The sequence below is a fragment of the Nocardiopsis rhodophaea genome (assembly GCF_039530945.1).
GTDB lineage: Bacteria > Actinomycetota > Actinomycetes > Streptosporangiales > Streptosporangiaceae > Nocardiopsis_C > Nocardiopsis_C rhodophaea.
The window spans coordinates 1-115,343 of the sequence record NZ_BAAAPC010000003.1; the positions used below are offsets into that span (position 1 = coordinate 1).

The 115,343-nt window shown below is 71.1% G+C and carries 102 protein-coding genes (1 of these 102 running past the window's edge); 28 read left to right on the top strand and 74 right to left on the bottom strand.

The window, feature by feature from the left end; all coding sequences use genetic code 11:
* Positions 1-173 precede the first annotated feature (173 nt).
* From ABD259_RS03675 to hisI, 14 genes are all read right to left on the bottom strand, one after another.
* Positions 174-1,103 (bottom strand): hypothetical protein, encoded by a 930-nt coding sequence (locus ABD259_RS03675; protein WP_344160195.1) that lies wholly within the window; start codon positions 1,101-1,103, stop codon positions 174-176.
* 151 nt (positions 1,104-1,254) lie between these two features.
* The gene (locus ABD259_RS03680; protein ID WP_344106227.1) at positions 1,255-2,394 is read right to left on the bottom strand and encodes a hypothetical protein; all 1,140 of its coding nucleotides are present in this window, start codon (positions 2,392-2,394) and stop codon (positions 1,255-1,257) included.
* Between the two features lie 76 nt (positions 2,395-2,470).
* Positions 2,471-3,481 carry a prolipoprotein diacylglyceryl transferase gene (lgt, locus tag ABD259_RS03685; RefSeq protein ID WP_344106225.1) on the bottom strand — a complete coding sequence of 337 codons (1,011 nt, stop codon included), beginning with the start codon at positions 3,479-3,481 and terminating at the stop codon, positions 2,471-2,473.
* A gap of 9 nt (positions 3,482-3,490) precedes the next feature.
* The gene (locus ABD259_RS03690; protein WP_344106223.1) at positions 3,491-4,540 is read right to left on the bottom strand and encodes a DsbA family protein; all 1,050 of its coding nucleotides are present in this window, start codon (positions 4,538-4,540) and stop codon (positions 3,491-3,493) included.
* 175 nt (positions 4,541-4,715) lie between these two features.
* The gene (locus ABD259_RS03695) at positions 4,716-5,276 is read right to left on the bottom strand and encodes a MauE/DoxX family redox-associated membrane protein (protein WP_344106221.1); all 561 of its coding nucleotides are present in this window, start codon (positions 5,274-5,276) and stop codon (positions 4,716-4,718) included.
* Positions 5,277-5,535: 259 nt separating this feature from the next.
* Positions 5,536-6,354: a tryptophan synthase subunit alpha gene (gene trpA / locus ABD259_RS03700; protein ID WP_344106219.1), complete on the bottom strand. Its 819-nt coding sequence runs from the start codon at positions 6,352-6,354 to the stop codon at positions 5,536-5,538.
* Entirely contained in the window at positions 6,351-7,580 is a 1,230-nt protein-coding gene (trpB, locus tag ABD259_RS03705; protein WP_344106217.1) for a tryptophan synthase subunit beta, read from the bottom strand. Before trpB ends, trpA begins: the two co-directional genes overlap by 4 nt.
* Before the next feature lie 230 nt (positions 7,581-7,810).
* Entirely contained in the window at positions 7,811-8,617 is an 807-nt protein-coding gene (gene trpC, locus ABD259_RS03710) for an indole-3-glycerol phosphate synthase TrpC (RefSeq protein ID WP_344106214.1), read from the bottom strand.
* Between the two features lie 209 nt (positions 8,618-8,826).
* Positions 8,827-9,261 carry a DUF2752 domain-containing protein gene (locus tag ABD259_RS03715; protein ID WP_344106211.1) on the bottom strand — a complete coding sequence of 145 codons (435 nt, stop codon included), beginning with the start codon at positions 9,259-9,261 and terminating at the stop codon, positions 8,827-8,829.
* Between the two features lie 35 nt (positions 9,262-9,296).
* Positions 9,297-9,653 carry a CD225/dispanin family protein gene (locus ABD259_RS03720; RefSeq protein WP_344106209.1) on the bottom strand — a complete coding sequence of 119 codons (357 nt, stop codon included), beginning with the start codon at positions 9,651-9,653 and terminating at the stop codon, positions 9,297-9,299.
* 127 nt (positions 9,654-9,780) lie between these two features.
* Positions 9,781-10,185, bottom strand: coding sequence for a CD225/dispanin family protein (locus ABD259_RS03725; RefSeq protein ID WP_344106207.1), 405 nt, complete (start codon positions 10,183-10,185; stop codon positions 9,781-9,783).
* A gap of 231 nt (positions 10,186-10,416) precedes the next feature.
* Entirely contained in the window at positions 10,417-10,755 is a 339-nt protein-coding gene (locus ABD259_RS03730; RefSeq protein WP_344106205.1) for an HGxxPAAW family protein, read from the bottom strand.
* The gene (locus ABD259_RS03735) at positions 10,756-11,511 is read right to left on the bottom strand and encodes a Trp biosynthesis-associated membrane protein (protein ID WP_344106203.1); all 756 of its coding nucleotides are present in this window, start codon (positions 11,509-11,511) and stop codon (positions 10,756-10,758) included.
* A complete protein-coding gene (hisI, locus tag ABD259_RS03740) occupies positions 11,508-11,906 on the bottom strand; it encodes a phosphoribosyl-AMP cyclohydrolase (RefSeq protein WP_344106201.1) in 399 nt (132 codons plus the stop codon). Before hisI ends, ABD259_RS03735 begins: the two co-directional genes overlap by 4 nt.
* 218 nt (positions 11,907-12,124) lie before the next feature.
* On the opposite strand from hisI, the gene ABD259_RS03745 reads away from it, so the two are divergent.
* On the top strand, positions 12,125-13,111 hold the full coding sequence (locus ABD259_RS03745; RefSeq protein WP_344160198.1) for a sugar isomerase: 987 nt from the start codon (positions 12,125-12,127) through the stop codon (positions 13,109-13,111).
* Positions 13,112-13,166: 55 nt separating this feature from the next.
* On the opposite strand, the gene ABD259_RS03750 is transcribed toward ABD259_RS03745, so the two are convergent.
* From ABD259_RS03750 to hisD, 10 genes are all read right to left on the bottom strand, one after another.
* Complete coding sequence (locus ABD259_RS03750; RefSeq protein ID WP_344106196.1) at positions 13,167-15,011, bottom strand: ABC transporter ATP-binding protein; 1,845 nt, start codon at positions 15,009-15,011, stop codon at positions 13,167-13,169.
* On the bottom strand, positions 15,008-16,924 hold the full coding sequence (locus tag ABD259_RS03755; protein WP_344106194.1) for an ABC transporter ATP-binding protein: 1,917 nt from the start codon (positions 16,922-16,924) through the stop codon (positions 15,008-15,010). Before ABD259_RS03755 ends, ABD259_RS03750 begins: the two co-directional genes overlap by 4 nt.
* A 258-nt stretch (positions 16,925-17,182) precedes the next feature.
* Positions 17,183-17,641, bottom strand: a complete 459-nt coding sequence (locus ABD259_RS03760; protein WP_344106192.1) for a peptidoglycan-binding domain-containing protein — start codon at positions 17,639-17,641, stop codon at positions 17,183-17,185.
* Between the two features lie 915 nt (positions 17,642-18,556).
* Positions 18,557-19,327, bottom strand: coding sequence for an imidazole glycerol phosphate synthase subunit HisF (gene hisF / locus ABD259_RS03765; RefSeq protein WP_344160201.1), 771 nt, complete (start codon positions 19,325-19,327; stop codon positions 18,557-18,559).
* Positions 19,324-20,055: a bifunctional 1-(5-phosphoribosyl)-5-((5-phosphoribosylamino)methylideneamino)imidazole-4-carboxamide isomerase/phosphoribosylanthranilate isomerase PriA gene (gene priA, locus ABD259_RS03770; RefSeq protein WP_344160204.1), complete on the bottom strand. Its 732-nt coding sequence runs from the start codon at positions 20,053-20,055 to the stop codon at positions 19,324-19,326. Before priA ends, hisF begins: the two co-directional genes overlap by 4 nt.
* A gap of 106 nt (positions 20,056-20,161) precedes the next feature.
* A complete protein-coding gene (gene hisH, locus ABD259_RS03775; RefSeq protein WP_344106185.1) occupies positions 20,162-20,797 on the bottom strand; it encodes an imidazole glycerol phosphate synthase subunit HisH in 636 nt (211 codons plus the stop codon).
* 42 nt (positions 20,798-20,839) lie between these two features.
* On the bottom strand, positions 20,840-21,001 hold the full coding sequence (locus ABD259_RS03780; RefSeq protein ID WP_344106182.1) for a hypothetical protein: 162 nt from the start codon (positions 20,999-21,001) through the stop codon (positions 20,840-20,842).
* Entirely contained in the window at positions 21,001-21,594 is a 594-nt protein-coding gene (gene hisB, locus ABD259_RS03785; protein ID WP_344106180.1) for an imidazoleglycerol-phosphate dehydratase HisB, read from the bottom strand. Before hisB ends, ABD259_RS03780 begins: the two co-directional genes overlap by 1 nt.
* A gap of 61 nt (positions 21,595-21,655) precedes the next feature.
* Entirely contained in the window at positions 21,656-22,831 is a 1,176-nt protein-coding gene (locus ABD259_RS03790; protein ID WP_344106178.1) for a histidinol-phosphate transaminase, read from the bottom strand.
* Complete coding sequence (gene hisD, locus ABD259_RS03795) at positions 22,828-24,138, bottom strand: histidinol dehydrogenase (RefSeq protein ID WP_344106176.1); 1,311 nt, start codon at positions 24,136-24,138, stop codon at positions 22,828-22,830. The genes ABD259_RS03790 and hisD overlap by 4 nt, the downstream gene beginning before the upstream one ends.
* 292 nt (positions 24,139-24,430) lie before the next feature.
* Here hisD and ABD259_RS03800 point away from each other — a divergent pair, with 292 nt between their 5' ends.
* The 4 genes from ABD259_RS03800 (at position 24,431) to ABD259_RS03815 (ending at position 27,702) form a co-directional block, all read left to right on the top strand.
* Positions 24,431-24,994 (top strand): ferritin, encoded by a 564-nt coding sequence (locus ABD259_RS03800; RefSeq protein WP_344106174.1) that lies wholly within the window; start codon positions 24,431-24,433, stop codon positions 24,992-24,994.
* A gap of 50 nt (positions 24,995-25,044) precedes the next feature.
* Positions 25,045-25,728, top strand: a complete 684-nt coding sequence (locus ABD259_RS03805; RefSeq protein ID WP_344106172.1) for an LON peptidase substrate-binding domain-containing protein — start codon at positions 25,045-25,047, stop codon at positions 25,726-25,728.
* Between the two features lie 123 nt (positions 25,729-25,851).
* The gene (gene ybaK / locus ABD259_RS03810) at positions 25,852-26,331 is read left to right on the top strand and encodes a Cys-tRNA(Pro) deacylase (RefSeq protein WP_344106170.1); all 480 of its coding nucleotides are present in this window, start codon (positions 25,852-25,854) and stop codon (positions 26,329-26,331) included.
* Between the two features lie 156 nt (positions 26,332-26,487).
* A complete protein-coding gene (locus ABD259_RS03815) occupies positions 26,488-27,702 on the top strand; it encodes a TIGR04222 domain-containing membrane protein (protein ID WP_344106168.1) in 1,215 nt (404 codons plus the stop codon).
* Positions 27,703-27,719: 17 nt separating this feature from the next.
* Here ABD259_RS03815 and ABD259_RS03820 read toward each other — a convergent pair whose 3' ends face one another.
* Positions 27,720-28,331, bottom strand: coding sequence for a hypothetical protein (locus ABD259_RS03820; RefSeq protein ID WP_344106166.1), 612 nt, complete (start codon positions 28,329-28,331; stop codon positions 27,720-27,722).
* Positions 28,332-28,404: 73 nt separating this feature from the next.
* Between ABD259_RS03820 and ABD259_RS03825 the strand changes: the two genes are divergently transcribed.
* Positions 28,405-28,920: a DinB family protein gene (locus tag ABD259_RS03825; RefSeq protein ID WP_344106164.1), complete on the top strand. Its 516-nt coding sequence runs from the start codon at positions 28,405-28,407 to the stop codon at positions 28,918-28,920.
* A gap of 93 nt (positions 28,921-29,013) precedes the next feature.
* Here ABD259_RS03825 and ABD259_RS03830 read toward each other — a convergent pair whose 3' ends face one another.
* The gene (locus ABD259_RS03830) at positions 29,014-29,874 is read right to left on the bottom strand and encodes a PadR family transcriptional regulator (protein WP_344106162.1); all 861 of its coding nucleotides are present in this window, start codon (positions 29,872-29,874) and stop codon (positions 29,014-29,016) included.
* Positions 29,875-30,139: 265 nt separating this feature from the next.
* Positions 30,140-33,706 carry a DNA polymerase III subunit alpha gene (dnaE, locus tag ABD259_RS03835; RefSeq protein ID WP_344106160.1) on the bottom strand — a complete coding sequence of 1,189 codons (3,567 nt, stop codon included), beginning with the start codon at positions 33,704-33,706 and terminating at the stop codon, positions 30,140-30,142.
* Between the two features lie 326 nt (positions 33,707-34,032).
* Here dnaE and ABD259_RS03840 point away from each other — a divergent pair, with 326 nt between their 5' ends.
* The gene (locus ABD259_RS03840) at positions 34,033-35,016 is read left to right on the top strand and encodes an ArsR/SmtB family transcription factor (protein ID WP_344106157.1); all 984 of its coding nucleotides are present in this window, start codon (positions 34,033-34,035) and stop codon (positions 35,014-35,016) included.
* A gap of 405 nt (positions 35,017-35,421) precedes the next feature.
* Positions 35,422-36,627 carry an endonuclease/exonuclease/phosphatase family protein gene (locus ABD259_RS03845; protein WP_412759432.1) on the top strand — a complete coding sequence of 402 codons (1,206 nt, stop codon included), beginning with the start codon at positions 35,422-35,424 and terminating at the stop codon, positions 36,625-36,627.
* Positions 36,628-36,683: 56 nt separating this feature from the next.
* On the opposite strand, the gene ABD259_RS03850 is transcribed toward ABD259_RS03845, so the two are convergent.
* Positions 36,684-36,989: a chorismate mutase gene (locus ABD259_RS03850; protein WP_344106152.1), complete on the bottom strand. Its 306-nt coding sequence runs from the start codon at positions 36,987-36,989 to the stop codon at positions 36,684-36,686.
* Positions 36,990-37,379: 390 nt separating this feature from the next.
* On the opposite strand from ABD259_RS03850, the gene ABD259_RS03855 reads away from it, so the two are divergent.
* The 4 genes from ABD259_RS03855 (at position 37,380) to fxsT (ending at position 46,704) form a co-directional block, all read left to right on the top strand.
* Positions 37,380-38,816 (top strand): aldehyde dehydrogenase, encoded by a 1,437-nt coding sequence (locus ABD259_RS03855; RefSeq protein WP_344160206.1) that lies wholly within the window; start codon positions 37,380-37,382, stop codon positions 38,814-38,816.
* A gap of 374 nt (positions 38,817-39,190) precedes the next feature.
* Positions 39,191-40,957, top strand: coding sequence for a VMAP-C domain-containing protein (locus ABD259_RS03860; protein ID WP_344160520.1), 1,767 nt, complete (start codon positions 39,191-39,193; stop codon positions 40,955-40,957).
* Positions 40,958-40,987: 30 nt separating this feature from the next.
* Positions 40,988-42,124 carry an AAA family ATPase gene (locus ABD259_RS03865; RefSeq protein ID WP_425573478.1) on the top strand — a complete coding sequence of 379 codons (1,137 nt, stop codon included), beginning with the start codon at positions 40,988-40,990 and terminating at the stop codon, positions 42,122-42,124.
* On the top strand, positions 42,121-46,704 hold the full coding sequence (fxsT, locus tag ABD259_RS03870; protein ID WP_344160212.1) for an FxSxx-COOH system tetratricopeptide repeat protein: 4,584 nt from the start codon (positions 42,121-42,123) through the stop codon (positions 46,702-46,704). The genes ABD259_RS03865 and fxsT overlap by 4 nt, the downstream gene beginning before the upstream one ends.
* A gap of 38 nt (positions 46,705-46,742) precedes the next feature.
* Here fxsT and ABD259_RS25795 read toward each other — a convergent pair whose 3' ends face one another.
* Positions 46,743-47,231 (bottom strand): DUF397 domain-containing protein, encoded by a 489-nt coding sequence (locus tag ABD259_RS25795; RefSeq protein WP_412759407.1) that lies wholly within the window; start codon positions 47,229-47,231, stop codon positions 46,743-46,745.
* A gap of 68 nt (positions 47,232-47,299) precedes the next feature.
* Here ABD259_RS25795 and ABD259_RS03875 point away from each other — a divergent pair, with 68 nt between their 5' ends.
* Positions 47,300-47,665, top strand: coding sequence for a CU044_2847 family protein (locus ABD259_RS03875; protein ID WP_344104266.1), 366 nt, complete (start codon positions 47,300-47,302; stop codon positions 47,663-47,665).
* 51 nt (positions 47,666-47,716) lie between these two features.
* Here ABD259_RS03875 and ABD259_RS03880 read toward each other — a convergent pair whose 3' ends face one another.
* The 3 genes from ABD259_RS03880 to ABD259_RS03890 form a co-directional block, all read right to left on the bottom strand.
* Positions 47,717-49,522, bottom strand: coding sequence for an AMP-dependent synthetase/ligase (locus tag ABD259_RS03880; RefSeq protein WP_344104268.1), 1,806 nt, complete (start codon positions 49,520-49,522; stop codon positions 47,717-47,719).
* Positions 49,523-49,638: 116 nt separating this feature from the next.
* Positions 49,639-51,444 (bottom strand): AMP-dependent synthetase/ligase, encoded by a 1,806-nt coding sequence (locus ABD259_RS03885; protein WP_344104270.1) that lies wholly within the window; start codon positions 51,442-51,444, stop codon positions 49,639-49,641.
* 217 nt (positions 51,445-51,661) lie between these two features.
* Positions 51,662-52,885 carry a peptidoglycan DD-metalloendopeptidase family protein gene (locus tag ABD259_RS03890; protein ID WP_344104272.1) on the bottom strand — a complete coding sequence of 408 codons (1,224 nt, stop codon included), beginning with the start codon at positions 52,883-52,885 and terminating at the stop codon, positions 51,662-51,664.
* A 448-nt stretch (positions 52,886-53,333) separates the two neighbouring features.
* On the opposite strand from ABD259_RS03890, the gene ABD259_RS03895 reads away from it, so the two are divergent.
* On the top strand, positions 53,334-54,293 hold the full coding sequence (locus tag ABD259_RS03895; protein WP_344104275.1) for a hypothetical protein: 960 nt from the start codon (positions 53,334-53,336) through the stop codon (positions 54,291-54,293).
* 227 nt (positions 54,294-54,520) lie between these two features.
* Here ABD259_RS03895 and ABD259_RS03900 read toward each other — a convergent pair whose 3' ends face one another.
* Positions 54,521-55,180 carry a PaaI family thioesterase gene (locus ABD259_RS03900; protein WP_344160214.1) on the bottom strand — a complete coding sequence of 220 codons (660 nt, stop codon included), beginning with the start codon at positions 55,178-55,180 and terminating at the stop codon, positions 54,521-54,523.
* Here ABD259_RS03900 and ABD259_RS03905 point away from each other — a divergent pair.
* Complete coding sequence (locus ABD259_RS03905) at positions 55,163-55,522, top strand: hypothetical protein (protein WP_344104279.1); 360 nt, start codon at positions 55,163-55,165, stop codon at positions 55,520-55,522. The genes ABD259_RS03900 and ABD259_RS03905 overlap by 18 nt on opposite strands.
* A 237-nt stretch (positions 55,523-55,759) precedes the next feature.
* On the opposite strand, the gene ABD259_RS03910 is transcribed toward ABD259_RS03905, so the two are convergent.
* Positions 55,760-56,203, bottom strand: coding sequence for a GNAT family N-acetyltransferase (locus tag ABD259_RS03910; protein ID WP_344104281.1), 444 nt, complete (start codon positions 56,201-56,203; stop codon positions 55,760-55,762).
* Between the two features lie 61 nt (positions 56,204-56,264).
* Here ABD259_RS03910 and ABD259_RS03915 point away from each other — a divergent pair, with 61 nt between their 5' ends.
* The 4 genes from ABD259_RS03915 (at position 56,265) to ABD259_RS03930 (ending at position 60,146) form a co-directional block, all read left to right on the top strand.
* The gene (locus ABD259_RS03915; RefSeq protein WP_344104283.1) at positions 56,265-57,122 is read left to right on the top strand and encodes an AraC family transcriptional regulator; all 858 of its coding nucleotides are present in this window, start codon (positions 56,265-56,267) and stop codon (positions 57,120-57,122) included.
* 130 nt (positions 57,123-57,252) lie between these two features.
* A complete protein-coding gene (locus ABD259_RS03920) occupies positions 57,253-57,990 on the top strand; it encodes an AzlC family ABC transporter permease (RefSeq protein ID WP_344104548.1) in 738 nt (245 codons plus the stop codon).
* Positions 57,987-58,307 carry an AzlD domain-containing protein gene (locus tag ABD259_RS03925; RefSeq protein ID WP_344104285.1) on the top strand — a complete coding sequence of 107 codons (321 nt, stop codon included), beginning with the start codon at positions 57,987-57,989 and terminating at the stop codon, positions 58,305-58,307. The genes ABD259_RS03920 and ABD259_RS03925 overlap by 4 nt, the downstream gene beginning before the upstream one ends.
* A 162-nt stretch (positions 58,308-58,469) precedes the next feature.
* Positions 58,470-60,146 carry a thiamine pyrophosphate-dependent enzyme gene (locus ABD259_RS03930; protein WP_344104550.1) on the top strand — a complete coding sequence of 559 codons (1,677 nt, stop codon included), beginning with the start codon at positions 58,470-58,472 and terminating at the stop codon, positions 60,144-60,146.
* Between the two features lie 47 nt (positions 60,147-60,193).
* On the opposite strand, the gene ABD259_RS03935 is transcribed toward ABD259_RS03930, so the two are convergent.
* Entirely contained in the window at positions 60,194-61,099 is a 906-nt protein-coding gene (locus tag ABD259_RS03935) for a LysR family transcriptional regulator (protein WP_344104287.1), read from the bottom strand.
* 73 nt (positions 61,100-61,172) lie between these two features.
* Between ABD259_RS03935 and ABD259_RS03940 the strand changes: the two genes are divergently transcribed.
* On the top strand, positions 61,173-62,162 hold the full coding sequence (locus ABD259_RS03940) for a DMT family transporter (RefSeq protein WP_344104289.1): 990 nt from the start codon (positions 61,173-61,175) through the stop codon (positions 62,160-62,162).
* A gap of 16 nt (positions 62,163-62,178) precedes the next feature.
* Here ABD259_RS03940 and ABD259_RS03945 read toward each other — a convergent pair whose 3' ends face one another.
* From ABD259_RS03945 to ABD259_RS03960, 4 genes are all read right to left on the bottom strand, one after another.
* Positions 62,179-63,105: an RluA family pseudouridine synthase gene (locus tag ABD259_RS03945; protein ID WP_344104291.1), complete on the bottom strand. Its 927-nt coding sequence runs from the start codon at positions 63,103-63,105 to the stop codon at positions 62,179-62,181.
* Positions 63,102-63,782 carry a signal peptidase II gene (gene lspA / locus ABD259_RS03950; protein WP_344104293.1) on the bottom strand — a complete coding sequence of 227 codons (681 nt, stop codon included), beginning with the start codon at positions 63,780-63,782 and terminating at the stop codon, positions 63,102-63,104. The genes ABD259_RS03945 and lspA overlap by 4 nt, the downstream gene beginning before the upstream one ends.
* A gap of 35 nt (positions 63,783-63,817) precedes the next feature.
* Positions 63,818-64,228, bottom strand: a complete 411-nt coding sequence (locus ABD259_RS03955; protein WP_344104552.1) for a TraR/DksA family transcriptional regulator — start codon at positions 64,226-64,228, stop codon at positions 63,818-63,820.
* Between the two features lie 337 nt (positions 64,229-64,565).
* A complete protein-coding gene (locus tag ABD259_RS03960) occupies positions 64,566-64,829 on the bottom strand; it encodes a hypothetical protein (protein WP_344104295.1) in 264 nt (87 codons plus the stop codon).
* 479 nt (positions 64,830-65,308) lie between these two features.
* Between ABD259_RS03960 and ileS the strand changes: the two genes are divergently transcribed.
* The gene (gene ileS, locus ABD259_RS03965) at positions 65,309-68,491 is read left to right on the top strand and encodes an isoleucine--tRNA ligase (protein WP_344160217.1); all 3,183 of its coding nucleotides are present in this window, start codon (positions 65,309-65,311) and stop codon (positions 68,489-68,491) included.
* Positions 68,492-68,864: 373 nt separating this feature from the next.
* Here ileS and ABD259_RS03970 read toward each other — a convergent pair whose 3' ends face one another.
* The 19 genes from ABD259_RS03970 to mraZ all read right to left on the bottom strand — a co-directional run bounded on the left by ABD259_RS03970 (position 68,865) and on the right by mraZ (position 91,573).
* A complete protein-coding gene (locus ABD259_RS03970) occupies positions 68,865-70,283 on the bottom strand; it encodes a hypothetical protein (protein WP_344104299.1) in 1,419 nt (472 codons plus the stop codon).
* A gap of 65 nt (positions 70,284-70,348) precedes the next feature.
* Positions 70,349-71,224, bottom strand: coding sequence for a DivIVA domain-containing protein (locus tag ABD259_RS03975; protein ID WP_344104302.1), 876 nt, complete (start codon positions 71,222-71,224; stop codon positions 70,349-70,351).
* A 130-nt stretch (positions 71,225-71,354) separates the two neighbouring features.
* On the bottom strand, positions 71,355-71,648 hold the full coding sequence (locus ABD259_RS03980) for a YggT family protein (RefSeq protein ID WP_344104304.1): 294 nt from the start codon (positions 71,646-71,648) through the stop codon (positions 71,355-71,357).
* Positions 71,649-71,687: 39 nt separating this feature from the next.
* A complete protein-coding gene (locus ABD259_RS03985; RefSeq protein WP_344160220.1) occupies positions 71,688-72,215 on the bottom strand; it encodes a cell division protein SepF in 528 nt (175 codons plus the stop codon).
* 115 nt (positions 72,216-72,330) lie between these two features.
* Positions 72,331-73,071, bottom strand: a complete 741-nt coding sequence (locus ABD259_RS03990) for a YggS family pyridoxal phosphate-dependent enzyme (RefSeq protein WP_344104308.1) — start codon at positions 73,069-73,071, stop codon at positions 72,331-72,333.
* Positions 73,068-73,796: a peptidoglycan editing factor PgeF gene (gene pgeF, locus ABD259_RS03995; RefSeq protein ID WP_344104310.1), complete on the bottom strand. Its 729-nt coding sequence runs from the start codon at positions 73,794-73,796 to the stop codon at positions 73,068-73,070. The genes ABD259_RS03990 and pgeF overlap by 4 nt, the downstream gene beginning before the upstream one ends.
* 136 nt (positions 73,797-73,932) lie before the next feature.
* The gene (gene ftsZ / locus ABD259_RS04000; protein WP_344104312.1) at positions 73,933-75,363 is read right to left on the bottom strand and encodes a cell division protein FtsZ; all 1,431 of its coding nucleotides are present in this window, start codon (positions 75,361-75,363) and stop codon (positions 73,933-73,935) included.
* A 416-nt stretch (positions 75,364-75,779) separates the two neighbouring features.
* Positions 75,780-76,487 carry a cell division protein FtsQ/DivIB gene (locus tag ABD259_RS04005; RefSeq protein ID WP_344160222.1) on the bottom strand — a complete coding sequence of 236 codons (708 nt, stop codon included), beginning with the start codon at positions 76,485-76,487 and terminating at the stop codon, positions 75,780-75,782.
* 138 nt (positions 76,488-76,625) lie between these two features.
* Positions 76,626-78,086 (bottom strand): UDP-N-acetylmuramate--L-alanine ligase, encoded by a 1,461-nt coding sequence (gene murC, locus ABD259_RS04010; protein ID WP_344160225.1) that lies wholly within the window; start codon positions 78,084-78,086, stop codon positions 76,626-76,628.
* Complete coding sequence (murG, locus tag ABD259_RS04015; protein WP_344104319.1) at positions 78,083-79,243, bottom strand: undecaprenyldiphospho-muramoylpentapeptide beta-N-acetylglucosaminyltransferase; 1,161 nt, start codon at positions 79,241-79,243, stop codon at positions 78,083-78,085. Before murG ends, murC begins: the two co-directional genes overlap by 4 nt.
* On the bottom strand, positions 79,240-80,604 hold the full coding sequence (ftsW, locus tag ABD259_RS04020; RefSeq protein WP_344104321.1) for a putative lipid II flippase FtsW: 1,365 nt from the start codon (positions 80,602-80,604) through the stop codon (positions 79,240-79,242). The genes murG and ftsW overlap by 4 nt, the downstream gene beginning before the upstream one ends.
* An 812-nt stretch (positions 80,605-81,416) precedes the next feature.
* Positions 81,417-82,859: a UDP-N-acetylmuramoyl-L-alanine--D-glutamate ligase gene (gene murD, locus ABD259_RS04025; protein WP_344160227.1), complete on the bottom strand. Its 1,443-nt coding sequence runs from the start codon at positions 82,857-82,859 to the stop codon at positions 81,417-81,419.
* Between the two features lie 2 nt (positions 82,860-82,861).
* The gene (mraY, locus tag ABD259_RS04030) at positions 82,862-83,872 is read right to left on the bottom strand and encodes a phospho-N-acetylmuramoyl-pentapeptide-transferase (protein ID WP_394296708.1); all 1,011 of its coding nucleotides are present in this window, start codon (positions 83,870-83,872) and stop codon (positions 82,862-82,864) included.
* 41 nt (positions 83,873-83,913) lie between these two features.
* Positions 83,914-85,329: a UDP-N-acetylmuramoyl-tripeptide--D-alanyl-D-alanine ligase gene (locus tag ABD259_RS04035; RefSeq protein WP_344160230.1), complete on the bottom strand. Its 1,416-nt coding sequence runs from the start codon at positions 85,327-85,329 to the stop codon at positions 83,914-83,916.
* 364 nt (positions 85,330-85,693) lie between these two features.
* Positions 85,694-87,244: a UDP-N-acetylmuramoyl-L-alanyl-D-glutamate--2,6-diaminopimelate ligase gene (locus tag ABD259_RS04040; protein ID WP_344104330.1), complete on the bottom strand. Its 1,551-nt coding sequence runs from the start codon at positions 87,242-87,244 to the stop codon at positions 85,694-85,696.
* 142 nt (positions 87,245-87,386) lie between these two features.
* Positions 87,387-89,363, bottom strand: coding sequence for a penicillin-binding transpeptidase domain-containing protein (locus ABD259_RS04045; protein WP_344104332.1), 1,977 nt, complete (start codon positions 89,361-89,363; stop codon positions 87,387-87,389).
* Between the two features lie 52 nt (positions 89,364-89,415).
* On the bottom strand, positions 89,416-89,892 hold the full coding sequence (gene ftsL, locus ABD259_RS04050) for a cell division protein FtsL (protein ID WP_344104334.1): 477 nt from the start codon (positions 89,890-89,892) through the stop codon (positions 89,416-89,418).
* A 21-nt stretch (positions 89,893-89,913) separates the two neighbouring features.
* Positions 89,914-90,900, bottom strand: a complete 987-nt coding sequence (gene rsmH / locus ABD259_RS04055; RefSeq protein WP_344160233.1) for a 16S rRNA (cytosine(1402)-N(4))-methyltransferase RsmH — start codon at positions 90,898-90,900, stop codon at positions 89,914-89,916.
* Positions 90,901-91,144: 244 nt separating this feature from the next.
* A complete protein-coding gene (gene mraZ / locus ABD259_RS04060; RefSeq protein ID WP_344104338.1) occupies positions 91,145-91,573 on the bottom strand; it encodes a division/cell wall cluster transcriptional repressor MraZ in 429 nt (142 codons plus the stop codon).
* Positions 91,574-91,865: 292 nt separating this feature from the next.
* On the opposite strand from mraZ, the gene ABD259_RS04065 reads away from it, so the two are divergent.
* From ABD259_RS04065 to ABD259_RS04075, 3 genes are all read left to right on the top strand, one after another.
* On the top strand, positions 91,866-92,861 hold the full coding sequence (locus ABD259_RS04065; protein ID WP_412759408.1) for an AAA family ATPase: 996 nt from the start codon (positions 91,866-91,868) through the stop codon (positions 92,859-92,861).
* A gap of 265 nt (positions 92,862-93,126) precedes the next feature.
* A complete protein-coding gene (locus ABD259_RS04070) occupies positions 93,127-94,359 on the top strand; it encodes a DUF58 domain-containing protein (RefSeq protein WP_344104340.1) in 1,233 nt (410 codons plus the stop codon).
* Positions 94,356-96,698 carry a transglutaminase TgpA family protein gene (locus tag ABD259_RS04075; protein WP_344160236.1) on the top strand — a complete coding sequence of 781 codons (2,343 nt, stop codon included), beginning with the start codon at positions 94,356-94,358 and terminating at the stop codon, positions 96,696-96,698. The genes ABD259_RS04070 and ABD259_RS04075 overlap by 4 nt, the downstream gene beginning before the upstream one ends.
* 153 nt (positions 96,699-96,851) lie before the next feature.
* Here ABD259_RS04075 and ABD259_RS04080 read toward each other — a convergent pair whose 3' ends face one another.
* The 11 genes from ABD259_RS04080 to ABD259_RS04130 form a co-directional block, all read right to left on the bottom strand.
* Positions 96,852-97,238, bottom strand: a complete 387-nt coding sequence (locus tag ABD259_RS04080) for a DUF3040 domain-containing protein (protein WP_344104344.1) — start codon at positions 97,236-97,238, stop codon at positions 96,852-96,854.
* Between the two features lie 258 nt (positions 97,239-97,496).
* Complete coding sequence (locus ABD259_RS04085) at positions 97,497-98,771, bottom strand: DNA polymerase IV (protein ID WP_425573479.1); 1,275 nt, start codon at positions 98,769-98,771, stop codon at positions 97,497-97,499.
* A 153-nt stretch (positions 98,772-98,924) separates the two neighbouring features.
* Positions 98,925-99,695 (bottom strand): methyltransferase, encoded by a 771-nt coding sequence (locus tag ABD259_RS04090; protein ID WP_412759410.1) that lies wholly within the window; start codon positions 99,693-99,695, stop codon positions 98,925-98,927.
* 107 nt (positions 99,696-99,802) lie between these two features.
* On the bottom strand, positions 99,803-100,216 hold the full coding sequence (nusB, locus tag ABD259_RS04095) for a transcription antitermination factor NusB (protein WP_017616999.1): 414 nt from the start codon (positions 100,214-100,216) through the stop codon (positions 99,803-99,805).
* 46 nt (positions 100,217-100,262) lie between these two features.
* Positions 100,263-100,826 (bottom strand): elongation factor P, encoded by a 564-nt coding sequence (gene efp, locus ABD259_RS04100; RefSeq protein ID WP_344104348.1) that lies wholly within the window; start codon positions 100,824-100,826, stop codon positions 100,263-100,265.
* A 123-nt stretch (positions 100,827-100,949) separates the two neighbouring features.
* Complete coding sequence (gene aroB / locus ABD259_RS04105) at positions 100,950-102,029, bottom strand: 3-dehydroquinate synthase (protein ID WP_344160239.1); 1,080 nt, start codon at positions 102,027-102,029, stop codon at positions 100,950-100,952.
* A complete protein-coding gene (locus ABD259_RS04110; RefSeq protein ID WP_344160242.1) occupies positions 102,026-102,559 on the bottom strand; it encodes a shikimate kinase in 534 nt (177 codons plus the stop codon). The genes aroB and ABD259_RS04110 overlap by 4 nt, the downstream gene beginning before the upstream one ends.
* A gap of 109 nt (positions 102,560-102,668) precedes the next feature.
* A complete protein-coding gene (aroC, locus tag ABD259_RS04115; RefSeq protein ID WP_344104350.1) occupies positions 102,669-103,859 on the bottom strand; it encodes a chorismate synthase in 1,191 nt (396 codons plus the stop codon).
* A 68-nt stretch (positions 103,860-103,927) separates the two neighbouring features.
* Entirely contained in the window at positions 103,928-104,842 is a 915-nt protein-coding gene (locus ABD259_RS04120) for a prepilin peptidase (protein ID WP_344160245.1), read from the bottom strand.
* 85 nt (positions 104,843-104,927) lie between these two features.
* Positions 104,928-105,641 (bottom strand): SseB family protein, encoded by a 714-nt coding sequence (locus tag ABD259_RS04125; RefSeq protein ID WP_344160248.1) that lies wholly within the window; start codon positions 105,639-105,641, stop codon positions 104,928-104,930.
* Between the two features lie 75 nt (positions 105,642-105,716).
* The gene (locus ABD259_RS04130) at positions 105,717-106,193 is read right to left on the bottom strand and encodes a MarR family winged helix-turn-helix transcriptional regulator (protein ID WP_344104564.1); all 477 of its coding nucleotides are present in this window, start codon (positions 106,191-106,193) and stop codon (positions 105,717-105,719) included.
* 218 nt (positions 106,194-106,411) lie between these two features.
* Here ABD259_RS04130 and ABD259_RS04135 point away from each other — a divergent pair, with 218 nt between their 5' ends.
* Positions 106,412-106,621 carry a hypothetical protein gene (locus ABD259_RS04135; RefSeq protein WP_344160526.1) on the top strand — a complete coding sequence of 70 codons (210 nt, stop codon included), beginning with the start codon at positions 106,412-106,414 and terminating at the stop codon, positions 106,619-106,621.
* A 394-nt stretch (positions 106,622-107,015) separates the two neighbouring features.
* The gene (locus tag ABD259_RS04140; RefSeq protein WP_344160251.1) at positions 107,016-107,351 is read left to right on the top strand and encodes a DUF2470 domain-containing protein; all 336 of its coding nucleotides are present in this window, start codon (positions 107,016-107,018) and stop codon (positions 107,349-107,351) included.
* Between the two features lie 34 nt (positions 107,352-107,385).
* Here the strand turns inward: ABD259_RS04140 and ABD259_RS04145 are convergent, their stop codons facing one another.
* Complete coding sequence (locus ABD259_RS04145; protein ID WP_344160253.1) at positions 107,386-107,754, bottom strand: SdpI family protein; 369 nt, start codon at positions 107,752-107,754, stop codon at positions 107,386-107,388.
* Positions 107,755-107,951: 197 nt separating this feature from the next.
* On the opposite strand from ABD259_RS04145, the gene ABD259_RS04150 reads away from it, so the two are divergent.
* Both ABD259_RS04150 and ABD259_RS04155 read left to right on the top strand, forming a co-directional pair.
* A complete protein-coding gene (locus ABD259_RS04150; protein WP_344160256.1) occupies positions 107,952-110,687 on the top strand; it encodes a protein kinase domain-containing protein in 2,736 nt (911 codons plus the stop codon).
* Positions 110,688-111,075: 388 nt separating this feature from the next.
* Entirely contained in the window at positions 111,076-112,008 is a 933-nt protein-coding gene (locus tag ABD259_RS04155) for an aldose 1-epimerase family protein (protein ID WP_344160259.1), read from the top strand.
* Positions 112,009-112,162: 154 nt separating this feature from the next.
* On the opposite strand, the gene ABD259_RS04160 is transcribed toward ABD259_RS04155, so the two are convergent.
* The 4 genes from ABD259_RS04160 to ribH all read right to left on the bottom strand — a co-directional run.
* The gene (locus ABD259_RS04160) at positions 112,163-112,807 is read right to left on the bottom strand and encodes a nucleotidyltransferase family protein (RefSeq protein ID WP_344104367.1); all 645 of its coding nucleotides are present in this window, start codon (positions 112,805-112,807) and stop codon (positions 112,163-112,165) included.
* A gap of 177 nt (positions 112,808-112,984) precedes the next feature.
* Positions 112,985-114,148 (bottom strand): XdhC family protein, encoded by a 1,164-nt coding sequence (locus tag ABD259_RS04165; protein ID WP_344160262.1) that lies wholly within the window; start codon positions 114,146-114,148, stop codon positions 112,985-112,987.
* 561 nt (positions 114,149-114,709) lie between these two features.
* A complete protein-coding gene (locus ABD259_RS04170) occupies positions 114,710-115,135 on the bottom strand; it encodes a PH domain-containing protein (RefSeq protein WP_344160265.1) in 426 nt (141 codons plus the stop codon).
* Positions 115,136-115,229: 94 nt separating this feature from the next.
* Positions 115,230-115,343, bottom strand: partial view of a 6,7-dimethyl-8-ribityllumazine synthase gene (gene ribH / locus ABD259_RS04175; RefSeq protein ID WP_344160268.1) — the 3' portion only. Its footprint extends 381 nt past the window's final position; the window shows 114 of its 495 coding nt (coding positions 382-495); its start codon lies beyond the right edge, outside the window; it ends in the stop codon at positions 115,230-115,232.

The following is a 115,343-nucleotide window of genomic DNA, read 5'->3' on the forward strand; positions in this document are numbered from 1 at the left end:
GTGCGCGCCCGCGATCACGGAATCCTGCGGTGGCCACCCCCACCAGGAGGAACACAGGGCCACCAAGATCGAACAGCTCCTCAGCGACATCGGCGCGTTATGACCCCTGAAAAACCCGAAACTCCAGGCGGCGAAATTCGGTCGATATCGCCGAGATCAACGGAGTGTTGCGGTTACCCGGCGGGCTGCCCGGCCCCAGTGCCCGCGCCGCTGGTGCCGCCCTGGTGTTCGGCGAACTCCTCCAGCTGGGTCATCCGGCGGAAGAGCAGGTCGCGGAAGGAGCTCAGGGCGATGAGCGGGGAGGAGAGGCTCTCCTTCTCCTCCGTGGACGTCGAGTCCTTGGGCTGGGCCCAGGTCACCAGCAGGTAGTGGCCGCTGACCGTGGCCTCCGCCTCGTTGTATCCGGCACCTAGAGCGGCCACGTCGCCGTCGTCGGCTCCGGTGACCAGGAAGCCGCCCGCCTCGGAGTCGGGATCGTCCGGGAGCTCCATGGCATCGGCCACGGCCTGGGAGCCGTCGGTGTCGGACAGGTTGAACAGGACGGCCAGCCCGACGTAGTCGTCGGAGACGTAGGCGCCGCGCGCGGCCTGGGTGCAGCCCGCGCCCTTCAGGGCCTTCTTCAGGTCGTCACCCCACACCATCTCCGAGCAGTCCTCGGTGAGCGCCTGGTCGGCGAGTTTGAAGGTGATGCCCTGGCTGGAGATCTCCTCGTCGCGGAAGACCTCGTGCTCGTTGAGGGGGCGGCTGTCCGTGTCCTGGGAGGCCAGCACATCGTTGAGGCTGTCGCCGGAACCGAGGACCGTGTAGGAGACCGGCCGGGCCTGCTCCGGCGCGGACGCGCCACCCGGCATGAACTGGATGACGAGGACCACGACCAGGGCGATCACGGCGATGCCCAGAGCTCCGAGGAGGAGGGGCAGGGCACGGCCGAAGGACTTCTTGGGCGCGGGCTCGGGGCGCTTGCGCCGCGAGCCCTTGGGGCGCGGGGACGGACCGGCGGTGTCTCCCCCCGCTACGCCTTCGGGGCTTCGCGGGTCGGCGACGAGGCCGGCGATGGCCTCGGCGTCGTCGTTTTTCCTCCGTCGGCCACGGCCTCCAGGCACGGACGATTCAGAAGAAGACACCAGAACCTCTCGGAAAGCTCACGGGAGAAGGGGTTCTCCCGGGTCGGTCGGGGGACGCGGGGCCGAGTCGCTGCCGGCCCCGCGACGGGTGCGCAAATCCTAGCCTGCCTGGGGGCAAGTACGAACGCGCTCACTCCTCCTGCTTCCTGGCGGCCCCGACCTCCTCGTAGACATACACGGCGGCGTCCATCGCGACCACGTTCAGTGTGGCCATGCTGTCGTCGTCCCCGGGGTCGGAGCCGTCGGCGCGGGCCACCCAGAACACCGCGAGGTAGTGGCCCATGACCTGGGCTGTCGCTTGACTGTAGCCCTCGTGCAGGCCCTTGATGTCGTCCTCAAGCGGCAGGATGAAGCCGGGCTTGGTGTTGGAGGGGTCGTTGATGTCGAGCTTCGTGGCGACCTTTCCGGCCGCTTCGGCGTCGGACAGGTCGAAGAGCGTGAACTGCGCCACGAACTTGTCGTCCTGGTCCTGGTATACGCCGCGCGCCGCCGCCCCGCAGGATCCGTCGACGAGCGCCTGCTGCAGCTCTTCGCCCCACACGACCGCCGTGCAGGTGTCGGTGACCTCGGAGTCGTCGAGGAGCAGCTCGTAGTTCTTCAGGCTGAGCTTCTCCGCTTCGGCGAAGACCTCTTTCTCCTTCAGTGGCTCGGCGTCCTTGGGGCGCTCGCTGATCGGGGCGAAGACGTCGGTGTTCTCGGTCTGGCCCTGGTAGAGGCGGGGCACGAGGGTGGAGTGGCCCTTGGGAGGCTCGACGATGGCGTTGGTGCCGTCACCGTAGCCGTCCATGGTTTCCCCCCTGACGAGCTGGACGAGGAGGACCCCCAGGAGGGAGACGAGCGCCGCACCGCACAGGGCGAGCAGGGTGCCCAGGACGATCGAGCCGCGCTTGCGCTGGCTCTGCTCGGCCAGGGTGTAGACGACCTGGTTGGGGCGGTCGCCCAGGACGCTGACCCGCCTCAGCGCGGAGGCGGAGAACTTGGAGACGGGGTCGGGCTTTCCGGCGCTGCGGCGGCCGCGTCCGGCCTTGGCGGCCTTCTTCGCGGCGGATCTGCGGCCGCGCCCCACCCCGGTGCGGCCGCGCCGGGACTGCTGGTCGTCGCCGTCGCCGGCGGTCTCGGCCGCCGGGTCGTATGCGTCATCGTCTGCGGCGGAGGCGTCGTCCACATCGATGGCACCGCCCTGGTCGCGGCCGTCCTGGACGTAGTCGTCCGGTGCGGCACGCCGCGACCGGCGGCGGCCCTTGCGGCCGGCGGAGTCGGATCTACTCACGTGTACGTACTCACCCGTTCGACGCGGCCCGCCGCCGCACGCCGCGTACGGCGTGCGGCGGCGGGCCTGGCGCGGTCTATGTGTCGCGTTGCGGCCCCGTGCCGTTGGCGGTTCCGGATGCGGCTTCGTCGTTCCCCGCGCTCGTCCCCGCGGTCTCCCCCGCGTCCGAACCGTCGCCGACCGCGGAGCTCCGCTCGCCCGAGGAGGCGGGGTCGGTGTCGAACACCTGGGTGCCGACGTCGTGCCCCACCGGGACGACGCGCGTCGAGAACCGGTCGAGCCGCCGTCCGGCCCACACGAAGTAGGCGAGGGCGCCGAGGAACACGAGGATCGAGGTCCAGTTGTTCAGACGGAGGCCCAGAATCTCGTTGGCGGGGTCGACGCGCAGGTACTCGATCCAGAACCGACCCACACAGTAGCCCATGATGTACAGCGCGAAGAGCCGCCCGCCGCCGAGCCTGCCGGCCATCCTCCGGCCGATCCAGGCGAGGAAGAGGGCCAGGGCGAGGTTCCACAGCGACTCGTAGAGGAAGGTGGGGTGGTAGGTGAACACCCCCGGCTCCATGCCCGGCCGCAGCACGCCGTTGGGGTACGGGGAGATCTCCAGCGCCCACGGCACGTTGGTGGGGGCGCCGAAGAGTTCCTGGTTGAAGTAGTTTCCCCAGCGCCCGAACGCCTGGCCCAGCGGGATGGTCGGGGCGATGGCGAAGGACAGCTTCGACATCGACAGGCCGCGGCGGCGGGCCACCCACCACACGCCCAGCGCACCCAGCGGGACGGCGCCCCAGATGCCGAGGCCGCCCTCCCAGATGTAGAGCGCCCGGACGGGTTCCCGGCCCGGGCCGAAGTACAGCTGGTAGTCGGAAATCACATGGTAGAGGCGACCGCCGACGAGCCCCAGGAGCACCGCCGGGACCGCCAGGTCCATGATGGTGCCCTTCTCGCCGCCCATGGCGGCCCACCGGCGCTCGCTCCAGAACACGGCGGCGATGACCCCGGCCAGGATGCACAAGGCGTAGAAGTGGATGGTCAGCGGCCCGATGGGAATGGAGTTCACCGTCGGGCTCGGGATGGCCGCGTAGTACATGGGGCGGTTCTATTCCTTGGCTTGCGGGGATTCGTCGGTCGTGGGGGCGTCGTCGGCCTCCGGCTCCGCGGACGCCGACGCCTCGGCCCCGGGTTCCGCACCCTCGTCGGAGGCGAGCGGCGTGGTGTCCACCTTGCCGGGGTCCGCGTTGAGGACGGCCTGCTTCAGCTGCTGCGGGTTGAACGCCTCATTGCCCATCTTGCTGCCGTTGATGTAGACCGACGGTGTGCCCTCGAACTTGTTGTCGCCGGTGAAACGAGTGTAGGCGGCGATGGTCGCGTCCAGCGTCTGCCTGACGTAGGTCCCGTCCAGGAAGGAGCTGTCCACGCCGTTGTCGTCGCCCCATTCCAGCAGGTCGCCCACGGTCATCGTGGACAGCTCGTTGGTGCCCAGCTCGTCCTGGGCCTTCTTCATCAGCTTCTTGGTGTAGTCGCCGGTGTAGGTGTCGACGACCTTGTTCTCGGCCTTGACCCGATCGCCGAAGGCGGGGTCGTCGATGCCGACCTTCTTGCCCCACGAGATCAGGTCGTCCACCGAGAAGCCGGGCTTGCCTTCGGCTGGCTGGTTCTCGAAGAGGACGTCGTTGTACTCGACGTACTTGCCGTAGTCGGCCGCCGCCCGGGCCGCCGCGGCCGCCCGCAGTGAGTTGCTGCTGACAGGGGCGGGCTGCTGGGAGAAGATGCTCACCGGACGGTAGTGCACGATCGCGTCGCCGTCGGCCGCCAGCTGCTGCAGCGTGCTGCCGACCGCGGTCTCGAACTGCTTGCAGGCCGGGCACTGGAAGTCGGCGTAGACGGAGACCACAGGTGCCTTGGCGCCGTCCTTCGCGAGCACGACGCTGCCGTCCTGCTGCAGGGTCTGCGGCGGGAGGTCGGCGGTCAGCTCGTCGCCGGTGTTGGAGGCGGTCAGGAACCAGTATCCGCCGCCCACGACCACGAGGACGACGACGAGCGCGGCGCCCACGACGCCGAGGATCCTGTTGCGTTTGGCTCGCTGCTGCGCCTTGAGGCGCTCCTGCTTGAGTCGTTCGCGGGACGCGCGTCGTTCCGCCTTGCCCATCAGCCGTTCACCGTTCTTCGCTGGGAATGTCGTTACCCGGTCCACCCGGGGGAATGTCGTTCCGGTTGTGTTCGTCCTCGGTTCCTGAGTGCGCCTCGCCGCGTTTCCGCCGGACCTTCCGGCGGGTCCGCCGCTCCGCCCCGGGCCGGGGTGTGCGGTGCGGCCCCGCTCGGGGTCAGCGGTACAGGCCGAAGAGCCGGTCGAGTGCGAGGGGGGAGCGCGGCCAGATCACGACGATACCGGCCAGCACCATGAAGCCGATATCGCGCAGGATGTCCAGGCCGTAGGCGGTCTCCCCCTCGGCGACCGGCCCCCCGCTGCCGAAGCAGCCGCAGTCGATGGCCAGCCCGCGCGCCCAGGCCGAGATGATGCCCACGATGAACACGAACATCAGAATCCCTGTCGCCGCGGCCACGTAGCGCGTGGCCAGGCCGATCAGCAGCAGCAGCGCCAGCGCGAACTCGACGAGCGGCAGCAGGTAGCCGATGAGTTCGGCAACGCCCGGAGAGAACAGCTGGTAGGCCTCGACCGCCTGGACCGACAGTGCCGGGGGCAGTTTGGTGTAGGCGGCGAAACCGAGAATGCCGGCCAGTGCGACGCGGCAGGCCAGTGTGACCCACGGTTGGGCGGTGGGCCAGTGGCGAGCGAGGCCGGAGCCGCGCGGCGCCGTGTCGAACGGCGGCTTTCCGTCCGTGCTGGTTTCCCGGTTGGAGGACTGCTGTGCTTCGGTGTCCACGAGGGCTTCCCTGGGGGGTGGATGACGGTTCATCTGCGCGTTTTCGCGGGCGACGCCCACGGCGTGCCCGAATGCCGAGACAGATCCTACTCGGCGTGACCGCGCGTGGGCAGCGGGTCGGAACCCGGTGTGTCCGGCGGCCGTGCTCCCGCACTCTAGCCACCGGGGACCGCACGCGCCCCCCGTCTTTCCGCAGGGCGTCGGCTTCACACCGGATTCTTACCCCGGTCCGCGCCCGCCCCGAGCCGGCGGCGGCGCGTCACCTGGCGGCGGACCGCACCCCCACGGCGAGGTCCTCGGCGAACGCGCGCACCGCGCTCAGCCCGGTCTCCAGGTCGGGCGCGTCGAGGACGCGCTGGCAGAACCCGGCACCGACGATCACCCCGTCGGCGAAGCTCGCCACCTCGGCCGCCTGGGCCCCGGACGAAATCCCCAGGCCGACGCAGACCGGCAGGTCTCCCCCGGCCTCGCGGGTCCGGGCCACCAGCTTCTCGGCGCCGCTGCTGAGGCGGGTGCGCGCGCCGGTGACACCCATGAGCGAGGCGGCGTAGACGAACCCGCGGCACGCGCCGGTGGTCAGCCGCAGCCGCTGCTCGCTGGAGGACTGCGCCACCAGGAAGATCCGGTCCAGCCCGGCCGCGTCGGTGGCGGCGAACCAGTCGTCGGCCTCCTCGGGCAGCAGGTCGGGCGTGATGACGCCGGAGCCGCCCGCGGCGGCCAGGTCGGCGGCGAACCGGCGCGGCCCGTAGCACTCGATGGGGTTCCAGTAGGACATCACCAGTGCGGCCGCACCCGTCTCGGCGGTGGCGGTGACCACGCGCAGCACATCGGCGGGTGTGGTCCCGGCCTCCAGCGCGCGCCCGGCGGCCTTCTGGATGGTGGGCCCGTCCATCATCGGGTCGGAGTAGGGCAGTCCGACCTCGATCACGTCGCAGCCCCCCTCGACCATGGCCTGGATGACCTCGATGGACGACTCCACGTCGGGGAACCCGGCGGGCAGGTAGCCGATGAGCGCGGCGCGCCCGGCGGCCTTGGCTTCGGCCAGTTTGGCCTGGAGGGTGGTCGGTGTCGCCGTCACGCCTGCTCCTTGTGCTCGTCGATGAGGCCGAAGTAGGCCGCGGCGGTGTCGACGTCCTTGTCACCCCGGCCGGACAGGTTGACCAGCACGATGGCGTCCGGCCCGAGCTCCGCGCCGATCTTGCGGGCACCGGCCAGCGCGTGGGCGCTCTCGATCGCCGGGATGATGCCCTCGGTCCGGCACAGCAGCCGGAAGGCCTCCATGGCCTCGGCGTCGGTGATGGGGGTGTAGGTGGCGCGACCGCTGTCGGCGAGCGCGGCGTGTTCCGGGCCGACCGCCGGGTAGTCGAGCCCTGCCGAGATGGAGTGGCTCGGGATGGTCTGGCCGTGCTCGTCCTGCATCACGTACGTGCGGGCGCCCTGGAAGACCCCCGGGGATCCGCCGGTGATGGAGGCGGCGTGCCGCCCGGTGTCCACGCCGTCGCCGCCCGCCTCGAAGCCGTAGAGGCGCACCTCGGAGTCGGGGATGAAAGCGGCGAAGATGCCGATCGCGTTGGAGCCGCCGCCGACGCACGCGGCCACGGCGTCGGGCAGGCGCCCGGCCAGCTCCAGCACCTGGGCGCGGGCCTCTTCACCGATGATGAAGTGCAGGTCGCGCACGAGCGTGGGGAAGGGGTGCGGCCCGGCGGCGGTACCGAAGAGGTAGTGGGTGCTCTCGACGTTGGCCACCCAGTCGCGGAACGCCTCGTTGACGGCGTCCTTGAGGGTGCGGCTGCCGATGGTGACGGGGATGACCTCGGCGCCGAGCAGCCGCATCCGGGCGACGTTGAGCGCCTGGCGGCGGGTGTCCTCCTCGCCCATGTAGATGACGCAGTCGAGGCCGAGCAGGGCGGAGGCTGTGGCGGTGGCGACGCCGTGCTGGCCCGCGCCGGTCTCGGCGATGATCCGCGTCTTTCCCATGCGCTTGGCGAGCAGGGCCTGGCCGAGCACGTTGTTGATCTTGTGCGACCCGGTGTGGTTGAGGTCCTCGCGCTTGAGGAGGACGCGGGCGCCCCCGCAGTGTTCGGCGAAGTTCACGGCGTCGGTGATCGGGCTGGGCCGCCCGGTGTAGCTGCTCAGCAGCTCGCGGAGGGTGGACTGGTACTCGGGGTCGACCTTGGCCTTGGCCCAGGCCGCCGCGACCTCGTCCAGAGCGGCGACGATCGCCTCAGGGCTGAACCGGCCTCCGAAGCGGCCGTAGTGCCCGCGTTCGTCGGGCGTCGCGGACGGTGCTGGCGGTGATGACATGGTGGCTCTCACGGGATCAGGGCGGTCGGCACGCCGACGTTCCGGCGCGTGCGTGCCGACCGATGGACGGATGTCGGTCCATGGACGACGGGAACCCGAGGTGAGGAGGGTGGCGGGCGCCGCCCTTCCGCTACGTCGGGCTCCCTAGCGCCATCGCCCGCGCGCGGCGGGCCACCGACCGGCGCGGAGCCGCTGTCGCTGGTGCACCGTCACCGCGGTCAACGTGATCATCAGTGCCGGTCCCGCAGTGCCGGGTGAGCGCCCGCGGTGACCAGGTCGGCGACGGCCTCGCGCGGGTTGCGGCCGCGCACCAGGCTCTCCCCCACGAGCACGGCGTCGGCCCCGGCGCCGGCGTAGGCCAGCAGGTCGTGCGGGCCGCGGACACCGGACTCGGCGATCCTGATGCGGTCGTCGGGGATGAGCGGCGCGAGGCGGGTGAAGGTGCCGCGGTCGACATCGAGCGTCGTGAGGTCGCGCGCGTTGACGCCGATGACGGTGGCTCCGGCGTCCAGGGCGCGCTGGACCTCGTCTTCGGTGTGCACCTCGACGAGCGGCGTCAGGCCGAGCGACTCGGCGCGCTCCACCAGGGAGACCAGGGCGTCCTGCTCCAGGGCGGCGACGATCAGCAGCACCGCGTCGGCCCCGTGGACCCGCGCCTCCCACAGCTGGTAGGAGCTGACGACGAAGTCCTTGCGCAGGAGGGGGGTCTCGACAGCGGAGCGCACCGCCGCGAGGTCGGCCAGGCTGCCGCCGAAGCGGCGCTGCTCGGTCAGCACGCTGATCAGGCACGCGCCCCCGGCGGCGTAGTCGCGGGCGAGCGAGGCGGGGTCGGCGATGGGAGCAAGCGGTCCCTTGGACGGGCTGGAGCGCTTGACCTCGGCGATGACCTGGACACCCGGGCTGCGGAGGGCCGCAACGACGTCCTTCGGCCAGGGCACGGCCCCCGCCATCTCCTTGAGACGCTCCAGGGGCGTGGCCGCCTGCCGTTCCGCGAGATCGGCGCGTACCCCGTCCAGGATCTCGTCGAGCACGCTCACGTGGGACTGCCCCCTCCAAATAGCCGGACGTCTTTCGGCCGGGCACGGCCGAATGTATCGAACACGCGAGGCCGGGCCGGTGTCCCGTTGCCCGCGCTGATACGCGAAAGGCACAGGATCTCATTTTCGGTCCGAGGCGGACCGGGGATCCTGTGCCTTCGATCGTAGCCGTGTTCCGGGTGAGGGCCGTCACCGCCCTCCCCTGTGTGTCACCCCGGCGCGAGGACCGCGGCGAACGGCAGGTTGCGCACCACCCAGAAGGCCAGGATGGCCCCGAGGAGCAGCCAGAGCCAGACGGGGTGAGCGGCCTTGACGGGGCCGGTCGGCGGGCGGAAGGAGTAGTAGACCCACTTGGCGTAGGAGTACGCCATGAACGGGAGCAGCGCGATGGTGAGGATGTTCATCCGCAGCGCGCCGAACAGGTCGAGGTTGGTGAGCGCGTTGACGGCGCGCATGGTGCCGCAACCGGGGCAGAACGTCCCGGTGAGCATCAGCCACGGGCAGGTCGGGTAGTGGCCGGGCTCGTGCGGGTCGATGAAGTGGACCATGATCGCCCCGGCGATGCCGACCGCGCCCAGGAGGAGGGGCGCGGTGGCGGGGTGCAGGCGGCGCTGGACCCGGGTGAGGAGCGGTGCCTCGCTCACGTCAACTCCTCGCGGTTCTTCGGGTGTCGGGGTCATCAGAGCTCTCCGGAGGCGGCCACCAACAAGAACGGGACCCCGAACAGCAGGACCACCAGAACCACGATCGCGATGATGGAGGCCAGTGTCCACTTCCTCGCCTGGTCCGCGGCCTCGTGGGCACCCGCGTAGTCGCCCCTGTTCCACCTGTCGTTGACCTGAGCAGCGAACACGATACCCACCACGCCGAACGGCAGGCAGCAGAAGGCCGTCGCCAGAATCGCCGGGACCAGCCAGTTGTCCGGGGGCGGGCCGCCCATCGGCATACCCGGGTCGTCGCCGGTCCCGCCGGGCGGGGGACCGTAACCACCACCGGGTGGAGGAGGATCGTCACCTGGTGGGGGACCGTAGCTCATGCTCGTCGCGCCTCTCGTAGAGATGGGGTGGTCAGCACTGGGCTCACCAGTAGAACGGCCCCGGTACGTCCTCGGCGGACGGACAGTACCGGCACCGGATCAGGGCCGGGGGCGCGGCCAGGGGTCTCTAGAACCCGCCCGTGTCGTACGTCCCGGGCGTGCTCGACGTCGCCTCAAGGGAGCCCAAGAAGGCGAAGGCGGAGAAGACGATGATGCTCCAGGCGATCCCCGCCCCCAGGGCGATCAGCGTCCACATCTTGGCCTTGCCGGCGGACTCCTGGGCGCCCGCGTAGTCGCCCACGTTCCACTTGCTGTTGACCTGCGAGGCGAACACGATGGCCGGGATGGCGGCCGGCCAGCAGCAGAAGAGGGTCAGGATGGCCGGAACCAGCCAGTTGGACGGCGGCAGGCCGCCGCCCATCGGCTGCTGCATCCCGGGGTAGCCGCCGGTGCCACCGGGCGGCGGGGGCGGCCCGTACCCGCCACCGGGCGGGGGCGGCGGAGGGGAACCAGGGGGAGGACCGTAACTCATACTTGGTGTGTCTTCCTGACGACGGAATAGAAAACCGCGTACTCCGCGGGCCGATGAAGAAGCGCACCAACAGGGGTCACGGCTGGGGACGGCGCCTCACGCACATCGCGGAAAAGGGGATCATGCCAGATCCTGCCGCTCGTAGCCGACACACATCGGCCGCGAAGCGGCACTAGCGTGGCCCATTTACCCACATGCGCGGGGAATCGTCCACTTCCCGATATGCCACCGTTACTTCGCGGCGGCGGCCGCGGGCTCCTTGTCGCCCTTAGTGCTGGTGGTCGTGGCCTTTGTGGCGGCAGCGCGTGCGGCCTCCCACTCCTCGCGGGTCTGCGGCACCGGGCGGGGCGCCCTGCGGCCCATACCCGCCTTCTTCATGATGCCGGCGATCACCGCGCAGACGACGCTGGCGACCAAACCGATGGTCGACCACAGGATGACCTTGCCGTCGGCGACGATGATGGCCACGCCGGAGATCGTCCAGACCACGATCCAGGAGAGGGTCAGGAACCAGGCGGCGAGGGTGTTGCCGTGGTCTTCGTGGGCTTCGTCGTGGTGTGCGTCGGCCATTCAGGTCTCCTTCGAATCTGCCGAGTCCGCATCGCGGTCGTGCCATGGCGCACCGGATGGCGCCGTGGCGCCCCTCCCGGGCGCGGCGCTGTCCGATGCGGGGTCCAATGTGGGGTCGGTGCCGCTGTCGAGCGACTTCCACAGCTCGGCGGGGTCACCGGCGCGGGCCGTGCTCGGGGCACTGTGGCGATCGTACCTGCTGCCCATGCCAGGCCAGGCAGCACCCCGGATCGCCGCTACCGCCCCGGCGGCCAGGAGCACCGCCGCCCCCGCCGCGGCCAGAACCGGCCACTGACCGGCCACGTCAAGGGTGCTGAGGTGGCCGTCGGCGGTGGTCTGCTCTCCGGCCGCACGGGCGAGCGCGCCAGGGCGTGTGCCGCGCCACAGGTCGTAGCCCGCGGCGGCGCCGAAGATCACGATGAGTACGCCGACAGCGCGGCGCGTCCACCCGCGCGTGGCCAGCAACGCCCCGAGCGCGGCGAGCGAGGCCCACCCCAGGGCGGAGGCCGCGGGCGCGATGTCGGTACCGGCGAGCTCAATGGGCACAGGGGCCGAGGGCCCGGGGATCGCCATGGCACCGGTGGCCCAGGTCTGCCCGGCGGACGCCAGCAGCGCGACCGCTCCGGCGACCGTGGCGGCCAGGCCGATGGCGAACTCCCGGCGCGCGGAACCCCTGGCGGGCGTGGTCGCCCCGGCCGCCGCGGGCCCCTCCGGCGCGCCGGTACTCGCCGGCCCGCTCTCCTGCGGCTCGCTCACGCACCCTCCTCCGCGACGGGAAGCGGGTCGGCGTCGAAGCAGGTGCGGTCACCCGTGTGGCAGGCGGCACCGGTCTGGTCGACCCTGACCAGCAGGGTGTCGCCGTCGCAGTCCAGGGAGACCGACACGACCCGCTGCACGCTCCCGGAGGTGCTTCCCTTCACCCAGTACTCCTGGCGGCTACGCGACCAGTAGGTGGCGGCGCGCGTGGTGAGGGTGCGGCGCAGGGCCTCGTCGTCCATCCAGGCGAGCATGAGCACCTCGCCGGTGTCGTACTGCTGGACGACGGCGGGCACCAGGCCGTCGGCGTTGCGCTTCAGCCGTGCGGCGATGGCGGGGTCCAGTTCCTGGCCCGGCGGGGGTGCGCTGCCGCTTTCCGGGGGACGCGTGCTCATGGGTCCCAGCCTATGGCCGTGTCGGGAGGGGTCGCCGCAGCCCCCCGCACAGCGGGGGTGTGTGCCGGGTGACAATGGCCATAGGGGCGCTCGCGCCAGGTCGGAGCCGGGCGCGGGGCGCACTAGGGTGCGATTGCTCGGCTACCGTGCGCCGAGTGCGGGACACACCCCCACGATGGACGGGCCGTGTCGTCGATGTTCGATGAGTCAGGAGTCATGTGACCGCCGAGTTGCTCTCCGCCGACCTGGCGGGCAAGCCAGCAGCGCTGACCGCGCTGGCCGACCGCCTGGCGCGCCGTGACCCCTATGCGGCGCTGCCCTCACTGCTGGACGACGAGCCGGCCGGCGTGCTCCTGCTGGGCACGGGCGGGGCCCGCTACGCGTGTGAGGCGGCGGCGGAGCGGATGCGTCGGGCCGGGATCGGGGCTGTGGCGGAGTACGCCTCCACGACGGCGTCGCTGCCGCCGGGACCGGACACGCTGGTGGTGGCGGTGTCGCTGGGCAGCGGACTGCGGGAGATGTGCACGGCGCTCGACCGCTATGTGGAGCGGTCGGCCATCATCGTGCTGTGCGACGACCCGGACTCCCCCGTGGCGCGCTACGCCGATGTCCTGGTCCCGCTGCTGTCCGGGCGGGATCGCAGTGGCCTGGCCTGCGGCGGGTACATGAACGCACTGGCGCTGCTGCTGCTCCTGGGGCACCAGCTGGGGGCGCCCGTGGTGGGGGCGACGGCGGATCTGGGCCAGACGCTGCGCCGCAGCGCCAACGCCATCTCCGACCTCGTGGAGCGGGCGCCGGGGTGGGTGCCCGAGGCGGCCAAGGCACTGGACTCCCCCGACAGCGTGCACTTCATCGCTCCCGCGGAGCGGCTGTGCTCAGCGCGGCAGGCGGCGCTGGCGGTACGGCAGGGCCCGGTGCTGGCCGCGCACGCCGCGGAGTCGGCCGAGTGGTCGCACACCGGCCGCCACCTCGCCGCGATCTCCGACTACCGGGCGGTGCTGTTCACCGGATCGCACTATGACGACCGCGTCGCCGAACACCTGCTCCAGCTGCGCGGCGCGTTCGTGGCCGTGGGCGGGGAGGTCGCGGGCGCGGAGGTGAACCTGCGCTACCTCGGCGACACCGACCCCGACGTGCGGCTGCTCACCGAGCCGGTGACCGGCGAGCTCCTCGCCGCCCACTGGTGGGCCGAGCGCGGCGTCTGACAGCGGGGTCCGGCGGCGCGCCGCCCGGCGCCGGGCCCGCCCGCTCTGGCTTTTCTCAGGCCGAACTGTGCACCCAGGAGGCGTGCAGGTCGGCGTAGATGCCGGGGGCGGCGACCAGGTCGGAGTGCGTCCCGCGCTGGACGAGGCGCCCGGCGTCGAAGACGAAGACCTCGTCGGCGGCCTCGGCGGTGGACAGGCGGTGGGCGATGGTGACCGATGTCCGGCCGTGGGTGAGGCGGTCCAGGGCGCGCTGGATGCGGACCTCGGTGTGCGGGTCGACCGCTGAGGTGGCCTCGTCCAGTACCAGCAGGTCGGGGTCGGCGATGTAGGCCCGGACCAGCGCCACGAGCTGGCGCTCCCCCGCCGACAGGGATTCGCCGCGCTGGCCGACGGGGGTGTCCAGGCCGTGCGCGAGCCCCGCGAGCCAGTCGGCGAGGCCGAGTTCGGCGATGGCGGCCTCCAGCTCGGCGTCGGTGGCTTCAGGGCGGGCGAAGCGGATGTTGTCGCCCAGCGAGCTGTCGAACAGGAAGCCCTCCTGGGGGACCATCACGACGCGGCTGCGCAGCGAGGAGAAGGCGACCTCGCGCAGGTCCACCCCGTCGAGCAGGACGCGCCCGCGCAGCGGGTCCATCAGCCGGGTGAGGAGCTTGACGAACGTGGTCTTGCCCGAGCCGGTCTCCCCCACCACGGCGACCCGGGTCCCCGGGCGGATCTCCACGTCGACGTCGTCGAGAACGGTCGGGCCGTCGGGGTAGGCGTAGCTCACGCGGTCGAAGCCGACGGACACCGGGCCGCGCGGCAGCTCCTTTCCGGCCTCGCCGGGGTCGGCGATGTCGGGGACGGTGTCGAGCACGCCGAGGACGCGGCGCCATCCGGCGATGGCGTTCTGCGCCTCGTTGAAGATCTCGGTGGCCATCATCATCGGCATGACGAACAGCGTCACCAGGAACAGGAACGCCACGAGCTCGCCCGGGGTGATGTCGCCGCCGATGCCGATGAGGACGCCGACCACGACCACGGCGGCGTTGCCGACGGCGGCGACGATCTCGGCGAACGGTGAGACGGCCATGGACAGCCGCTGCGCCTTGACCTGGGCGGTGCGGGTCGCCAGGACGGTCTCGTCGATGCGCCGCGCTGTGCGCTCCTCGGTGCCGTGCGCCCGGATGACCGCGGCGCCCATCACGGTCTCGCCGACGGCGCCGAGCATGTCTCCTGTGCGCTCGCGCACTTTCAGGTAGGCCTGGGACAGCAGCTTCTGCAGCCACCGGACGCCGAACAGCAGCGGCAGGAAGCAGACCCAGACCAGGAGGGTGAGTTTCCAGGAGTAGACCGCCATGAGTGTGGTGGCGATGAACAGCTGCCCGGTGCTGATGACCAGCAGGAGGCCGCCCCACTGCATGAAGGTGGAGATCTGGTCGACGTCGGCGGTGACCCGCGATACCAGCGCGCCCTTGCGCTCGCTGTTCTGGGTGAGCACGGACAGGTCGTGGACGTGGCGGAACGCCTTGCGGCGCAGCGTGGCCAGCCCGGACTCGGTGGCCCGGTACAGCCGCAGGTTCATCAGGTAGGAGCAGACCATGGTGGCCAGCAGCAGCACGGCGCACAGGCCGACCGTGGCGGCCACGAACGAAAGGTCGGGTTCTCCTCCGCCGGCACCGAGGCCGTTGTCGATGACCTGCTGGATCGCCATGGGGACGATGACCTTGCCCAGCGTGGCGACCACCGCGAACACCAGGGTCAGTCCGAGGCCGCGGGTGAACTCCGGGGACAGCTCCAGTCCGCGGCGTATGGTGCCCACGGCGGAGTCGGTCGAGCGGTGCAGGGCGGTGGCGTCCGCCCCGCCGTCAAGTGGCTGCGGGCCGGTGTCGCGCCGGGTGGGGGATTCGGCTGGGGCGCTCAACGCACGATCTCCTCGGACGTGTCGATGTTCTCGGCGCGGCCGGTGGCCCGCGCCTCTCGTTCCTCCGCGGCCCGCTCGTAGGCGGTCACCAGGCGCTGGTAGCCGGGTGAGCGCCGCAGCAGCTCGCTGTGCGTGCCGCGGTCGCGCACGGTGCCCTGTTCCAGGTAGATGACGTCGTCGGCAAGCTCGATGGTGGCCCGGCGGTAGGCGACCACGACGACGGTGGCGGCGAGGTCGGTGTCGCGCAGCCCGGCCAGGATCTGGGCCTCGACCTGCGGGTCGACGGCCGAGGTGGCGTCGTCGAGGATGAGCAGCCGGGGCCGGCGCACCACGGCGCGGGCCAGGGCCAGGCGCTGGCGCTGACCGCCCGACAGGCTTGTGCCGCGTTCGCCGAGGCGGGTGTCGAGCGCGTCGGGCAGCGCCGCGACGAAGGAGTCGGCGCGCGCCAGCCGCAGCGCGGCCCACACGTCCTCGTCGGGCACGCCGGCGCCGAGGGTGACGTTGTCGCGGACGGTGTCCTCGAAGACGAAGGTCGACTGCGGCACCAGCGCGGCGACGCGGGACAGCTCCCCCTTCTCCAGGTCGCGCACGTCGGTGCCGTCGTAGCGGACGGTGCCGGTGTCGGGATCGACGAGGCGCATGAGGAGGGTGGTCAGGGTGGACTTTCCGGAGCCGGTGGGGCCGACGAGCGCGACGGTGCGGCCGGGGGCGATGTCGAGCGCGACATCGTGCAGGACGGTGGAGCGCGGGGCCTCGGCCGTGTCCGGGATGTCGACGAGGTCGCGGCGGTCGCTCGTGCCGGGCGCGGTGTAGCTGTCCTCGTAGGAGAAGGAGAGGTCGGTGACGCTGACCCCGATGCCGCCGGTCCCGGCGAGCCGTGTGTCGCCGTGCTCCATGGTCCCCTCAGACGACAGCACGTGCTGGACGCGGTCCCAGCCGACGACGCTGCGCGGCAGGTCGCCCAGCAGCCAGCCGAAGGAGCGGATGGGCAGGGCGAGCAGGGTGAACAGGAAGGCGATCTGGACGAGGTCGCCGGGGGCGATCGCGCCGGTGGACAGCCGCCACATGCCCACCATCAGTACGGCGAGCACGCCGAGGTTGGGAAGGGTCTCCATGACCGGGTCAAACATCGAGCGCATGCGCCCGACCTGGATCTGGGCGTCGCGCAGGCGGTGGGCGGCGGCGGTGAACCGGTCGGTCTCGGTGTCTTCGCGGCCCAGGGTCTTGACGACCAGCGCGCCGTCGAAGGACTCGTGGGCGACCTCGCTGACCTGGGCGCGCAGCGCCTGGGCGCGCGTGGCCATGGGGGCGACGCGGCGCTGGAAGGCGACGTTGGCGGCGAAGAGGAGGGGGAAGACGACGAAGCCGACGAGGGCGAGGATGGGGTCGGTGACGAGCATGGCGACGGCCGCGATGAGCAGCAGGAAGAGGCTGCCGATCACCATGGGGAGCGGGGCCAGGGGCTGCCAGGCGGCCTCGACGTCGGCGTTGGCGTTGGACAGCAGCTGGCCGGTGGGGTGTCGGTGGTGCCAGGCCAGCGGGAGGCGCAGGTAGGTGCGGGCGACCTCGCGGCGGTAGCGGGCCTGCATGCGGAACTGCATGAGCCCGGCGAACAGCCGCCGCGCTGCCAGCCCGGTGGCCTTGAGCACGCCGACGCCGATGAGCAGGGCGGCCGCGGCGGCCAGTGCGGCGAAGGTGGTGCTGCCCTCGGCGAAGGCGGGGAGGATCGTGGCGTCGGTGATGTGGCCGAGGACGGACGCCGATCCGACCGTCACGGCCGCGTGCAGGGACGCTCCGGCGACGGCGATGGCGCAGACCCAGGGTTCGGTGCGCATGGCGACCCACAGCACGCGCATGCCGCGCCGGAACACCCCGGAGTCGGGCCTCGGCCCCGTCGTGTTTCCGTCGGACATGCGTAACCCCCGCTCGCTCGGCGACCCCGGAAAACAGCACATGCCATCCGGTGACAGGACGGCATGGGCGATGTCAACCTACTCCGCGTGGCGGCGCAGGGGACACCGATTTCTTCAGCATCGGCCGGGCCCGGGCTATTCCACCGTGAAATGTGGCAGGTCGCGGTGGGTTATACCCGAATACACGGGACGGGCCGGTCCGCCCGTAACCGGGTGGACCGGCCCCTCGCTATGGGGTGCGGTGGATGTCGGAGCTGCCTAGCGGATGATGACGAGGTGGGTGAAGGTCTGGATGCCGACGGCGCCGTCGACACGGATGAGCTGCGACTCCTGGAAGCTCCGCACGGCCTGCTCGGTCAACGGACCGAAGTCGCCGTCGACAGCCAGGTCGAAGCCGTGGCCCCTGGTGAGCGCGTACTGCACGGCGCGGACCGCGTCCGAGGAGTCCCCCCGCCTGACGGTGCCGAACACGCCCCGCATCTGCGTCCAGGTCGCGTCGTCCACCGCGCCGGTCTGTCGGAGGTAGTTGTCCTCCTGGAACGCGCGGACCGCGTCCTCGGTCATGGGGCCGAAGGTGTCATCGATCGGGCCGACGTTGTAGGCCAAGCCCCGGAGCAGATACTGGACGAAACCGACGCGCCAGTGCACGCGCCCACTGTCCAGCACGTCCCACCAGCTCTGCGACCGCGTCACCGGGCCGCGCAACTTTCCTGACATGTGAGAACCCCTCTTTTCTCACGTGCACGCTCACTGCGTGTGTACGGGAGGATGCGCGACTCGGAGCAGGGGTTTTCGAAAAACGGAAAATGTCACCATGGCGCTATGCATCGCCCACCGAACCCCAAAGGGGGCGTTGCCCGGGCGCCATCCCACCAGCGCCTTCTCCGCAGCGGTCACGGCGGACGCACCTATCCCGTCCGGCACCTGGGCGTACTTTGCGCCACAAAGACCGTGATCAACGCCCGGAGGCTGCGCGACAGCCCGTTCCCGCCCCGGGAAGCCATCCTTCGCCGATGATCGCGGCGATTCTTCTCGACTTTGACCGGTTTGCCCTTACAACCCCCGTGATCATGGCGGGATACGGGCAGGGACCCGGGTCTGCTGGGCGGCCTTGCCGGCGATCGGCTGATCCGGCGTTCTTGGGTGAAAAGCGGCACCGAGGCCGGTGGGGGCTGGGGCGCCGGTCGTCTCCGGGGTGGGGCTGGGCGGGGCTGCTGCGATGGCCCGCCCAGCTGGTCTTCCCCTGGGTGGAGGAAGCGGGAGCGGCAGCGACGAGGGCTTGGGGTGGGGCGCCGCCTGTCGGCTTCCTGGGCGGGCCATGCGGGCGGCCCGGATGTCGGGTTGCGGGCGTCCGTGCGCCGAGTATGCCCGGTTTGCCCCACGTTCCCCGCGATGATCATGGGATTTGTCCCGGTTCTGTCCGGTTTGCCGGGACCATCCCCATGATCATCGTCAGTGGGGGTCCGCACCCGCCGGAGGACCGGGTGCCCCCAGCCCCCACCGGCCTCGGTGCCGCTTTTCACCCAAGAACGCCGGATCAGCCGATCGCCGGCAAGGCCGCCCAGCAGACCCCGGGCACTTTCCCCACAATGCCGGTTGGGGCCCACGGTGTGGGCTTCCTCCCCAAAAGGGCTAGCGCACGGCGTGGCCGTGGGCGCGCAGCTCCGCCTTGACGTCGGCGATGGTGAACTCACCGAAGTGGAACACCGAGGCGGCCAGCACGGCGTCGGCTCCCGCGTCGATGGCCGGGGGGAAGTGCTCGACCTTGCCCGCACCCCCGCTGGCGATGAGCGGGATGTCGACGACCGCGCGCACCGCGCGGATCAGCTCCAGGTCGAATCCCGCCTTGGTGCCGTCGGCGTCCATCGAGTTCAGCAGGATCTCCCCCGCGCCCAACTCGGCGGCGCGGGCGCACCACTCCACCGCGTCGATGCCGGTGCCTTTGCGGCCGCCGTGGGTGGTGACCTCGAACCCGCTGGGGGTGGGGTCGCCGTCGGTGACGCGGCGGACGTCGGCGGACAGCACCAGGACCTGGCGGCCGAACCGCTCGGCGATGTCCCGGATGAGTTCGGGGCGCGCGATGGCGGCGGTGTTCACCCCGACCTTGTCGGCCCCGGCGCGCAGCAGGCGGTCGACGTCATCGGCGCTGCGCACGCCGCCGCCGACGGTCAGCGGGATGAACACCTGCTCGGCGGTGCGGCGCACCACGTCGTAGGTGGTCTCCCGTTCCCCGCTGGAGGCGGTGACGTCGAGGAAAGTGAGCTCGTCGGCGCCGTCGGTGTCGTAGCGCGCGGCCAGCTCCACCGGGTCGCCGGCGTCGCGCAGGTGGGCGAACTTGACCCCTTTGACGACCCGCCCGGCGTCGACGTCGAGGCAGGGGATGACGCGGATCGCCAGGCTCATCGGGCGCTCACCGCCGCCAGCGCCTCCTGGAGGGTGAACGCGCCCTCGTAGAGGGCCGTGCCCATGATGGCGCCCTCGACGCCCAGCGGGGTCAGCGTGGCGATGGCCCGCAGGTCGTCCAGGCTGGAGACCCCGCCGCTGGCCACCACGGGCTTGTTAGTGCGCTCGCACACTGTGCGCAGCAGGTCCAGGTTGGGGCCCTTGAGGGTGCCGTCCTTGTTGACGTCGGTCACCACGTAGCGGGCGCAGCCCTCTGACTCCAGCCGCTCCAGGGTGGCGAACAGGTCGCCGCCGTCGCGGGTCCAGCCGCGGGCGGCCAGCGTGGTGCCGCGCACGTCGAGGCCGATGGCGATCTGGTCGCCGTGCTCGGCGATGCTCTTGGCGCACCACTCGGGGTTCTCCAGCGCGGCGGTGCCGATGTTGACGCGCGTGCAGCCGGTGGCGAGCGCCGCGACCAGCGACTCGTCGTCGCGGATGCCCCCCGACAGCTCCACCTTGACATCGAGGCGGCCGACGATGTCGGTCAGCAGCTCCCGGTTGTGGCCGCGTCCGAAGGCGGCGTCCAGGTCGACCAGGTGGATCCATTCGGCGCCGGCGTTCTGCCAGGCCATGGCGGCCTGCAACGGGTCGCCGTACTGGCCGCCGGAGCCGGCCTTCCCCTGGACGAGCTGGACGGCCTGGCCGTCGGTGACGTCCACGGCGGGCAGGAGTTCGAGGGTGGAGGACATGGGTGTCAGGCGACCTTCACTTCCGACGGGTTGGGGTCGAATCAAGCATGCCAGACGGGGGTCGTGACGTGCGTGGGTGCCGCCGCTGCGCGGCGCGGGCCGCGGCTCACAGCGTGGCGGCCCAGTTGGCCAGCACCTTGGCACCGGCGTCCCCGGACTTCTCCGGGTGGAACTGGGTGGCGCACAGCGGGCCGTTCTCAACCGCGGCGACGAACGGGGTGCCGTGGGTCGACCAGGTCACCTTGGGCGGGGTGATGTGCGAGCTGGTGGGCTCCAGCTTCCAGTCGAGCACGCCGTAGGAGTGCACGAAGTAGAAGCGCTCCTCGGGGCCGATGCCCGCGAACAGCCGCGACCCCTCGGGGATGTCGAGGGTGTTCCAGCCCATGTGCGGGACGATCGGGGCACGCAGGCGCTCGACGGTGCCGGGCCACTCGGCGCACCCCGCACTCGCCACGCCGTGTTCGACGCCCTCCTCGAAGAGGACCTGCATGCCCACGCAGATGCCGAGGACGGGGCGTCCCCCGGCGAGTCTTCGGCCGATGACGCGGTCGCCCTGGGCGGCGCGCAGCCCCTCCATGCAGGCGCCGAACGCGCCTACGCCGGGGACGACGAGGCCGTCGGCGTCCAGGGCGGCCTGCGGGTCACCGGTGACGGTGACGTCGGCGCCGGTGCGTTCCATGGCCCGCTGCGCCGAGCGCAGGTTGCCCGATCCGTAGTCGAAGATGACGACGCGAGGCTGCACGGGGAATCGTGCCTTTCCAGTTGCCGGCGGTGCCGGGATCCTTCAGCCGAAGTAGCCCAGCCGCAGCACGCCGGATGCCACGGCCAGGACGGTGCACAGGCCAAGGAGGGCGGTCAGGGCTTTGTTCGTCTTCCAGGTGGCGATGGCGCCACCGAGGAGCAGTCCGCCCAGCGCGATGAGCAGGACGGCCCACACGTCCTGCATTACAGGGCGCCCTTGGTGGAGGGCACGCCGGACACGCGGGGGTCGCGCTCGCAGGCGAAGCGCAGGGCGCGCGCGAAGGCCTTGAACTGGCACTCGACGATGTGGTGGGCGTTGCGGCCGTAGGGCACGTGGATGTGCAGGGCGACGCGGGCCTGGGCGACGAAGGACTCGAAGATGTGCCGGGTCATCGTGGTGTCGTAGTCGCGCCCGATGACCGGGGCCATCGGCTCCGGCTCGGTGTGCACGAGGTAGGGGCGGCCCGACACGTCCACCGTGACCTCGGCGAGCGCCTCGTCGAGCGGCACCTTGGCGTCGGCGAACCGGCGGATCCCGGCCTTGTCGCCCAGCGCCTCCTTGAACGCCGCGCCGAGCGCGAGCGCGGTGTCCTCCATGGTGTGGTGGGAGTCGATGTGCAGGTCGCCCTCGGTGTGCACGGTCAGGTCGAACAGGCCGTGCTTGGCGAGCTGGTCGAGCATGTGGTCGTAGAAGCCGACGCCGGTGGAGATGTCGGCGACCCCGGTGCCGTCGAGGTCGATCTCGACCACGACCTTGGTCTCCTTGGTGGTGCGTTCGACGCGGCCGATGCGGCTCATAGGACTCGGACTCTCCTGGTCTGGTGGCGGGGGGGACGGTGGTCGGGCGCGCTCGGGCTCCCTAGGCTCCGGGGCTCCCCGGCGCCCCGGGCTCGCCGTGCTTCTCTCGGGCGGCGGGCGGGTCGGCCGTCACCCGGAGCAACGCGTCGCGGAACGCCGACATTTCCTCCGGTGTGCCGACGGTGACGCGCAGCCACCCGGCCGGGCCGACCTCGCGGATGAGTACGCCGTGGTCGAGCAGACCTCGCCAGACGGCCGCGCGGTCGGCGAACTCGCCGAACATCACGAAGTTGGCGTCGGAGTCGGCCACGGTGAACCCGTGGTCCCGCAGCCACGCGACCAGGGCGTCGCGCTCCTCGCGCAGCTGCTTGACCGCGCCGAGGAGTTCGTCGGAGAACTCCAGCGCGGTGAGCGCGACGATCTGGCTGACGGCCGAGAGATGGTACGGCAGGCGGACCAGCTGCAGGGCGTCGACCACGGCCGGGTTCGCGGCGAGGTAGCCCAGCCGCGCCCCGGCCATGGCGAACGCCTTGGACATGGTCCGGGAGACGATCAGCCGGGGGTGGTCGGGCAGCAGCGACAGCGCGCTGGGGGTGCCCTCGCGGCGGAACTCGGCGTAGGCCTCGTCCACCACGACCATGCCCGGCGCGACGGCGGCGATCTCCCGGATCACCTCCAGCGGCAGCGCCGTGCCGGTGGGGTTGTTGGGCGAGGTCAGAAAGACGATGTCGGGCCGGTGGCGGGCGATCGCGTCCTTGGCGGCGTCGAGGTCGATGGTGAAGTCGGCGGTGCGCGGCACGCCGACCCACGCGGTGCCGGTGACCTCGGTGATGATCGGGTGCATCGAGTAGGACGGCTCGAAGCCCATGGCGGTGCGCCCGGCGCCACCGAAGACCTGCAGGAGCTGCTGCAGCACCTCGTTGGAACCGTTGGCCGCCCACACCTCGCGGACGTCGAGGTCGTGGTCGAGGTAGGCGGCCAGGGCGGCCCGCAGCCGGGTGGCGTCGCGGTCGGGGTAGCGGTTCAGCCCGCGGGCGACGTCGGCGACACCGCGGGCCAGCGCCGCGGCGAGCTCCTCGGAGGGGGCGTAGGGGTTCTCGTTGGTGTTGAGCGCGTAGGGCACCTCAAGCTGCGGCGCGCCGTAGGGGGCCTTGCCGCGCAGGTCGTCGCGGACCGGCAGGTCCTCCAGGCGGAACCCCGCGGCGGTCCCTTCGACGGCTTCCTCGCGCCGGATCACCGCGCCGCCCCTTCGGTCCGGCCCACGCGGGCGCTGACGGCCTCGCCGTGGGCGGGCAGGTCCTCGGCCTCGGCCAGCGCGACGACGCTCGGGGCGATCTCGGCCAGCGCGGCACGGTCGTACTCCACGACGTGGATACCGCGCAGGAAGGTCTGTACGCTCAGGCCCGAGGAGTGGTGGGCGCTGCCGCCCGTGGGCAGCACGTGGTTGGATCCGGCGCAGTAGTCGCCGAGGGAGACGGGGGCGAAGTCGCCGACGAACACGGCGCCGGCGTTGCGCACGCGGGCCGCGACGGCGCTCGCGTCGGCCGTCATGATCTCCAGGTGCTCGGCGGCGTAGGCGTCGACGGCGGCGATCCCCTGGTCGAGGTCGTCGACGAGGACGATGCCCGACTGGCGGCCCCCGAGGGCCTCGGCGACGCGCTCGCTGTGCTTGGTGGCGGGGACGCGCTCGGCCAGCTCGGCCTCGACCTTGTCCGCGAGTTCGGTGGACGGGGTGACCAGCACTGACGCCGCGATGACGTCGTGCTCGGCCTGGCTGATGAGGTCGGCCGCGACATAGCCGGGGTCGGCGGTGTCGTCGGCGATGATGGCGATCTCGGTGGGGCCGGCCTCGGCGTCGATGCCGATGACGCCCTTGAGCAGGCGCTTGGCGGCGGCCACCCAGATGTTGCCCGGGCCGGTGACCATGTCGGCGCGCGCGCACTCGCCCGCGCCGTAGGCGAACATGGCGACGGCCTGGGCGCCGCCGACCGCGTAGACCTCGTCGATGCCGAGCAGGGCGCAGGCGGCCAGGACCGTGGGGTGCGGCAGGCCGCCGAAGTCGGCCTGGGGCGGGGAGGCGACGGCGAGCGAGCCGACGCCGGCCTCCTGGGCGGGCACCGCGTTCATCACGACGCTGGAGGGGTAGACGGCGCGGCCGCCGGGGACGTAGAGGCCGACGCGTCCGACGGGCACCCACCGCTCGGTGACGGTGCCGCCGGGGACGACCTGCGTGACGCTGTCGGTGCGGCGCTGGTCGGCGTGGACCTTGCGGGCGCGCTGGATGGAGTGCTCCAAGCCCGTGCGTACGGCCGGGTCGAGCTCCGCGAGAGCCGAATCGATGGCTGCCGGGGGGACGCGGATGTCATCGAGGCGGACGCCGTCGAAGCGCTCGGTGAGCTCGATCAGCGCCTCGACGCCCCGATGGCGGACGTCGTCGCAGATCGGGCGGACCTTCGCGGTCGCGGCCTCGATGTCGAGCTCGGCGCGTGGCAGCAGGTCACGCGGGTCGCCAGGGGTTCCTCGGAGATCGATTCGGGAGATCACCCCTTCATTCTAGGGGTCGGGCGCCTCACCTGCTCCGACGGGCGCCCCGCGTCGCACCGGCTACGCCGGTGGGCGGGGGCCGCGCACGGGCGCGGGGGCCCGGTCGCGTCCGCTGCCCCCGCCCGCGTCCCGTCGGCCCCGTTTTAGGGAAGCCTCACCATAAATACCACGAATGAGTCTTACCTAACTTTGGAACACCTAACCTAATTTCTATTCTGAAAGGCTTACCTCAGTGCCCGACGTTACCTTTTTAATGTTCGACTTGGCCATTGTTCCGCGTTATTGTTGAAGCATGGCTTCCATGACAAAGAGCGCCGAGCACGGCCTTTCCAAGTTCCACCGCCTCCTCATTGACCAGCTGCGTCATGAGTTCACGGCCTCGCACCAGTACGTCGCGTTGGCCACGTGGTTCGACGCCCGCGACCTCCCGCAGCTGGCGCGCGTGTTTTACCGGCAGGCGCTGGAAGAGCGCGACCACGCGATGATGATCGTGCGCTACCTGATCGACAGCGACGTTTCGGTTACGATCCCGCGGGTCGACGAAATCCAGAACGATTTCGACACTCCGCGCGACCTTGTCGCACTGGCGCTGCGCCAGGAGCGCGAGGTGACCAACCAGTTTCACATGCTGATGCGGGTCGCGCGGGAGGAGAACGACTACACCGGCGAACAGTTCCTCCACTGGTTCCTCCAGGAGCAGACGGAGGAGGTCGCGAAGATGTCCACCCTGCTGGCCGTCATCGACCGCAGCGCTGGCAACCTCTTCGACGTCGAGAACTTCGTCGCCCGTGACATGCCGGATGAGAGCGGCGGCAGCGCGGACGCTCCGAGCACCGCGGGCCCGTCGCTGACCTGAGGGGCGGACGCGAACGACAGGCGCCACCGCCGGTCGGGCATACTTGTGCAATGCCTGACCGGCTACCGCTGTTTCCGCTCGGGAGTGTGCTGTTCCCGGGGCTGACCATGCCGCTCCATGTGTTCGAGGAGCGGTACCGCCAACTCATCTCCGAGCTGTTGGAACCCGCCGAGGACGCGGGAGAGGCCCGGCGGTTCGGGGTCGTCGGGATCGAGCTCGGCCACGAGGTCGGCGCGACGGCCGCCCACCAGCTGTCCGACGTCGGCTGCATGGCCGAGGTCCGCAGCGTGCGCAGGCATGACGACGGGCGGTACGACCTCGTGGTCGAGGGCGGGTCGCGCTTCCGCGTCGAGGAGATCGACGACCCCGATGACGAGCACCCCTACCTGCGGGCGGCCACCACGCTCATCCCCGACGAACTGGGGGACGGCGCCGAGGAGCAGGCCGAGCGCGTCGGGCGGCTGTTCCGCGTCTACTGCCAACGGCTGACCGGGATCGGCCTCCCCACCAAGCCGCCAGCGGACTTCCCCGCTGACCCGCTGCCGCTGTCCTACGCGGTCTCGGCCGCGCTCGTCCTCGACCAGCGCGACAAGCAGGCGCTGCTGGAGGCCGATCACGCGGCGGCGCGGCTGGAGCTGGCCTCGACCCTGATGCGGCGGGAGAACCGCGTGCTCAACGCCCTGCCCACCCTGCCCGCTGGTCAGCTGCTGCGCCGCGAGATCAACCTCAACTAGAGCGGCGCCCCGGCCCCTCCTGCCGCCGCCCCAGCGCTTCACTGTTCCCCGGATTCCCCTCGCCCGCCCCGCGCCGCATACCATGCGGCTGACCACCAGCGCCACGCGTCGCACAGGAGCGTCATGAGCGGAAAAGGCACCCCCGCCACGGTCGCGGCCACCCGCGCCCAGGTCGGGTTCCGCCTGCACCCCTACGCGGCCTCCGGCGACGGCGGCGCGTCCTACGGCTACGAGGCAGCCGACGCGCTGGGTGTGCGCCACGACCGGGTGTTCAAGACGCTCGTGGCCGAGGTTGACGGCCACCTCACCGTAGGCGTGGTGCCGGTTGACGCGAGTCTGGACCTGAAGGCGCTGGCAGCAGCGGTCGGCGGCAAGAAGGCCGCGATGGCCGACCCCCGGGCGGCCGAACGCGCCACCGGCTACGTGCGCGGCGGTATCAGCCCCCTCGGCCAGCGCAAACGCCTCCCCACGGTCATCGACGCGTCGGTCGGCGGCCACACCAGCGTCTTCGTCTCCGCTGGGCGGCGCGGGCTGCAGATAGAGCTCTCCCCCGCCGACCTGCTCCACCTGACCGGCGCGACCACCGCCGACCTCCGCGGCTGAGACCCCAGGCCCGCTTTCCCCCTCCGCATCCCGGCGGCCCGATTCGGGCTGCCCGTACCGCGCCACGCCCGCCACCCTCTTCTCACGGCGGCCCCGGAGGCCTAACGTTGAGGAACCAGGCGAACACAATAGGGCGCGCGTGGAGGATGAGGCGCGATGGTGGTCGAGGCGATCGTGCTCGGCACTGTGCTGTGCTACCTCGCGATAGCGGGCTGCTACGCGGCCACTCGCGGCGACTACGCCCGCATCCTGTCGGCGGGACCCCGACGGCCCGCGGTGGGTGCCGAGGATCTGTCCCCGTTCGAACTGGGCATGCTCGCCGGAGGCAAGCGGCGGCTGGGCGAGGTCGCCCTCGCCGAGCTGTACCTCAGCGGGCGCGCCATCGCGTACGGGCACGGCATGGTGGCGCGCCCGTGGCAGCCGGAGCAGCGGCCCGCCGCGGATTCGCTGGCGCCGTTCACCCGGCTCCTCGACGCTCGCCTCCCCTCGGGGCGCGCCATTCCCGCCGACCGCCTGGTGGCGGCGGCGTCGGCGAGCGACGCGACAACGGCGCTGCTCTGGCGGCTGCGCCGCCTGGGACTGCTCTTCTCCCCGGAGCGGATGCGCCGGGTGACCTTCGCGCGCAACGCGGCCTGGGGTGCGCAGGCCATCATCGGTACGGCGGGGGTGCTGTTCGCCGGAGGTTCCGCGGTGGTGGCGATGACGGCGCCCCGCGAACCGGTCGGGATCGTGTTCGTGCTGCTGGCTGGGCTGCTGCTCGCCTATCCCTTTCTCTTGCACCTGGCACACCGCCTCGTCGGAGGCGTGCCCGGGGCGGTTCTCGCCGCCTTCGTGGTCACGGCGGCGGTGGCACCGGCGGCCAAGCTGCCGCCGGAGCTCGTCGCGGCGCTGGGGCTGTTCGTCGGCTGGTTCGCGCTGTACGGCGTGTACCGGATGACCGGGGGCCGGCTCGGCCCGCGCACGAGGGCCGGGGACGCGGTGCTGGCCGAAGCCCGCGCCGACCTCGACCCGTCGGAGCCCTCCGCCCCGAGCGGTCCGTCGGGGCGGACGCGCCCGCCGGAGCACCAGGGCCGCGCGCAGCCGAGTGATCGGCCCGAACCACGCGGCCCGGCGCTGCGCGCCACCGCCCTGCTCGGCTTCCGCGAACTGCGCCGCCGACCTGGGCGGCGGGGTCCGCGAGCTCCGGGGTGTCCCGGGCTCAGCCTGCTGCGTTCGTTCGCCGCCGCCTGCGGCCGCGGCGTCGGCGGACCGGAGGGCGGCCTGGTCGGTGGCTTCACCGGCGTGCCCGGGAGCGGTGCCTGGCGTCGCGTGGGCGGCGGTGCCCCCTCGGTGGGGCGGCCTCATCATCCCCATCATCCGCGCGGGGACTAGCGCGCGGGCCGCGCGGCTCAGCGCGCGGCGGGCTCGCTGCGCGGTGCGTCCACGGACGGTGCTGACACGTCCTGCTCGCGCTGGTGGGGCAGGTCGCTGCGCCACAGGCTGACGGCGTCGAACAGTCCGTACTGCAGGACGGCGACGAAGGGCCACAGCATCAGGGCGCTCAGGGCCCGCAGCTGGAGTCCGGCGGTGACGACGTCGCCCGGCTCGGCCGCGGCGACCGCGCGGGCGAAGGCGCCCGCGTCCAGACCGGCCCCGATGCGCCAGGCGACCAGCGATCCGAGGACGGAACCGGCCGCCAGACCCAGCAGGCAGGTCAACCGGAGATCGACGCGCTCGCGTGCGCAGAGGCGGTACTGAACCAGGTAGGTACCGTACCCGCAGAGGATTCCGGCGCACATCATCATGAGGGCGAAGTAGCCCTCGGAGGCGAACAGGGCCTGGGAGACGGGGAAGGGGGCGGTCGCACCGTCGCCATCGACGACGGTGACGCTCGGCCGGGGGGTGACCAGCCACCACAGCAGGCCGAGCGGGATTCCGAGCGCGGCGACGCTCCCCAGCGTCGCCGCGCCCACGACCAGTCGCCGCCGTGCCACGGGCCGACGCGCCTTATTGATCTGCACTCTTCGAATCTATCCGGCGACGCCGGGGCGAAAACCGGTGGTGCTGTGTTCGTGCCCACGTGACAATGCCCGGATGACGAACACGAGGGATCGTTTCGCGCCGCCGATGTCGGCCGATGAGCGGACCATGCTCACCTCTTGGCTGGACTGGCACCGGGGCACGGTGCGGGAGAAGTGTGCCGGGCTCGGCCCGGGACTGTCGTCGGCGGCCCCGCTGCCGACGTCGCCGCTGATGTCGATCGGCGGCGTCGTTTCCCATCTGCGCTGGGTGGAGCACTACTGGTTCGAGGTCCGCCTGCTTGGTGCGCGTGACCGGGCTCCGTGGTCCCCCGACGACGGGGACGCCGAGTTCCGCGTGGGCGGGCAACGCCCCCTCGCGGACCTGCTCGACGAGTACGACGCGCAGTGCGCGCGCTCCCGGGAGATCACGGCGAAACTGGAGCTCAACAGCAGCGCCCGCACATCGGGCGACGCCGAGAGGCCGGCCACGCTGCGGTGGGTCCTGATGCACATGGCGGGCGAGACGGCCCGGCACAACGGCCACCTCGACATCCTCCGCGAACTCGCCGACGGCAGGAGGGGGCGCTGAGCAGGGGGTGGGGGACGCGGCCGGGGAGGGCCGCGTCCCCCACCCCCACGGGTTACCGGCGCTCATCCGGACCGTCGGCGGCGGGGCGTCGGCCTAGGCTCCACCGTCCTCGCTGTTCTCGTCGACGCTGGTGTCGTCCTCGGCGAGGATGCGGTAGAGGCCGCGCTTGGTCTCGGCCAGCAGCCACTTGGCACGTTCCAGCTGCTCGGGTGTGCCGGCCTGGGCGACCTGCGCCGCCGCCGCGGACAGCTGGTAGGCGAGGCTGCTGATCTCGGCGTAGCGCTCCATGGAGTCCGTGTACTCCTCGGGCACCGCCTCCCAGGGCGGGGTCAGCTCGGCCGCGTTCTCCTCGACGTAGGCGTGCCCCTCATCGGTCAGTTCGAAGGGGCGGCGCCGTCCGCTGCCGGAGGTCTCGGCCGGACGGACCAGGCCCTCGTCCTCCAGCTGCTGCAGCATCGGGTAAACCGAACCGGGGCTGGGCCGCCAGCCGCCCTGGCTGCGCTCCTTGCCTTCGCGGATGATCTCGTAGCCGCTGCGGGGTTCCTCGGCCAAGAGCAGCAGAATCCCGGTACGGACGTCGCCGCGCCGGGCCCGCGGCCCGCCGCGGCGCCCCCGGCCCCGCCCCCGGCCGCCGCCGAACATCCCCTCCATCGGATGCCCGGGCGGGACGGGCGGACCATCCCACGGCATGTTCGGCGGGAAGGGAGGCTGCGGCGGGTGCGGCGGCTGGAAGCCTCCGCCCGGCCCTCCGGGCCCGCCCATCGCGGTCCATCCTTCCGGTGCCCACGGACCGCGCGAGCGCCGTCCTCCGCGGCGCCCGTGCCTCCGCCCGCGGCCGCGCCCGCGCTCTTCGTCGCCCTCGCGGGTGTTGTCTGCGGGGAACTCCCAGCCGCCGGCGGTCGGCTGCTTCTCCGGGCGTCCGCCCCATGCCCACGGCATCGCCATCTCGGTCATGTCGTTCTCCTTCACTCAGTAGCGACCGATCCATCGTGATCAATAACGATAGTTCATCTCGTGTCGAGATACCTCGACGATATATCGCTAACTCACCATCGTCAAGACCGGGACCGCGGCGGCACGGGGCGGGACAGCGAGCGGTGGCCGAAGGCCCGAGGGTCTCCCCCCGGCGGAGTCAGCGCCCGATCACCTCCCCGCACGAAAAAAGGGCGGGGAGGGGCTGTGCCCCTCCCCGCCCGGCGCCACGGCAGGACGGTGGACGTCAGTAGGTGATCGCGTCCGGTCCCAGCAGGGACTTCACATCACCGGAGAACTCCGGCCCCACCTGGATCGGATAGTCCGGGATCTCGAACACGCGGCTCTTGACCGGGTGATCGACGCGGATCGTCAACGGGGTCTCGCCCCGGTGGGCTTTCAGCACCTGCTTGAGCTCATTCACCAGCTCCGGCGTGAGGCGCTTGTCCTGCACGGTGAGCAGCATCGGGGGCGGCCCCTCCGACACGTGGGAGATGTCCAGGATCGACATCTCGGAGGCGAACATCGACCAGGTGCCGTCGCGGTCGTTGAGCCGCCCCTTGACGGTGACGGCGGTGTCCTCCATCAGGGCGTCCATGTACAGCGGGTAGGTCTTGGGGAAGAACAGGACCTCCATGCTGGCGTCCAGGTCCTCCACCGTGGCGATGGCCCACTGGTTGCCCGCCTTGTTCACGCGCTTGTCGACCTTGGAGATCAGTCCGGCAATGCGGACCTCACCGCGCTCGCCGCCGCGTTCACCCGCCACGATCTGGGCGATCGAGGTGTCACGGGACCGGGCGAGGATGCGTTCGGCGCCCGAGAGCGGGTGGCTGGAGACGTACAGTCCCAGCATCTCCCGCTCGAACGCGAGCTTGGTCTTGCGGTCCCACTCCTCATCGCCCCAGTTGATGTTGAGCCCGATGGGCGCGGAGTCGCCCACGTCGGCGTCCCCGCCGCCGAACAGGTCGAACTGGCCGTTCGCCTCCTGCTTCTTGGAGCTGATCATGCCCTCGACCGCGGTCTCGTGGTGGCGGTACAGCTCCTGCCGGGGCTGGCCCAGCGAGTCGAAGGCACCGGCCTTGACCAGCGATTCGACGACCCGCTTGTTGCAGGCCGCGAGTTCGATCTTGGACAGGAAGTCGGTGAAGGAGCTGTACTTGCCCTTCTCGGAGCGCGTCTTGGTGATGGACTGGACGACGTTCGCGCCCACGTTGCGGACGGCCCCCATGCCGAAGCGGATGTCCCGGCCGACCGGGGTGAACCGCAGACCGGACTCGTTGACGTCGGGAGGCAGCACCTTGATGCCCTGGGACCGGCACTCGGCCAGGTAGACGGCCATCTTGTCCTTGTCGTCGCTGACGGAGGTGAGCAGCGCTGACATGTAGGCGGCGGGGTGGTTGGCCTTGAGATAGGCGGTCCAGTAGGAGACCAGGCCGTATCCGGCCGCGTGGGACTTGTTGAACGCGTATCCGGCGAAGGGGAGCATGACGTCCCACAGCGCCTGGATCGACTCCTCGGAGAAACCACGTTCCAGCATGCCGGCCTGGAACGTGGTGAACTCCTTCTCCAGGACCTCCTTCTTCTTCTTGCCCATCGCGCGCCGCATCAGGTCGGCGCCGCCGAGGCTGTAGCCGGCCAGTTGCTGCGCGATCGCCATGATCTGCTCTTGGTAGACGAGCAGGTGGTAGGTCTCTCCCAGGATCGGATCGAGCGCGTCGTAGAGCTCCGGGTGGATGGCCGTGACTTCCTGGCGGCCGTTGGAGCGGTCGGCGTAGTCGTTGTGGGCGTTGGCGGCCATCGGACCGGGCCGGTACAGCGACAGGACGGCGACGATGTCGGCGAAGCGCTTGGGCTCCATGCGCTTGAGCAGGTTGCGCATGGCGCCGCCGTCGAGCTGGAAGACGCCGAGCGTGTCGCCGCGGGCGAGCAGCTCGTAGGTCTTCTTGTCGTCGAGGGGCAGCGTCGAGAGGTCGATGTCGACGCCTTCGGCCTCCTTGATGCTCTTGACGGCGTCGTCCATGATCGTCAGGTTGCGCAGGCCCAGGAAGTCCATCTTGAGCAGCCCCATCTCCTCGCACTGAGGAAACGGGAAGCCGGTGATGATGGCGCCGTCCGTGTCGCGCTTGTGCAGCGGGATGACGTCGAGCAGCGGTTCCTTGGACAGGATCACCCCGGCCGCGTGGACGCCGGTGCCGCGGGTCAGGCCCTCGATACCCCGCGCGGTCTCCATGACCTTCTGGACCTGGGCGTCGTTCTCCATCAGGCCGCGGAGTTCGGTCGTCTCGGCGTAGCGCTCGTGGTCCTCGTTGTAGACCGCGTCGAGGGGGATCTCCTTGCCGCCGACCGCCGCGGGGAAGGCCTTGGTGATCTGGTCGCCCACGGAGTACGGCAGGCCGAGGATGCGGGTGGAGTCCTTGACCGCGGCCTTCGCCTTGATGGTGCCGAAGGTGAGGATCTGCGCGACGCGCTCACTGCCGTACAGGCGCGTGACGTAGTCGATCATCTCCCCGCGCCGACGCTCGTCGAAGTCCAGGTCGATGTCGGGCATGGTGACGCGCTGGGGGTTGAGGAACCGCTCGAAGATGAGGCCGTGCTCCATCGGGTCCAGGTCGGTGATGCCCAGGACATAGGCGATCATGGACCCGGCCGCGGAGCCGCGGCCGGGGCCCAGGGCGATGCCGCTCTTGCGCGCGTACTGGCAGATGTCGGAGACAACGAGGAAGTAGGCGGGGAAGCCCATCTCGTTGATGATGCCCAGCTCGAAGTCGATGCGCTGGCGCACCGCGTCGCTTGCGCCGTCGGGGTAGCGCGTGGGGATCAGCCGCTCGATCTCCTTGGCCAGCCACGACGACTGGGTCTCGCCCTCCGGCACGGGGAAGGTGGGCATCAGGTCGCGCGAGGCGAAGACGTTGTCGTAGGCGTCGGGCGCGATGCGCTCGGCGACGAGCAGCGTGTTCTTGCAGCCCTGGGCCCACTGGTCGAAGTTGAGGATGCCGCGCATCTCGTCGGCGGTCTTGAGGTAGTAGCCGGCCCCGTTGAACCGGAACCGCGTGGGGTCGTCGAGATTCTTGCCGACACCGACGGCCAGCAGCGCGTCGTGCGCCGCGGCCTGGCTCTCGTAGACGTAGTGCGAGTCGTTCGTGACGAGCGGCGGGATCGCGAGCTCGTTGCCGACTTTCAGCAGACCGTCGCGGACCTCCTTCTCGATGTCCACACCGTGGTCCATCAGTTCGAGGAAGACGTTGTCCCTGCCGAAGATGTCCTGCAGCTTGGCGGCGTACTCGATCGCCTCCTTCTCCTGCCCGAGGCGAAGGCGCGTCTGCACACCACCGGAGGGGCAGCCGGTGCTGACGATGATGCCCTCGCTGTACTCACTCATGAGGTCGAGGTCCATCCGGGGCTTCATGTAGTAGCCCTCGATCGACGCGAGCGAGGAGAGCTTGAAGAGGTTGCGCAGCCCGGTCTCGTTCTCGGCCAGCATGGTCATGTGGAGATAGCGGCCGCCGCCCGAGATGTCCTTGCCGCCCTCGGTCGACGCGTCGTCCGAACCGCCGGAGCGCCCCCACTGGACCCGCTTCTTGTGGAACCGGGACTCCGGTGCGACGTAGGCCTCGATGCCGATGATCGGCTTCACGCCGGTGCCCTGGGACTGCTGGTAGAACTCGTAGGCGCCGAACATGTTGCCGTGGTCGGTCATCGCCACCGCGGGCATACCCTGCTTCGCCGCCTCAGAGAAGAGCGGCTTGAGCTTCGCCGCCCCGTCGAGCATCGAGTACTCGGTGTGGACATGCAGGTGAACGAAGGAATCGGCCACAACTACTCTCAAGATCTGCGCGTGGGGGTCGGGAAGCTCCCACGATAACTCTGTCACCGCGCCGCTCGGGCATAGCTTCCGCAAAGCGACTGATCAGCACCGCCAGGACGCACAGTGGCATCGCTCACCCCTGGAATTCCGGGACGGGATACGCGTCCCTTCGCGTCACCGCAGGCCCGCGCGCACCACCGGATGGCCGATTACGGACAGGCATAGTACGAGTCGTATAAGTAAGCTGGCGACTGCATCGCCGAAGTTCCGGTCGTCGGGAGGCGGGCACAGTAGCCGGCGACGCACGGGGCAGCGGGGTGATTGGGGAGATCGCGGTGCTGCATGTCCACTTCAACGGCAAGCGTCCGGAGCGGATCCGCTGTGCGGCGGAACCCGACCCGATGTGGGAGGTCCTGCTGAGCCTGCACACGTTGCAGCTGCACCATGCGGGGGCGCGGCACAACCAGTGGCGGTTGCGGGTACGGGAGCGGATGAGCGGTCCTATGTGGCGGCTGGCCGAGCTCGCGCCGCCGCGGGGGTATTCGCCCGACTTCCTGACACCGGTGTGCGGACCGGGCGGCCTTGAGGAGGGGCTGAACTCCCTGGTGTCCACCCCTCCGGCCTACGTCCGCCGCGATCTCGGCATCCTCGCCATGCAGCAGCGCCTGTCCGCCCCGGTCCGCTCCCTGGCGCGTGGTGAGGGCCGCATGCTCCCCCAGCTGGCGGACACCGTGCGTCGCTACTTCGATCTCGCGCTGGCTCCCGAATGGGAGGCCATCGAGGGCACGCTGCGCCAGACCCTGAGCCGCGGCGTCCCCGAGCAGCCCTCTCCCGGGCGGGCGGCCGGTGTTCCGTGGCCGCTGTGCTCCTGCGCGCGCTGGCGCGGTTCGGTGCTGGAGGTGTCCTATCCGCTGGAGCGCCACCTCCACCTCGAAGGGCGCGACCTTCACCTGATCCCCTCGTTCTTCTGCCGACGCTACCCCATCGCTTTCCAGGACCCGGATCTCCCGCCCGTGCTCGTCTACCCGGTGGCGGAGTGCCTGGACTTCCCGCGGGGACAGCAGCTGAACGCGTCGCGCAGGAAGGCCCTGGAAAAGCTGCTGGGCGGCACCCGGGCCGCCGTGCTGCAGACGATCGCCGCCAACACCTACTCGACCTCCGAGTTGGCCGACCGGCTCGGGATCTCGCCGGCCTCGGCCAGTGAGCACGCCACCGTCCTGCGCGCCTCCGGCCTCACGCACAGCCGCCGCGACCGCAACGCCATCCGCCACGAGCTGACCGAGCTGGGATCACGGCTGCTGTTGGGCGATCCGGAGTAGGGCGAGCAGGCCGGATGGGGCGAGAAGTGGTGCGGCCCAGCCCACCGCGGCCGGTGCGGCGGCGAACCAGGTGACCCCAGGCGCGCCGCGGGCCCAGGGCCGTGCCTCGACTGCCGACGCCCGCTTTGACGATGGCGGTGCGCCGGGAGAAAAGGCGGGAGCCTAACGCGGCTCCGACCCCTTTTGCCGGGTTTGTGTCCCGTCAGCCACCAGCCCCGCCATCAGCACCTGACCGGAACCCGCGCAGTTATGGGTATGACGAAAGTGCGCCGCATTGGCGGCCGAATGTTCATGGCGGTGACCGCGGGCTGATCGCTAGGGTGAGCACGCTGATCCGCGACGCACCCACGGTGGATCGACGAAAGGCACCCCCAATTGCTCCCCCGGCTCCGGTTCCCCACCGCTTTGGCAGCGACCGCTCTGCTCACCCTGTCGGCGGTGTCCGCCGCGCCCGCAGCGGCGGACACCGCCAGGAAGACGGAACATTCAAGCGTCCGGTTCGCCACGTTCAACGCGTCACTGCACCGCTCGGCCGAGGGCGAGCTGATCGAGGACCTCTCGACCGGCGACGACGGGCAGGCGCGGGCGGTCGCGGAGGTCATCCAGCGCAACCGTCCCGATGTGCTGCTGGTCAACGAGTTCGACCACGACGCCGAGGGGCGCGCCGCCGCCCTGTTCCAGGAGAACTACCTGGCCGTCGGTCAGAACGGCGCCGAGCCGATCACCTACCCCTACCGCTACACCGCGCCGAGCAACACCGGTATCGCCTCCGGGTTCGACCTGGACAACAACGGCGAGGCCGTCACCGAACCCGGCGCCCCCGGCTACGGCGGGGACGCCTTCGGGTTCGGCCAGTACCCGGGCCAGTACGGGATGGTCGTCTACTCCGCCTACCCCATCGACACCAGTGCCGCGCGCACGTTCCAGGAGTTCCGGTGGGCGGACATGCCCGGGGCGCTGCTGCCGAGGGACCCGGAGACCGGCGAGAGCTTCTACTCCGATGAGGAGCTGGAGGTGGTGCGGCTGTCGTCGAAGAGCCACTGGGACCTGCCGGTGCGCGTCGGGCGGGGGAGAACGGTGCACCTGCTCGCGTCGCACCCGACGCCGCCCGCCTTCGACGGGCCGGAGCGGCGCAATGTTCTACGGAACAGCGATGAGATCAGGTTCTGGGCCGACTACGTGACCCCACGCAGGGGCGGGTACATCTACGACGACGAGGGCGCACGCGGCGGGCTGCGGCCCGGGGCGCGGTTCGTCATCGCCGGTGATCTGAACGCCGACCCGAAGGACAGCGGCGGGCCCGAGGGAGGCATCCGGGGGCTGCTGGACGCTCCGCTCGTCAACGGCAGGGTCGCGCCGACCAGCGCGGGCGGGGTGGAGGCCGCCGAGCGGCAGGGCGGCGCCAACGCCGACCACCGCGGCGATCCCGCCCGCGACACCGCCGATTTCCGCGACGACGCACCGGGCAACCTGCGCGTCGACTACGTCCTGCCGTCACGCGGGCTCCCGGTGCGCGGTACCGCCGTCTACTGGCCGACCACCGACGACCCGATGTCGCGGGTGACCAGCGCCGCGTCGGACCACCGGCTGGTGTGGTTGGATATCCGCTGAGCCGCCGCGGGCTCCCCTCCGGCCCGGAGGACCGGGGCGGGGGCGCATGCGGCGGGTCAGTGTTGTTGTGCCGAGCGGCCGTGCGCGGCCTCGGCCTCGGCGGCGTCCAGTCCGGCCTCGATCACCTCGGACATGATGCGGGCGAGCCGCGCCGCCCCTAGTCGGGGCGCGTGCGCGGCCATGGCGGCTACGAGGGCCTGTTCGCGCTTCGGGTCGCGGCCGGCGAAGCCGCCGACGGGCTTGAGCCGCTGGACGCGGGCGGCGAGCAGGGCGCGGCGTTCCAGTAGGCGCGCGAGTTCCGCGTCGACCTCGTCGATGCGGCCGCGGAGGTCGTCGATGGTGGCGGTGGCGCTTTCGGTCATGGTGTTCGTTCCTGTTGTCGCGTCGACGCGGCCGGTGGTCCGCTGGCTCGCGCGACGCGCGGGAACGGGGCGGAGCCGACCGCTGGGAAAAAAGAAAAAGAGCGGAAGGCGTGTGCCTTTCTCGCTCTTCAGCCGGCTCCGAACCCGTCGACCGCTTACGGCGTAGCGGCCGGCTGCTCTGGAGCCGGCGTGCTAAACGCGTCATAGCGGCGGGTCATGCTGTACATCCTAGCGTCTTCGCGGCGGCCGCGTGCGAGAGCGGCGCTCCCGTTCCCCCTCCACACACCCCAATATAACGCGTTCTCGTTTGATGAAACCCCCTAGAAATAGGCCTTTCGAGACTTCAGACTGAAACGTGTTCTGCATGTTGACGCAGGGTTGGGAGGCCAGATGCGCAAGCACGACCGGCTCTACATCGGCGGTGAGTGGGCGCGACCCGCCGGAACCGCCACGATCGACGTGGTGTCGCCGCATACCGAGGAGGTCATCGGGCGGGTCCCCGAGGGCACGCCCGCCGACATGGACCGCGCCGTGGCCGCCGCCCGCGCAGCGTTCGACCAGGGGCCCTGGCCGCGCATGGCGCCCTCCGAGCGGGCGACAGCCCTTACCCGGCTGGCCGAGCTCTATGAGGCCCGCCTCGACGAGGTCGCCGGACTGGTCACCGCCGAGATGGGCTGTCCGCTGTCCTTCTCGCAGGTCGCCCAGGCGTCGCTGCCGCAGCGCACGCTCGCCTACTTCGGCGGGCTCGCCGACGACGTCACCTGGGAGGAGACGCGCGACGGGCTGCTCGGTCCGACACGCGTCGTCCGCGAACCCGCGGGGGTGGTCGCCGCGATCACGCCCTGGAACGTCCCGCAGCTCCTCATCGTCGCCAAGCTCGCCCCGGCGCTGCTCGCCGGATGCACGGTGGTGGTCAAGCCAGCGCCGGAGACCGCGCTCGACCCTTACGTCCTCGCCGAGCTCGCCGAGGAGGCCGGACTCCCCGCGGGCGTGCTCAACATCGTCGCGGCCGACCGCGCGGTCGGGGAGCATCTCGTCACCCACCCCGGGGTGGACCATGTCGCCTTCACCGGCTCCACCGCCGCCGGGCGGCGCATCGCCACCCTGTGCGGCGAACGGCTGCGCGGGTGCAGCCTGGAACTCGGCGGGAAGTCCGCGGCGATCCTGCTGCCGGACGCCGATCTGACCGCCTATACCGGCATGCTGACGCTGACCGCGCTCCTCAACAACGGCGAGGCCTGCGTCGCCCAGGCGCGGATCCTGGCTCCGCGCGAACGCTACGCCGAGGTTGTCGACGCGCTCGCCGCGCGCCTGGCCGAGCTCTCCGTCGGCGATCCAGCGGACCCGTCCACCGACATCGGGCCGCTGGTCTCGCCCGCCCAGCGGGAGCGGGTGGAGGGTTATATCGACGTCGGCCGCGCCGAGGGCGCGCGGCTCGTCGCGGGCGGCGGCCGCCCGGCCTCCGCACAGCGGGGGTACTACGTCGAACCCACCCTCCTCGCCGACGTCGACAACCGCATGCGCGTGGCCCGCGAGGAGATTTTCGGCCCGGTACTCACGGTGATCCCCTACGACGACGAACGCCACGCGGTCGAGCTCGCCAACGACAGCGAGTACGGCCTCGCCGGGTCGGTCTGGACCGCCGACCCGGAGCACGGCATGGCCGTCGCCCGCCGGATCCACACCGGCAGTTGCGGGGTCAACATGTACAACATCGACGTCAACACGCCGTTCGGCGGGCGCAAGTCCAGCGGCCTGGGATACGAGTACGGGCCGGAGGGCCTGAGCGAGTACCTGGAGTTCAAGTCGATCGCGACGCTGGGGTGACACCGCCCTAGGAGCCGCGGTCCGCGCCGGACCGCGGCCCTTGCCTACCGCGCGTTACCCCTGGGCTGGCACGGTGTGCGCCGCCGCACCGTGCCAGCGTCGTGTAGACACGCGTACGTGTCGGCGTTTACCGGCGTGACCACACTGGAAGGCTGGTAGCCGGATACATACATAGAGTATTCAGCATGACTTAGGGAACATAAAGAGCCAACCGAATTTCAACGATCCGTCGCTCGCAGCCCCCACGTACAACCGAAGAAAGAGGCCGCGCCACGGTGGCATCTCCTTCGACTCCCCGTTCCACCGAGGGCTCGCCCCCTCCGACCCCCCGTTCCCCAACGTGGCAGGTCAGGATCACAAACCCCGACGGCCTGGTGGCCGGAGGCGGGGTCCTCGTTCCCGGAAACAGGATTTTGACCTGCGTCCATGTCGTTAACGCCGCGCTGCGCAGAGGAAATGACCCCGCCCCGCCGGGACCCGAGGAAGCGATATCCGTCGACACCCCCCACCCTCCCGGGTACCGGCCGGTGGCCGCCTATGTCGTTGGCGACACGTGGGACGCCGAACGCGACACCACACTCCTCCGGCTCGACGAAGACCCCCGGGACTACGAGCACCCCGCCGCCTGGCTCGCCGCGCGCATGGACGAGGTCGCGGAGTCGGGCTCCCCGCGCCGCGTGGTCGTGCGCGGCTACCCCAGCGGAGTGCCCGAAGGCCTGCTGGCCACCGCGGAAGTCGTCGGCTACGGCGGCGGCATCCCCGGCCGCGCGCAGCTCAACGTCGTCGACCCGACGGTCAGTGTCGAGCAGGGGTTCAGCGGCTGCGGCGTACAGGACACCACCGACGGCTCCGTGATCGGGATCGTCACCACCGCGCGGTTCGACGCCGCGCACCCGTACCAGAGCCGGGTCGCCTTCATGGAGCCGCTGGAATGGGTCACCGCCCTCCGCCCCCTCCTGGTCGACGAGGAGTTCGAGGCGGTCAAGACGTTCCTGTACGCCCTGCGGTTCGAGGCCGTCAGCGCCGCCTACGCCGCGGCCACCCGGCACCGGGGCCCGGAGCGCGCCGACTTCACCTCGGCGTGGGACGCGTTCGTCCGGCTGCGGCAGTACGCCCCCCGGCCCGACGGTCTCCCCTGCGAGATCGCCTACCTCGTAGAGATCGCCAAGATGGGGATCGCCGACACCCGTTCCCTGCACGGCTATGTGGAGAGCCGGTCCCCGTGGTACGTGCCGCGGCACGCGCTGGGCCGGATCTCGACCGAGCCGAGCACGCCCGCGCCCGCCGGCGGCACCCTCATCATCGCGGCCGAACCCATCCCCGTCGAACCCGGAACAACTCCGCGATACACCCTTTCCCACTGGCTGGACGACGGGCACAGCATCAGCAACAGGGGATCACGCCGAATCACCGAGGACACCCTGCGCGACACGGTGCTGGAGATGGTGGTGGACGCCGAGGCCCATCTGCCCGCCTGGGATTCCCCGGACTCCGGGGAGCTGCGCCTGGAGTTCATCCTTCCCTTTCCGCTCCTTACCCAGCAAATCGCACAATGGCGTCTTCCCACCCCATTCACCGGCGAAGGCGAACGGATCGGCGCATCTTATGAAATCGTTGTCCACTCGGCCGAGAGATTTACCGAGAAACGTCTGGCCGGAGCCCGCCGCAAACTCGCCGAACGGTGGCGCGGGCTCACCGACAACGCCGAAGGATTCGTCCACCGCATCCCGCCGCGGCCGTCCTCTCCGGACGATCCCCCGCTCGCCGACCGTCTCGCCCACCCGGGGATCACCCTGTGCGCCCTGGGGTCGCCGCCGCGCGAGCGGGAGGGCACGCTGCAGCTCTACCACGCGATCGAGGCCGGACTACCTGCGATTATCTGGCTGGATGCAGCCGATGAGGATGCCACCCGAGGTTTCCACGGCCGAATAGAATCCATTACCAGCCGGAGCGGTGAGGCGATCTCCCATGACGATGTCGCCTCCCTCTCCCGCCACGTGCGTTCATGGCGCACGCGCAATACAATCGGCGGGCAGGACAACAGCGAAGGCTACGACCCCTACGACATCAACATCATTCTCGACGATATGTCGCACATCCGACGACTCCTCCATATTGGAATCCTCTCCACGCCCGAATAATGCGAGGTCGACGACAAGGACGGTCTGCCGATGGCCTCTTCCCCGACGTCCGACCCCGGGAAATCCCCTGGTCATCATGCTCCGGGCGGCAATGGTGCCGTGCCCGAGTGGTGGATCTACCGGGGGACGGGCCGACCGGCTACCTACGCGACGAACCTGGCGGAGCGCCTCCCCGGCCCCCCGCCGTGGCGCCGGTTCAACGGAGGCCCCGACCAGCCCGATCCGCCGAGCGACGACGAGGAGACCGCGCGCGTGCTCGGTGTCGCGGCCGCTCTCGCCAGTCAGCCGCTGACCGACCACGAGACGGCGGTGGTCGAGGCGGTCAACACCGCGCTCCTCCTGCGCCGCCCCCTCCTGGTCACCGGGGCGCCGGGGGTCGGCAAGTCCAGCCTCGCCTACCACGTGAGCCGCGAACTGGGCCTCGGGCGCGTGCTGCGCTGGCCCATCACCAGCCGCAGCACCCTGCGGGCGGGACTGTACGAGTACGATCCCATCGCCCGCATCCACGACATCTCGGCCGACGCCGCGGCGGCACCGGACCACCAGCCCCCGCCGGAGCGACCCATCGGCGACTATCTGAGCCTCGGCCCCCTGGGCACCGCCCTGCTTCCGCACCGGCTCCCCCGCGTCCTGGTGATCGACGAGTTCGACAAGGGCGACATCGACCTCGCCAACGACCTGCTCGACGTCCTGGAGACCGGCCGGTACCGGATACCCGAGCTCTACCGGCTCCGCTCCTCCCAGGAGTACATCGCCGTTCCCACCGACGACCCCGGACGGACGGCGACGGTGCGCGAGGGCGAGGTCCGCTGCCACGAGTTCCCGTTCATCGTGATCACCAGCAATGGCGAGCGCCCCCTGCCTCCCGCCTTCCTCCGCCGCTGCCTCCCCGTCCACCTGGAGCGCCCCTCGGAGGGACGGCTCGCCGACATCGTCTGCGCCCACTTCATCGACCGGGAGCGCGCCCAGGACCGCCAGCTCATCCAGGATTTCCTCCGCCGAAGCCAGGACGTCAACGGGCTGTCGATCGATCAGCTACTGAACTCGGTCCATCTCGTTAGTTCCGATGTCCGCGCCCATGCAACATCCTTGGATCCGAACGCCTGGAACCGGATATTGAACCTGGTCTGGCGCCGTCTGACGGAAACGGAGGCGGGCCTCGAGTGACCGGGAGCAGGGATCGCGACCGGCCGGAGGCCGAGGGGTCGGCAGCATCGCCCGCCCCAGGTGAGTCATTTCCGCAGTTCACCGTCTCCGTGCCCACGTGGTGGGAAGTCGGCGACGCGCTGTGGCTCGCCGCCCACCGCTACCACGCGCCGGATCCGCCCGACACCGACCCGGACGAGGCCTTCGACCAATCGGGTGACCAGGCCCGCGTCGAACCCCCCGACGACAAGCCTGACGGCTCCTCCTCCGAGGCGCTATCAGAGGAAGGGGACGGGGCAGCGACACCACCGGCGGAGGATGCGCCCGACGCGTTCCCCGAGCCTCCGGCGCACCTCGCCGACTCCGACGCGGACCCCGAGCGCCCCGGCGGTGCGGCGGACTCCGCGCCACCCCCGGGGCGTCCTCATGGGACCCTCGGCGCGGCCCCCGAGCGGTCGGGCGGCCCACTGATCCCCGAGCGCGTAGCGATGGTCCGCGCGCTGCGGTGGTTCCGGCGCCACCGCGAGGCCGACGGCGGCACGCTGCTGGACGAGGACGCCACCGCGGCCCGCTACGCCGAGCGGTCGCTGGCCCGCCGCGGCTCGCGGTGCGCGCAGCCCGCACCGCTGCTGCCGGAGTTCCGTCCCGACCGGGAGGTCGCCGATGGTCTGACCCTGCTGATCGACGACAGTCTGTCCATGGTCGTCCAGGAGCCGCTCGTTCGGGAGTTCATCGGGCTGCTGACCCCTTTGAAGGTGTTCCGCCGGGTCCGCGTCCTCTACTTCGACTCCGGCAAGGCGCACATGGACGACCTCCCCCTGCGGACGAGCGGGGGCCCCGCGCCGGACCCCGCCCGCCTCGTCAACGGCCGCTCCCCCGACTCCCGCATCCTGCTGGTGCTCACCGACGGCGTCGGCGACGGCTGGCACACCGGAGCGATCGACACGTGGCTCGCCCGCTGGGGTGCGAAGGGGCCGGTGGGCGTGGCCCACCTGCTCGACCGGGCGGTGTGGCCGTCGACCGGCATGGCTCCGGAGCGCGTCACGCTGCAGGCGCCGTGGTCGGCCGGTGACGCGCTGGCTCCTAACGCCTCCTACCGGACCCGTCCGTTCTCCTCGTGGCCGCCCGCGGAGGTCGACCCCCCGCAGGACGACTCGGTCCCCATCCCGGTCTTCCCCCTGGAGGCCGGCGAGATCGGGCGCTGGGCCCGCTTCGTCACGCGCCGCCAGAGCCGGCCGGAGTATCCGGCGACCGCGCTGATGACCCGCCCGGACCTCGCGGAACCCAGCGAGACCGACGACGCGTGGGGCATCGGTCCGCTCCCGGCCCCGGCGGCCGAGGGGGTGGAGGCCCCACAGGACCTCGCCGCCCACCGCCGCGTCGAGACCTTCCGGGCCATCGCCTCACCGGCCGCGTTCCGGCTGGCGGTGCACCTGGCGGCGGTCCCGCTCAACCTGTCGACGATCCGGCTGATCCAGGAGCGGTTCGACCCCCGGGCACGCCCCTCCGACCTCACGGAGGTGCTGTGCTCGGGTCTGATCCACCGCAGCGAGGACGCCCCCTCCATCGACCGCGGCGACCGGGTGACCCTCGAATTCCACCCCGGTGTGCGGGAGCTGCTCCTGGCGGTGGGAGGGCAGCGGCACGAGATCCAGGAGCTCCTCACCGCGATCGCCGGGCACTACCGGACCACCATCCCGTGGTTCGCCGACCTGGAGCTCCTGTTGCTGGGCGACGCCCCCGACCTCCGGTTACCCGCGGTGTCCGCGGACACGGCCCCGTTCGCCCACGCTGTCTACGCGGCGATGCGGGCGCTGCCCGGGCCGATTCGGCGGGCCGCTGACGAGTGGATCGGCCCTCCGGCAGCGACAGGCGCCCCGTACACCGCGGACCCATCCACACTGGCCGGGTTCGGCCACGCCGAACCCGGATACGACGACGCGAGTCGTGAAACGCTAAAGGGCAGAGACGTGAACCTCGACGAGTTCCAGACGACCGCCCCTCCCGCGCAGCCCCAGCGGGCAGGGCTGGTCCCACCTGTGCCCGACGGAGACAGCATGCACATGGCCCAGCAGACGGTTCCGCGGGGGCAGCACAGCCGCCCGGCCGTATGGGGGCAGGTCCCGCCGCGCAACATGAGCTTCGTCGGCCGCGAGGCGCTGCTGGCCGAGTTGGGGCGGCGGCTGCAGGAGGGCACCGCCATGGTGCTGCCGCAGACCGTCCCACAGGCGCTCCAGGGCATGGGCGGCGTCGGCAAGACACAGCTGGCCACGGAGTACGCCTGGCGCCACCGGTCCGACTACGACCTGGTGTGGTGGATCCCCTCCGACACCCCGGCCCAGGTACAGCAGTCACTGATCGAGCTCGCGCCGAAGCTGGGGATCGGCACGGTCGGCGACCCCGCGGCCACGGTCCGCACCGTGTTGGAGGCGCTGCGCGCGGGCCGTCCGGTGAGCGACTGGCTGCTGGTCTACGACAACGCCACCGCGCCCGCCGATATCCGCCCGCTGATCCCCACCGGCGGGCCGGGGCACGTTGTGGTCACCTCCCGGTCACCCGAGTGGCGCACCGCGGGCGGCAACCTGCTGCAGGTCGACACCTTCGAGCGTGACGAGAGCACCGAGCTGCTGCTCAAGCGCGGCCCGGAGGCGCTCACCGCCGAGGAGGCGGACCGCATCGCCGAGCGGCTCGGCGACTTGCCACTGGCCGTAGAGCAGACCGCGGTGTGGCTGTACGAGACGCTGATGCCGGCCGAGGAGTGGCTGGAGCTCTTCGATGTGAAGGCCGACCAGCTGCTGGCCAACGTGGCGCCGAGCCCGGACTACCCCTGGTCGGTCGCGGCGACGATGAACATGACGCTGGAGCGCCTGCGGGAGTCCAACCCCGGCGCGCTGCAGCTGCTGCAGGTCTGCGCGTTCCTGGCCCCGCAGCCGATCCCGCGTCGGCTGTTCAACGGCGCGCGCAACGTCGAGGCCCCGGAGTTCCTGGCCGAGATCCTCGCCGATCCGGCGATCAAGCTGGGTCGGGCGCTGCGGACCATCGACCGCTACGCCCTGGCCAAGATGGACCACCGCAACACCACGTTCCAGCTGCACCGGCTGGTGCAGGAGACGTTGAAGCTGCCGCTGGACCGCGAGGACCGCGACCGCTTCCGACACTGCGCCCACCTGCTGCTCGCCAACCTCGATCCGGGCGACCCGCTCTCCCCGGGCGACTGGTCGCGGTACGTGGAGCTGCTCCCGCACGTGTGGGAGACCCGGCAGTGGGACTGCCGCAGCGACTGGGCCCGGGAGCTGGCGCTCAACGAAGTGCTCTTCCTCCTCCAGTGGGGCCGGCACGCCGAGGCGGAGGCGCTGGTCCGCCGCCTCCTCGACCACTGGCCCGACAAACTCGGGGCGGAGGATCCGCACACGCTGCGCGCCGAGATGCGCTACGCGCAGATCGCCGCGGCGACCGGGCGGTTCGAGGAGGCATACGAACGACGCAAGGACCTCGTGGAGACCCTGGTCCGCCTGCGTGGCACCGACGATGAGGAGACCCTGGAGTCGCGCGGCCTTCTGGCGCTGGACCTGCGGAACCTCGGGCAGTACCGCCGCGCCGTCAAGGTCAGCGCCGACGTGCTCGAACGCCAGCAGCGCGCCTTCGGCCGCGACGACCCGCTCACCCTGCAGTCCGCCCACGTGCACGCCGTGGGACTCCGGTTGACCGGACAGTTCGCCGAGTCGATGGAGATCAACCGCTACAACTACCAGCGGCGCAGCGAGATGCTGGGGCCGGAGCACCTGCAGACCCTGGCCAGCCGTTCGGCGCACGCCCAGGGGCTCATGGAGTCGGGGCGCTACTGGGAGGCCGAGCGGGAGATGGACGAGCTCTATCTCACCACCCAGCGCGCCTTCCCGTCGGACCACACGATGCGGCTGTCCACCTTGATGGCGCTGTCCGCGCTGAAGCGTCGGACCGGTCGCTTGCCGGAGGCACTCGCCCTCTCGGGCGAGGCCTACGAGACACTGCAGAACAAACTGGGGGGCGAGGCCCAGGAGACCACCCGCGCCGCGGCCAACCACGCGGTGTCGCTGCGGGCTAACGGCCACCACGAGGACGCCCTGTCGCTGTCGCGGGAGGCCCGCGACCGCTACCGCGCCTCTTACGGCACTGACCACCCTTTGTACGCCGCCACCTCGGTCAACCACGCCGTCACGCTGCGTTTGCTCGGCCGGCTGGAGGAGGCCCGGGTGGTCGACGAGGAGGCGCTCGCCGTGAACACCGACCGTCTCGGCGAGGAGCATCCGTGGACCCTCGCCAACGCGGTCAACCTCGCCAGCGACCTGTTCGCGGCGGGGAATGCCGCGGCGGCGTTGGAACTGGATACGGCGACCCTGGAACGCGCGCAGCGGATTCTGGGCGACGACCACCCGCTGGCCCTGGCCGTACGGCGCAATCGGGTGCTGGACCGCATGGTTGTGGAGGATGCCGCGCTCGTGGAGGAGCGGTCCGCCGTGGTCGAGCGTTACCGGACGATGTTCGGCCCGGCGCATCCGGCCACCCGCTCCGCGGAGGAGGACGTACGGGCCAATTGCGATCTCTTCCTGCCCCTGCTCTGAGTGTTCGGTTCCGGGAGAAAATGGTTCTCGGGGGTGCCTCAGTCCGCTCGGTCGAAATCTCCACGGCAGAGGCCGGAGAGGAATTCCCGCCAGGTTCCCGTGCCGATACTGATCACGGTTCCGCGGGGGTGGGCGGAGTCACGGACCAGGACGGTGGACCGGGACGGCCGGGCGATCTCCAGACAGCTCTCGGCCTGGGTGGAATCGCTGTAACTGGACTTCCGCCAGGAGCGGACGGGCAGCGGATTTCTCGGCTGTCCAGTCCGCCGAGTGCACGCGCTCTCTCCTCTCCCGGCCCCCTCGCTTACCACCGCTGAATCGGTGCTCATCTGTACCTCACGACCATGATTCGGTGGCCAGACCCCGGTACGGGTAGACGCGAACGGTACACAAGTCTTCTCATGACAAATATCCCGACATGTCGCAATGGGGTCTATATCCCCGTTGTACCGGAATCCATGTGGGCCAGAAGCGGACATTTGTCTTACGCCACGCGGATCCGCCGCACATCCGTGGTTTCCCCGCATCCGGTACGCGGGAGGGAGATGACGACACGCGGAACACAGCCGCTGGCACGCGGGGAAAGGCGGGATCCATGGCGGAGATCGTCCGGTTCGACGACGGGCACGGGGCCACGGTCCAGATCGAGACAGCGGAGAGCTCCCCGGTGATGCGCGACGTCGCCGGGGGCGATGTCTTCCGCGCAGCCGAGCAGCGCTTCGAGGTCGTGGTCGACAAGGTCCGCGACATCTCCGAGCTCATCTCGCGGCGGCTGTCCGCCCTGGACGCCGGCCCCAACGAGGTCAGCGTCGAACTGGGCATCAGTGTCAACGGAACGGCCGACGTCTTCATCGCCAAGGCCGCGAGTGAGGGCAGTCTCAAGGTCAAGATGACCTGGTGGCGGGGGAACCGGCCGGTCGGCGACGCTGACGACGACGATCCCGCGGGCGCCTCCGAGTGACCCCGACCGAGCCGGGCGGTCCGGCCTTCCCGGCCGCGCCGCCCCTCGATTTCAGCGCTTGGTGTACATCGCCTCGACGGACGCGGCGTTGCGATCGAGGATGCGGGCGCGGCGCAGCTTCAGCGTCGGGGTGAGAGTCTCGTCCTCCACGCTGAAACGCTCCGCCAGGATCGTGAACGCGCGGATCGACTCGGCCCGGGAGACCGTCGCGTTGGCGGCGTCGATGGCGCGCTGGACATGGGCGCGCAGCCCGGCGTCGTCGGCCAGCTCGGCGACGGTCTCCTCGGCCGGGTGCCCGTTCTCCGCCTTCCAGGCGTCGAACTCCTCCGGGTCGATCGTGATCAGAGCGGTGACGAAGGAGCGCCCGTCGCCGACCAGCATGCACTGCTCGACCAGCGGGTCGGCGCCGATCTGCTCCTCCAGGGGCCCCGGGGCGACGTTCTTGCCGCCCGCTGTCACCAGGATCTCCTTCTTCCGCCCGCTGATCCGGACGAAGCCGTCGGCGTCGATCTCCGCGAGGTCGCCGGTGGCGAACCAGCCGTCCACGAACGCCTTCTCGGTGTCCCGCGGCCGGTTCCAGTAGCGGTCGAAGACGTGTCCGCCCTTGATGAGCAGCTCGCCGTCATCGGCGGTCCGCACCTCGACGCCGGGCACGGGGATGCCGATGGTGCCGGGGCGGACCTTGCCCGGGACGTTGACGAGTACCGCCGAGGTCGTCTCGGTGAGCCCGTATCCCTCGAACACGTCCAGGCCGATGCCCCGGTAGAAGTGCAGCAGCCGCACGTCCAGCGCGCCGCCGCCGGAGATCACGCGTCGGCAGCGCCCGCCCAGCGCGTCCATCAGCTTGCGGTAGACCAGCGGCTCGAAGAAGCGGTGCCGCAGCCGCAGGCCGAGCCCCGGCCCCCCGTTGAACTGCGACTGGCTGTAGGCGACGGCCGTGTCGGTGGCGGCGTCGAAGACCCGGCGCTTCAGACCGCGGGTCCGCTTGCGCGCCGTAGCGTGGATCTTCTCGAAGACGTAGGGGACGGCGAGCAGGAACGTGGGGCGGAACGTCTGCAGGTCGTCGATCAGGGCACCGACGCTGCCGGTGTGGCCGAGCCGGACCCCGGCGTGGATCACGGCGACCTCCACCATCCGCCCGAAGACGTGCGCGAGCGGCAGGAAGAGCAGGGTCGAGGGCGGCGAGCCGTCCTCGCCGGCTTCGAAGAGGACGGACAGCGCGCGCAGGACGCTGTCGACCTCGGCGAAGAAGTTCGCGTGGGTGAGCACGCAGCCCTTCGGGCTACCGGTGGTGCCCGAGGTGTAGACGATCGTGGCGGGGTCGGCGGCGTCGACACCCGCCCGCCGCTCCTTGATCACGGCGTCGTCGAGTTCGCGCCCGACCTCGATGAGGGTGGCCACAGCGCCGGCGTCGAAGGTCCAGACGTAGCGGAGCTCGGCGAGCGTGTCGCGGATGTCCTCGACCATGGCGGTGTGCGGGTCGTCGTCGACGACGCAGGCCACCGCGCCGGAGTCGGCCAGGATCATCCGGATCTGCTCGGCGGACGAGGACGGGTAGATCGGGACGGAGACGGCTCCGGCGGCCCAGATCGCGAAGTCGAGGAGCGTCCACTCATACCGGTTGCCCGACAGCAGCCCCACTCGGTCGCCGGGCTGGATGCCCGCGGCGACGAGCCCCTTGGCGATGGCGACGACGTCGGCCCGGACCTCCGACGCGGTGGCGTCCTGCCAGCCGCCACCGACCTGGTGGCTGAGCATGATTCCGTCCGGGTGGCGTTCGGCGCGGTCGAACAGAAGATCGGCCAGTCCGCCATGGGTGGGGACCTCGGCCGGCGCGGTCGCGGAGATGTCGGTCACTCTTCCGGTGTACCGAACAGACGTAACAAATCGCCACATTTCGCACACTCGCATCACATGATCTTCGCCATAGCCGACGGGCGGATGGCCGTAGACCAGGCGGCTCCGCCGGCGCCTTATCGCCGCCGGTACAGCTCCTCCACCTCGCGTGCGTAGCGCGTGAGGATGCGGGCGCGACGCAGTTTCAGGGTCGGGGTGAGGGTCTCGTCCTCCACGGTGAACTGCTCGCCGAGGATGGTGAACGTGCGGATCGACTCGGCGCGCGAGACCGCCTCGTTGACGGAGTCGATGGCCGGCTGCACAGCGGCGCGCAGCTCCGCGTCGTCGGCCAGCTCGGCCACGGTCGCCCCGGCCGGGTGGCCGTACTCCGCCTTCCAGGCGTCGAACTCCTCCGGGTCGAGGGTCACCAGCGCGCTGACGAAGGGCCGGCCATCGCCGATCACCATGCACTGGGCGACCAGCCGGTGCGCGCGGGCCCTCTCCTCCATCGGTGCGGGTGCGACGTTCTTGCCTCCGGCCGTCACCAGGATCTCCTTCTTGCGCCCGCTGACCCGCAGGAAGCCGTCGGCGTCGAACTCACCGAGGTCGCCGGTGGCGAACCAGCCGTCGACGAACGCCCTCTCGGTGTCCTCCGGCCGGTTCCAGTAGCGGCTGAACACCTGCTCGCCCTTGACCATGATCTCGCCGTCGTCGGCGAGCTTGACGGAGACGCCGGGCAGCGGGCCGCCGATGGTCCCCGCGCGGATCCGGCCGGGCAGGTTGGCGATGACCGCCGCGGTGGTCTCGGTGAGGCCGTAGCCCTCGATCACCTCCAGGCCGATCCCCCGGTAGAAGTGGAGCAGCCGCACATCCAGCGCGCCGCCACCGGACAGGACGCGGGTGCACCGCCCGCCCAGCGCGTCCATCAGCTTCCGGTACACCAGCGGCTCGAAGAAGCGGTGCCGCAGCCGCAGGGCCAGCCCCGGGCCCCCGCGGTCCAGGGATTCGCTGTAGGCCACGGCGGTGTCGGTGGCGGCGTCGAAGATCCGACGCTTGAGGCCGGTGGTCTTCTTGCGGGCGGAGGCGTGGATCTTCTCGAAGACGTAGGGAACCGCGAGAAGGAAGGTCGGCCGGTATGTCTGCAGGTCGTCGATGAGCGCGTTGACGCTGGTCGAGTGGCCGAGCCGGACGCCGGCCCGCACGGCACAGGTCTGCACCATCCGCCCGAAGACGTGGGCGAGCGGGAGGAAGAGCAGGGTCGAGGGCGGGGTGTCCTCGGTACCCGGCTCGAACAGTTCGGGCAGGCCCGCCGCGATGTTGTCGACCTCGGAGAAGAAGTTCGCGTGGGTGAGGACGCAGCCCTTGGGGTTTCCGGTGGTGCCCGAGGTGTAGACGATGGTGGCCGGGTCCCGCGGGTCGACCACGGCGCGGCGTTTGTCGATGGCGTCGTCGGCGACCTCGGTGCCGTCCGCGGAGAGCGCGCCGACGGCGCCCGCGTCGATGGTCCACAGGTGGCGCAGGTCCGTGAGCCCGTCGCGCACGCCGTCGATCAGCGCGGTGTGCGACGCGGTGTCGACGAAGCAGGCCACCGCGCCGGAGTCGGCCAGGATCATCCGGGCCTGCTCGGCCGAGGCGGACGGGTAGATCGGGACGGTGATCGCGCCGGCGGTCCAGATCGCGAAGTCGATCAGGGTCCACTCGTACCGGTTGCCTGACAGCAGGCCCACCCGGTCGCCCGGCTCGACCCCCGCGGCGACGAGCCCCTTGGCCAGGGCGGTCACCTCGGTTGCGGCCGCGGACGCGGTGACGTCGTGCCAGACGCCATCGACCTGCCGGCTGAGCATCACGCGGTCCGGCGACCGCTTGGCGCGGTCGTACAGGATCTCGGCCAGGCCGCCCTCGGTGGGGAGTTCGGCCAGCGCTGGGGCAGAGGTGTGGGTCACCGCTCCGGTTTATCGGACGCTGATAACGAATGTGAAAATGAAACAACCGGAATTCGCATGATCTATGCCATAGTGCGCGCCGCTCACGTGCCCTGTGGTCGCGGCTGTGACCACCGGAATTCCGTTCGCCACGGCGCGGGCGGCCGGATGGGCCGCGCATGCCACCGTTCCCCCCGGCCATCTCATCGGGGGGAACGGTGACGCTTGGGGGCCTCCGTCAGTCGCAGGCGGGTGCCACCGGATCATTGGTGCCGGTGTAGACGAACCCGTCACTGATCCAGTTGCCGGTGTCGAGCCGGTTCCACAGGTCGGTCCTGCCCCACACGCCGTCGACCTCGCCGCCGCGGGCCGTGCACTCGATCCGCACGACCGTTCCGTCGGCGACGGTGCCGACGATGTCGTGGTCCAGGCTGGGGCCGGTGCGCAGGTTCACCCGGCTGTACTGTCCGCTGTCGACCGTGCCGGTGGGCAGGGCGTTGTCGCTGCCGCCGTAGTTGGTCAGCCGTCCGCCGCGGCCCACCCGCGCGTTGCCGCGCGTGGCGTAGCCCTGGTAGGGGCGCGCCACAGTGTGGAAGGTCCAGCCGCCGATCGTCATGTTGTCGACGCTGATGTGCGAGTTGCCCCGCAGCAGGGACAGGTGTACGTGCGCGCCGCTGGAGCTGCCGCCACAGGGCAGTTCGTTGCCGATGAGGCCGAGGTAGGTGCCCGTCTGCACTGGGGAGCCGTCGGACAGGTTGGTCAGCCGCCGCATGTGGTAGTAGGTCGTGCTGTAGCCGTTCTCATGGACGACCTTGACCAGGGCGCTTCCGCCACGGACACAGCTCTTGTAGACGCGGCCCGGACCGGCGGAGAGGACCTGGCCGTTGCCGCCGTTGAAGTCGATCGAGCTGTAGGGGCGGCTGCTGCCGCTGTTGCCGTGCGGGCCGCCGCCCATCCACCAGGCCACGCCCTCCTGCCAGGGCAGGCCGAGGCCGGTGTCGGCGAGGGGAGCGTCCTGCGCCGCCTCGTGGTTCTTCGCGAACAGTTCCTTCTCCCCGTCGCTGACCACGTCGCCGGGCGCGGCGGTGGCGAGCTCGACGAAGCCGTCCGTTCCGTCCAGCTCCACGCGCCAGCCCCGCGGGCCGTGCTCGGCGACGAACAGGGCGGTTTCGGGGGCGGCGTGCGCCGTAGACGGTGCGGGGATGGTCGTCGTGCCGAACGCCCATCCGTCGTCCTCAGTGGTGATGGGCTCGACGAGCGGTTCGGCCAGGGACCGGGTCGCAAACTGCTCGCGGGCGGTGCCACCGCGCTGTTCGAGCATGGTCGCGCGGACGGCGTCGGCGAGGTCGTCCGACGTTGGGTCGGCTGAGGCGGGGGGACCGAAACCGAGGAGCAGTCCGGTGCCGAGCACGACGCTCGCGGCTGCGGCGAGCACGCGTCTGGGGGATGTGTGCGTTGGCATTCGTCCTCCACGGACGTGCATGAGGGGGTAAGGGGGGATCATCGGACGGATCCAGGCACGCCGCGGGAGCGGGGGGATCGCGGGTCTGGGAGTGGGGGTGGTGTGGGGATGGGGGGCTCGGGCGGAGCCCGGGAGGCGTCCGTGGGGTCGACGGAACACCGACACCCCGATAAAGGTCAAGGTCACAGCGTTACGGTCGGCTTCTTTGGGGAGATCGGCGGGGCTAACTGTGAATCCGGCCGCGGCTGAGGTGGAGGGGGCCGTACGGGCGGATACGGGAGCGCAGAGGCGGTGGAGAGAGCGATGACAGCTGAGGGTTAATTTCTCTCAACACCGGACAAAATCCATCATTAATTGATATTTCACAGAGTGGCCACCATGGTGCACACTGTTGCCCGAAACGCCCCCGCCCTCCTGTTCCCCCACCCACGCAGCCATGGAGGTCACGATGGCCAGCGGGACCCTGCGGCGTCGCACCGATACCAGTACCGGACCAGTCGATGTCCTTTTACGGACCGGACCTTTCCACGAGGCATTGCGCGCGTCGATCGAGGACAGCGGGCTCACCCTCGGGAGCCTGCGCAACCGCCTGGCGCAACGGGGCATCCGGGTCAGCCTCACCAGCCTCAGCTACTGGCAGCAGGGGCGCAGCCGCCCGGAACGGCCGACCTCGCTGCGCGCCGTCCAGGCGATCGAGGTCATCCTGGGTGTGCCCCGCCACTCCCTCGTGGCCCTGCTGGGGCCGCCGCGGCCGCGTGGGCGCTGGGCCACCGGGCGGCGCTCCACTCCGCGCGGATACGAGGGGTTCCTGGAACCGGCCGACGCCCTCGCGCAGACCGTGGCGAGCGTCATCGGCCCTTCCGACCGCAAGCTGCGCCTGTTCTGGCAGGAGGACATCGTCCGCGTGGCTGGCGACCGTACGATCCGGCGGGTGCGCAGCCGACTCGTGGTGCGGGCGCTGGAGGACGACGCCGACCGGCACATGATGGTCTACTGCGGCGAGCCCGGAGCCGACGCCGCCGACCTCACACCCGTGGCCGTGGAGAACTGCCGCTTGGGCCGGGTCCGCCGCCACCGCAGCTGCGCGGTGCTCGCCGTGGAGCTGCTCTTCGACCGCCGCCTGCGCACCGGCGAGACCTACCTGCTGGAGTACGCGGTCAACGTCGCGCGCTCCCCGCGCAGCCACGAGTACCGGCGCGCGTTCCGCTACCCGGCCGAGACCTACATCCTCGGCGTCCGCTTCGACGCGTCGGCCCTGCCGGTCCGCTGCCACCGCCTCGTCCAGGCGCCCGAAGAGCCCCCGTCGCGGACCGGGGAGGACCTGATCCTCAGCTCGGCCCACTCCGTCCACCTCGCCGAGCACGACATCCAACCGGGGGTCCTGGGAATCGGCTGGGAGTGGGACTGACCCACCGCACGCACACCCCCTTCCGTTGATCTCGGCGATATCGACCGAATTTCGGCGGGCCGCGTCAAGACGCCCGGTTGGGCCACAATCCACCCCTAGCATTCAGCGACAACACAAGTTGCACTGAACACTAGAAACCACCGCGGGTTTTCCGTCGATATCGCCGAGATCAACGGAAGGGGCGGGACGGAAGCCGACTTCGGGCGCGACGTGAGCGTCCAGGGGCGTTAGCCGGGCAGGGCGACCTGCACCATGACGGCCGTGCCCTCGGCCGTGATCTCGCCGTTGTGGCGGATCTCGGCGGCCACGAAGACCTTGCGGCGCTCGGTGCCGGTGACGCGGGCGGTGATCTCCAGCGGCACGTTGAGCGGGGTGGGGTTGCGGTAGTTGACGTCGAGGTTGGCGGTCAGGCCCGGCATTCCCGCGGCGGCGGAGGCCGAGCCGAGGGCCTGGTCGAGCATGGCGGCGATCCAGCCCCCGTGCACCAGCCCCGGCGGGCCCTGGTAGACGCCGCTGAGGGTGACCTCGGCGCGCAGGCCCTCCTCCGCCCGCTCCATTCGCAGCGGCGGGGCGGCCGGGTTGGTCGGCCCCTCGACGACGTTGGTGAGGGTTCCGAAGCCCACCGGCCCCTCGAACTCCGAGCGATGTACGAGGGCGCCGATAGGACGGCGGTCGCCGTCGATGCGTTTGACCGCCTCCGCGACCAGTTCCCGCGCCGCGGCGAGGTCGGCGCTACCGGCCTCGGTGTGGGCGACGGTGTCGATCAGCGTCCGGACCTGGTCGACCAGGTCGGTCAGCTCGGTGGGGAGGTCGTCTTCGGCGACGACCGTGAACCCCAGGCTGCGCGGGTCGGGAAGGTCGGACACCGGATGCGCTTCGGCGGTCATGGCTCCCTCGTCGCTTCGTTCATCGTCTGCTTCGGCGGCGGCACGGCACACGACATGGTTGAAATCGGACCGACCACCAAAACCGAATGTTACTCGGTAGTAGATCACGTGCGCGCATCCGGGGAGAACGGCCGGGGGCGCATCCACCACCGCAAACCAGAACTCACCGGCCTGACCGGCTATTTCGTGATACTCACCACCGCACCCCCACCGCTGCCGCTCCGTAGGCGGACGCTTCCGCAGCGTCCGCATCCGCGATCCGGGCACGCGCCCGCCGCCGCGCCGGCGCACCGTAGGGCGGCAGGCGACGTCGGTCGTTCCGCGATCGACCCGCCGATATGAGGGGCGCCGCGGCATCGACGGCCGGATGGAGCGGCCGCTCCGTCGACCGCCGGCGCCGGAGGTGCCGTCCCGTCGCAGCCGACCAGCTCGGTACCGGCTCGCTCTGCCCGCAGCCCACCTGGGTTCGCCGACGATCTACGCGCTGGCCTGGCCAAGGCGGTGACCGGTCAGCGGATCACACGGGAACGGACCGCCCGTCCATCGGTCGGCAGGACACCAACCCGCACGCTCGGTCCGTCACGGCTGGGGAACCGGCGCGATGTCCTTGCTCATGTGCACGTGCGGGATGCCCGCGTCGAGGAACTCCGCGCCGTGGGCGCGGTAGCCGAGCCTCTCGTAGAACCCGAGGGCATGGGTCTGGGCGTGCAGGTCGATCCCGGCGAGGCCCCGTTCCCGCGCCCGCTCCTCGACGGCGCGGACCAGCGCGGCCCCCGTACCCGTTCCCCGCGTGCACGGCAGCACGGCCAGTCGCCCGAGCATCCCCCGCTCGCCGCGGGCCACGAGGCGGCCGGTGCCCACGGGGACCTCGTCCAGCCGCGCCAGCAGATAATCGGCGGCGAGGTCGTCCTCGTCCCACTCCTCCTCGATCGGGACCTGCTGCTCCGCGACGAACACCACGCCGCGGATAACGAAGACGGCGGCGCGGTCCTTCGCGCTCTCGGCGAGATCGATCTTGAGCATGGCCGGAAGAGTAGTGCATCGCGATCTCCGCCCGTCACCCCCGTTTCCTACGCTGACAGGCATGACCGACACCCGTGGCGATCGCGCCCGATTCTGGCGCCATCCCGGCCTGCCCGGGGTCGACCTGCTCAAGGCGCACTACGTCCGGCACTCCTTCAACCGGCACACCCACGACACGTACGCGATCGGCGTCATCGAGGACGGAATCGAGGAGTTCTCCTACAGGGGCGCCCTGCACCGCGTCGGGCGGGGCGACCTCGTGGTGGTGGAGCCGGGTGAGGTCCACACCGGGCACGCGGGCGCCCCCGAGGGCTGGCGGTACCGCATGCTCTATCCCGAGGTCGACGTCGTGGCCCAGGCCGCCCGCGACCTGGGGATGCCCGACGTCCCCGGGTTCCACGTATCGGAGTCGGGCGATCCGGCCGGCGCCGCGTTGCTGCGCACCGCCCACCGGGCGGCCGAGCACGGCGACCGGCTCAGCGCGTCCACGCTCATGCGCCAGGTCCTCCACCGCCTCCTCTCCCGAAACTCCCGCGCGCGGCCCACGAATCCCGGCCCTCCGGGCCCCGACCGCGCCGTGGCCGAGGCCCGCGACCTGCTCAACAACACCCTGGCCGACCCTCCGAGTCTGGAGGAGCTGGCCGCCGCAGTGGACGTCTCCCCCTTCGCGCTGCTGCGCGCGTTCCGCGCCGTCCACGGACTCCCTCCGCACGCCTACCTCAACAACCTCCGCGTCCTCCGCGCCCGCCGCCTGCTCGCCACGGGTATGCGCCCAGCGGAGGTGGCCGGAGAGCTCGGCTTCGCCGACCAGCCCCACCTGACCCGCCACTTCAAACGCCAGTTGGGAGTGACCCCCGGCGCGTTCCGCCGGGGTGTCCTGGCGGCCCAGGGCGCCGATACCGCGGCCCCCGACGGCTGAGGCCGACCGGGGCCGGGAAACCCGCCACCGCGGCGGACGCGGCGCGCGCAAAAACGTTCAAGACGGGGCGTTCCCCCGGTGGTTAGCGTCGGGCGACGTGAAACCATCCTTCCTGTCCCCCTCCCCGCCCGTGCGCGACGCGCTGGGGATCGGCGTGGCCGTCGGCGTCTCCGGACTCGCTTTCGGGACCGCGGCGGTGGCGTCCGGGCTCTCGGTCGCCCAAGCGGGCGCGCTGAGCCTCCTGACCTTCTCCGGCGCCTCGCAGTTCGCGCTGATCGGGGTCATCGCCGGTGGCGGCAACCTCATCGCGGGGACCGCCGGGGCGCTGCTGCTCGGCGCCCGCAACACGCTCTACGGGCTGCGCATGGCCGACGTGCTCGGCGTACGCGGCGTCCGCCGCGCGGTGGCCTCCCAGGGGGTAGTCGACGAGTCGGCCGCCATCACCCTGGCCCAGCCCGACCGGGCCACCGCGCGCACCGCCTACGCCTGGACCTTCGCCACGCTGTTCGTGGCGTGGAACCTCACGACCCTCATCGGGGCGCTGGCCACCGAGCGGGTCGGCGACACCGCCGCGTTCGGCCTCGACGCTGTGGGGCCCGCGATCTTCCTGGCGCTGCTGTGGCCCCGGCTGCGCGAGGGCCGTCGGGAACGGCTGGTGGCCCTCCTGGGTGCCGGGATCGCCCTGGCCGCAGCGCCGCTCCTGCCTTCGGGAGTGCCCGTGCTCCTGGCCTCGGTCGCCGCGCTGGTCGGGTTGCTGCCACCGGCGGGATCGACCACGCGCGGCACCGGCGTCGACGACGACACGGGCACCGGCGCACCCGGCGCGGGCCGGGCGGGTGCCCCCGCTCCGGACGGGGTGCGCTCATGACCGTGTGGATCGCGATCCTCGCGACGTCCGCGGGGTGCTACCTGCTCAAGTTCGCCGGGCTGGCGGCGCCCCGACGATTCCTGGACCATCCGGTGGTCCGCAGGTTTGCCGTGACGGTCCCGATCGCGCTGCTCGCCGCACTGATCGCCATCCAGGCCGCGGACCACCCCGACGGCCCGGGGCTCGCCCTGGACGCCGCCCGATTGAGCGGGCTGGGTGCGGCCGTCGTCGCACTGCTGCTGCGCGCCCCCTTCCTCGTCGTCGTGGTCGCAGCCGCCGCGACCACCGCCGGACTGCGCGCCCTGGGGATCTCCTGACCGAGGGGAGGTGACGAACCACTCCCCCGCGGGCAGGAAGGAGGTGATCGTCTCGGGGGACCCAGGAAAGCCGCGGCGCGCCGACGTCGGCCGACGGTCACGGGGCGATCGTTCCACCCCCTACGCGGACCTTGCGATGATGGAAGGACCCCAGCTGTGAGCATGACCCCTCTCCGAACCGCGGCCGAACAGGTCGTCGATGTCCTCGCGGGCGCCGGGATCCGGCACTGCTACACCGTTCCGGGCGAAAGCTTCCTGGAGCTGACCGACGCCATCGAGCAGCGCGCGAACATGCGGCTCGTCTCCACCCGGCACGAGAGCGGTGCCTCCTTCATGGCGGAGGCGGAGGCCAAGCTCACCGGGATGCCCGCCGTCGCGGCGGCCACCCGCGGACCGGGGGCGTCCAACCTCGCGGTGGGGGTGCACACGGCCCGCCAGGACTCGACCCCCATGATCGTCTTCCTCGGCCAGGTGGAGACCGAGCACCTGGGCCGGGAGGCGTTCCAGGAGGTGGACCTGACCGCGTTCTACTCCCCGATCACCAAGTGGACCACCACGGTGACCCGCGCCGACCGGTTGCCGGAGGTGACCGCGCGGGCCATCCGTGTGGCCACCAGCGGCCGCCCGGGGCCGGTCGCCGTCGCCGTCCCCGGTGATTTGTTCGGGCAGCGCGTCGAGCCCCCGACCGGGCTGCCCGGCGGCATCCCGCCACGACCGCCCCTCGGTGACGACGAGCGGGACCGGTTGGCGACCTGGCTCGCGGGCGCGCAGCGGCCGGTGATCATCGCCGGGGGCGGCGCGCGCGGGGCGCGCGAGGCGCTCGTCCGGGTCGCCGAACGCTTCCACGCCGGTGTCTACGCCGGGTGGCGGCGGCAGGACGTCTTCCCCAACGACCACCCGCTGTACCTGGGCCACCTCGGGCTGGGCTGCGACGACGCGGTCCTGGAACCGCTGCGTGAGGCCGACGCGGTGCTGGTGGTGGGTTCCCGGCTCAGCGAGGTCACCACCCAGGGCTACCGGTTCCCGGCCCCCACCGCCCGGGGTGTGGAGTCCCCGGTCGCCCAGATCGACATCGACCCGGACCAGATCGGCGTGGTCACCGGCGTATGGCTGGGCGTGGTCGCCGAAGCGCGGCGCGCACTGGAGTCGCTGGCCGACGCACCGGTGACGGCACCCTACCGGGACTTCGCCCCGGCCCACTCGACGTGGTTGGCGACGGCGACCCCGCCCGCGGGCGTCGCCGACCACCCCGGCGACCGACTGCACCCCTGGGCGGTCGTGGAGGGCATGCGCCGGGTCCTCCCGGAGGACAGCGTCATCTGCAATGACGCCGGGAACTTCGCCGCGTTCCTGCAGCGGGGGTGGTGCTACCGGCATCCGCGCACGCAGCTCGCTCCGACGAGCGGCGCCATGGGCTACGCGGTTCCGGCGGCCGTCGCCGCCAAGCTCGTCGAACCGCACCGGACCGTCGTGGCCGTGGCCGGCGACGGCGGCGCGCTGATGACGGGACAGGAGCTGGAGACGGCCGCCCGCCTGGGGCTGCCGATCATCGTCGTGGTGTTCCAGAACGGGATGTACGGAACGATCGCCATGCACCAGGCCCGCGACCTGGGCAGAACGGCGGGCATCGGCATCAGCGGACCGCTGGACCTGGCCGGCTACGCCCGCGGCCTGGGGGCGCGTGCCGCCACCGTCTCCTCCCCCGACGAGCTGGACAAGGCCCTGACCGCGGCGTTGGACGCCGACGCCCCCACCCTGATCGACGCCCGCACCGACCCGGACATCATCAGCCCGGGGGCGACCATGTCCGGGCTCCTCGCCGACAGTGGCGGCCGGTAGCCGACCGGGACCGGCCCCGTGCCGATCCCTACTGGGGCCCGGCCGGGTCAGTCCCGGTACGCAGCGGCCGCCTCGCGCAGGGAGCGGATCGTGGCACGGATGGCGGGCCGGCGGGAGGCGTCGGCCCGCCAGACGACGCAGACCTGGCGGACCAGGGCCGGTTGCACCGGGACCACGCGCACGCCCTCGGGAATGGGGCCGCGCCCAAGACGGGGCATGACGGCCGCGCCGAGGCCGACGGCGATCATGGCGAACTTGGTCTGGTGCTCCTCGACACTGTGTGCGATGTCGGGTTCCACACCGCGGGCACGCAGGGTCTGGTGCAGCCAGTCGTCGCAGATGGATCCCCTGGTCCAGCTGATCCAGGGCTCGCCGAGCACTTCGTCGAGGTCCACCAGGTCACGGTGGGCCAATGGATGGTCGACGGGCAGCGCGATGTCGGCGATGTCCTCCATCAGCGGTGCCCGCCGCACGCCCTCGGGCAGCGGCACCGGAGCACCGTCCCAATCCACCACGATGGACAGGTCGATGTCCCCACGCGCCACCGCGGGCACGCTCTCGTGGGGCTCCAGTTCGTCGAGATTCACGCGCAGCCCCGGGTGGGCCTCACGCAGAGCGACGAGCGCCGCAGGTACCAGGCCGCGCGCCGCCGTCGCGATCGACGACAGCCGCAGGTGGCCGAGCACCGTGTCGCGGTGCGCCTCCAGGTCAGCCTCGGCTTGACGGACCAGCGACAGGATCTGCCCGGTGCGGTCGACCAGCAGCATGGCGGCCTCGGTGAGCCGCACTCCGCGGCCGTCGCGCTGCACGAGGGGCTGGCCGACCTCCCGCTCCAGTTTGCTCAGCTGCTGGGAGACGGCCGAGTTGGTGACCCTCAGGGCCTCGGCCGCCGCGGTGAGTGACCCGTTCACCGCGATGGCGTGCAGAACACGCATACGATCGACGCTCAACATGTAAGGAATGCTAAGGATGAAATTAAGTAGATTGAAGTAGACCTAAGGAAAGCGGTAACGGTACAAACGTCACATGACGACCACCGCCGTTCCCGAGGCGGCTCCTTCCGGTGCCGTTCCGCACTCCGGGTCCACCTCCCCCCTCACTCCGCTCTCCTCCTGGAAGCCGAAGTTTGTGCTGCTCGCCCTCGTGTGGGGGATGAGCTTCATGTTCATCAAAATCGGCACGGAGGCGCTGGAACCGCTGCAGATCACGCTCGGCCGGATGGCGACCGGCGCGCTGCCGCTCGCCGCCGTCGTGCTGCTGCGCCGGGGACGGATTCCCCGATCGCCGCGGATCTGGCTCCACCTGTCGGTAGCGGCCTTCCTGCTCAACGTTGTACCGTTCACGCTCTTCGGCTACGCGGAGCAACTGATCCCCTCGGCGCTCGCTGGGATCTGCAACGCCGCCACCCCGTTGTTCGCCCTGGGGTTCTCCCTGCTCCTGCTCTCCGACGAGCGCCCGACCCGCGCGCGGGTGGTCGGACTGGCGACCGGGTTCACCGGTGTGCTGGTGGTGTTCGGCGCGTGGACGGGGTTCGCCGGGGCCGGGAGCACCGGCGCGTTCCTCGCCGTGGGCGCCGCCGCCTGCTACGGCATCGGCACGCCCTACCTGCGCCGGTTCCTCACCGGCACCGGGTACGGCAACGCGGAGCTCGCGACGGCGCAGCTGCTCGCCGGAACAGCGCAACTGCTGATCATCACCCCTCTGGCCACCGCCATGCCCCGGGAACTGCCGCTGCGGGTGATCCTGGCGGTGACTGCGCTCGGCGTGCTCGGCACCGGCCTGGCCTACGTCCTGCAGTACGCGATCATCGGCGAGGCCGGCGCGACGGTTGCCAGCACCGTCACCTACGTCGCGCCCATCGTCGCCGTCGGCGCCGGTGTGGTGATCCTCGGTGAGTCGCTGGCCTGGAACGAACCCGTCGGTGCGGCGATCGTCATTCTCGGCGCCGCGCTGTCGCGGGGGGCACTGCGGCCGCGCCGTCCACGACCGGACGGCACGCCGACTCCGCCCTCCTGAACGGGGGCAGGTCCCGCTAGTCCTCGCGGAGCTGCTCGACGGCCTTCGCGAGGTCGTCCGGGTAGGGGCTCTCGAACTCCATGAGGCCGCCCCGCGTCGGGTGCTCGAAGCCCAGCCGTACCGCGTGCAGCCACTGTCGGCGCACGTTGAGCCGGTCGGCGAGGGTGGGATCGGCGCCATAGAGGTAGTCGCCGACGCAGGGGTGGCGCATGGCCGCCATGTGCACGCGGATCTGGTGCGTACGGCCGGTTTCGAGCTTGATCTCCAGGAGGCTGGCCGCGCGGAACGCCTCAAGGGTGTCGTAGTGGGTGACGGACGGACGGCCGCCCGCCACCACCGCGAACCGGCCGTCGCCGGAGGGGTGGCGGTCGATGGGCGCGTCGATGGTGCCGCGCAGCGGGTCCGGGTGGCCCTGGACCAGCGTGTGGTAGCGCTTGTCGACGGTCCGCTCCTTGAAGGCGCGCTTGAGCACGCTGTAGGCGGCCTCGCTCTTGGCCAGCACCATCAGGCCGGTGGTGTTGGCGTCGAGCCGGTGCACAATGCCCTGCCGCTCGGCGGCGCCGCTCGTGGTCAGCTGGACACCGGACGCGAGGAGTCCTTCGAGCACCGTCGGCCCGGTCCAGCCCACGGTGGGGTGGGCCACGACGCCGATCGGCTTGTCAACGACGATGATGTCGCTGTCCTCGTAGATGATGCCGAGCCCCGGCACCGGCTCGGGGCGCGGGACGGGCGCGGTGGGCGGGGGCGGGAGGGTGACATCCAGCCAGGTTCCGGCCTGGACGCGGTCGGACTTGGCCGCCGCTCCCCCGTCCACGAGCACGTTGCCCTCGACGATCAGCTCGGCGGCACGCGTGCGGGACAGGCCGAACATGCGGGCGATGGCCGCGTCGAGGCGGTCGCCCTCCAGCCCGTCCGGTACGGGCATACTGCGCTGGTCACTCACGTCCGGTCTCCCTTGTCCGCGCCGTTGTCGCGTGCGCGGTCCTGCTCGCTGGCGTCCTCGTCCGCCTTCCTGGCCTCACTCGCTGTGGGCCCCTCCGGCGCGGCGGGGATGTCGGGGGACCCGCCCTTGCCGCTGCCTTCGACGGTCCCGTTGTCCTCAGTATCGGTCTCGGCGTCCGACTCCCGCGTTCCGTCGATGTTGATGCCCCGGAAGGCCAGGACGACCGCGAGGACACCGCCGACGACGATGCAGGAGTCCGCGAGGTTGAACACCGGCCAGTTCGGGAGCTGGATCCAGTCGACGACCTCGCCGTAGAGCGGACCGGGCGGGCGGAAGAAGCGATCGTAGAGGTTACCCGTCGCGCCGCCCAGGATCAGGCCGAGCGCGATGGCCCACCCGGTGCTGCGCAGCCTGCGCCCCACCCGCACGATGTAGATGGCCACAACGCTGGCGATCAGGGTGAAGAGCCAGGTCACGCCGGTCCCAATGGAGAACGCGGCACCCGAGTTGAAGACCAGGGTCAGCCGCAGCAGCTCCCCGACGACCGACACGGTCTCGCCGGGCAGGAGCTGCGCGAGCACGATCTCCTTGGTGGCGAAGTCGGCCACGAACGCGACGAGCGCCAGGGTCAGCAACAGAACGAACCGCCGCGGCTTGTTCGCGGCGGGTCCGTTCACCGTCCGATGTTTGTCCCCGGAGGGATTGATGTCACTCAGCGACGCTCCTCGCGCTGTTTGCACTGCACGCACAATGTGGCCCGCGGAAACGCCTGCAGCCGGGCCTTGCCAATGGCCTTGCCGCACGACTCGCAGACCCCGTAGGTCCCCGCGTCCATCCGCTTGACCGCCCGCTCGTTCTGCGCGAGCAGGTCACGAGTATTGTAGGCCAGCGCCAGGTCGTGCTCGCGCTGGTAGGCCTTGGCGCCGGTGTCCGTCGGGTCGTCACCGGCACCGTCGACGGAGTCGGCGAGCCGCTCCGCCAGCTTGGACTCGGTTTCCGCGATCTCCTCCCGCAGCTGCGCCATCTCCTCTTCCAGCTCCTGGCGCACAGCGGCGAGCTCCGCCTCGGTCCATGGGCTCTCCCCCTCGCGGACGGGAAGCCCGGAGGCCTCGGTCACGCCCATGTTCCCCTCACGCTCTCCCTTACGGAGCCCCTGCGCGGCCCCGGCCGTCGTCACCGTGGTCTTCGACACCATTCGGCTCCTGTTTGCCCAGGACCGCCCCCACGCCTACGACGGTCCCCGAAATCCCCTGTCGACCTGCGAGAACATCACGGTCGCCCCGCGTCCGTCCGCGCAATGCCGGGTAGCTTAAACGCCCACCGTCGGGCGATTCAACCGACACGACGCAACACGCACACGGCGGTTCTTTCCCTCATGTGTTCCCACGTTCGGGGGTTCCGATTCGCCGGGGCTCCGGGACCCGCGTCACCGGCCGATTGCACACCGGCCCGCGCGGCGCTCACTCGGCGACGGCGAACCCGCCGTAGTCGTCCGCGAGGCGCGCCAGATGCGGCTCGTCGAACGTCGCCGGCCCACCGTGCGGGCCGGTGTGGACCTCGATCACCCAGTCGACGTCCTCGGCGTCGTCCTCGCCCGCCAGCATGTCGCGGTGCACCGCGCACGGCTCATAGCCCTGCCCGCTCAACTGCTCGGCCAGCTCCTCGGCGTCCTCGCGGTCGGGCAGCGTCACCAGTACCGTGCCCGTGCGCTCCGCCTCACCCATATCGCATCCGCCCTTCGCGTGTCGCTCGTCTCGGCCGGACCGGCTGCGCGTGGCCGTCCCAGCAGGCCAGTATGCCCGCACCCGCACCGCGGCCCCGCACCCGGCGCCTCTACCGCCGCCGCGCGCACAGGCGCGCGAGTGGCACTGGAGCGGAGAACGGCGGCAGGCGGCGTGCGGGTTCGGCTATCCTCGATTCACAGCAAAGGCGTGGATGGGGACGAGTACCGCCGGACACAGCCCCAAGCGACCCGGGGATGGTGGGAGCCCGGGGGTATGACCGTCGGGAAGATCACCCCGGAGCCGCCGGAAGAACGGCCGGAGCCGCGCTGCGACGCGCGCCCGGCCCAGTAGAACCGGCCGTGGCAGGAATGAAGTGGGGCGCCCTATTCTCGGAGGCGGCGCCCAAGGAGGGTGGTACCGCGGGGCTGCCGAGCCTCGTCCCTCCATCAGGTGAACAGTCCTGATGGAAAGGGCACGAGGTGTCTCACGAGCAAACCGCCGCCGCCCGGCCGTTCCCGGCGCTCCCGGCCCAGGTCGACCTGCCCAAGGTCGAGCACGAGGTGCTGCGGCGCTGGTCGGAGCGGAAGGTCTTCGAGCGTTCCCTGGAGCAGACGCGCGGCGGCCCGAGCTGGGTCTTCTACGAGGGTCCGCCGACCGGCAACGGACAGCCCGGCGTGCACCACGTCGAGGCCCGCGCGTTCAAGGACGTCTTCCCGCGCTTCAAGACGATGAAAGGCTTCCACGTCGACCGCAAGGCCGGGTGGGACTGCCACGGGCTGCCGGTCGAGGTCGCCGTTGAAAAGGAGCTCGGGCTCAGCGGCAAGAACGACATCGAGGCGTTCGGTGTCGCCGAGTTCAACGCGCACTGCCGCGAGCACGTGCTGAGCAACGTCAAGGAATTCCGCGCCATGACGGAGCGGATGGGCTACTGGGTCGACCTGGACCAGGCCTACCGCACCATGGACGCCGAGTACGTGCAGTCGGTGTGGTGGGCGCTGAAGACCATCTGGGACAAGGGGCTGCTGGTCCGCGACTACCGGATCAGCCCCTACTGCCCGCGCTGCGGCACGACGCTCTCCGACCACGAGCTGGCCCAGGGGTACGAGACCATCACCGACCCCTCGGTCTACGTGCGCTTCCCGGTGACCTCCGGGCCGCTGGCCAGCCCCGACCACCCCACCGCCATGCTGGTGTGGACGACGACCCCCTGGACCCTCGTCTCCAACACGGCCGTGGCGGTGCACCCCGACGTGTCCTACGTCGTGGCCACCGACGGAAACGAGCGCCTGCTGCTGGCCGAGCCGCTGGTCGAGAAGGTCCTGGGCGAGGGTTGGAAGCTCACCGGCGAGCGCTTCGAGGGCACCGAGATGGAGCGCTGGACCTACCAGCGCCCCTTCGAGCTGGTCGACTTCACCGAGCCCGCGCACCACATCGTTCTGGGCGACTACGTCACCGTCGAGGACGGTACCGGCCTGGTCCACCAGGCCCCCGCCTTCGGCGCCGACGACATGGCGGTCTGCCGCGCCTACGGACTGCCGGTGGTCAACCCCGTGCGCGGCGACGGCACCTTCGAGGCCGACCTGGACCTGGTCGGCGGGCAGTTCTTCAAGACGGCCGACCCCGCCCTGGTCGCCGACCTCACCGACCGCGGACTGCTCTTCCGCAACGAGCCCTACGAGCACAGCTACCCGCACTGCTGGCGCTGCCACACCCCCCTCCTCTACTACGCGCTGCCCTCCTGGTACATCAAGACGACCGCGGTCAAGGACGAGCTGCTCGAACAGAACGCCCGGACCACCTGGTTCCCGGAGAACGTCAAGGAGGGCCGGTTCGGCGAGTGGCTGCGCGGCAACATCGACTGGGCGCTCTCGCGCAGCCGGTACTGGGGTACGCCGCTGCCGGTATGGGAGTGCGACTCCGGGCACTTCACCGTGGTCGGCTCGCTGGCCGAACTCGGCGAGCTGGCCGGGCAGGACCTCAGCGCGCTCGACCCGCACCGCCCCTACGTAGACGACGTGGTGGTGCACTGCCGCGAGTGCGGCGAGCGGGCGTGCCGCGTCCCCGAGGTCATCGACGCGTGGTTCGACTCCGGGTCCATGCCGTTCGCGCAGTGGGGTGCCCCGCACCAGAACCAGGAGACCTTCGAGACCAACTTCCCGGCCCAGTACATCGCCGAGGCCATCGACCAGACGCGCGGCTGGTTCTACTCGCTCATGGCCGTGAGCACCCTCGTCTTCGGGCGCTCCTCGTACGAGAACGTGGTCTGCCTGGGCCACATCCTCGCCGAGGACGGCCGGAAGATGAGCAAGCACCTGGGCAACGTCCTGGAGCCCATCCCGGTGATGGACCAGCACGGCGCCGACGCGCTGCGCTGGTTCATGCTGGCCAGCGGCTCGCCGTGGGCGGCGCGCCGGGTCGGCCACGCGGCGCTGGAGGAGATCGTCCGGAAGGTCCTGCTGACCTACTACAACACCGTCTCCTTCTTCACCCTGTACGCGAATGCCGGGGAGACCTGGGGCCCCGATCGGCTGGCCGACGCTCCGGACCCGGCCGACCGCCCGCTGCTGGACCGGTGGCTGCTCTCCGAGCTCAACCGGCTGGTCGCCGACGTCGAGGAGGCGCTGGACAACTTCGACACCACCGGTGCCGGGCGGCGGCTTACGGCGTTCGTCGACGACCTGTCCAACTGGTACGTGCGCCGTTCCCGCCGCCGCTTCTGGGCGGGCGCGACCACCCCGGAGGGCGCGTCGGCCTTCGCCACGCTCTACGAGGCGCTGGAGACACTGACGCAGCTGATGGCCCCGATGGTGCCGTTCATCACCGATCACGTGTGGGCGGCACTGCGGCGACCGGGGGCCCCGGAGTCGGTGCACCTGACCCGCTGGCCCGAGGTGCGCCACGAACGCATCGACACCGAACTGTCGGCGCATATGGCGCTCACCCGCCGCCTGGTGGAGCTGGGCCGTGCCGCGCGCGTCGACTCCTCGGTGCGCACGCGCCAGCCGCTGTCGCGGGTCCTCGTCGGCGCGCGGGGCTTCGACTCCCTGCCGGAGCAGCTGCGTGCGCAGATCGCCGAGGAGCTGAACGTGGTGCGGCTCGACCCGCTGTCGGCGGTCGGCGGCGACCTGGTGGACTACACGGTCAAGCCGAACTTCCGGGCGCTGGGCAAGCGGTTCGCCAAGCGCACGCCGCTGGTCGCGAAGGCGATCCAGTCGGCCGACGCCCGGAGCCTGGTCGAGGCGGTGCGCTCGACCGGATGGGCCCATATCGAGGTCGAAGGCGAGCAGGTGGAGGTCAACGCCGACGAGGTGCTGATCACCGAGCAGCCCCGTGAGGGCTGGGCGGTGGCCACGGAGAACGGCGAAACCGTGGCCCTGGACCTGGAGCTCACCCCGGAGCTGCAGCGCGCGGGACTGGCGCGCGAGTTCGTCCGGCTCATCCAGGACGGGCGCAAGTCCAGCGGTTTGGACATCTCCGACCGCATCGAACTGTTCTGGTCGGCCACCGACGAGAGCGCGGCACAGGCCGTGGCCGAGCACGGCGAGACCATCTCCACTGAGGTCCTGGCCCGGACCCTGACCGAGGGCAAGCCCGAGGGCGCGGCCCACGAGGTGCCCTCAGAGGACCTGGGCGTGACCTTCTGGCTCCGCAAGGCGGAGTAGCCGAGGGCGGCGAGTGAAGAAGGCCGGGGGCGCGTGAGCGCTTCCGGCCTTTCGCGGGACGGGCTAGCGTCGGCGGCCCGCACCGCCGGTCAGCCCCTTGGTGGGACGGCAAAGGCGGCAGCGACGAGGAGGCGGGGGTGGAGCGCCCCTGTCGGCTCGCAGGCGGGACGGGGGTGGGGCCGGGCGGTGGTGAAACGCCAGTAGCGGGCGGGCCGGAATGCCGCGTATCCGCTAGACGTGAGGGTACTTCCGACATACGGGAGCCCCGAGCCTCCTCGGCCGATGATCATGGCAATTCTTCGGGCAATCCGGACAGAACCGGGACCGTTCCCATGATCATCGCCAGAAAGGCCGCCCAGCAGACCCTTTCGGGCTAGCTGCCGTCGTCGCTGGTCGGACGCTTCAGCACGGCGGTGGCGTCCGGGGTGGTCTCCGCCTCTGCGCGGTCAGGCTCGTCGGACGTCTCCGCAAACGACTCGGGGGCAGCGGGCTCCGGGGGCTCGTCGGCGTGCTCCGCGTCCGTGGCGGAAGCGGCGTCGGCTGCGGTGCCCGTCATGACGGCCGCATCCGGTGCTGCCGCCTCGTCGTCCCCGGACTCATCGGTTTCGGCGGCCGGGTCCGCCGCGACGGTCTCCGCCGCGGGCTCGGAGGGTGGGGTCGCGGTGTCATCGACGGTGTCGTCGGACTGCTCCGGCGCGGGCGTGCTCTCGACTTCCGGCGGTCGCTGCTCGGAATCCGGGTCCGCGGCGTCGTCGGCGGCCTCGGGTTCGTCGCCGGTGTCGCTGTCCGGGGCGGTGGCCTTCTCGGCGTCGTCGGCGGCGTCCGGCGCTACCGCTTCGGCGTCGGGTTCCTCGGGGGCCGCCGACGCGGACTGCGCGGGCTCGGGCTCCCCGGGTTCCGGCTCAGCAGGCTCACGCTCTTCCGGGTCGCCCTGCTGCAGGCGCTGGACGAAGGCGCCGAAGGAGGTGCCCTCGCCGTCCTCGGCCTCATGGGTGTCGGGCTGGTCCGACGCCTCCTGCTCGGCGTGTTCGGCTTCCGATCCGGTCGCGGTGTCGGTCGCGGGGTCCGGCTCATCGGCCGACGTCTCTGTCTCCACCTCGGCCACGGCCGCGGGCGCGTCGTTCTCGGCGCTCTCGTCGGTGCTGTCGGTGGCCGTGGTCTCCGCGTGCTCGTCCTCAGTCGCGTCCTCGCGCACGGCGGGGGACTCCGCGGCCCGATCGGGTTCGGGGGTCTCGGTGTCGGCAGGCTCGGCTGCCTCGGGGCGCCGGGTGGTGGCGTCGGCGGGCATCACATAGCGGAAGGGCTCGGCCGGGGCCGGGGCGTCCGTCTCGTGCCCAATTGTGGCCGCGGGCTCCGGCTCCGCCGCAGCGGGCTCCGGAGACACGGTCGAGGGAGGGCTCGCGTCCGCGGCTTCCGGCCACAGACGCGTGCCCTCGGGCTCGGGGGCCCGCACCGGCTCCGAAGCCGGTGCGGGATCCGCTGGTGTGGTCATCGCCGGTGAGGCTGTGGCCGGTGCCGCCGCGACCGAGGGGTCAGTCGCAGCAGGGACGGACGCCTTCCCCAAACCGTCCGTCCGCGCAGCCTGTGCAGCACGGGTCACTCGCTCCCTGAGTTCGTTCCATCCGGGTAGGCCAAGGTACCTGCGGAGGCGGATCGTCTCGATCACCAGGAGAACAGCGCTGAGGCCGCCCATCCCGAGTGCGATGTAGACCAGTGTCGTCTCTGCGAGTGCCACGGCCACCGCGATGACGACCAGAGCCGCCACAAGGATGACGAGGCTAAGGATGAACACGGGAAGAGAGCGCCTTTACTCACGAATCGGCGTTGTGTTGTGTGGTGGGATCCAGGTCCCGCGCGTCAGCGACGCTCGTGCGGGGCCTCACCCGGGTGGAAACCTCCGTGCTGAGCCGGTTCGGGCTGCGCGAAGGGGTTACCCGCGGGGGCGCCGCTGCCGGGGGCGGCCGGCATGGCCGGGCTACCACCGGTGGGGGCCATCGTCTGGAAGCCGCCGGTGCTATTGGGGTTGGGCTCGTTGGCGCCCTCGGCGAGCTCGCGCAGCTGGCGTTCGAAGTAGTCCTTCAGGCGGCTGCGGTACTCGCGCTCGAAGTCCTTGAGCTCGCTGACCTTGTGCTCCAGCTCTTCACGCTGCTGCACGAGGGAGCCCATGACCTGGCGGTGGCGCTCCTGGGCGTCGCGGTCGAGGTTCTCGGAGCGGGCACGGGCCTCGTTGACGATCTGCTCGGCCTGGCGGCGGGCCTTACCGAGGATGTCGTCGGCCTCGTGGCGCGCGCGGCCAAGGGTCTCGTCGGCTTCGCGGCGGGCGTCGGAGATGGCCTGGTCGGCGGTCTGCTGAGCGAGAGCGAGGACCCGCGCGGCGGTGTCCATGTTCTCCTCGGCGCCCGGAAGGCCCATGCTGGCGGCCATGGCCGGCATGGCCTGCTCGACCTGGGGTGCCTGAGCGGGCGCGGGGGCCGGGGCGGGCTCCGGCTGCTGCGGCTCGGGGGGGAGCTGCTCCTGCGGCGCCTGCTGGAAGTCCTGCATCCCCGCGTTGGGCACCTTGCCCCGCAGGCACTCCGCGAGCTTTCCCCGGAGTTCTTCGTTCTCCTGGATCAACCGGTCGAGCTCGGACTCGACCTCGTCGAGGAAGGCGTCGACCTCTTCCTCGTCGTACCCCGGTCGTAGCCGGGTCGTACTGAATTGCTTATTGCGTACATCCGCGGGTGTCAGCGGCATGCTCGTCTCCTTGGCGCGCTTGGACTCTATCCGTAGGGACGCTACCTGATCGTGACCTTACGGCAATCCAGTTCATGACCAAGACCACATAGCGGAACCGGAGATTACCCATCCGGCATCCATGACCTTCCTAGATGAACTGGATCGAAGCCACGACCTGGATGAGGATCACCACGAAGAGGAAGAGGACAGTAAAGCTCAGGTCCAGCGCCACGCTCCCCAGACGCACGGGTCTGATGAACCGGCGCAGGAACCTCAGCGGTGGATCGGTGATCGTATACGTCGTCTCCGCCAGTACCAACACGAACCCGCTGGGCCGCCAGGACCTGGCGAACGACTGGACGAGTTCGAAGACGAGCCGACCAATCAACACCAGCATGAACAGGTTCAGGATGATGACGAGGACGGTCTGGACGATGCTCACGGTCGGACTCCGACCCACTCTCTGGACGTCTGCGGTGCTCTAGCTCTGATTGAAGAACCCTCGCTCAGCGATCCGTGCCTTGTCTTCAGCGGTCACCTCAACATTAGCCGGGGACAACAGGAACACCTTGTTGGTCACCCGCTCGATACTGCCATGCAGCCCGAAGATCAGCCCCGCCGCGAAGTCAACCAGCCGCTTCGCGTCACTGTCGACCATCTCGGTGAGGTTCATGATCACCGGTATGCCTTCTCGGAAATGCTCTCCGATAGTACGCGCTTCGTTGTACGTCCGCGGATGGAGTGTGGTGATTCGCGCCAAGTCCGCAGTTGACGGCACCACATGGGTCGCGGTGCGACGTTCTCCCGGCGACGCGGCGTAATCGTCCGCGTCCATCACGGAGTCGGCGCGAGGGTCGCCGTCGTGGGCGTCCAGCTCGCGGTCGCGACGGTCCTCGACTCCATCGTCGAAATCATCGAAGTCATCATATTCATCCGGATAGCGGTGATCGTAGCGGTCGTCCTCCACGAGGCCGAGGTAGACCGCCATCTTGCGCATCGCGCCGGCCATCTCTTGTCCTCCGTCGTCCCTGTGGTGCGGCACCGCAGATGACTTTTGCCTATTAGCCCAGGTCCGCCCTGGTGGGCGAACTCGACAGATGGGCGCCAAGGTCCATGTGGGGACATTACCCCACGATCGGGCCACGATCACCGAGCAACGCCGTGCCCACCCGCAGGTGTGTCGCACCGTGTTCGATGGCTGTCTCCAGATCGCCGCTCATTCCGGCGGAGATCACCCTGGCCTGAGGGTAACGATCCCGGATGTCGGAGGCGACCTGGTAGAGGCGCGCGAACGCCGAGCCGGGGTCGCCCTCGCGGGGCGCGACGGCCATGACTCCGCCCACCGCCAGTCCGTCCTCGGCGTCGATGGCCGCGGCGACCGACAGGGCGTCGCGCGGGTCGACCCCGCCGCGCGGCCCCAGCACGCCCACGCTCGAATCCGGGTCCAGGTTGATCTGGACCAGGCAGCTCAGCTGCCGGCCCTCGGCGCGGGCGCGCGTGCCGAGCGCTCGGGCGAGCCGTTCGCGGTCCACCGAGTGGACGACATCGGCGTAGCGCGCCACCGAACGCGCCTTGTTGGTCTGCAGCTGGCCGATGAAGTGCCAGGTGAGATCCAGATCATCGCAGTCGGCGGCCTTCGGCGCGGCCTCCTGGTCGCGGTTCTCCCCGACGTCGGTGACGCCGAGCCCAGCCAGGATCCGCACGTCGGAGGCCGGGTAGGTCTTGGTCACAGCGATGATGGTCACATCTTCGGGGTCTCGACCGGCTTTCTCGCAGGCGGTCGCCACCCGATCGCGCAGGGCCAGGAGGCGTGACCGGATCTGGTCGGTCCGGTCGCCGTCCGTGGTGTCCGGCTGTCCGCTCATCTCGCCTCCCTCCAGATGAACCCGCCGAACCGGCCGGTCGGAGCGTCGCGCCGGTGCGAGAAAAGCTCGGGGCTCTCCAGGGTGCAACGGTCGTCCACCGTGATGTGGCCGATCCCGGCCGCCCGCAGCTGCGCGGCGACCGCTGCGCGCAGGTCCACCCCGCTGGTCCCCTGACGGGTGCGGCTGGCTCCCTCCGGAGAGCGCCGCGCCACCTCCTCCTGCATCTCCGGCGGTACCTCGTAGCACTGTCCGCAGATGGACGGGCCCAACGCGACGGTGATGCGGGCGGGGTTCGCCCCCTGAGCGACCATTTCAGCCACCATCGCCGGGGCCACGCCGGCGGCGGTGCCCATCCGGCCGGAATGGGCGGCACCGATGACCCCGGCTTCGCCATCGGCGGCGAGGATGGGCAGGCAGTCGGCAGCGAGGGTCGCCAGCACCAGGCCGGGCCGCGTCGTCACGACGCCGTCGACCTTACCGACGTCGCCGGGGGCGTCCGCCACAGCGACCTCGGCGCTGTGCACCTGGTTCATCCAGACCACGCGGTCGGGGTCGAAGCCGAGCCGAGCGGCGGCGATGCGGCGGTTCTCGGCGACGGACTCGCGGTCGTCGGAGACCCCCATGCCGAGGTTGAGCGTGTCGAACGGCGCGGTGCTGACCCCTCCGTCGTATCTCTGGGTGAAACCGGCCGCTACGCCCGGTCCCATCTCGATCTTGGCGCTCATCTTCGGACTGTTCCTCACAGACAAGAGAAGGAGGGAGAACGTGCAAAAGGGTACCGGCGGCGAGATGCCTCGCCGCCGGTACCCGTACGTATCGTTACCTGTCGTGACCGCCGATTTCCGCGGTGGTCGCGGGCCGTTATTTGAGGAAGTCCGGGACATCCAGGTCGTCCGGGTCATCGAAGATGACCCGGCGCCGCGGCGTGGGAATCTCCTGGCCCCGCGAGTACGACCCCTCGGTACCGGTCCCCCGGACGTAGCCGCTGTCGTTGACCGCGCGGATGTTGCGGGCCCGCTGCTGCTGCTCGTTCCGGTCGACGTCGTCGTCCTCCGGCTCGGCGGACTCGGCCGCGGGCGCGGGAGCGGGCGGCTCCTCGGCGCGGACGGGTTCCGGCTCGGGCTCGGGCTCCGGTTCGGGCTCCGGTTCCGGGGTCGCGACGGGGGCGGCGGCCTCGCGGCGGGGCCGCTCCTCGCGGACGGGCTCGGGCTCCGGTTCGGGCTCCGGACGCGGCTCGGCCGCCGCCGGCGGCACCTGGGCTCTCGGCGGTGCGGGGTCGGCGGGCGGATCGGAGCGCGGAGTGGCCGCCGTGGCGCTGGCCCGCGGCGGGCTGAGGGCCTCGCTGCGCGGTTCGTCGAATCCGGCCGCTATGACGGTGACGCGGACCTCGTCACCCAGCGCGTCGTCGATGACCGCACCGAAGATGATGTTGGCCTCGGGCGCCGCGGAGTTGGCGACGAGCTGCGCGGCCTCGTTGATCTCGAAGAGGCCGAGATCGGATCCGCCCTGGATGGAGAGCAGCACGCCGTGCGCACCGTCGATGCTGGCCTCCAGCAGCGGGGAGGATATCGCCATCTCGGCGGCGGCCACGGCGCGGTCGTCGCCCCGGGCCGAGCCGATACCCATGAGGGCCGATCCCGCGCCGGACATCACCGACTTCACGTCGGCGAAGTCGAGGTTGATCAGGCCGGGCGTGGTGATGAGGTCGGTGATGCCCTGGACACCGGAGAGGAGCACCTGGTCCGCGGCCTTGAACGCGTCCAGCACACTGACCTGCCGGTCGGAGATGGACAGCAGCCGGTCGTTGGGGATCACGATGAGGGTGTCGACCTCTTCGCGCAGCATCGCTATCCCGGACTCGGCCTGGGTGGCGCGGCGCTTGCCCTCGAACCCGAAGGGGCGGGTGACGACGCCTATGGTGAGGGCCCCCAGCGAGCGGGCGATGTCGGCGACGACGGGCGCACCGCCGGTGCCGGTACCACCGCCTTCACCGGCGGTCACGAAGACCATGTCGGCCCCCTTGAGGACCTCCTCGATCTCCTCTCGGTGGTCCTCGGCCGCCTTGCGCCCCACATCGGGGTTGGCGCCCGCGCCCAGCCCGCGGGTGAGTTCGCGGCCGACGTCGAGTTTGACGTCGGCATCGCTCATGAGCAGCGCCTGAGCGTCGGTGTTGATGGCGATGAACTCGACGCCCTTGAGTCCCTCTTCGATCATCCGGTTGACGGCATTGACGCCGCCGCCGCCAATTCCGACGACTTTGATGACCGCGAGGTAATTCTGCGGTGCTGCCACGACGAGGGGCCTTTCCGCTCGCATCCGCCGACCACGCCGATCCCTCCGCTGCGGGGGTCATCCATGCACCCCGCCGGGTGGGGCCGGGCGGCCGGTCGTCCGGTTCTACAGTCTTTCTTCTGGGAGCCCGCGGACCGGTCGGCGACCGGTCGGGATCCCGTGGGGTCCGAGGCCGGTGAAACCGGTGGATCGGCTTCGTCCGAACCCCATTCGCCCTAACACTTCACGTCCATACTTATGTCAACCAAAGGTAGTGGTTCCCGACAGTAGGCCGCGGCCTTCCGAGGGGCAACTAACCACGAGTTCAGCCTAACGGCGTGTCGCATGATGAGGCGATGCGCGCGCCCGGCGCGTCGCGTCTGGAATGTCCGATCACGTGTTCTTCTCCGACCGGTTCCGGACGCGCGGACGGACCCTTATTTCACGACGGCCACATCGGGAGCGCTGACGTCGTAGCTGCGGTCGGCCTTGGAGGGGTGCTCGCGCAGCAGGACCGCGAGCACTTCGCCCTTCTCGCGGGTGCGCTTGTCGTCCCCCCACGTGACCGTCGCGCCGTCGTCAAGCTTGAGGACCAGGGCCTTCGGATCTTCCGCCGTGATCACGTCGACCTTCGCGAGGACGCCGTCCGGCAGCTGTTCGGTGATCGCGGCCGCCGCCGCGATTCCCGAATTGTCCTTGACCTCTCCTCTGATCCTGACCAGGGGAAACTCCGCTGGCCTGGAGTCGGTGTCGGCGATGCGCACGCCCTCGTGGTCGACCAGCCGAAAGCCGTCGCCCACCCTGAGGGCCAGGCGGGGGGTGCGCTCGGTGACGGCCACCCGGAGGGTGGACGGCCACCCGCGGGTCACCTCGACCGATTCCACCAGGCGCAACTTGGCGGCCCGGTCGGCGGCGGCCCCAGTGTCGACCCGCGCCAAGGGGGTGCCGGTGGGCACGTCCAGCGCCCGCACGACCGCCGTGGTGGAAACCCGGTCGACCCCGGTCACCTGGATGTCACGCACCACGAGCAGCCGCGAGCCGAGCAGGACCCAGGTCACCACGGCCAGCAGGGCGACGATGAGGAGGGTGACGAACGCGACCTTCCAGGGATCGGACGTTCTGGGTCGGCCCGGGCTCCCCGGCATCCCTGGACCACCTGGCCCCCCGGATACCGCGGGTCCCCCGGGGCTCCGGGGCTTCCCGGTCGTCCCCACCGCTTCCGGCCTACGACGCTCCACTGTCCACCGCTCCCCTCCCAGCCGTGGTGCTCCGGCGCGCCCGCGCTACTCCGCCGCGTCGACCGTATGCGCTCCGCCCGCCGTGTCCGCCAGCGCCGCGACGATCTCGGGCCCCAGATCGGTGACGTCGCCCGCCCCCATGGTCAGCACGATGTCGCCCGGTCGGGCGAGGGCCGCAGCCGTGGAGACGGCCTCGGTCCGGTCGGGACGGTAGTGCACCCGGTCGTGGCCGACGCGGCCGGCGATCAGTTGGGCGTCGACGCCGGGCTCGGGCTCCTCGCGCGCCGCGTAGATTTCCAGCACGACGACCTCGTCGGCCATGGTGAGGGCTTCGGCGAACTCCTGGGCGAAGATCCGCGTGCGGCTGTAGAGGTGCGGCTGGAAGACCGCGATGACGCGGCCGGGGCCCTCCGCCTCCCCGGCGTCGCGGGAGGCGAGCGCCGCGCGGGCCGCCTCCAGGTCGGCGGCGATCTCGGTGGGGTGGTGGGCGTAGCTGTCGTAGACGGCCGCGCCCCGTGCCTCGCCCTTGGGCTCGAACCGCCGGGCGGCGCCGGTGAAGGACGCGAGGCCCTCGACGGCGACCTCGGGGTCGTGGCCGAGCTCATCGGCGACGGCGACCGCGGCGGCCGCGTTGAGGACGTTGTGCCGTCCCGGCACGGAGATGACGCACTCCAGCGGTTCAGCATCGGCCGGGGTGAGGGTGAAGGCGGTGGAGAAGCCGCGCGCCGAGATCTCCGCGACGCGGTAGTCGGCCTCGGGGGCCTCACCGTAGGTGCGGACCCGCTTGCCGCGCTCGCGGGCGACCTCGGCGACCTTGCGCGCCCCGGGATCGTCGATGCCGATGACGAGGGTGGAGCCCACGCGGTCGACGAAAGCGGCGAAGTTGTCGTGGATCTCGTCCAGGCCCCCGTAGTTGTCGAGGTGGTCGGCCTCGACGTTGGTGACCACGGCGATCTCGGGCGACAGCATGAGGAACGAGCCGTCGCTCTCGTCGGCCTCGGCGACGATGATCTCGCCGGCCCCGGCGTCGGCGCCGAGGCCGGTGGTCACGAGCTTGCCGCCGATCACATAGCCGGGGTCGGTGCCCAGCTCCCGGAGGACGACGGTGAGTATCGAGCTCGTGGTGGTCTTGCCGTGCGTTCCGGAGACGGCCACGCCCCTGCGGTCGAGCAGCAGCGCACCCAGGGCCGCGGCGCGCGGCAGGACCCGCAGGCCGCGCTCGCGGGCCCGGAGCAGTTCGGGGTTATCATCGCGGACGGCGGAAGAGACGACGACGGTGTCGGCGTCGCCCAGCTGGTCGGCCGCGTGGCCGACGTGCACGCGGGCACCGAGCTCTTCGAGCTCGCGCAGCAGCGCGCTGTCCTTGGCGTCGCTACCCGACACCTCGACGCCGCGTTGCAGCAGAATGCGCGCGATGCCCGACATCCCGACGCCGCCCATGCCGAGGAAGTGGACGCGGCCCAGGTCGCCGACGGGGACCAGCTCGGTCGGGGAGACCAGGCTCATTGCGTGTCCTTTCCGTCGTCGACGTAGCCGTTGTCGTCCTCGAAGTCGTCGTCGATCGGCGTCTCGGGGGCAGCACCGCCCCGGGCGACGGCCATGACCTCGCGGGCCAGTGCTTCGTCGGCGTCGCGGCGGCCCATCTTGGCGGCGGCTTCCGACATCGAGACGATCCGGTCGGTGTCAGTCAGCAGCGGGATGAGGTTCTGCTGGATCCACTGCGGGGTGAGCTCGGCGTTGGGGACCATGAGTCCGCCCCCGGCCTCCACGATCGGCTCGGCGTTGAGCCGCTGCTCGCCGTTGCCGATCGGCAGGGGAACGAACGTGGCGGGCAGGCCCACGGCGGTGAGCTCGGCGCAGGTCAGGGCGCCGGACCGGCACATGGCCATGTCGGCGGCGGCGTAGGCCATGTCCATGCGGTCGACGTAGGGCACGGCGACGTAGGGGACGCCGTCGCGGGTGAGGTCCTTGGGCTCCTCGGCGTTCTTCGGCCCCACGACGTGCAGGACCTGGACGCCCGCGGCGCTGAAGGCCTCGGCGCAGTCGAACGCGGCCTGGTTGACGGCTTGGGCGCCCTGGGAACCGCCGAAGATGAGCAGCGTGGGCAGGTCGGGGCGGAGCCCGAAGAAGGCGCGCGCCTTGTCGCCCATGCTCAGGCGGTCGAGCCGGGAGATCTGCTCGCGCAGCGGGATACCGATGTAGCGCCCGTTGCGGATCTCGGTGTGCGGGTGGCCGGTGTAGACGTGCGGGGTCAGCCGCGCGCCGAGTCGGTTGGCGAGCCCGGGGAGCGGGTTGGCCTCGTGGATGACGATCGGGATCCGGCGGCGGCGGGCGGCCAGGTAGCCGGGGGTGGCGACGTAGCCGCCGAAGCCGACCAGTACCTCGGCCTGGATACGGTCGAGGTGCTCGCACGCGGCGCTGACCGCGCCGGCGAGCTTGCCCGGGACCGACAGCAGTTTGGGGGTGAGCTTGCGGGGCAGGGGCACGGCCGGGATTTCGCCCAGCTCGTAACCCCGCAGTGGCACAAGGCGGGTCTCCAGTCCCCGCTCGGTTCCCAGACACACGATCTGGGTGTTCGGGTCGATACGCCGCAGCGCATCGGCCAGGGAGAGCGCGGGCTCGATATGCCCGGCCGTTCCACCTCCGGCGAGGGCTACCCTCATCGTCGCCGATTCCTCCTCGCTTGAACCTGCGTCGGACGCGATCCGTTCTTTGCCTGCGCCGCACTCCCGGTTTTTCTCCCGGTCCCGGCATTGTCCAGGCCAAGCCAGCTTAGAACCCTTTGCGCCCGACTCGGACCGCGAGCGGCCAGGGCTCTGCGGGCCGCGGGCTCGTTCTTCGCGAGCGCGAGCAGCACCCCCAGCGCCAGCATGGTCGGGATCAACGACGATCCCCCGGCCGAGACCAGGGGAAGCGGGATGCCCGTGATGGGCATAAGACCGAGGACCGTTCCGATGTTGACCATCGCCTGGACCACGATCCATCCGGTCAGCGACGTGGCGGCCAACCGCGCGAAGGGGTCCCTGGCCCGCGAGGCGACACGCAGACCAGCGTAGCCCAGGACACCGAACAGTCCGACAACGATAAGCGTCCCGATCAGCCCGAGTTCCTCACCGATGATCGCGAAGATGAAGTCGCTCTCCGGGTGCGGCAGTACCCCCCACTTCTCCAAGCTGCCGCCGATGCCGCGGCCGAACACCCCGCCGCTCCCGAGCGCGTACAGCCCGTGCAGGAGTTGAAAACCGGTCCCCGTGGGGTCGTCCTCGGGATTGAGGAACGAGGTCAGACGTCCTTTACGGAACGGCTCGACGGCGATCATGATCGCGCCTAGCGCGGCCACCAGCCCGATCATGCCGCAGATCAGCCTCGTGGGCGCGCCCACCACCCACAGCAGCGAGAGGAAGATGGTGAGCAGCACAAAGGAGGTGCCCAGGTCGGTTCCGATGAGAACCAGGAGTACCAGGACGCCACACCCGGGGAGCAGCGGCATCAGCAGCTGGCGCCAATCGACCAGCTGCTTGAGCTCCTCCTTGCGCGCCAGGATGTTGGCGCCCCACAGCGCGAACGCGAGCTTGGCGGGCTCCGAGGCCTGGATCGTCACGCCTCCGATCTCCAGCCACCGCATCGCCCCGGCGCCATACTCCTCGCCCTTGAACATGGTGATGATCAGCAGCGCGACAGAGATGATCATCGCCGGGTAGCCGATCACCCGCAGCACCTTCACCGGCAGCTGGGACGCCACCACCAACAACGGCAGGCCGATCGCGGCGGCCACGACCTGCTTGCGGAACAGGGACAGCGCCGAACCGGTCTCGGTGTAGGAGTCGACCATCGACGACGACCACACCATGACCAGTCCGAGCATGATGAGCAGCGCGCTGCTGCCGAACAGCAGGTAGTAGGAGGTCAGCGGCCGATTCACCACCTGCGGAAACTCCCGCACCCGCGCCAGTACCCGACCGATGGTGCCGTTCCCCCGCTCCTCCGCCCCGCCGGCGGAGGAAGCCGATGTCGACACCGCCATACGTCACCTCCGCCTACGCCCCTCTATACCCGGCGTCGACCAAGTCTGATGGCTACACGCCCCAAGCCGTAGGACATTTCGCGCGTGTTGGGCGGTTTTCCAGTCCATCCCGCCGTGCTTCCCGCCACACCCGCCGGTGATCACCGCCATTGTCCCGGCTACCCCGACAGAATCGGGGCGCGCACCGTGATCACCGCCTGGTGCGGCAGAGTGCGGGCGCCTAGGGTCTGCTGGACGGCCTTGTCGGTGCTCTTCCTTTCCGGTGTTCTTGGGTGAAAAGCGGCACCGAGGGCGGAGGGGGCTGGGGGCGCCGGTCGCCCGGCGGGTGCGGCGGAGCGGGGCCCGCAGCTCGGGGCGTCCCTTCTCGCTTCGCGTGCGGCGCCTTCCGCGATTCGGGAGCACTCCACCGCCACAGCCCCCCTCTGGCGATGATCATGGGGAATGTCCCGACAAACCGGACAAAACCGGGACCGTTCCCATGATCATCGCGGGGAACGTGGGGCAAACCGGGCATACCCGGCGTCCGGCGGCCCGCACGTCGGATTCCGGGCCGCCCGCATGCCCCGCCCGGGAGCCGACCAGGGGCGCCCCACCCCCATCCCTCGTCGCCGCTGCCGTCCCCGCTCGACCGGGGAGGAGACCGGTGGGGCGGGCGGTCGTTGCCCCGCCCGGCCGCGTCCCCTGAGGCGACCGGCACCCCCAACGCCCGCCGCCCTCGCTGCCGCTTTTCACCCAAGGACGCCGGAAAGAAAGACCGTCGACACGGCCGCTCAGCAAACCCCGAAGGCCCTCACTGGCGGTGCCGCGCCGCCCTACGCGCCGATGCCCCGCACGACCTCGGTGAACGCGTCGCCGCGGACGTTGTAGTCGGTGAACATGTCCATCGACGCCGCAGCGGGGGCCAGCAGCACGGTGTCGCCCTCGTGGGCCAGCTCCGCGGCGGCCTTGACCACCTCGGCCATGGCGCCGCGGCCGTCGGTGTCGGCGATGTCGACGACCGGGACGTCCGGGGCGTGGGCCGCCAGGGCATCGCGCAGGCGGGCGCGGTCCTGGCCGATCAGCACGGCGCCGCGGAGGCGGGGGGCCGCGGAACGGACGAGGTCGTCGACGTCGGCGCCCTTGAGGAGTCCGCCGGCCACCCACACGACGGACGCGTACGAGGCAAGGGACGCCGCGGCCGCGTGGGGGTTGGTGGCCTTGGAGTCGTCGACGTAGTCGACGCCCCCGACGGTGGCCACGTGGGAGATGCGGTGGGGCTCCGGCGCGAAGGCCGCGAGTCCGGCGCGCACCGCCCCGGGGGCCACGCCTACGGACCGGGCCAGCGCCGCGGCGGCCAGGGCGTTGGCGACGTTGTGCGGAACCGCCGGGACGACATCGCCCAGCGTGGCGAGCTCTTCGGCGCTGTGCAGCGGGTCGTCGACGAAGGCGCGGTCCACCAGCAGGTCCTCCACCACGCCCAGTTCTCCGGGGCGCGGGGTGTCCAGGGCGAAGCCGATCAGCGGTGCGGTCGCGTCGCCCGCCTGGGCCAGGCGCAGGGACCACTCGTCGGCGGTGTTGGCCACGCGGATCGTGCCGGGGGCGTGGATACGTCCCTTGGCTTGGGCGTAGGACTCCAGGCCGCCGTGCCAGTCGAGGTGGTCAGGGGCCACGTTGAGGACGACGGCGGCGTGCGGGCGCAGCGAGGAGGACCAGTGCAGCTGGAAGCTGGACAGCTCGACCGCGAGGAGTTGGGGATAGGCGCCCTTTTCGTCGGGTAGGGCGGCCTCGATGACGGGGGTGCCGACATTGCCGACCGCGACGGCGTCGCGGCCGTCGGCGCGCAGCATCGCCTCCAGCATCCGCACCGTCGTGGTCTTGCCGTTGGTGCCGGTGACCGCCAGCCAGATCTGGTCGGCGGGCTTGAGCCGCCAGGCCAGTTCGACGTCCCCGATGACCTCGATGCCCGCCTCGGTGGCGGCCACCAGCAGCGGGGAGTCGGGCCGCCAGCCGGGCGAGGTGACCACGAGGTCGGTCCCCGGCGGCGGGGTATCGGCGGCACCGAGCCGCACATCGGCGCCCTCCGCCCGCAGGTCGGCGGCCACGCGCCGGGTGGCCTCGTCGTCGCGCCCGTCGACGACGGTCACTCGCGCGCCGTGGGCGAGCAGTACACGGGCCACGGGCGGCCCGGACACGCCCAGCCCGGCCACGCACACGGCGCGGCCGCTGAGCCGGGTCGGGAAGGCGGCGGTCTCGCTCACGGTCTCGCTCTCGCTCACGCTTATCTCGGCATCCATTCCAGGTAGAACAGGCCGATGCCGACACCGACGAACAGGCCCTGGATGATCCAGAACCGGATCACGATGGTGGTCTCGGCCCATCCCTTGAGTTCGAAGTGGTGCTGCAGCGGCGCCATGCGGAACACCCGTTTACCGGTGAGCCGGAACGAGGTGATCTGGATCATCACCGACAGGGTGATCAGCACGAACAGGCCACCGATGATGAGCAGCAGCAGCTGGGTGCGCGTGGTGATCGCCAGGCCGACGATGAGGCCGCCCAGCGCCAGCGAGCCGGTGTCACCCATGAAGATCTTGGCGGGAGGCGCGTTGTACCAGAGGAACCCGATGCAGCCGCCGAGCACCGCCGCCGCGACGACCGCGAGGTCGAGGGGGTCGCGCACCGGGTAGCAGCTCGGTTCGAGCGCCTGGGTGCAGCTCTGCCGCAGCTGCCAGTTGCCGATGATGACGTAGGCGACCAGGGAGAGGATCGTGGCGCCGGTGGCCAGGCCGTCGAGGCCGTCGGTGAGGTTCACCGCGTTGGAGAAGCCGACGATGAGGAACAGCGCCCAGATCACGAAGACGCCGATCATCAGCGGCGGCCCGAAGTCGCGCAGGAAGGAGAGCTGCGGGGAGGCGGGGGTGTAGCCGTAACCGTTGGGGAACTGGGTGACGCCCACGGCGAAGCCCACGCCCACGACGGTCTGGCCGAGCATCTTCGCGCCGCTGCGCAGACCCAGACTGCGGCGTTTGTAAATCTTGATGAAGTCGTCGAGGAAGCCGACGGCTCCCATACCGACGAACAGGAACATGACCAGCAGGCCCGACACCGTCGGCCGGGTCATCAGCGCCAGGTGGGAGCCGAAGTAACCGATGACCGCGCCGAGGATGATGACGATGCCGCCCATGGTGGGCGTGCCCTGCTTGGTCTTGTGCCCCTCCGGTCCGTCGTCGCGGACCTCCTGACCGAATTTGAACCGGAACAGGATCCGGATCACCATCGGCATGAGCGCCATTGAGAAGATGAGAGAGAGCGCCGATGCGAGCAGGATGCCGGTCACTTGGCGTCCTCCCCGGACTTGAGCAGCTCGGCGACCCGTTCCAGCCCGGCCACGCGCGATCCCTTCAGCATGACGACGTCTCTTGCCCGCAGGCGCTCACGCAGCGCCGCGGCCGCGGCCGGGGCATCGGGGACCTGCACGATCTCCCCCCGCCACCCGGGCACGCTCCGCGCTCCATCAGCGATGGGCGCGGCCTCACTTCCAACGATGACAAGCCCGGCGACCCCGGTCTCGGCCGCGCGTCGGCCGATGGCCTCGTGCTCAGCGCGGTGCCGCTCCTCGCCGAGTTCTGCCATCTGCCCCAGCACGGCGATGGACCGCCGGTGCTCCCCGAGCGTCTGGAGCGTCCGCAGCGCGGCGGACATGGACTCGGGGTTGGCGTTGTACGCGTCGTTGACGACCGTGATGCCGTCGTCCAGCTCGTCGATCTCCATCCGCCACCGGCTGACGGGGCCGGCCTGGCCCAGAGCAGCGGCGATGGCGTCGATGTCCATCCCGGCCTCCGCCGCCACGGCGGCGACGGCCAGCGCGTTGTGCACCTGGTGGGTGCCGACCAGCGCGAGGCGCACCCGCGCGCTGCGCCCACCGAGCTCCAGGGTGAACGCGGCCCGCCCGGAGCCGTCGAGCTCGACGTCGGTGGCGCGCACGCCGGCGCCGGCGCCGGCGCCGTAGGAGACCACGCGCGCCTTGGTGCGGGCCGCCATCCCGATCACGGCGTCGTCGTCGGCGTTGAGCACGGCGACCCCGCCGTCGGCCGCGGTGGGGAGCGCCTCGACCAGCTCGCCCTTGGCCTGGGCGATGGCTTCTCTGCTGCCGAACTCGCCGACGTGGGCGCTGCCCACGTTGAGCACCACGCCGATGCGGGGCGGGGCGAGGGAGCACAGGTAGGAGATGTGCCCGGTGCCGCGCGCCCCGACCTCCAGGACCATGAACCGGGTCGCGGCGTCGGCGCGCAGCACGGTCAGGGGGTGGCCGATCTCATTGTTGTACGAGCCCTGTGTCGCGATCGTGGTGCCGCGGTGCTCCAGTACCTGGGCGAGCAGGTCCTTGGTCGTGGTCTTGCCGGACGAGCCGGTGATGCCGATGACGTCGGTATGGGTCAGCTCGTCGGCGACGCCCCGTGCCAGGCGCCCCAGGGCGGCTTGGATCCCGTCGTCACCGCCGTCGACCAGCAGGTGCGGGGCGTCGACCGGGCGGGACGCCAGGACCGCCACCGCGCCCGCCTCAACGGCGGCGCCGGCGAAGTCGTGGCCGTCGACGTGTTCGCCGTGGAACGCGACGAACAGCGAGCCCGACCGGGCCTGCCGCGAGTCGATCACGACCGGGCCGTTGACGATCTCCGCTGCACGCGCCGATCCGCTTAACCGGGATTGGGTGATCTCAGCGATCCGATCGAGCGTCAGCGCGATCAAATCCACTCCTCATGTCGGGGCCCGGTCCTCCGCGCCTGGGGCGCTCCGGCAGGAAGACGGCGCGAATACGGGGAAGCGCGGTACTCGTCTTCTTGGGAGCGGCGTCAGCACGCCACGGAGCCGGGCTGCGATTGCCGGACCTAACCTTAGAACATGTTGGGCCGCGGGGGTTGCGCCCAGGCCGGATCACGACCGATCCGTGATCACCTGTCCATGTCTTCGCCTCTCACGACCGTATTGCCCGTCATGGGGGATCCGTCGCGCACCGTCCCGACGTGTGCGGAAGCCGCTGTTCCGGTGCGGGGCCGTGGCCCCGCACCGGCGGCCCACCGGCACGGTGCGCCGGTTCGGCGCGGTGGGGCGCTCAGCCGCGCCCCCGGCGGCGCAGTGCGTCGCGCAGCACCTCCCGGTCGTCGAAGGGCAGCACCCGGCCTGCGACGTACTGGCCGCGCTCGTGGCCCTTGCCCGCGATGACGACCGTGTCGCCCGGTGCCGCTCGCCCCACCGCTGTCTCGATGGCGGTGGCGCGGTCGGGTTCGACCGTGACCCGGGCGCGCTGTTCCTCGGGGACTTTGACGACGCCCTCCAGCATGCTCTGCACAATCGTGATCGGATCTTCACTGCGTGGGTTGTCGTCGGTGAAGATGACGGCGTCGGCGAGCCGGACGGCGGCCTCCCCCATCAGCGGACGCTTGGCGCGGTCCCGGTCGCCCCCGCAGCCCACGACCATGGTGAGGCGGCCCTCGGTGATGTCGCGCAGCGAGCTGAGCACGGCCTCGATCGCCCCGGGCTTGTGCGAGTAGTCGACCAGCGCGGTGAAGTCCTGCCCCTCGTCGACGGGCTCCATGCGCCCGGGCACGCCCCCCGCGGCGGCGACACCCTCGACCGCGGTGTCCATGGGGATACCGGCCTCGATGAGGCCGACGATGGCGGCCATGGCGTTGGAGACGTTGAACGGGCCGGGCAGCCGGACCGAGGCGTCGGCCTCCATTCCGCCCGGCCCGGCGAGGCGGAAAACGCTGCCGCCGGCGGTGAGCCGCACGTCGACCGCGCGCCAGTCGGCCTCGGGGTCGCCCGCGGAGGAGAACGTGGTCACCGGGATGGCGCCGCGGGCGTTCACCATGTCGACGAGCGCCCGGCCGAACTTGTCGTCGCGGTTGACCACGGCCACCTTGCAGAACTCCGGCGTGAAGAGCCGCGCCTTGGTGTCGAAGTAGTCGCGCAGGTCGCTGTGGAAGTCCAGGTGGTCCTGGGAGAGGTTGGTGAAGATCGCGACGTCGTACTCGGTGCCGCCGACGCGGCCCAAGGCCAGGGCGTGGCTGGAGACCTCCATCGCGGCGGCCGAGACGCCGTGCTCGCGCATGACGGCGAACAGGCCGTGGAGGTCGGTGGCCTCGGGGGTGGTCAGCGACGAGTCCACGCGCTCGTCGCCGACGCGCATCTCGACGGTACCGACCAGGCCCGTGTGGTGTCCGGCGGCGCGCAGCCCGGACTCCACCAGGTAGGTGACCGTGGTCTTGCCGCTGGTGCCGGTGGTCCCGATGAGCAGCAGCTCCTCGGCGGCGTTCCCGTACACCCAAGACGCCACCTCGCCGAGGCGGGCGCGCGGATCGGCTACGGACAGCACGGGCAGCCCCGTCTGTCCGGCACGCTCCGCACCGGAGGGATCGGTGAGGATCGCCACCGCACCGGACGCTGCGGCCTGCGCGGCGAACTCCGCCCCGTGTCTGCTCAGGCCGGGCAGCGCGGCGTAGACATCGCCGGAGCGCACGCTGCGCGAGTCGTGGGTGATCCCGGTGACCGTCGTCTCGGTCACATCGGAGTGCGCGTGGTCGGAGGGACTGGCGAGCGCGTCCGGGCCCAGCAGGCGGACGAGGTCGGACAGCGGACGGAGATGGTTTCGTTCAGGTCGCATTACCGGTGGCACGTCGTGAGGTTATCGGCTGTGATCACAAGGGGGATAATCAAACAATGGCACATGGGCGGGCCTGGGGGCGGGCGACGCCGCGGACCGTGGCCGGAGTCTCAGGCACGCACCGCCGGCCGCGCGCTGGCGGCTACTCGTCCTCCATGAGCCGGATGTTCGGCGCTTCGGTGCCGGTCGGCTCGATCTTCAGGGACTTCAGCCCGAAGGACATGACGTCGGCGAAGACCGGTGCGGCGGCCTTTCCGGCGTAGTACTCCTTCTTGGGGTTGTGCAGCACGACCTGGACGATGAGCTGCGGGTCGTCGGCGGGGGCGAAGCCGACGAACGACGAAGTGTGGCCGCCGCCCTTGTAGCTGCCGGTTTCCGGGTTGACCCGGTTGGCGGTGCCCGTCTTCCCGGCCACCCGGTAGCCGGGGACCTGGGCCGCGGTCGCGGTGCCCTCGTCGCCGGTGACCGCCTCCAGCATGAGCTTGAGCTCATCAGCCGTGGCCTTGCTGATGATGCGCTCCTTCTTGTGCTCGGGGGCCGGGGTGAACTCGCCCTCCTTGTCAACGGTCCCGGCGAGCACGTGCGGCTCGACGCGGACGCCGTCGTTGGCGACCGTGGCGTACACGCTTGCCATCTGCATGGCGTTGACCGAGAGGCCCTGACCGAACGAGATCGACGGCAGCTGCGTCCCCCACCAGTCCTCGGGCTCGGTGAGGATGCCGGCGTTCTCGCCGGGCAGGTCCAGCCCGGTGGGCTGACCGAACCCGAACTTCCTGAGGTAGTCGTACATCCTCTGCTTGCCCAGCTGCTCGCCCACCTGGATAGTGCCGACGTTGCTGGACTTGGCAAGGATTCCGCTGAGCGTCATCCGCTCGGTGTCGTGGAAGTGGTCGTCCTTGAAGGTGCGGTCGTAGCGCTGGATGGAGTAGGGCACGGTGTAGACGGTGTCGGGCGTGGTGAGCCCCTCCTCCAGCGCTCCGGCGACGGTGATGACCTTGTTGGTGCTGCCGGGCTCGAAGGCCTCGGCCACAGCGCCGTTGAGCCGCTCCTCGGCGGTCGTGGAGCCGATGTCCTTCGGGGAGTAGGTGGGGTAGTCGGCCATCGCCACGATCTCCCCGTTGGGGCGCATCACGATCACGCTGCCGCCGTCGGCGTTCAGCTCGTCGGAGCGCGCGGCCAGGGCCTGCTCGGCGTGCCACTGGATGTCCTGGTCGAGGGTGAGGCGCGCGTCCTTGCCGGGGACCGGGTCCTTGGCCAGGCCGCCGCCCATGGGGATCTGGGTGCCGGACGCGGAGATGTCGACCTGCTGCTTGCCGGCCTCACCGGCGAGGGTGGTGTCGAGCACGGCTTCCAGGCCCTCGGCCCCCTGGCCCGCGGCGTTGGTGAAGCCGATGAGGTCGGCGGCCCCGGTCTCGTCGGGATAGACGCGCTTGTAGTCGACCAGGGCGCCCAGGCCCTGGAACTCGCGCTTGGCCAGGTCCTTCCACTCCTTGGGCGCGACGTTCTTCTCGATTACCTGGTAGCGGCTGGGTGTGGCGTTGACCTTGGCGGCGACCCGGTCGGCGTCCAGACCGAAGCGCTCGGAGAGTTCGCGGATGAGCTCATCGCGCTCTTTGTCGCGGACCTCGGTGGGATCGACGAAGACGAGGCGGGACTCCACCGACATCGCGAAGGACTTGCCGTTGACGTCGGTGATCGCGCCGCGGGTGGTCGGGATGTCGATAGTGGTCCGCCGTTGCTCTGCGGCGGCCGCGGCGTACCCATCGGCCTCGATGCCCTGGATCTGCACCAGCCGCCCGGCGAACACCAGCATGATGACGACCATCATGACCAGCGAGACCTTGATCCGCCGCTGCGGATTGACCAGGCGGAACCGGCTGCGCGGGGGCGCGGCGGGGCCGCTGGGGCCGCCCCCTCTCCCTGGCCGCGCGGAGGCGGCGGTTCGGGCCGGGCGGGGACGGGCCGGAGTCTGGCGGGTGGGGCGCCGCGGCGGCTGCCCGGTGCCGGAGGAACGGGGGCGCCCCTGTCGGCCGCCCTGGGGAGCGGAGCCACGGCCGGACCGCCCCGAGGGGGAGGGGCGGCGGGGATCGCGGGACCGCCCGTCACGCGATGGACTCAACCATGGCTCCTAGCGGTCGGTCTTCTCCTCCCGGCGCCCGGACGGAGCCCGGTCACGGGGTGCCCGCTTCGGGCTCGCCGTCGATCGTTCCCGTACGCAGATCGATGAACAGCGGCCCGTCGCCGGGCTCCATACCCATCGCCTTCGCCTCTGATGCGATCCGGTCGGGTGCCTCCAGGGCGACGACCTCTTCCTGCAGGGCCTCCTTCTCGTAGGAGAGGTCGCGGTTGTCCTGCTCCAGGCTGGTGATGGCGAACGCGTCCTCGATCAGCACGGTGCGCAGCGCGAGCAGGCTGATCATCGCGCCGCCGAGCAGTCCGAGCACAAGCAGCACGAAGGGCATGCGGGGCGCGCGCGGGGCCGGCTGGCGCCGGGGCGCGGGAGCGCGCTTGGCGGCGGGGCGCGGCGGTGCGGTGCGCGTGGTGCCCGAACCGCGCGCGGGCTCGTACGGGCGCCTACGATCGGGGCTGTCGGTGGCCGGGCGGGAGCGCGTGTGGCCCCGAGGTCGGCGCTCGGTCGTGGTGCTCATGAGTGTGTTCCGCCTCCCCGATCACTTCCGTGGTGCTCTGACCCGTTCGGCGGCCCGGAGCCGGGCCGATGCCGCACGGGGGTTGCGTTCGTTCTCCTCGTCGGAGGGCTGTTCGGCCCCTCGGGTGAGGAGCCGGAGTTCGGGCTGGGCTTCGGGGAGGGGAACGGGCAGGTCGGGCGGGGTGGTATCGGTGGCGAGCGAGGCCAGGGTGCGCTTGGTGAGCCGGTCCTCCAGGGAGTGGTAGGACAGCACGGCGATGCGCCCGCCGATGGCCAGCCGGCCGATGGCGGCCGGCAGCGTGCGCTCCAAAATGGTCAGCTCGGCGTTGACCTCGATGCGCAGCGCCTGGAAGGTGCGCTTGGCGGGGTTGCCGCCGGTGCGCCGGGTGGCGGCGGGAATGGCCTCGCGTACGAGCTCGGCCAGCAGGCGCGTAGTGTCGATACCCCGCTTGGCGCGTTCGCGCACGATCGCCTGGGCGACGCGTGCGGCGAAGCGCTCCTCGCCGTAGTCGCGCAGGATACGGGTGAGCTCGGCGGCGGAGTAGGTGTTGACGACGTCGGCGGCGGTGAGGTCCTGTGTGCGGTCCATCCGCATGTCGAGGGGCGCCTCGTAGGAGTAGGCGAAGCCGCGCTCGGCCTCGTCCAGCTGGGGTGAGGAGACGCCCAGGTCCAGCAGGATGCCCTGGACTTCGTCGATGCCGAGGTCGTCGAGGACGCGGGGGATGTCGTCGTACTCGGCGTGGGCGAAGTCGACGCGGTCGGCGAACGGCGTGAGGCGCTGGCGGCTGCGGCGCAGTGCGGTGGTGTCGCGGTCGATGCCGACCAGCCGCAGCTCGGGGTGGGCGGTGAGCATCGCTTCGGCGTGGCCGCCGAGGCCCAGCGTCCCGTCGACGAAGACCGCCCCCGGGCGCGTCAGCGCCGGGGAGAGCAGGTCGACGATCCGATCGAGCATGACCGGAATATGCGCCGCCTCGGTGTCTCCCGATGCGTCTCCCACCGTGTCCCCCATGAGCACAGTGCCCCCCTAGTTATCGTCTTCGATTCGCTCGCGGTCGTTCCCCCGGACCCGCGACCGCCCGGACCGGCCTCCAGACGCGTCCCAAACGTCGCCCACCTGGCACCGGGGAAGCTGTGTCAGCTGGTACCTGGTCGCGTCTGAAGGCCCTGGATCCGGACAGGACACTTGACGGTGGTGGCCTCGCGCTCCTCCGCGCCCGACGACCGAAGCCGTCGCCGCGGTGCCGCCACGTCACTCACACCCCCGGCAACACCTCCTCCGACAGATCCGCGAATGCCTGCTCCTGTTCGGCCTCGTAATCGGCCCAGGCGCGCGCGTCCCAGATCTCCAGGCGCGTGTTGGCTCCGATGACGACACAGTCGCGGTCCAAGCCCGCGTAGCCCCGGAGTGCGGGCGGGATGGTGATCCGACCCTGCTTGTCCGGGATCTCATCGGATGCGCTGGCGAAAAAGACGCGGCTGTAGTCGCGAACCGCCTTGGCGGTGACCGGAGCCGACCGGAGGGCCTCGGTGATGCGCTGGAACTCCTCCATCGGAAAGACGTAGAGGCAGCGCTCCTGGCCCTTCGTGATCACCAGTCCCCCCGACAGTTCGTCGCGGTACTTCGCCGGAAGGAACAGTCGCCCCTTCTCGTCGAGGCGTGGCGAGTGGCTGCCGAGAAACACCGGAAACCACCTCCCCAGCCCTGCGGGAGCAGTCTCCTGCTCCACGATGCTCCACTCTACTCCACTCTCCCCCACGGTCAACAGAATCACCCGCCGGCAGACGGCGGTTTCGCCGATAAATCCCCAGTTCAGGTGGGGTGGAGGGGAGTGGAGCGGGCGCGGCGGGCCGTGGCGTGTCCCACCGGACGGACATCCGGACGGCACTGAACCGCTGATCCGTTCTGCTGTGCATTCCACCGCTTTGCCGTTAGCCTCGGGGGACATCAGCGTGGGGACCGGGGGAAGGTGCGAAGTGTCGCTCGACGCGCGATACGACACGAACGGGTTCGACGGCCGCCCCTCCCACACCGGTGGCGTCCTTGTGGTCGCCGACCGGATCCGCGAGGCGGTCGAGACGGTCATCGAGGGCAAACCCGAGGTCGTCCGGATGGCCCTGACCGTGCTGCTGGCCGAAGGCCACCTGCTCATCGAGGACATCCCGGGTGTCGGCAAGACGATGCTGGCCAAGGCGCTCGGGCGGGCCGTGGACTGCTCGGTGCAGCGCGTCCAGTTCACCCCCGACCTGCTCCCCAGCGACATCACCGGCGTCAGCGTCTACCACCAGGAGCGCCAGGAGTTCGAGTTCAACCCCGGCCCGGTGTTCGCCAACATCGTGCTCGGCGACGAGATCAACCGCGCCTCCCCCAAGACCCAGTCGGCGCTGCTGGAGTGCATGGAGGAGATGCAGGTCAGCGTCGACGGCGAGACACGTCCGCTGGAGCGGCCGTTCATGGTCATCGCCACCCAGAACCCGACCGACATGGAGGGCACCTATCCCCTGCCCGAGGCGCAGCGGGACCGCTTCATGGCGCGCATCGCGGTGGGCTACCCGACCCCGCAGGCCGAGCTGGACATGATCGACACCCATGGTGCGCTCTCGCCGCTGGACGGCCTCGCCCCGGTGGCCGACACCGCCGAGATCCGGGCCATGGTCGCCCACGTGCAGACCATCCACGTCGCCCCGGGCATCCGGCGCTACGCGGTCGACCTGGTCTCGGCCACCCGCACCGCCCCGGAACTCCGGCTTGGCGCCTCCCCGCGGGCCACCCTCCACCTCGTCCGAGCGGCCCGCGCCTACGCGGCCCTGGAGGGGCGCGCCTACGTCGTCCCCGACGACATCCAGGCGCTGGCGGTGCCCGTGCTCGCCCACCGGCTCCTGCTCTCCCCCGAGGCGCACATGGAGCGCCGCACCACCGAGCACATCGTCTCCGACCTGGTCGCCCGGATGCCGATCCCCGGGCCCAGATAGAACCGGTGTCCTCCAGCAGATCCCTCCGGTCCGGCGGCCCGCCGCCGGACCGGAGGCGTTCCCGCGTCCGGGACGCGCGCACTTCCCCCACAAACACCCACCAACAGGGCGGATACGCTCCGACCCTCGGCCCCCCAGGCCACCGGACCGGCGCATCCGGGCCAGGCCGACGCCCCGGACGCGGGAAGATGGCACCTATGAGCATCCCGGAGGCGACCGAACCCGACACGCAGCCGCCGTCCCGACCGGCCGGGAGATGAGGCCCGTGCGCGCCTTCACCACCCGCGGCCTGTCCCTCCTGTGCGCTGGCGCGGCCCTGCTGGTCGGCGGGCTGGCGCTCGGCCAGCGCGACGTCGTCGGACTCGGTGTGCTGGTGTTCGCCGTTCCCCTGCTCTCCCTGGCGGCACTGGCCGGTTCCCCCCGCAGACTCACACACAGCCGCACGCTGCAACCCGAGCGCGTGACGGCGGGCAACGACGCCCGCGTCCTCATCCAGGTGGGGAACGCCTCCCCCAGGCGGGCGGTCGCCGGGGCGCTGGCCGAGGAGACGCTGCCCAACCTCCCCGACGACGCGCCGCGATTCGCTCTCGGCTACCTGCGGCCGGGGGCCACCCGCGACCTCTCCTACCGCGTCCGTCCTCCCGTGCGCGGCGGGTACCCGATCGGCCCACTGCGGCTGACGCTCGACGACCCCCTGGGCTGCGTACGAATGCGGCGCACCCTCGGGACGCACGTGTCCCTGCTGGTGACGCCGCCGGTGGTGGCCCTGCCCCGGATGTGGCCGATGGGCGGGGCCACCGACTCCGGGGAAAGCAGCACCAGATTCGTGACCGGCGTCGGCGAGGACGACCAGGTCCCGCGTGCCTACCGCTACGGCGACGACCTGCGCCGGGTCCACTGGCGCAGCACAGCCCGGGTCGGCGAGCTCATGGTGCGCCGCGAGGAGCACCGGCTCGGCGACCACAGCGCGATCCTGCTGGACACGCGGGACAGCGCGCACGCGGGCGAGGGGGCGGGCTCCTCACTGGAGACGGCGGTCAGCGCGGCCGCGTCGATCGCACTGCACTTCATCGGCCGCCGCCAGGACGTGCGCCTGCTCACCGACGAGCGGGAGGTTCCCGGCGGAGGCGGAGACACGGTGCTGGACGCGCTCGCCCTGACGCCCACCTCCCCGGCCGTCCGGCTAGGTCGCGGCGTCGACCTGGTCGCCGGTTCCCCGGTCGCGGGCACCGGCCTGTGCGTCGCGATCCTCGGTGCCCTCACCGACGGCGACCTCACCGCCCTCGCCCGCGTGGGATCCGCCCACAGCCACCGCCGCGTCGCCGTTCTCTGCGCCACGGCGGCCTGGCCCTCCCCCGGCGCCCTCGACACAGCGAGCGACGCGCTCTCCCGTACGGGATGGCTCGTGTACCGGATCGACACCGCGGAGGACCTGCTCGGCCACAGCGTTCCCACCCGCGTGCCGAACGACTGCGCGCGGGGAGGTGCGGCGCGGTGAGAACCGGCACCTGGTCCGCGTGCCTCCTCGCGCTGGCGTGGATGGCCACCGTTCTGGCCACCCTGCCCGCCCTCGCCCCCCTCATCTCGGGCCATCAGTGGTGGCCGGCGAGCGTGGCCACCGTGGCTGCGGTCGCCCTGAGCGGGATCGTCCTGCGGATCGTGCGGCTGCCCGAGGTCGCCCTCCCTCTCGCGCAAGCCGCCGCGGGGCTCGTCGCGCTCACCGCACTGTTCGCCCCGGAGCGGGCCGTGGGCGGAGTGATGCCGACACCACAGGCCATCACGGCACTCCTCGCCCTCATCGGGGAGGGGCGCGCCGAGATCGACGCCAGCCCCGCCCCGGTCGCGGCGATCCCGGGGGTGGTCCTGGTCATCGCGCTGGGCCTGGGTCTGCTGGCGCTCGTCGCCGACTTCCTTGTGGTCACCGTGCGCGCGCCAGCGCTCGTCGGTCTCCCCCTGGCCGGGATGCTGTTCCTCGTCCTGTCCGTGAACGACCAGGGCATCTCCTGGTGGGCGTTTGCCGTAGCGGCGTCCGCCTACCTGGGGCTGCTCGCCGTCGACGGCGGGGTCCGCGGCGCGGTCCGGGCGGTCCGGCCGACCCCGGGTACCGGCTCCGCGGCCTCCCCGCTCGGAACCCTGCGCCGCGTCGTGACGGCCGCGGGCGTCGCGGCGGTCGCCATCGTCCTCGCCGTGCTCACACCGCTCGCCGTACCCGGCCTCGCCGACAACGCGCTGTTCCGGATGGCCCAGGGCGGTGTGATCGGCGACGACGCCGTGACGACCACCCACCCCCTGGTCACCCTGCGCACGCAGCTGGCCGACGGCAGCGGTGCGCCCGTCCTGACCTACCGCAGCGACGACCCCCGGCCGGACTATCTGCGTACCTACGTTCTGGACGTCTTCGAGGGCGAAAACTGGACCATGTCCACACTGCGGGCCGGGCGCAACACCCGCGTCGGCGCCGACGACCGGCTGCCGCTGCCCCCGGGCACCCCGGCTCTCGTCGGAGACCCGATCACCACCGAGATCTCCGTGGCGGGCGACGCGCGGAACGTCGACTTCCTGCCGATGCCCTACCCGGCGCTCTCGGTGGATGTCGCGGGCGAGTGGTTCGCCGACCCCGACACCCAGATGGTGTTCAGCACCGGCGGGCGGTCGCGGTCCCTGGCCTACGAGGTCCAGAGTGTCCGCCCGCGCCCCAGCGCCACGGAGCTGGCGGACGCGGACCGCGGCACGGCGGGGGTCGACTCCCGGTACCTTCTGGTCCCGGAGGGAGTCGACGCACGGGTGGCGGAGCTGGCCCGCTCGATCGTCCGCGGCGCCGACACACCGCACGAGCGGGCGGTGGCGCTCCAGGACTGGTTCACCCAGGACGGCGCGTTCACCTACGACCTGCGGCCACCGCCCCTACCGCCGAGGGCCGACCCGCTGACCCATTTCCTGTTCGGCAGCCGCGTCGGCTACTGCGAGCAGTTCGCCGGCTCCATGGCGCTGATGGCCCGCCAGGTCGGTATCCCCGCCCGGGTGGCCACCGGCTACACGGCGGGAACCGAGCTCGCGGACGGCCGGTGGAAGGTCGCACGATCGGACGCCCACGCCTGGCCGGAACTGTACTTCGAGGGACAGGGGTGGCTGCGGTTCGAACCGACGCCGTCGGCCGGCGACGGGCAGGGCACGGCGTCGGTGCCTTCCTACGCGGAGCCCGCGCGGGAGCGCGCGGCCGCGCCCGACACCCGCGTGCCCCGGCCGGACGCCGACGCTCCCGACGATGGGGCGGAGCGGTCCGAGGACAACGCGCCGGAGGACGACGGCACCGCGGCTCCGGCGCCCGGGTCCCCCGGGTCGGGGACCGCGGGCGGCGTGATCGGCCCCGAGTCGTTGCGGCGGACGCTGCTGGCCGCCGCCATCGGCCTGATGGTGCTGCTCACGCCCGCGCTGACCACCGCGGCGATCCGGCACGTGCGCCAGACGAGCGCGACGACCGCGTCGGCGCGGGCGCGGGCGGCGTGGTTGGGGCTGCGGGACGAGGCGGCGGACCTGCGGGTGCCGTGGAGCCCGGCGGAGAGCCCGCGGACCATCGCCCGGCGGCTGGCGTCCGACTACGAGCTCATCGGGGCGGCGCGCGAGGCGCTGTGGCGGATCGCGCTGTCCGAGGAGAGCGCGCGGTACGCCCCCCACCCGGTCGTCCCGCTGTCGCTGCCCGCCGATGTGCACACGGTACGCCGCGCCCTGCGGTCCCGGCTCGGTGTCCTCGCCCGGGTCCGCGCCACCCTGCTGCCGCGCTCGCTGCTCCGCCTGCCGAGCGCCATCCGGCGCGCGGTGCGGGTGCACGCCGGCTGAACGCCGAACGTGCGGGCGACGTCGCGACGGCCGGAGCCGGGGCGCCACGCTGCGTCGGACGGCCGCGCGTACGCGAACGCGCCCGTTGGCTCGCAACGGGCGCGTTCGTCCGCACGTACCCTCAGCGGGAGAGGCGTCGGTACCGCGGTGAGGTCAGTGGTCGCCTTCCTGGCGGCGGCGCCAGCGCTCCTCGAAGCGGTCCATCATCCCACGCCGCTCCGGACGCGGCTGTTTGCCCTCGGCTGGTGCTGCGGCACCCTCGGCACCGCCGACCACCCGACGCCATCCTGACAGCCCCCACAGGGTGCACGACAGCATGATGAGGAAGCCGACAGCGCTGATCGCCGGCTGCTTGAAAATCACGCCGGCCATGAGGAGTGAGACGCCCAGAACGAAGCCGATGGATGCCTTGATGATCCACCGCTTGTAGTGCACCGCAGGGTTCGTCTGCCGAACGGTGTTGGCGAACTTCGGATCCTCGGCATAGAGCGCCTGCTCGATCTGGTCGAGCATACGCTGCTCGTGTTCAGAGAGCGGCACGGCGCCTCCCAATGACAGTCCCCGATCGGGGTAACGGGTACTGAACAACAATCCTATGGTCAGTGATATGCCCAGAATACGGTGCCTTAGCGCCCGCTGAAAAGAAAAGATGCGCGTGTAGCTGACCCACGATGGTCACTCTACCCCTACTGTCGATAGGCGACACCGGTCCAAAGTCCCCGCTTCCACCCCTGCATCCAGGGCATCGTTGTCCCTCATCCCCCCGACAACGATTGGCCGGACCGAAAAGTGTCGTCCTCAGGCGTCGTCCTCGTCACGCCGTGCCAGGGCGGCCGGTTTGATCGCGCCGGCGCCGAACCTGCGCGTCACCCGGTCCATGGCCCGCTCCGCCTCCCGCCATCCGGTCTCCGGCTCGTCGAAGGCGAGTTGGCGGTGCACCTCCTCGGTCCCGGCCAGCCCTTCCACACGCACGCCCACCAGGCGCAGCCGGGCGCGTTCCAGTCCGGAGGCGGCGTACAGCTCCCGGGCGACGGTGTTGATCTCCCGGGCGACGTCCGTGGGCTCGGCCAGGGTGCGCGAGCGCGTGATGGTACTGAAGTCGGCGCGGCGCAGCTTCACGACGACCACGCGCCCCATCTGGCCGCTGGCGCGCAGCCGGCGGGCCACGGCCTCGGACTGCCGCAGCAGCTCGCGGTGGATCACGCCGGGGTCGTCGACGTCGCGGTCGAAGGTCTCCTCGGTGCCGATGCTCTTGTCCGGCGAACCGGGCACCACCCGGCGTTCGTCGCGCCCCCGGGCGAGATCGCTGAGCCTCCCGCCCACGGCCTGCCCCAACTCGCGGCGGAGCGTGTCGGGGGCGACGCGCGCGACGTCGCCCACGGTGCGCAGACCCAGCCGGACGAGGTGCTGCTCGGTCTTCTCGCCCACGCCCCACAGCGCGCCCACCGGCATCGGGTCCAGGAAGGCGGTGACCCGGTCGGTCGGCACCACAAGCAGACCGTCCGGCTTGCACCGGGTGGAGGCGAGCTTGGCCACGAACTTGGTCGAGGCGACGCCCACCGAGCAGGTGAGGCGCTGCTCCTCGCGGACCCGGGCGCGGATCAGCTCGGCGATGCGTACCGGGCTGCCCAGCCGCCGTCGCGCCCCGGCGACGTCGAGAAACGCCTCGTCCAGCGAGACCGGCTCGACCTCGGGGGTGATGGCGCGGAAGATGTCCATGACCGCCTCGGAGGCCTCCCTGTAGGCGGCGCCGTCGGGCGGAAAGACGATGGCATCGGGGCACAGCCGCAGAGCGCGCACCATGGGCATGGCCGAGTGCACACCGTAGGTGCGGGCGATGTAGTCGGCCGAAGCCACCACACCCCGGGGGCCGGTCCCCCCGACGATGATGGGGTGGCCGCGGGTCTCGGGGTGGCGCAGCCGCTCGACGCTGGCGAAGAACGCGTCCATGTCGAGGTGGAGGATGGTGCAGTCGGCGTCTGCGACCGTGCCGTCAGGCACCAGCGGCTCGATGCCGTCCGCGCCGACCATCCCGCGCAGCGCGGCCCCGCGTTCCAGCTGACGTCGGCTCATGTAACCAGTGTGCCGGATGTCGGGTTCCAAACCGCCGATTCCCGACGATGATCTGACCAGGTCACGCCGGATATCGGCAAGGAAGGGCGGTTCGGGCGCACGCGGAGTGACCCTTCCGTGTCGCCGCCGCGCCTACTCGACCGCCTCCCGCGATCAGGCGGGCTTGCGCGCCAAGACGTGCAGCTGAGTGGCGATACCCGCGAGCCCGGGGTGCACCGCGGCGTCCTTCTCCAGCTCCAGCAGCTCGCGCCCGGCGCTCGGGTCGCCCTCGTAGACGCGCCCGGGAAGCAGGTCGGCGAAGACCCGCACACCCCTGACCTCGGGGGCGGTGAGTCCGCACTCCTCGACGAGCGCGAGGAGGCGGTCGCTGGTGAAGCGACGCGGCATGGGGTCGCCCTCACCCCAGCGGCCCTCGGGGTCGCTCAGCAGCCGGTGGGCGTCGGCGACGTGGCCGGCCAGGGCGCGGTGCAGGGCTCCAGCGACCGCGTTGGTGGCCATCAGGCTGACGGCTCCGCCGGGCCGGGTGATGCCCACGACGTCGTCCAAGGCGGCGCGCGGATCGTCCACGTACTCCAGGACGTTGTGCACGAGCACGAGGTGGGCGTGCGCGGCCGGCAGCAGCTCGGCGAGGTCGTGCGTCTCGCCCTGCATCGCGTGGACCCGCACTCCCGCCTCGGCGGCACGGCGTTCCAGCGCGGCCAGCGAGTCGGGATTGGGCTCCACGACGGTGACGTGGTGGCCGAGTTCGGCGAGCGGAACGGCGGCACCCCCGGTGCCGCCGCCCGCGTCGACGATGTGCAAGGGGGCGTCGGCCGCCGGACCGAGCCCGGCCAGCAGGTTGCGCAGGGCGTCCCACACAACAGCGGTCCGCGCCGTCCCCGCGGCCCGGTGCGGGCCGGAGGAGGTCGCGCCGTCCATGGTCATGCCACCGGCCTTCTCGGTCACCCTCGTCCCCGTTCTTCCCCATTCGCGCCCGCTGAGCAGCTGTGCCCCAACGGGCGAGTACGTTGTCCGCGGCGGCCAGGGGGCCGCTACAGCGCCAGCGACGCCTTGTTCTCCATCAGCCGCGAGAGCAGGCCGTTGATGAAGGCCGGCGACTCCTCGGCGGACAGCTCTTTGGCGACCGCGACCGCCTCGGCGATCGCCACCCCGTCGGGGATGTCGTCGGCCCACAGCAGTTCGTAGGCGCCCATCCGGAGGATGTTACGGTCGACCACCGGCATGCGCTCCAGCGTCCAGCCGATGGCGTACTCCTGGAGCAGCTCGTCGATGCGGGCGCGCCGCTCGTCGACCGCCGCCGCGAGCTGCTCGGTGAACTCGTTGATCGGAGGCTCCGGCTGTGCGCGTCGCCGCTCCAGGACCTTCGCCACGGGGGTCTCCCGCAACTCGGACTCGTAAAGCACCTCGATCGCGCGCCTACGGGCCTTGCGCCGTGCGCCACTCACTGCGTTCCCTGCTTACTGTTGTCCGGCCGCTTCGGGTGGGCGGTCATCAGTTGACGCGCCCGAGGTAGTCGCCGGAGCGGGTGTCGACCTTGACGCGCTCACCCGTGGTGATGAACAGCGGCACCTGGATGACGGCGCCGGTCTCCAGCGTGGCGGGCTTGGTGCCACCGGTGGAGCGGTCACCCTGGACGCCGGGGTCGGTCTGCGAGATCTCCATCTCGACGGCGGCGGGCAGCTCGATGTAGAGGGGGTTGCCCTCGTTGATCGCAACCGTGACCATCGCGCTCTCCAGGAGGAAGTTCGCGCTGTCGCCGACGACCTCGTTGGGGACGTTGATCTGGTCGTAGGTCTCGGTGTCCATGAAAACGAACGAGTCGCCGTCGTTGTAGAGGTACTGCATCTCACGGCGGTCAACGTTGGCGATCTCGACCTTCGCCCCAGCGTTGAAGGTCTTGTCGACCACCTTGCCGGAGACGACGTTCTTGAGCTTGGTGCGGACGAACGCGCCGCCCTTGCCCGGCTTTACGTGCTGGAACTCCACGACATTCCAGAGTTCTCCGCCGTCGAGCCGCAGCGTCGTGCCGTTCTTGAGGTCGTTCGTCGTGGCCACTTGTAGTCGTCTCTCCATGGGTTGGGCACGGTCGTTGGTGGGTGGGTCTGCTGAATCACCACCGGCGGTGCGGACGGTGGGTCTTCTGTTCGGCCAGTCTAGTGGCTGTGTGAGGTGCGGGGTTCAGGAGCCGACAGCGCTGTAGGCGGCGTCGAGCAGCTCATCGCCGGGGCCGGAGAGGATCGCTGGCTTGCCGACCCCGTCCAGGACGACGAAGCGCAGGGTGGCGCCGCGGGCCTTCTTGTCGATCCGCATGGCCTCCCGCAGCTCCCGCCATGCCTCCATGGAGTACCCGGTGGGCAGTCCGACGGAGGTGAGGATGGAGCGGTGGCGCCGCACCGTGGCGTCGTCGATCCGGCCGTCGAGGCGGGCGAGTTCCGCGGCGAAGACCATACCGATGGCGACCGCGTAGCCGTGCCGGAAGGTGTAGTTCTCCGCGCGTTCGATGGCGTGGCCGAGGGTGTGTCCGTAGTTGAGGATCTCCCGGCGCCCGCTCTCCGTCAGGTCGGCGGAGACCACCTCGGCCTTGACCGCGATAGCGCGCTCGATGAGCTGGCGGGTGTGCCGCCCTTCGGGCCGGGTGGCGCCCTCCGGGTCGTCCTCGATCAGGTCGAGGATGACCGGGTCGGCGATGAACCCGGCCTTGACGACCTCGGCGAGGCCGCCGATGTAGTCGGCGGTGGGCAGGGTGGGCAGGGTGGCCAGGTCGCACAGCACCCCGGACGGGGGGTGGAAGGCGCCGACGAGGTTCTTGCCCTCGGGGGTGTTGATGCCGGTCTTGCCGCCGACAGCGGCGTCCACCATGCCCAGCAGGGTCGTGGGCACCAGGACGCAGCGCACGCCGCGCAGCCAGGTGGCGGCGACGAACCCGGCGAGGTCGGTGGTGGCGCCGCCGCCCACGCCGACGATGACGTCGGAACGGGTGAACCCGGCCCGCCCGAGCCGCGACCACAGGTCGGCGGCGGTGGCGACGTCCTTGGCGGCTTCGCCCTCGGGCACGGTCAGGGCGTGCACCGCGTACCCGGCGGCGCGCAGCGCCCCCAGAACGGGCCGGGCGACCTCGCCCAGCGTCTCGGGGTGGATGACGGCGACCTGGTCGGCCTTCTCCCCCACCAGGCCGGGGAGCTCACCGAAGATCCCGCTGCCCACGACGACGTCGTAGGGGGTGGACGATCCGCCGACCGCGATGCGGGTGGCGCTCATCGGGCGTTCTCCTGCTGGTCGTCCTGCTCGGGAAGGGACGCGACGATAGTGTCGACGATCTCCTCCGGGTGGTATCCGCTGGTCGGGACCGTGGCCGTGGCCAGCCCCCGGTAGATCGGCAGCCGCTCCTCCAGCAGCTTCTTGAGCTTGGTGCGGGGGTTGCCGACCAGGAGCGGGCGGGCCGTGTCCATGCCTACGCGCTTGGCCGCGTCGGCGAACTCGACCTCCAGGTAGACGACGTGGTGCTGCGACAGGTCGTCGCGGGTCGCCGGGTCGAGCACGGCGCCTCCGCCGAGCGCGACGACGCCCGGGTGGGCGGCCAACGCCTCGGCGACGACCTCGCGCTCCAGGGCGCGGAAGGCGGGCTCCCCGTCCTCCACGAAGATGTCGCTCACGGGCTTCCCCGCACGCTCCGCGATCTCAGTGTCGGTGTCCATCAGCTCCACGCCCAGCCGTTCGGCCAGGGCCCGGCCCACGGTGGTCTTCCCCGCGCCGGGAGAGCCGATGAGGACCGCGATCGGTGTGCTCATCCGTCCCTATTGTCCCTCGTCGTTGTCCGCGTGCCGCTGACCCGCGCCAGCGGGACGGCCCTGCGCCGACCCGCGGTCGACGGGGGCGTCCGCGCCGCGGTCGAGCGGTCTAGCTGCCGGCGTCCAGCGTCTCCGTGTAGGAGCGCACGTTGCGCGCGGTCTCGGCTACCGAGTCGCCGCCGAACTTCTCCACCACGGCCTCGGCGAGGACGAGCGCGACCATCGCCTCGGCGACCACGCCGGCGGCCGGAACCGCCGTGACGTCGCTGCGCTGGTGGTGGGCCAGGGCGGGTTCGCCGGTCGTCACGTCGATGGTGTCCAGCGGGCGCGGGACGGTCGCGATGGGCTTCATCGCGGCACGGACCCGCAGCGGTTCGCCGGTGGACATGCCGCCCTCGACGCCGCCGGCGCGGTTGGTGCGGCGGCGGACACCGGCGGCGCTTTCGTCTGGCTCGATCTCGTCATGCGCGGCCGATCCGCGGCGGGCGGCGGTGCGGAAGCCGTCGCCGACCTCGACGCCCTTGATGGCCTGGATGCCCATGAGGGCACCGGCCAGGCGCGCGTCCAGGCGGCGGTCCCAGTGGACGTGGCTGCCCAGGCCGGGCGGGAGACCGTAGGCGAGCACCTCGACGACGCCGCCGAGGGTGTCGCCGGACTTCTTGGTGTCGTCGACCTCGGCCACCATCCGCTTGCTGGTGTCGGCGTCGAAACAGCGCAACGGGTCGGCGTCGACGGCCTCCAGGTCGGCGGGGCCGGGCAGGGGCGCGTCCTCGGGAACGGCGACCGGTCCCATGGACACCACGTGGCTGAGGATCTCCACCCCGAGCGCCTGGCGGCAGAAGGCGCGGGCGACCTCGCCGATGGCGACACGGGCGGCAGTCTCCCGGGCGCTGGCGCGCTCCAAAACCGGGCGGGCTTCCTCATGGCCGTACTTCTGCATGCCCACGAGGTCGGCGTGGCCGGGCCGGGGCCGGGTCAGCGGCTCGTTGCGCGCCAGCCCCTCCAGCGTCTCGGCGGGGACCGGGTCGGGGGACATGACCTGCTCCCATTTGGGCCACTCGGTGTTGCCCACCTCGACGGCGACCGGCCCGCCCTGGGTGCGGCCGTGCCGGATGCCCCCGATGAGGGAGACCTGGTCCTGCTCGAACTTCATCCGGGCGCCCCGGCCGTACCCGGCGCGACGGCGGCGCAGCGCGGCGGCGATGTCGTCGGAGGTGACGGACACACCGGCCGGAAGGCCTTCCAGAATCGCGACGAGTGCCGGTCCGTGGGACTCCCCTGCGGTCAGCCAGCGCAACATGCCCCGATCTTTTCATGGTCCGGGGGTCCACCGCACACCAGGGCCTGCTGTGCGGGCGCCGGTGGTGATCAGATGATCAGCGGAAGCGGGTCGCCGACGAGGACAACGGCGAGGGCGCCGATGATCATGAACGGGCCGAAGGGGAGCTGGGTCTTGCGGGTGGCGCGGCCGAGGGCCATGAGCGTGAGCCCGACGGCGGACGACAGAAGGAAGGCGAGGAACGTTCCCGAGATCACGCTGGACAGGCTCTGCCACCCCAGGTAGAGGCCGAGCATGCCGGACAGCTTGACGTCACCCCAGCCCATGCCAGCGGGGTAGATGAACCAGAGCAGGCCGTAGAAGGCGGCCAGCCCGGCCATCCCGACCAGGGCTCCGCTCACCCCGCCGGCCACGCCCCCGAGGCCGGCCAGGGCCGTCAGGGCGTCGGCTGGGGGGATTTCGGGTGAGGCGAGGCGGTCGGCGGGACCGCCGACGTACGCCGCGGCCAGCGCCCCGCCGAGGACCAGCGGCAGCGCGACGGGGTAGGAGCGCAGCACCAGCACGTCGGGCAGCCGGTGGACGCGGATGTCGATGACCGAGAGCACGGCGCCGAGCGCGCCGAAGAAGAGCAGGGCGGCCAGCGCCACCCAGCTGTGCCCGGCGAGACCGAGCCCCATCCCGGTCGTGGCCCCGATCACCGCGAAGGCAGCGGCGGTGGCCCGGACGGTCGTACTGGAGACCGGGATCGTGGCCCGGCAGGAGGGGCAGCGCCCGCGACGGAGGAGGTCGGCCGACCGGGGGACCGGAAGCCATCGGAGGAAGGGGATCTCGGCGCCGCAGTGCGGGCAGGCGGGAGGCGGCGGCCCGGAGCCGCCGTCCGGTCCGGGATCGTGCCGCACGAACAACGGCACCACGCGTCCCGTCGCCCGCCCGACCGGGACCCCGACCAGGCCGAGGGCGACCGCGAGCACGACGGCGAGCACGGCATCGGGGGATGGAGGCATGAGGGGGAACCTATCGGATGCCGCTGACCGCGCGATCGCGCGGAAGAGCCCAGCAGCCTCTGGGCCCCGGCCCGGCCCGCGTGCGTCAGTCCGCGTCGCCGCGCCGTGCCCGGACCACAGCGCTCAGTTCGACGCCGCCGGGGAGCAGCGGGGCGAGTTCGGCGGCGAGGCGGTCGGCCACGCGGCGGATCGAGTCGTCGTCGCGGCGGTCGAGTTCCAGGCGGACACCGATGTCGGCACGTTCGGAGCTGTGGATGCGGACGCGCTCGATGCCGAACTCGGTGTGCGTGATGCGGTAGATCATCGCGAGGACCTGGGGGTCCTCCTGGGGTTCGGGCACTGTGCCCCGTTCGGCGAGGATCGTGAGGAACCGGCCCTGGATCGCGTAGGTGATCGGACCCGCGACGTCGACGACGAGGGCGTCGGCTCCTTCGTCGATCGCGGACTTGCACGCCTCGACGGCGGTGACCGGCACCGGGCGGGCGTCCTCCCGCCAGCGGCGCACGGCGTCGACCGAGGTGAAGGCGAGGACGCCCCTGCGGCCGTCCTTGCCGATCATCAGGGGGAGCGCGACGTCACTCTGTTTGTCGCGTTTGAGGCCGTCCTCGCCTTCCTCGACCTCGGTGGGCACGGCGACCACGGGGACCAGCACACGGGACGGACCGAGTGCTGCCAGCACCTGGCGGTCCCCGATGGCGCCGCGGGAGTAGGCCTCCAACCGCTCGGTTACCTGTGGATCGGCTGAGCCGTCATCGTCGCGAAATCTCTGTGCGCCGGTGAGGGTGGGTCGTTGGGTCACGACTGGTGACTCTAGACGATTCCAACAGGGCGAGAGGGGCAGAGCGGGTTTAATCCCCTCGCGTAGAGGCCGATCTCATCTGCGGGTGCGCTCGCGCAGTCCTTCCTCCAATACGCCCATGATCTCGCCGAGGCGCTCGACCTGCTCGGAGGTGAGCCGGTCGAACAGGCACTCGCGCACCCGGGTGACATGTCCGGGCGCGGCCTCAGCCAGCGCCTTCTCACCGTGCTCGGTGAGGACGGCCCACGAGCCGCGACGGTCCTGGGAACAGCTTTCGCGACGCACGTAGCCGTCGCGTTCCAGGCGTGCGATCTGGTGGGACAGGCGGCTCTTGGAGACGATCACGCTGTCGGCGAGGTGGCGCATGCGCACCCGCTGCCCCTCCGCCTCCGACAGGCTCACGAGAATGCCGTACTCGACAAGCGTCAGCCCGTCGCGCTGGCGCAGGTCGCGGTCGAGCTCCTGGTTCATCAGGGAGTTCGTTCGCAGGAAACTGCGCCAGATCCGTTGCTGATCGTCATCGAGCCAGTCGACCGGGTCCATGGCCGTCATCGTAGTCCGGGCCCCGTTGCCCGCGGCTTCCTCTGCCATGTCATTCCTTACCAGCAAGACTCCTCCTCGGAACCAAAAACGTGTCAACGTGGTAACTGATTGTTATCATGCAATCTCGTCATCTTTCGTGGGGAATCATGACCGAATTCGACCCCAAGCCCGGGACCTGGAAGATTGACCCGACACATTCCGAAATCGGGTTCTCTGTCCGAGACATGATGATCAGTCGCGTACGCGGACACATGGAGAAGTTCAGCGCCGACCTGACGGGGTACGACGATCCCCCTCGCTTCACCGGCCAGCGCCGCCATCGGCGCCACCAGCATCGACACCGGCAACGACACCGGCAACGAGGAACGGCGACGCCCACATCCGGTCGGCGGACTTCGTGGACGCCGCGGCCTACCCCAAAGGGACCTTCGTCTTGACGGGCATCCACCGGCACAGAAGTGGCCTTTTCTACTCGACGGAGACCTGGCCATCCAAGGGGTGACCCGGACGGTCGAGCCGAGGGGGCAATTCACGGGCATGACCAGGGACGATTTCGGCCTCTTCCGGGCAGGTTTCCACGGCGGGGCCGAGGGCAGGCGCACGGCATCTGGCGTAGACACCAAAAAGATGCCAATGGACGACGGCGGCATGGTCGTAGGCGCTCGGGTCGCGATGGAGATCGATGCCGAGTTCATTTATGACTCCCAGGGATGCTCCCTTGATGACTGACCGGAAATGCGCACTGATCCACGAGGAAGGGTCGGGCACGGCCTCCCGGACCCCTGCTTTCACGACGTCTCGTCATATAATCCATCTGGCCCACATGGGCCGATGATCACGGAGAGGAACCGACAACCGTTGCCTTCGACACCGTTCACCCCTGAGGTCGTCCATGCCGTCACCAAGCACATGAACGACGACCACGCCGAAGACACCCTGCTCATCTGCCAAGCCCTGGGCGGCCGCCCCTCGGCCACCGCGGCCCGGATGACCGGTCTCGACGGATACGGCGGCGACTACATCGCGATCGTGGACGGAGCCGAGGTCGAGGTGCGCATCTCGTGGTCCCGCCCGCTCACCGAGCGCGCCGAGATCCGCCAGGAGGTCGTGCGCATGTACCAGGACGCCTGCGAGATCCTCGGGGTCCCACCCCGCGCGGGAGGATGACCGGCGCGCGGGGCGCACGGGGTGAACCGCGGCCCTACGAGCTTTTCGAGCTCGCTGCCGCCGCCCGCACCGCGACGACGGCGCCCCCGGCGAGCAACGCGGTCATCGGCGCGAGGACCGCAAGCATCGGCAGCGTCACACCTCCCGGTTCATCGGCCAGCGCGCCCCAGGTAACGAACGCGATCGCCGCGGCCGAGAGCCACATCGCCGACCAGAAGAAGTACGGCTGCGCCCGCCGGTGCGCCGCGAACCACGCCTCCTCCGAGCGCAGCGTCGACGGGAGCCGGACGCCGGGGCTGGAGTGGATGTCGATGTCCGGACGCACCGAGTGCTGTGCGGTCCAGGCCAGGAAGGCGCTCAACGCGCCGAACGCGAGTGCGAGGGTGAACCAGTCCGAGATCATCAACGCTCCCAGCGATAAAAAGGGGGAAAACATCACCTTCCGCGCCCTGCACCCCGACTGTACGGGAAGCCGCCGTTTCGGTCATGCCCCACGGGGCCTCTCGGTCCGCCCTACACGTCGGCCTTGAGCCGCTGACCTAATCTGGAGGGCATCCCCTCGTCCAGTGGTCCAGCACCGGAAAGACACCCCATTCAACGATGGTCACTCCTGATCAGCCGGATCCGGCGGCACCCACGCAGCGGATCGAGCCGACGCCTGCGCAGACGACCACGCGGCTCGCGACCGGGCACGGGCGGACGCGGTGGGTCACCCGGATCCTGCGGCCCGGGGGTGGGGCTTCCGAGGACGCCGGATCCGCGGACTCGACGCGGACCCTGGAGCCGCGCACGCGCGTCCTGCGCGGTGCGCGGGGCGGTGTGTCCACGAGCGCCAGGACGTCCCGGAGCAGGGGTACCGGTGCGACGGCCACGTTCCGGGGCACGGCGGCGCGGGCGGACGCCCGGTGGCGGCGCGTCTTCGGCCCGGTCCTGGAGTGGTTCGCGCGGTTGATCGGACGGATGGTGGTCGGCCCGGCGAGCGAGCTGGACTACGCCATCCCGGCCGAGCTCCGCCGCGCCTACAACGTGCGGGGACACATCGGCGCCGGCGGCGAGGCCATCGTCTACCTGGCCGAACCCGTTGACCAGCGCACAGCACCAGGGGGAAGCCCACCCTCCGCGGGCGCGAACGTCCGAGCGGGTCCGGGCGGCGCCGGGGGCGGCCGCCGGGTCGCACTCAAGGTCTACCGTCCCGGACACGACATCAACCGGGAGCTGCTGGACCGCCTCCGCGCCCGGGGCACCGCCGATCCGCACACCCCCGCCATCCACGGCTACGGATACGCGCGCAGCTCGTGGGGCGAGGAACTGGCCTGGGAGGCCCAGGAGTACTTCGCCGAGGGCTCGCTGCGGTCCCTGCTGGACGAGGCTCCCCTCCCCGAGGAACGGGCGCGCGCCATCGTCGCGGCCGTCGCCGACTGCCTGCACCACTGGCAGGACTCGCTGCAGCACAATCACACCGATGTCAAACCCGAGAACCTGCTGATCCGCGACCTCGACCCGCCCGTGTTCGCGCTCACCGACTTCGGCGGCGCGGTCCGCGCCACGATGAGCCGCGTCTACGGCGGGCTCGCCATCACCGAGGACTATGCCGCGCCCGAGGTCGTCGAGGGGCGGCGGGAGGCCCCGGCCGCGTGGTGGTCGCTGGGGATCATGGTGCACGAGCTGATGACCGGCCGCCGGCCCGAACGCGGTGAGAGCTGGCTGACCGCGCGCACCACCGACATCGACGTCTCGGGTATCCCCGACGAGCGTTGGCGGCTCCTGGCGCGCGGCCTGCTCGCCCCGGTCCCTTCGGCTCGCTGGGGCCACGACGAGGTCCGCGCGTGGCTCGACGGTGAGCGACCGGAGATCGTCGCGGCCCGCCGCCACGCCCCCCTCGTCTTCGCCGACGTCTCCCACGACGACCCGCCGAGCCTCGCCTTCGACCTGCTCGACCGCTCCGACAAGGGCGAGGTCTGGCTCCGCACCCACTGGCCCAGCCTGCGCACCTGGCTGGACCGCGAAGTCAACGACTACACCTTCGACCGCGCCTACCTCACCCAGCTCGACGCCCACCCCGAGCGCGTCCACCTGGCGATCAGCGCGCTGGCCGCGCACTATGTGCCCGGCATGCCGCCCCGCTACCGAGGGCACGAGATCAGCGCCGAGGGGGTGCTCGGGCTGGCCGCCGGAGAGCGGAGCCGCCACGCACTGCTACGCGAAGCCATCGAGCTGGGCGCGCTCGACCTCGCAGCTCGGCACTGGTGCGGACACCCCGCCTGCCGGGCCGACGGTGCCCGGCGGTGCGCCCTGCTGGAACGCGTCCAGCACGAGGTCCCGCTGATCATGGAGCAGGTCGCGACGACCACCCAGCGGCTCCAGAGCACCGGCGTTGCGGGCATCACCGGCCTCGCCGGCCACGAATGGGACACGGCGTGGGCGACCGCGGCCGAGCTCGTCCTGGATCCGGAGGCTCCAGCCCGGCACCGACGGCTGCTGCGCGACCAGTCCTGGCACCCGTCGCGGCGCAGCGACGCCCCGCACGCCCCGTGGTGGCGCGAGCAGCGACGCACCGGCCTGCGCGGCCGGGCCGACGAGGTCACCACGAACGCCGCCCTGGTCACCGCCTCCCTGCTGCTGCCCATCGCGACGGCGGCAGGCAGCGCGCAGCGAGAGCTCGAACGAGCCAACAGCCGCGCGCGCTGGCGCGGCCGTTGGCAGAGCACGACGGACGCGGTCGGCGGCGGGTGGGCGCGGGTGCGTGAGCGGCTCTCCACCGCCCGTCCGACAGGCACGGCCGGTGGCCCGACGTCCCCCGCGCCCTCCCCCTACGGTCCGCAGCCGTGGGCCGGACCCGACGCCCAGCGGCCGAAAGAGCGGCGGCGGGCCGACCGCGCGATGAAGCAGATCCTGCGGTCGATGGGCGCTGGGAAGTGCCGCCGCTTCGCCTACCCGGCGGCGCTGCTCGGGTTCCTCGACACGCTCGGCCGCGTCCTCCGCGGGCCGGACGGGTTCTTCCCCGCGACCGAGACCGTGCGCTCGCTGTACGAACCGCTCGTCGTGTTCGGCTCCGATGACCGCTCGAACATCGTCGTCTCCCTGGCGAAGAACGTCGTCGGGCTACTGCCCGGCGGGGTCGCCGATCAGTGGTGGCTGCCGGCCGTCCTCGGTGCGATCCTGGTCCTCCTCGGCCGCGCCGCCGCGAACAACCGGCGCAAGGCCCGCACGCAGCTGGGCGCCTTCCGGCTGGCGGTTGTCGGGTCGGTACTCATGGCCATGGTGCTGCTCTCCACCGGATTCGTCATGCTCGGGGCCGGGGTCCTCATCCCTCTGGATGCCCTCCTAGCCGGATAGACGCCCTCTGGGTCGGACCGCCGCATGACGCCGCGGGGTGGCGACCGCCGCGCCCGTCATGGCGCGGGTCGTCCATTCCCGATCGAAATGTAAGAGATTCCCGCTGATCGCCCACGTCGCGCGACGTACAGCTATATGATCGCCCGGTAGCTGGATGCAACTGGAAGTGACTGTGTCGGGTGCGCGACGCGAATGGTGATCGAGTGAGCGCAGCTGCGGACGCCGACCGCCAAAAGGCAAAACCGCATACGCAGCAGAACAAACAAGGAACCCGAGCGCGCAGTGCACAGCGGCGCGAATGGTGATCGAGTGAGCGCAGCTGCGGATACCGACCGCCAAAAGGCAAAACCGCATACGCAGCAGAACAAACAAGGAACCCGAGGGTGCAGTGGGCAGCGACGCGATCGAACTGGCGGCAGGACAATACCGCGCGATCATTGGCCGCGAAGGAGCCACATTGCAACGGCTCACCTGGTGCGGCGGTGATCTGATCTGGGGTGGCGACTCCGATTCCACCGGTGAGGGGGCCGAGGGTGCCGGGGCCTTCCAGGGGCGGCTGATGGCTCCCTGGCCGAACCGGGTCGACAAGGGCCGGTACACCTTTGAGGGAACCGAGTACCAGCTGGAGATCACCGACCCCGAGCGCGGCACCGCGATCCATGGGCTGGTGCACTCCCGGTTGTGGACACCCCACGACATCACCCCGACCCACGTGCGCCTCACCTACGACCTCGACGGCGAACCGGGATACCCGTTCCCGCTGGAGTTGGCGGTCGACTACCGGATCCATCCGGCCTCCGGGTTGAGCGTGCTGGCCACCGCGCGCAATGTCGGGTCGACGTCCGCCCCGTACGGATTCGGGGCGCACCCGTACCTCACGGTCGGGGTACCGCTGGACGAGGCGACGCTGCACCTGCCCGCCCGGCTCCGGCTGCCCGTTGACGAGCGGCTGCTGCCCACGGGGCCACCGCAGAACGTCGCCGGTACTGAGTACGACTTCCGCGCGCCGCGCCGCATTGGGGAGACGGTATTCGACACGGCCTTCACCGGCCTGCGCCCCGGCATCGAGGGCCGGTCGTGGACGGTCCTCGCCGGGCCGGACCACGGTGTTGGCCTGTGGGCGGACTCCTCCTGCGGCTGGCTGCAGGTGTACAGCGCTGACGGTCTTCCCGGCCCCGCGCATCGGAGTGCGCTCGCCGTGGAGCCGATGACCTGCCCGCCCAATGCCTTGGCGACCGGGCGGGGTCTGCGGGTGCTGGGGCCGGGAGAGCGCAGTGAGGCGCGGTTCGGCATCCGCATGATGGCGCCGACGCTGGGCTAGGGCGGCTCGGGAGCGAGGGGGCACAGGCGCGCGGCGGTGTGCGGGCCGAAGCCGCGGTTGTTCGGGGGCTGGGGAGAAGCGGCTTCGGCGCGGTCGATGTTCGTGTTCGTCTGTGCTCCGTTGGGGTTGGGCTGATCGCCGACCGGAGGCCCGGCTAGTCCGGTCCGACGGTCATGCCGTCGGTACCACCCTGCCCGAGATCGAGGATCTTGCGCATGCGCTCAAGGTCCTCGGCCGTGTCGATGTCGTCGGGGCTGGCCACGTCGTCGCAGTCCACGGGGGTCACCAGGTGGGAGTAGGCGCGCAGGAACGGCCGGGCGCCCACGTCGCCCTCTGCCAGTGCGTGCACGCTCGGCCAGTGCTCCCGGCCCAGCAGAACCGGGTTGCGCAGGTTGCCTCCGTACGTCGCGACGACCGCCCGGGAGCCCTCCGCGTAGGCCTGGCACAGCCGTCGCACCGCGGCGGAGGTCACCATGGGCTGGTCCACGAGGGCCACCACAACCGCGTCGACCTCGGTCGGCATCGCGTCGAGCCCCGCGCGCAGCGACGATCCCATCCCACTGCGCCACTTCGGGTTGTGCACCTCGGTCGCGCCGTCGACCTCGACTTTGGTAGCTCCCGTCACGACATAGACCGGCACGCACCCTCCCTCTCGCAGGATCCGCGCACCCCGATCGATGAGCCGCTCGCCCGCGAGCTCAACGAGGGCCTTGGGGCCACCGAGCCGGGTCCCCTCCCCCGCCGCGAGCAGCAGCCCGGCGACCGGCGTGCCGTCACCGCCTGTCTTGCGTGTCGTCATGACGCGATGATGTCACGCTCAGGAGGGTTCGCACCCCTGTCTGCGATATCGCTCCGCGTGCACGAAGGGCCCGAAACCCCACCGGACGGAAGGATTCGCAGCCAGCGGTGTCCAAATGCTCGGACAGGGTGGCCGGATCCGGCCGTAGCGATGTCCCGCGGCGGCTTTTGGGCCAGGTCACCGCGTGTGCGCCCCCGCTGTCAGGTCGGTAGGGACGCTCGGTCCCGGTGACGTCATCGGGTCGATGTGGATACGTCCGGTGGTCGATCGGAGGGGGCGGCCGCTGCCGCCCCAGCGCGTCTGGATGAGCTCGGCCGCGATCGAGACCGCCGTTTCCTCGGGCGTGCGGGCTCCGAGGTCGAGGCCGATCGGCGAGCGCAGGCGCGCCAGTTCCTCTTCTCCCACGCCCTCCTCGCGAAGCCGGGCCATGCGGTCGTCGTGGGTGCGGCGGCTGCCCATCGCCCCGATGTATCCGGCGCGGGTGCGCAGGGCGACCCGCAGCAGGGGCACGTCGAACTTGGGGTCGTGGGTAAGCACGCAGATGGCGGTCCGCTCGTCGATCTGGTCCTCGATCTCGGAGAGGAAGACGTGGGGCCACTTGACCACCACCTCGTCGGCCTTGGGGAAGCGCTTGGCGGTGGCGAACACCGGCCGGGCGTCGCAGACCGTGACCCGGTAGCCGAGGTAGGCGCCGATGTCGGCGACGGCGGCGGCGAAATCGATGGCGCCGAAGACCAGCATGCGCGGGGCGGGGGCGAATGACTGCACGAATACCTCCAGCTCGTCGCCGCGCCGCTGGCCTCCGGCGCCGTAGCGCAGGATGCCGGTGCTGCCCTGGGCGAGCATGCCGCGCGCGTCGTCGTCGACGGCCGCGTCCAGCCGCTCTTTACCCAGGGTTCCCTCACTGTGGTCGGGCCAGATGATCCGCCGCCGCCCGAGCCGTCCGGGCCCGGAGACGATGGTGGCGACCGCCACCGGCTGGTGCTCGTCGATGGCGCCGATCACCGCGCCAAGACGGGGGTAGAGCGTCCGGTTCACCGGCTCCACGAGGACGTGCAGGGTGCCGCCGCAGGTCAGTCCGACGCTGAACGCGTCGTCGTCGCTGACGCCGTAGCTCTCGCGGGCGGGGGCACCGGTAGCGATGACCTGCTGCGCCAGCTCGTAGACCGCGCCTTCCACGCATCCGCCGGACACGCTTCCGATGACCTCGCCGGAGGCGGTGACGGCCATGGCCGCGCCCGCTTCGCGCGGGGAGCTCCGGTAGGTGTCGATGACCGTCGCGAGCGCGAAGGTCTCACCTGAGGAGTACAGCTCCCCGACGGCCGAGCGGATGTCACGCACGTTTCAACTCCTCTTCCGGCTCCGGCCGCGACGCCAGTGACCCGACGCACCCCCGCGGGGGCCACGTCGCCGTGTGCCCTGTGCAATGTCTGGACTGCCAGGCTATGTGGTCGCGCACACATTCGCAGAGATCACGATCCTCCAAAGATCGCCCCGGCTCCTCGTGTCCGGGCACAGGGATCGCTGGCGATTCGGGTCGCGCGATGGAGGTCAGAAGCGGTGTGGAGGAGATGGGGGACGGACGTCGGGCCATCCCCCATCTCCTCCACACCGCGGGAATCGGTGGACGTCGTATCGCGATCACTGGAGGATGAGCGAGATGACCGCCATGCCCAGCACGACCAGCCACAGCAGCGCTGCGGCCCAGCTGATTCCGGCACCGCGGCGCGGGGGTCGGGGCCGGGTAAACGCCATGTTCCGCGTGAGGGTGCCCATACCCCTGGGACGCCGGGCGACGCGAGGTTGTTCACCTAATTCTCTCGGCCCCGGTACCCCGGTGCTGCCGGCGGCATCAGCGCACGCGGCGCGGCGGGTGTGGCGCTGTGACCAGCGCCCAGGCGGTCAGCGCTCCGGTTCCTCAGCCTCTCCGCGCTCGTGCAGCAGGGCGCGGAACTCGGCGAGGTTGGTCTGTGCCAACCTGCCGTCGTTGCTCTGGATGCCCATGACCGCCAGCGTGGACCCGTCGGCCAGGTCGATGGAGGGCCACGGCTCCCCCACCGGCATGCGGACGTCGATGATCTCCGGCCATTCCAGGACGTGCGTGCGGATGCCGTTGACCACGGTCACCCGGGTCTCGGTCGCGGTCAGCCGCGGCCGGGCCAGGAGGTGCAGGGCCGCCACACCGACCAGGCCCATCATCACCAGGCCGACCCGGTCCTGCAGCCGCCAGTCCGCGGGGAGGACAACGGCCAGGACCACCATCGTGACCAGCGTCACGGCGGCGAGGCCGTAGGCGACAATGCGAATGTTGCGTGGGCGCCATGTCACCGGAAGCGAACGTGTCGGCCCATCCACCGGCTCACTCAACGGTCCCTCTTCTCTCGCATCCACCGGCCCCAACGTGTTTCCCCTTTTTATCGCGCTACCCGGTGGGGCGGGTTTCGCCCGCGCGCAGCCCGCGCAGGACGACAGCGCTGTCCAGCGCCGCCTGTGCGGCCTCCCACCCCTTGTCCTCCCTGCTGCCGGGGAGGCCGGC

Bases quoted from the DNA above. Each gene is read 5' to 3' on its own strand.
- ABD259_RS03985 (WP_344160220.1), bottom strand. From the start codon at position 72,215: ATGGCCGGCGCGATGCGCAAGATGGCGGTCTACCTCGGCCTCGTGGAG.
- ABD259_RS03855 (WP_344160206.1), top strand. From the start codon at position 37,380: ATGCGCAAGCACGACCGGCTCTACATCGGCGGTGAGTGGGCGCGACCC.
- ABD259_RS03800 (WP_344106174.1), top strand. From the start codon at position 24,431: ATGGCTTCCATGACAAAGAGCGCCGAGCACGGCCTTTCCAAGTTCCAC.
- ABD259_RS03830 (WP_344106162.1), bottom strand. From the start codon at position 29,874: ATGACCGAGATGGCGATGCCGTGGGCATGGGGCGGACGCCCGGAGAAG.
- ABD259_RS04140 (WP_344160251.1), top strand. From the start codon at position 107,016: ATGATCACGGAGAGGAACCGACAACCGTTGCCTTCGACACCGTTCACC.
- ABD259_RS03990 (WP_344104308.1), bottom strand. From the start codon at position 73,071: ATGAGCGGACAGCCGGACACCACGGACGGCGACCGGACCGACCAGATC.
- ABD259_RS03895 (WP_344104275.1), top strand. From the start codon at position 53,334: ATGGCCAGCGGGACCCTGCGGCGTCGCACCGATACCAGTACCGGACCA.
- aroC (WP_344104350.1), bottom strand. From the start codon at position 103,859: ATGTTGCGCTGGCTGACCGCAGGGGAGTCCCACGGACCGGCACTCGTC.
- ABD259_RS03910 (WP_344104281.1), bottom strand. From the start codon at position 56,203: ATGCTCAAGATCGATCTCGCCGAGAGCGCGAAGGACCGCGCCGCCGTC.
- ABD259_RS03915 (WP_344104283.1), top strand. From the start codon at position 56,265: ATGACCGACACCCGTGGCGATCGCGCCCGATTCTGGCGCCATCCCGGC.
- ABD259_RS03865 (WP_425573478.1), top strand. From the start codon at position 40,988: ATGGCCTCTTCCCCGACGTCCGACCCCGGGAAATCCCCTGGTCATCAT.
- hisF (WP_344160201.1), bottom strand. From the start codon at position 19,327: ATGAGCCTGGCGATCCGCGTCATCCCCTGCCTCGACGTCGACGCCGGG.
- murC (WP_344160225.1), bottom strand. From the start codon at position 78,086: ATGAGCCTGGTCTCCCCGACCGAGCTGGTCCCCGTCGGCGACCTGGGC.
- ABD259_RS25795 (WP_412759407.1), bottom strand. From the start codon at position 47,231: ATGCGGGGAAACCACGGATGTGCGGCGGATCCGCGTGGCGTAAGACAA.
- ABD259_RS04150 (WP_344160256.1), top strand. From the start codon at position 107,952: ATGGTCACTCCTGATCAGCCGGATCCGGCGGCACCCACGCAGCGGATC.
- hisB (WP_344106180.1), bottom strand. From the start codon at position 21,594: ATGAGCCGCATCGGCCGCGTCGAACGCACCACCAAGGAGACCAAGGTC.
- ABD259_RS04130 (WP_344104564.1), bottom strand. From the start codon at position 106,193: ATGACGGCCATGGACCCGGTCGACTGGCTCGATGACGATCAGCAACGG.
- ABD259_RS03815 (WP_344106168.1), top strand. From the start codon at position 26,488: ATGGTGGTCGAGGCGATCGTGCTCGGCACTGTGCTGTGCTACCTCGCG.
- ABD259_RS04135 (WP_344160526.1), top strand. From the start codon at position 106,412: ATGATCAGTCGCGTACGCGGACACATGGAGAAGTTCAGCGCCGACCTG.
- rsmH (WP_344160233.1), bottom strand. From the start codon at position 90,900: ATGGGGGACACGGTGGGAGACGCATCGGGAGACACCGAGGCGGCGCAT.
- murG (WP_344104319.1), bottom strand. From the start codon at position 79,243: ATGAGGGTAGCCCTCGCCGGAGGTGGAACGGCCGGGCATATCGAGCCC.
- ABD259_RS03940 (WP_344104289.1), top strand. From the start codon at position 61,173: ATGACGACCACCGCCGTTCCCGAGGCGGCTCCTTCCGGTGCCGTTCCG.
- ABD259_RS03925 (WP_344104285.1), top strand. From the start codon at position 57,987: ATGACCGTGTGGATCGCGATCCTCGCGACGTCCGCGGGGTGCTACCTG.
- ABD259_RS04040 (WP_344104330.1), bottom strand. From the start codon at position 87,244: ATGCGACCTGAACGAAACCATCTCCGTCCGCTGTCCGACCTCGTCCGC.
- pgeF (WP_344104310.1), bottom strand. From the start codon at position 73,796: ATGAGCGCCAAGATCGAGATGGGACCGGGCGTAGCGGCCGGTTTCACC.
- ybaK (WP_344106170.1), top strand. From the start codon at position 25,852: ATGAGCGGAAAAGGCACCCCCGCCACGGTCGCGGCCACCCGCGCCCAG.
- ABD259_RS03825 (WP_344106164.1), top strand. From the start codon at position 28,405: ATGACGAACACGAGGGATCGTTTCGCGCCGCCGATGTCGGCCGATGAG.
- ABD259_RS04160 (WP_344104367.1), bottom strand. From the start codon at position 112,807: ATGACGACACGCAAGACAGGCGGTGACGGCACGCCGGTCGCCGGGCTG.
- ABD259_RS03900 (WP_344160214.1), bottom strand. From the start codon at position 55,180: ATGACCGCCGAAGCGCATCCGGTGTCCGACCTTCCCGACCCGCGCAGC.
- ABD259_RS03780 (WP_344106182.1), bottom strand. From the start codon at position 21,001: ATGCAGGACGTGTGGGCCGTCCTGCTCATCGCGCTGGGCGGACTGCTC.
- ABD259_RS03890 (WP_344104272.1), bottom strand. From the start codon at position 52,885: ATGCCAACGCACACATCCCCCAGACGCGTGCTCGCCGCAGCCGCGAGC.
- ftsL (WP_344104334.1), bottom strand. From the start codon at position 89,892: ATGAGCACCACGACCGAGCGCCGACCTCGGGGCCACACGCGCTCCCGC.
- ABD259_RS04085 (WP_425573479.1), bottom strand. From the start codon at position 98,771: ATGAGCCGACGTCAGCTGGAACGCGGGGCCGCGCTGCGCGGGATGGTC.
- ABD259_RS04145 (WP_344160253.1), bottom strand. From the start codon at position 107,754: ATGATCTCGGACTGGTTCACCCTCGCACTCGCGTTCGGCGCGTTGAGC.
- ftsW (WP_344104321.1), bottom strand. From the start codon at position 80,604: ATGGCGGTGTCGACATCGGCTTCCTCCGCCGGCGGGGCGGAGGAGCGG.
- ABD259_RS03975 (WP_344104302.1), bottom strand. From the start codon at position 71,224: ATGCCGCTGACACCCGCGGATGTACGCAATAAGCAATTCAGTACGACC.
- ABD259_RS03690 (WP_344106223.1), bottom strand. From the start codon at position 4,540: ATGGGCAAGGCGGAACGACGCGCGTCCCGCGAACGACTCAAGCAGGAG.
- ABD259_RS03725 (WP_344106207.1), bottom strand. From the start codon at position 10,185: ATGAGTTACGGTCCTCCCCCTGGTTCCCCTCCGCCGCCCCCGCCCGGT.
- ABD259_RS03850 (WP_344106152.1), bottom strand. From the start codon at position 36,989: ATGACCGAAAGCGCCACCGCCACCATCGACGACCTCCGCGGCCGCATC.
- ABD259_RS03955 (WP_344104552.1), bottom strand. From the start codon at position 64,228: ATGGGCGTGACCGAGGCCTCCGGGCTTCCCGTCCGCGAGGGGGAGAGC.
- ABD259_RS03875 (WP_344104266.1), top strand. From the start codon at position 47,300: ATGGCGGAGATCGTCCGGTTCGACGACGGGCACGGGGCCACGGTCCAG.
- lgt (WP_344106225.1), bottom strand. From the start codon at position 3,481: ATGTACTACGCGGCCATCCCGAGCCCGACGGTGAACTCCATTCCCATC.
- ABD259_RS03760 (WP_344106192.1), bottom strand. From the start codon at position 17,641: ATGTCAGGAAAGTTGCGCGGCCCGGTGACGCGGTCGCAGAGCTGGTGG.
- mraY (WP_394296708.1), bottom strand. From the start codon at position 83,872: ATGGCGCTCATGCCGATGGTGATCCGGATCCTGTTCCGGTTCAAATTC.
- ABD259_RS03960 (WP_344104295.1), bottom strand. From the start codon at position 64,829: ATGGGTGAGGCGGAGCGCACGGGCACGGTACTGGTGACGCTGCCCGAC.
- hisI (WP_344106201.1), bottom strand. From the start codon at position 11,906: ATGAGCACGCGTCCCCCGGAAAGCGGCAGCGCACCCCCGCCGGGCCAG.
- ABD259_RS03930 (WP_344104550.1), top strand. From the start codon at position 58,470: ATGACCCCTCTCCGAACCGCGGCCGAACAGGTCGTCGATGTCCTCGCG.
- ABD259_RS03805 (WP_344106172.1), top strand. From the start codon at position 25,045: ATGCCTGACCGGCTACCGCTGTTTCCGCTCGGGAGTGTGCTGTTCCCG.
- ABD259_RS04090 (WP_412759410.1), bottom strand. From the start codon at position 99,695: ATGACCATGGACGGCGCGACCTCCTCCGGCCCGCACCGGGCCGCGGGG.
- ABD259_RS04110 (WP_344160242.1), bottom strand. From the start codon at position 102,559: ATGAGCACACCGATCGCGGTCCTCATCGGCTCTCCCGGCGCGGGGAAG.
- trpB (WP_344106217.1), bottom strand. From the start codon at position 7,580: ATGTCATCACCGCCAGCACCGTCCGCGACGCCCGACGAACGCGGGCAC.
- ABD259_RS03730 (WP_344106205.1), bottom strand. From the start codon at position 10,755: ATGGCCGACGCACACCACGACGAAGCCCACGAAGACCACGGCAACACC.
- ABD259_RS03905 (WP_344104279.1), top strand. From the start codon at position 55,163: ATGCGCTTCGGCGGTCATGGCTCCCTCGTCGCTTCGTTCATCGTCTGC.
- ABD259_RS03935 (WP_344104287.1), bottom strand. From the start codon at position 61,099: ATGTTGAGCGTCGATCGTATGCGTGTTCTGCACGCCATCGCGGTGAAC.
- ABD259_RS03720 (WP_344106209.1), bottom strand. From the start codon at position 9,653: ATGAGCTACGGTCCCCCACCAGGTGACGATCCTCCTCCACCCGGTGGT.
- aroB (WP_344160239.1), bottom strand. From the start codon at position 102,029: ATGAGCGCCACCCGCATCGCGGTCGGCGGATCGTCCACCCCCTACGAC.
- priA (WP_344160204.1), bottom strand. From the start codon at position 20,055: ATGTCCTCCACCCTCGAACTCCTGCCCGCCGTGGACGTCACCGACGGC.
- ABD259_RS04005 (WP_344160222.1), bottom strand. From the start codon at position 76,487: ATGCCGGGGAGCCCGGGCCGACCCAGAACGTCCGATCCCTGGAAGGTC.
- ABD259_RS04120 (WP_344160245.1), bottom strand. From the start codon at position 104,842: ATGCCTCCATCCCCCGATGCCGTGCTCGCCGTCGTGCTCGCGGTCGCC.
- ABD259_RS03755 (WP_344106194.1), bottom strand. From the start codon at position 16,924: ATGTCCGACGGAAACACGACGGGGCCGAGGCCCGACTCCGGGGTGTTC.